The organism is Marinobacter sp. PE14 (genome assembly GCF_053566155.1).
The window spans coordinates 167,775-281,913 of the sequence record NZ_JBQXNY010000002.1 but is presented as its reverse complement, the minus strand read 5'-3'; the positions used below and the strand labels follow the sequence as shown (position 1 = coordinate 281,913).

General features: G+C 59.0%; 107 protein-coding genes and 1 riboswitch (2 of these 108 only partly in view). Of the genes, 68 read left to right on the top strand and 39 right to left on the bottom strand.

Annotation, left to right across the window (positions count from 1 at the left end; translation table 11 throughout):
• From ACWJ62_RS07225 to ACWJ62_RS07195, 7 genes are all read left to right on the top strand, one after another.
• Positions 1–113: the final stretch of an SDR family NAD(P)-dependent oxidoreductase gene (locus tag ACWJ62_RS07225; RefSeq protein ID WP_449285567.1), read on the top strand. Its footprint begins 682 nt before the window's first position; the window shows 113 of its 795 coding nt (coding positions 683–795); the start codon falls outside the window, past its left edge; it ends in the stop codon at positions 111–113.
• Positions 113–553, top strand: coding sequence for a PaaI family thioesterase (locus ACWJ62_RS07220; RefSeq protein ID WP_449285566.1), 441 nt, complete (start codon positions 113–115; stop codon positions 551–553). Before ACWJ62_RS07225 ends, ACWJ62_RS07220 begins: the two co-directional genes overlap by 1 nt.
• 47 nt (positions 554–600) lie before the next feature.
• Positions 601–1,803, top strand: a complete 1,203-nt coding sequence (locus ACWJ62_RS07215) for an acyl-CoA dehydrogenase family protein (RefSeq protein WP_008177030.1) — start codon at positions 601–603, stop codon at positions 1,801–1,803.
• Positions 1,804–1,966: 163 nt separating this feature from the next.
• Positions 1,967–2,734, top strand: a complete 768-nt coding sequence (locus ACWJ62_RS07210) for an SDR family NAD(P)-dependent oxidoreductase (protein WP_449285565.1) — start codon at positions 1,967–1,969, stop codon at positions 2,732–2,734.
• Positions 2,735–2,768: 34 nt separating this feature from the next.
• Complete coding sequence (locus tag ACWJ62_RS07205) at positions 2,769–3,833, top strand: phosphotransferase (RefSeq protein ID WP_449285564.1); 1,065 nt, start codon at positions 2,769–2,771, stop codon at positions 3,831–3,833.
• On the top strand, positions 3,830–4,609 hold the full coding sequence (surE, locus tag ACWJ62_RS07200; RefSeq protein WP_449285563.1) for a 5'/3'-nucleotidase SurE: 780 nt from the start codon (positions 3,830–3,832) through the stop codon (positions 4,607–4,609). Before ACWJ62_RS07205 ends, surE begins: the two co-directional genes overlap by 4 nt.
• Before the next feature lie 22 nt (positions 4,610–4,631).
• Complete coding sequence (locus ACWJ62_RS07195; RefSeq protein ID WP_449285562.1) at positions 4,632–6,299, top strand: long-chain fatty acid--CoA ligase; 1,668 nt, start codon at positions 4,632–4,634, stop codon at positions 6,297–6,299.
• 5 nt (positions 6,300–6,304) lie between these two features.
• Here ACWJ62_RS07195 and ACWJ62_RS07190 read toward each other — a convergent pair whose 3' ends face one another.
• The 5 genes from ACWJ62_RS07190 to ACWJ62_RS07170 are packed head-to-tail and all read right to left on the bottom strand — an operon-like array spanning position 6,305 to position 11,131.
• Positions 6,305–6,763: a MaoC family dehydratase gene (locus ACWJ62_RS07190; RefSeq protein ID WP_092031342.1), complete on the bottom strand. Its 459-nt coding sequence runs from the start codon at positions 6,761–6,763 to the stop codon at positions 6,305–6,307.
• A gap of 21 nt (positions 6,764–6,784) precedes the next feature.
• Positions 6,785–7,543 (bottom strand): class II aldolase/adducin family protein, encoded by a 759-nt coding sequence (locus ACWJ62_RS07185; RefSeq protein WP_449285561.1) that lies wholly within the window; start codon positions 7,541–7,543, stop codon positions 6,785–6,787.
• 43 nt (positions 7,544–7,586) lie between these two features.
• Entirely contained in the window at positions 7,587–8,723 is a 1,137-nt protein-coding gene (locus tag ACWJ62_RS07180; protein WP_449285560.1) for an acyl-CoA dehydrogenase family protein, read from the bottom strand.
• Positions 8,724–8,733: 10 nt separating this feature from the next.
• Entirely contained in the window at positions 8,734–9,930 is a 1,197-nt protein-coding gene (locus ACWJ62_RS07175; RefSeq protein WP_449285559.1) for an acyl-CoA dehydrogenase family protein, read from the bottom strand.
• A gap of 31 nt (positions 9,931–9,961) precedes the next feature.
• On the bottom strand, positions 9,962–11,131 hold the full coding sequence (locus ACWJ62_RS07170; RefSeq protein WP_008177046.1) for an acyl-CoA dehydrogenase: 1,170 nt from the start codon (positions 11,129–11,131) through the stop codon (positions 9,962–9,964).
• Positions 11,132–11,333: 202 nt separating this feature from the next.
• On the opposite strand from ACWJ62_RS07170, the gene ACWJ62_RS07165 reads away from it, so the two are divergent.
• Entirely contained in the window at positions 11,334–12,689 is a 1,356-nt protein-coding gene (locus ACWJ62_RS07165; RefSeq protein ID WP_449286152.1) for a hypothetical protein, read from the top strand.
• Positions 12,690–12,695: 6 nt separating this feature from the next.
• Here the strand turns inward: ACWJ62_RS07165 and ACWJ62_RS07160 are convergent, their stop codons facing one another.
• Positions 12,696–13,625: a 2-hydroxyacid dehydrogenase gene (locus ACWJ62_RS07160; RefSeq protein WP_449285558.1), complete on the bottom strand. Its 930-nt coding sequence runs from the start codon at positions 13,623–13,625 to the stop codon at positions 12,696–12,698.
• Positions 13,626–13,900: 275 nt separating this feature from the next.
• Here ACWJ62_RS07160 and ACWJ62_RS07155 point away from each other — a divergent pair, with 275 nt between their 5' ends.
• From ACWJ62_RS07155 to ACWJ62_RS07135, 5 genes are all read left to right on the top strand, one after another.
• Positions 13,901–14,725, top strand: coding sequence for an IclR family transcriptional regulator (locus ACWJ62_RS07155; RefSeq protein WP_008177052.1), 825 nt, complete (start codon positions 13,901–13,903; stop codon positions 14,723–14,725).
• A 167-nt stretch (positions 14,726–14,892) separates the two neighbouring features.
• The gene (locus ACWJ62_RS07150) at positions 14,893–16,986 is read left to right on the top strand and encodes a 3-hydroxyacyl-CoA dehydrogenase NAD-binding domain-containing protein (protein WP_449285557.1); all 2,094 of its coding nucleotides are present in this window, start codon (positions 14,893–14,895) and stop codon (positions 16,984–16,986) included.
• 186 nt (positions 16,987–17,172) lie between these two features.
• The gene (locus tag ACWJ62_RS07145) at positions 17,173–18,357 is read left to right on the top strand and encodes an acetyl-CoA C-acyltransferase (protein ID WP_449285556.1); all 1,185 of its coding nucleotides are present in this window, start codon (positions 17,173–17,175) and stop codon (positions 18,355–18,357) included.
• A gap of 67 nt (positions 18,358–18,424) precedes the next feature.
• Positions 18,425–19,531: a zinc-binding dehydrogenase gene (locus ACWJ62_RS07140; protein WP_449285555.1), complete on the top strand. Its 1,107-nt coding sequence runs from the start codon at positions 18,425–18,427 to the stop codon at positions 19,529–19,531.
• 10 nt (positions 19,532–19,541) lie between these two features.
• Positions 19,542–20,957: an aldehyde dehydrogenase family protein gene (locus tag ACWJ62_RS07135; protein WP_449285554.1), complete on the top strand. Its 1,416-nt coding sequence runs from the start codon at positions 19,542–19,544 to the stop codon at positions 20,955–20,957.
• 162 nt (positions 20,958–21,119) lie between these two features.
• Here the strand turns inward: ACWJ62_RS07135 and ACWJ62_RS07130 are convergent, their stop codons facing one another.
• On the bottom strand, positions 21,120–21,701 hold the full coding sequence (locus ACWJ62_RS07130) for a QsdR family transcriptional regulator (protein WP_449285553.1): 582 nt from the start codon (positions 21,699–21,701) through the stop codon (positions 21,120–21,122).
• Positions 21,702–21,861: 160 nt separating this feature from the next.
• On the opposite strand from ACWJ62_RS07130, the gene ACWJ62_RS07125 reads away from it, so the two are divergent.
• The 3 genes from ACWJ62_RS07125 (at position 21,862) to msrB (ending at position 25,356) form a co-directional block, all read left to right on the top strand.
• Positions 21,862–22,563 (top strand): response regulator transcription factor, encoded by a 702-nt coding sequence (locus ACWJ62_RS07125; protein WP_014579066.1) that lies wholly within the window; start codon positions 21,862–21,864, stop codon positions 22,561–22,563.
• A gap of 2 nt (positions 22,564–22,565) precedes the next feature.
• Positions 22,566–24,065: a sensor histidine kinase gene (locus ACWJ62_RS07120; RefSeq protein ID WP_449285552.1), complete on the top strand. Its 1,500-nt coding sequence runs from the start codon at positions 22,566–22,568 to the stop codon at positions 24,063–24,065.
• Positions 24,066–24,144: 79 nt separating this feature from the next.
• Positions 24,145–25,356 carry a peptide-methionine (R)-S-oxide reductase MsrB gene (gene msrB, locus ACWJ62_RS07115; RefSeq protein ID WP_449285551.1) on the top strand — a complete coding sequence of 404 codons (1,212 nt, stop codon included), beginning with the start codon at positions 24,145–24,147 and terminating at the stop codon, positions 25,354–25,356.
• A gap of 13 nt (positions 25,357–25,369) precedes the next feature.
• On the opposite strand, the gene ACWJ62_RS07110 is transcribed toward msrB, so the two are convergent.
• Together ACWJ62_RS07110 and ACWJ62_RS07105 are read right to left on the bottom strand one after the other, a co-directional pair.
• Positions 25,370–26,098, bottom strand: coding sequence for a 3'-5' exonuclease (locus tag ACWJ62_RS07110; RefSeq protein WP_449285550.1), 729 nt, complete (start codon positions 26,096–26,098; stop codon positions 25,370–25,372).
• Positions 26,091–27,965 carry a putative nucleotidyltransferase substrate binding domain-containing protein gene (locus ACWJ62_RS07105; protein ID WP_449285549.1) on the bottom strand — a complete coding sequence of 625 codons (1,875 nt, stop codon included), beginning with the start codon at positions 27,963–27,965 and terminating at the stop codon, positions 26,091–26,093. Before ACWJ62_RS07105 ends, ACWJ62_RS07110 begins: the two co-directional genes overlap by 8 nt.
• A gap of 121 nt (positions 27,966–28,086) precedes the next feature.
• A riboswitch (cobalamin riboswitch) is annotated at positions 28,087–28,309 on the top strand.
• A 135-nt stretch (positions 28,310–28,444) separates the two neighbouring features.
• Between ACWJ62_RS07105 and ACWJ62_RS07100 the strand changes: the two genes are divergently transcribed.
• The 8 genes from ACWJ62_RS07100 (at position 28,445) to ACWJ62_RS07065 (ending at position 35,382) form a co-directional block, all read left to right on the top strand.
• On the top strand, positions 28,445–30,283 hold the full coding sequence (locus tag ACWJ62_RS07100; protein ID WP_449285548.1) for a TonB-dependent receptor plug domain-containing protein: 1,839 nt from the start codon (positions 28,445–28,447) through the stop codon (positions 30,281–30,283).
• 30 nt (positions 30,284–30,313) lie between these two features.
• On the top strand, positions 30,314–31,198 hold the full coding sequence (locus tag ACWJ62_RS07095; RefSeq protein ID WP_449285547.1) for a cobalamin-binding protein: 885 nt from the start codon (positions 30,314–30,316) through the stop codon (positions 31,196–31,198).
• A complete protein-coding gene (locus ACWJ62_RS07090; RefSeq protein ID WP_148609829.1) occupies positions 31,185–32,159 on the top strand; it encodes a FecCD family ABC transporter permease in 975 nt (324 codons plus the stop codon). Before ACWJ62_RS07095 ends, ACWJ62_RS07090 begins: the two co-directional genes overlap by 14 nt.
• Positions 32,159–32,923, top strand: coding sequence for an ABC transporter ATP-binding protein (locus ACWJ62_RS07085; protein WP_449285546.1), 765 nt, complete (start codon positions 32,159–32,161; stop codon positions 32,921–32,923). The genes ACWJ62_RS07090 and ACWJ62_RS07085 overlap by 1 nt, the downstream gene beginning before the upstream one ends.
• Before the next feature lie 466 nt (positions 32,924–33,389).
• On the top strand, positions 33,390–33,632 hold the full coding sequence (locus tag ACWJ62_RS07080; protein WP_334119788.1) for a type II toxin-antitoxin system Phd/YefM family antitoxin: 243 nt from the start codon (positions 33,390–33,392) through the stop codon (positions 33,630–33,632).
• Positions 33,629–33,892 carry a Txe/YoeB family addiction module toxin gene (locus ACWJ62_RS07075; RefSeq protein ID WP_068440496.1) on the top strand — a complete coding sequence of 88 codons (264 nt, stop codon included), beginning with the start codon at positions 33,629–33,631 and terminating at the stop codon, positions 33,890–33,892. The genes ACWJ62_RS07080 and ACWJ62_RS07075 overlap by 4 nt, the downstream gene beginning before the upstream one ends.
• Before the next feature lie 214 nt (positions 33,893–34,106).
• The gene (locus tag ACWJ62_RS07070) at positions 34,107–34,457 is read left to right on the top strand and encodes a RidA family protein (RefSeq protein ID WP_008177087.1); all 351 of its coding nucleotides are present in this window, start codon (positions 34,107–34,109) and stop codon (positions 34,455–34,457) included.
• 76 nt (positions 34,458–34,533) lie between these two features.
• Positions 34,534–35,382, top strand: a complete 849-nt coding sequence (locus ACWJ62_RS07065; RefSeq protein ID WP_449285545.1) for a sulfurtransferase — start codon at positions 34,534–34,536, stop codon at positions 35,380–35,382.
• A gap of 28 nt (positions 35,383–35,410) precedes the next feature.
• Here ACWJ62_RS07065 and ACWJ62_RS07060 read toward each other — a convergent pair whose 3' ends face one another.
• Together ACWJ62_RS07060 and ACWJ62_RS07055 are read right to left on the bottom strand one after the other, a co-directional pair.
• Positions 35,411–35,935, bottom strand: coding sequence for a cytochrome b (locus ACWJ62_RS07060; RefSeq protein ID WP_449285544.1), 525 nt, complete (start codon positions 35,933–35,935; stop codon positions 35,411–35,413).
• A gap of 65 nt (positions 35,936–36,000) precedes the next feature.
• Entirely contained in the window at positions 36,001–36,357 is a 357-nt protein-coding gene (locus ACWJ62_RS07055) for a hypothetical protein (protein ID WP_449285543.1), read from the bottom strand.
• A 218-nt stretch (positions 36,358–36,575) separates the two neighbouring features.
• On the opposite strand from ACWJ62_RS07055, the gene ACWJ62_RS07050 reads away from it, so the two are divergent.
• Both ACWJ62_RS07050 and ACWJ62_RS07045 read left to right on the top strand, forming a co-directional pair.
• Positions 36,576–37,301, top strand: a complete 726-nt coding sequence (locus tag ACWJ62_RS07050) for a response regulator (protein WP_449285542.1) — start codon at positions 36,576–36,578, stop codon at positions 37,299–37,301.
• Positions 37,298–38,716 (top strand): HAMP domain-containing sensor histidine kinase, encoded by a 1,419-nt coding sequence (locus ACWJ62_RS07045; protein WP_449285541.1) that lies wholly within the window; start codon positions 37,298–37,300, stop codon positions 38,714–38,716. Before ACWJ62_RS07050 ends, ACWJ62_RS07045 begins: the two co-directional genes overlap by 4 nt.
• A gap of 6 nt (positions 38,717–38,722) precedes the next feature.
• On the opposite strand, the gene ACWJ62_RS07040 is transcribed toward ACWJ62_RS07045, so the two are convergent.
• The 6 genes from ACWJ62_RS07040 to ACWJ62_RS07015 form a co-directional block, all read right to left on the bottom strand.
• Positions 38,723–38,953 (bottom strand): hypothetical protein, encoded by a 231-nt coding sequence (locus ACWJ62_RS07040; RefSeq protein WP_148609842.1) that lies wholly within the window; start codon positions 38,951–38,953, stop codon positions 38,723–38,725.
• Positions 38,954–38,983: 30 nt separating this feature from the next.
• On the bottom strand, positions 38,984–40,732 hold the full coding sequence (locus tag ACWJ62_RS07035) for an ArnT family glycosyltransferase (protein ID WP_449285540.1): 1,749 nt from the start codon (positions 40,730–40,732) through the stop codon (positions 38,984–38,986).
• 9 nt (positions 40,733–40,741) lie between these two features.
• On the bottom strand, positions 40,742–41,410 hold the full coding sequence (locus ACWJ62_RS07030) for a TVP38/TMEM64 family protein (RefSeq protein WP_449285539.1): 669 nt from the start codon (positions 41,408–41,410) through the stop codon (positions 40,742–40,744).
• 1 nt (position 41,411) lies between these two features.
• Positions 41,412–42,179 (bottom strand): glycosyltransferase family 2 protein, encoded by a 768-nt coding sequence (locus tag ACWJ62_RS07025; protein WP_449285538.1) that lies wholly within the window; start codon positions 42,177–42,179, stop codon positions 41,412–41,414.
• Positions 42,180–42,272: 93 nt separating this feature from the next.
• Positions 42,273–43,694, bottom strand: coding sequence for an ATP-binding protein (locus ACWJ62_RS07020; protein ID WP_449285537.1), 1,422 nt, complete (start codon positions 43,692–43,694; stop codon positions 42,273–42,275).
• A complete protein-coding gene (locus ACWJ62_RS07015) occupies positions 43,685–44,371 on the bottom strand; it encodes a response regulator (protein ID WP_449285536.1) in 687 nt (228 codons plus the stop codon). The genes ACWJ62_RS07020 and ACWJ62_RS07015 overlap by 10 nt, the downstream gene beginning before the upstream one ends.
• Before the next feature lie 138 nt (positions 44,372–44,509).
• Here ACWJ62_RS07015 and ACWJ62_RS07010 point away from each other — a divergent pair, with 138 nt between their 5' ends.
• The 8 genes from ACWJ62_RS07010 (at position 44,510) to ACWJ62_RS06975 (ending at position 53,820) form a co-directional block, all read left to right on the top strand.
• Positions 44,510–45,220, top strand: coding sequence for a thermostable hemolysin (locus tag ACWJ62_RS07010; protein ID WP_449285535.1), 711 nt, complete (start codon positions 44,510–44,512; stop codon positions 45,218–45,220).
• On the top strand, positions 45,204–47,390 hold the full coding sequence (locus ACWJ62_RS07005) for an AMP-binding protein (protein WP_449285534.1): 2,187 nt from the start codon (positions 45,204–45,206) through the stop codon (positions 47,388–47,390). Before ACWJ62_RS07010 ends, ACWJ62_RS07005 begins: the two co-directional genes overlap by 17 nt.
• On the top strand, positions 47,377–48,159 hold the full coding sequence (locus ACWJ62_RS07000) for an SDR family oxidoreductase (RefSeq protein ID WP_449285533.1): 783 nt from the start codon (positions 47,377–47,379) through the stop codon (positions 48,157–48,159). The genes ACWJ62_RS07005 and ACWJ62_RS07000 overlap by 14 nt, the downstream gene beginning before the upstream one ends.
• Positions 48,156–48,776, top strand: a complete 621-nt coding sequence (locus ACWJ62_RS06995) for a tetratricopeptide repeat protein (RefSeq protein ID WP_449285532.1) — start codon at positions 48,156–48,158, stop codon at positions 48,774–48,776. The genes ACWJ62_RS07000 and ACWJ62_RS06995 overlap by 4 nt, the downstream gene beginning before the upstream one ends.
• Positions 48,777–48,867: 91 nt before the next feature.
• The gene (locus ACWJ62_RS06990) at positions 48,868–50,388 is read left to right on the top strand and encodes a sensor domain-containing diguanylate cyclase (RefSeq protein ID WP_449285531.1); all 1,521 of its coding nucleotides are present in this window, start codon (positions 48,868–48,870) and stop codon (positions 50,386–50,388) included.
• Positions 50,389–50,470: 82 nt separating this feature from the next.
• Complete coding sequence (locus tag ACWJ62_RS06985) at positions 50,471–51,337, top strand: MBL fold metallo-hydrolase (RefSeq protein WP_449285530.1); 867 nt, start codon at positions 50,471–50,473, stop codon at positions 51,335–51,337.
• An 8-nt stretch (positions 51,338–51,345) separates the two neighbouring features.
• Positions 51,346–53,079, top strand: coding sequence for a SulP family inorganic anion transporter (locus ACWJ62_RS06980; RefSeq protein WP_449285529.1), 1,734 nt, complete (start codon positions 51,346–51,348; stop codon positions 53,077–53,079).
• Positions 53,080–53,160: 81 nt separating this feature from the next.
• Complete coding sequence (locus ACWJ62_RS06975) at positions 53,161–53,820, top strand: energy-coupling factor ABC transporter permease (protein WP_449285528.1); 660 nt, start codon at positions 53,161–53,163, stop codon at positions 53,818–53,820.
• Positions 53,821–53,831: 11 nt separating this feature from the next.
• Here ACWJ62_RS06975 and ACWJ62_RS06970 read toward each other — a convergent pair whose 3' ends face one another.
• The 3 genes from ACWJ62_RS06970 to ACWJ62_RS06960 form a co-directional block, all read right to left on the bottom strand.
• Positions 53,832–55,964 (bottom strand): EAL domain-containing protein, encoded by a 2,133-nt coding sequence (locus ACWJ62_RS06970; protein ID WP_449285527.1) that lies wholly within the window; start codon positions 55,962–55,964, stop codon positions 53,832–53,834.
• Positions 55,965–56,129: 165 nt separating this feature from the next.
• On the bottom strand, positions 56,130–56,660 hold the full coding sequence (locus ACWJ62_RS06965) for a response regulator transcription factor (protein WP_449285526.1): 531 nt from the start codon (positions 56,658–56,660) through the stop codon (positions 56,130–56,132).
• Positions 56,657–57,928 (bottom strand): sensor histidine kinase, encoded by a 1,272-nt coding sequence (locus tag ACWJ62_RS06960; RefSeq protein WP_449286151.1) that lies wholly within the window; start codon positions 57,926–57,928, stop codon positions 56,657–56,659. The genes ACWJ62_RS06965 and ACWJ62_RS06960 overlap by 4 nt, the downstream gene beginning before the upstream one ends.
• Positions 57,929–58,066: 138 nt before the next feature.
• Between ACWJ62_RS06960 and ACWJ62_RS06955 the strand changes: the two genes are divergently transcribed.
• From ACWJ62_RS06955 to ACWJ62_RS06880, 16 genes are all read left to right on the top strand, one after another.
• Complete coding sequence (locus ACWJ62_RS06955) at positions 58,067–60,094, top strand: TonB-dependent receptor domain-containing protein (protein ID WP_449285525.1); 2,028 nt, start codon at positions 58,067–58,069, stop codon at positions 60,092–60,094.
• 258 nt (positions 60,095–60,352) lie between these two features.
• Positions 60,353–61,801 (top strand): YfcC family protein, encoded by a 1,449-nt coding sequence (locus tag ACWJ62_RS06950; RefSeq protein ID WP_449285524.1) that lies wholly within the window; start codon positions 60,353–60,355, stop codon positions 61,799–61,801.
• 36 nt (positions 61,802–61,837) lie between these two features.
• The gene (locus ACWJ62_RS06945) at positions 61,838–63,067 is read left to right on the top strand and encodes an arginine deiminase (RefSeq protein WP_449285523.1); all 1,230 of its coding nucleotides are present in this window, start codon (positions 61,838–61,840) and stop codon (positions 63,065–63,067) included.
• An 18-nt stretch (positions 63,068–63,085) separates the two neighbouring features.
• Positions 63,086–64,087: an ornithine carbamoyltransferase gene (locus ACWJ62_RS06940; protein ID WP_449285522.1), complete on the top strand. Its 1,002-nt coding sequence runs from the start codon at positions 63,086–63,088 to the stop codon at positions 64,085–64,087.
• 1 nt (position 64,088) lies between these two features.
• On the top strand, positions 64,089–64,997 hold the full coding sequence (arcC, locus tag ACWJ62_RS06935; RefSeq protein WP_449285521.1) for a carbamate kinase: 909 nt from the start codon (positions 64,089–64,091) through the stop codon (positions 64,995–64,997).
• Positions 64,998–65,007: 10 nt separating this feature from the next.
• The gene (gene atpD, locus ACWJ62_RS06930; RefSeq protein WP_449285520.1) at positions 65,008–66,399 is read left to right on the top strand and encodes a F0F1 ATP synthase subunit beta; all 1,392 of its coding nucleotides are present in this window, start codon (positions 65,008–65,010) and stop codon (positions 66,397–66,399) included.
• A complete protein-coding gene (locus ACWJ62_RS06925; protein ID WP_449285519.1) occupies positions 66,396–66,806 on the top strand; it encodes an ATPase in 411 nt (136 codons plus the stop codon). Before atpD ends, ACWJ62_RS06925 begins: the two co-directional genes overlap by 4 nt.
• Positions 66,803–67,114, top strand: coding sequence for an AtpZ/AtpI family protein (locus tag ACWJ62_RS06920; RefSeq protein ID WP_449285518.1), 312 nt, complete (start codon positions 66,803–66,805; stop codon positions 67,112–67,114). Before ACWJ62_RS06925 ends, ACWJ62_RS06920 begins: the two co-directional genes overlap by 4 nt.
• Positions 67,101–67,397 carry an N-ATPase subunit AtpR gene (locus ACWJ62_RS06915; RefSeq protein WP_449285517.1) on the top strand — a complete coding sequence of 99 codons (297 nt, stop codon included), beginning with the start codon at positions 67,101–67,103 and terminating at the stop codon, positions 67,395–67,397. The genes ACWJ62_RS06920 and ACWJ62_RS06915 overlap by 14 nt, the downstream gene beginning before the upstream one ends.
• Positions 67,397–68,092 (top strand): F0F1 ATP synthase subunit A, encoded by a 696-nt coding sequence (locus ACWJ62_RS06910; RefSeq protein ID WP_148609869.1) that lies wholly within the window; start codon positions 67,397–67,399, stop codon positions 68,090–68,092. The genes ACWJ62_RS06915 and ACWJ62_RS06910 overlap by 1 nt, the downstream gene beginning before the upstream one ends.
• A complete protein-coding gene (locus ACWJ62_RS06905; protein ID WP_148609870.1) occupies positions 68,089–68,376 on the top strand; it encodes a F0F1 ATP synthase subunit C in 288 nt (95 codons plus the stop codon). The genes ACWJ62_RS06910 and ACWJ62_RS06905 overlap by 4 nt, the downstream gene beginning before the upstream one ends.
• Before the next feature lie 3 nt (positions 68,377–68,379).
• On the top strand, positions 68,380–69,147 hold the full coding sequence (locus ACWJ62_RS06900; RefSeq protein WP_449285516.1) for a F0F1 ATP synthase subunit B family protein: 768 nt from the start codon (positions 68,380–68,382) through the stop codon (positions 69,145–69,147).
• A complete protein-coding gene (locus tag ACWJ62_RS06895) occupies positions 69,140–70,675 on the top strand; it encodes a F0F1 ATP synthase subunit alpha (RefSeq protein WP_449285515.1) in 1,536 nt (511 codons plus the stop codon). The genes ACWJ62_RS06900 and ACWJ62_RS06895 overlap by 8 nt, the downstream gene beginning before the upstream one ends.
• A complete protein-coding gene (locus tag ACWJ62_RS06890) occupies positions 70,659–71,561 on the top strand; it encodes a F0F1 ATP synthase subunit gamma (protein ID WP_449285514.1) in 903 nt (300 codons plus the stop codon). Before ACWJ62_RS06895 ends, ACWJ62_RS06890 begins: the two co-directional genes overlap by 17 nt.
• A 67-nt stretch (positions 71,562–71,628) precedes the next feature.
• Entirely contained in the window at positions 71,629–72,696 is a 1,068-nt protein-coding gene (locus tag ACWJ62_RS06885; protein ID WP_449285513.1) for an efflux RND transporter periplasmic adaptor subunit, read from the top strand.
• On the top strand, positions 72,693–75,923 hold the full coding sequence (locus ACWJ62_RS06880; RefSeq protein WP_449285512.1) for an efflux RND transporter permease subunit: 3,231 nt from the start codon (positions 72,693–72,695) through the stop codon (positions 75,921–75,923). The genes ACWJ62_RS06885 and ACWJ62_RS06880 overlap by 4 nt, the downstream gene beginning before the upstream one ends.
• A 10-nt stretch (positions 75,924–75,933) precedes the next feature.
• Here the strand turns inward: ACWJ62_RS06880 and ACWJ62_RS06875 are convergent, their stop codons facing one another.
• Entirely contained in the window at positions 75,934–76,989 is a 1,056-nt protein-coding gene (locus ACWJ62_RS06875) for a GGDEF domain-containing protein (protein ID WP_449285511.1), read from the bottom strand.
• A gap of 119 nt (positions 76,990–77,108) precedes the next feature.
• Positions 77,109–77,558, bottom strand: a complete 450-nt coding sequence (locus ACWJ62_RS06870; protein ID WP_449285510.1) for a potassium channel family protein — start codon at positions 77,556–77,558, stop codon at positions 77,109–77,111.
• Positions 77,559–77,711: 153 nt separating this feature from the next.
• On the opposite strand from ACWJ62_RS06870, the gene ACWJ62_RS06865 reads away from it, so the two are divergent.
• From ACWJ62_RS06865 to ACWJ62_RS06845, 5 genes are read left to right on the top strand one after another with little or no spacing between them, the layout of a single operon-like run.
• The gene (locus tag ACWJ62_RS06865) at positions 77,712–78,950 is read left to right on the top strand and encodes an efflux RND transporter periplasmic adaptor subunit (RefSeq protein ID WP_449285509.1); all 1,239 of its coding nucleotides are present in this window, start codon (positions 77,712–77,714) and stop codon (positions 78,948–78,950) included.
• On the top strand, positions 78,947–82,108 hold the full coding sequence (locus ACWJ62_RS06860) for an efflux RND transporter permease subunit (protein WP_449285508.1): 3,162 nt from the start codon (positions 78,947–78,949) through the stop codon (positions 82,106–82,108). Before ACWJ62_RS06865 ends, ACWJ62_RS06860 begins: the two co-directional genes overlap by 4 nt.
• Positions 82,109–82,118: 10 nt before the next feature.
• Entirely contained in the window at positions 82,119–82,802 is a 684-nt protein-coding gene (locus ACWJ62_RS06855) for an ABC transporter ATP-binding protein (protein ID WP_449285507.1), read from the top strand.
• 7 nt (positions 82,803–82,809) lie between these two features.
• Positions 82,810–85,080, top strand: coding sequence for an FtsX-like permease family protein (locus ACWJ62_RS06850; RefSeq protein ID WP_449285506.1), 2,271 nt, complete (start codon positions 82,810–82,812; stop codon positions 85,078–85,080).
• Positions 85,077–86,156, top strand: a complete 1,080-nt coding sequence (locus tag ACWJ62_RS06845) for a lipocalin-like domain-containing protein (RefSeq protein WP_449285505.1) — start codon at positions 85,077–85,079, stop codon at positions 86,154–86,156. The genes ACWJ62_RS06850 and ACWJ62_RS06845 overlap by 4 nt, the downstream gene beginning before the upstream one ends.
• A gap of 19 nt (positions 86,157–86,175) precedes the next feature.
• Here the strand turns inward: ACWJ62_RS06845 and ACWJ62_RS06840 are convergent, their stop codons facing one another.
• The 9 genes from ACWJ62_RS06840 to ACWJ62_RS06800 form a co-directional block, all read right to left on the bottom strand.
• Positions 86,176–87,384: an ammonium transporter gene (locus tag ACWJ62_RS06840; RefSeq protein ID WP_449285504.1), complete on the bottom strand. Its 1,209-nt coding sequence runs from the start codon at positions 87,382–87,384 to the stop codon at positions 86,176–86,178.
• Positions 87,385–87,607: 223 nt separating this feature from the next.
• Positions 87,608–88,525, bottom strand: a complete 918-nt coding sequence (locus tag ACWJ62_RS06835; protein WP_449285503.1) for a flagellar motor protein MotB — start codon at positions 88,523–88,525, stop codon at positions 87,608–87,610.
• 2 nt (positions 88,526–88,527) lie between these two features.
• Positions 88,528–89,298, bottom strand: a complete 771-nt coding sequence (pomA, locus tag ACWJ62_RS06830) for a flagellar motor protein PomA (protein WP_449285502.1) — start codon at positions 89,296–89,298, stop codon at positions 88,528–88,530.
• Positions 89,299–89,366: 68 nt separating this feature from the next.
• Positions 89,367–89,786, bottom strand: coding sequence for a YkvA family protein (locus ACWJ62_RS06825; RefSeq protein WP_053113743.1), 420 nt, complete (start codon positions 89,784–89,786; stop codon positions 89,367–89,369).
• A 78-nt stretch (positions 89,787–89,864) separates the two neighbouring features.
• A complete protein-coding gene (locus ACWJ62_RS06820) occupies positions 89,865–90,122 on the bottom strand; it encodes a TIGR03643 family protein (protein WP_449285501.1) in 258 nt (85 codons plus the stop codon).
• 70 nt (positions 90,123–90,192) lie between these two features.
• Positions 90,193–90,786 (bottom strand): tRNA-uridine aminocarboxypropyltransferase, encoded by a 594-nt coding sequence (locus ACWJ62_RS06815; protein ID WP_449285500.1) that lies wholly within the window; start codon positions 90,784–90,786, stop codon positions 90,193–90,195.
• Positions 90,787–90,792: 6 nt separating this feature from the next.
• Positions 90,793–92,454: a phytoene desaturase family protein gene (locus ACWJ62_RS06810; protein WP_449285499.1), complete on the bottom strand. Its 1,662-nt coding sequence runs from the start codon at positions 92,452–92,454 to the stop codon at positions 90,793–90,795.
• A complete protein-coding gene (locus tag ACWJ62_RS06805) occupies positions 92,445–92,951 on the bottom strand; it encodes a DUF6231 family protein (protein ID WP_449285498.1) in 507 nt (168 codons plus the stop codon). The genes ACWJ62_RS06810 and ACWJ62_RS06805 overlap by 10 nt, the downstream gene beginning before the upstream one ends.
• Before the next feature lie 16 nt (positions 92,952–92,967).
• A complete protein-coding gene (locus ACWJ62_RS06800) occupies positions 92,968–94,290 on the bottom strand; it encodes a DASH family cryptochrome (protein ID WP_449285497.1) in 1,323 nt (440 codons plus the stop codon).
• 168 nt (positions 94,291–94,458) lie between these two features.
• Here ACWJ62_RS06800 and ACWJ62_RS06795 point away from each other — a divergent pair, with 168 nt between their 5' ends.
• Positions 94,459–95,571 carry an S-(hydroxymethyl)glutathione dehydrogenase/class III alcohol dehydrogenase gene (locus ACWJ62_RS06795; protein ID WP_449285496.1) on the top strand — a complete coding sequence of 371 codons (1,113 nt, stop codon included), beginning with the start codon at positions 94,459–94,461 and terminating at the stop codon, positions 95,569–95,571.
• Positions 95,572–95,611: 40 nt separating this feature from the next.
• Here ACWJ62_RS06795 and ACWJ62_RS06790 read toward each other — a convergent pair whose 3' ends face one another.
• Positions 95,612–96,637 carry a peptidoglycan -binding protein gene (locus ACWJ62_RS06790; RefSeq protein ID WP_449285495.1) on the bottom strand — a complete coding sequence of 342 codons (1,026 nt, stop codon included), beginning with the start codon at positions 96,635–96,637 and terminating at the stop codon, positions 95,612–95,614.
• Positions 96,634–97,362: a MotA/TolQ/ExbB proton channel family protein gene (locus tag ACWJ62_RS06785; RefSeq protein ID WP_014579156.1), complete on the bottom strand. Its 729-nt coding sequence runs from the start codon at positions 97,360–97,362 to the stop codon at positions 96,634–96,636. The genes ACWJ62_RS06790 and ACWJ62_RS06785 overlap by 4 nt, the downstream gene beginning before the upstream one ends.
• A 95-nt stretch (positions 97,363–97,457) precedes the next feature.
• On the opposite strand from ACWJ62_RS06785, the gene ACWJ62_RS06780 reads away from it, so the two are divergent.
• Positions 97,458–97,904 carry an acyl-CoA thioesterase gene (locus tag ACWJ62_RS06780; protein WP_449285494.1) on the top strand — a complete coding sequence of 149 codons (447 nt, stop codon included), beginning with the start codon at positions 97,458–97,460 and terminating at the stop codon, positions 97,902–97,904.
• A 69-nt stretch (positions 97,905–97,973) separates the two neighbouring features.
• On the opposite strand, the gene ACWJ62_RS06775 is transcribed toward ACWJ62_RS06780, so the two are convergent.
• Complete coding sequence (locus tag ACWJ62_RS06775; protein ID WP_449285493.1) at positions 97,974–98,657, bottom strand: type 1 glutamine amidotransferase domain-containing protein; 684 nt, start codon at positions 98,655–98,657, stop codon at positions 97,974–97,976.
• Positions 98,658–98,797: 140 nt separating this feature from the next.
• Here ACWJ62_RS06775 and ACWJ62_RS06770 point away from each other — a divergent pair, with 140 nt between their 5' ends.
• From ACWJ62_RS06770 to ACWJ62_RS06750, 5 genes are all read left to right on the top strand, one after another.
• On the top strand, positions 98,798–99,601 hold the full coding sequence (locus tag ACWJ62_RS06770; protein WP_449285492.1) for a substrate-binding periplasmic protein: 804 nt from the start codon (positions 98,798–98,800) through the stop codon (positions 99,599–99,601).
• Positions 99,602–99,657: 56 nt separating this feature from the next.
• Positions 99,658–100,980 (top strand): ribonuclease J, encoded by a 1,323-nt coding sequence (locus ACWJ62_RS06765; RefSeq protein WP_449285491.1) that lies wholly within the window; start codon positions 99,658–99,660, stop codon positions 100,978–100,980.
• Entirely contained in the window at positions 100,973–101,785 is an 813-nt protein-coding gene (locus ACWJ62_RS06760) for a substrate-binding periplasmic protein (protein ID WP_449285490.1), read from the top strand. Before ACWJ62_RS06765 ends, ACWJ62_RS06760 begins: the two co-directional genes overlap by 8 nt.
• Positions 101,786–101,897: 112 nt before the next feature.
• Positions 101,898–104,171, top strand: coding sequence for a putative bifunctional diguanylate cyclase/phosphodiesterase (locus tag ACWJ62_RS06755; RefSeq protein WP_449285489.1), 2,274 nt, complete (start codon positions 101,898–101,900; stop codon positions 104,169–104,171).
• A gap of 71 nt (positions 104,172–104,242) precedes the next feature.
• Complete coding sequence (locus tag ACWJ62_RS06750; protein WP_449285488.1) at positions 104,243–104,671, top strand: hotdog fold thioesterase; 429 nt, start codon at positions 104,243–104,245, stop codon at positions 104,669–104,671.
• A gap of 17 nt (positions 104,672–104,688) precedes the next feature.
• Here the strand turns inward: ACWJ62_RS06750 and ACWJ62_RS06745 are convergent, their stop codons facing one another.
• Positions 104,689–106,020, bottom strand: a complete 1,332-nt coding sequence (locus ACWJ62_RS06745; RefSeq protein ID WP_449285487.1) for an HD-GYP domain-containing protein — start codon at positions 106,018–106,020, stop codon at positions 104,689–104,691.
• 166 nt (positions 106,021–106,186) lie between these two features.
• Between ACWJ62_RS06745 and ACWJ62_RS06740 the strand changes: the two genes are divergently transcribed.
• Complete coding sequence (locus tag ACWJ62_RS06740) at positions 106,187–106,867, top strand: hypothetical protein (protein ID WP_449285486.1); 681 nt, start codon at positions 106,187–106,189, stop codon at positions 106,865–106,867.
• On the opposite strand, the gene ACWJ62_RS06735 is transcribed toward ACWJ62_RS06740, so the two are convergent.
• Positions 106,864–107,586, bottom strand: a complete 723-nt coding sequence (locus ACWJ62_RS06735; protein ID WP_449286150.1) for a sulfite exporter TauE/SafE family protein — start codon at positions 107,584–107,586, stop codon at positions 106,864–106,866. The genes ACWJ62_RS06740 and ACWJ62_RS06735 overlap by 4 nt on opposite strands.
• Positions 107,587–107,694: 108 nt before the next feature.
• On the opposite strand from ACWJ62_RS06735, the gene ACWJ62_RS06730 reads away from it, so the two are divergent.
• The gene (locus tag ACWJ62_RS06730; RefSeq protein ID WP_449285485.1) at positions 107,695–108,153 is read left to right on the top strand and encodes a YchJ family protein; all 459 of its coding nucleotides are present in this window, start codon (positions 107,695–107,697) and stop codon (positions 108,151–108,153) included.
• Between the two features lie 7 nt (positions 108,154–108,160).
• Here the strand turns inward: ACWJ62_RS06730 and ACWJ62_RS06725 are convergent, their stop codons facing one another.
• Positions 108,161–108,541 (bottom strand): rhodanese-like domain-containing protein, encoded by a 381-nt coding sequence (locus ACWJ62_RS06725; RefSeq protein WP_449285484.1) that lies wholly within the window; start codon positions 108,539–108,541, stop codon positions 108,161–108,163.
• A gap of 94 nt (positions 108,542–108,635) precedes the next feature.
• Here ACWJ62_RS06725 and ACWJ62_RS06720 point away from each other — a divergent pair, with 94 nt between their 5' ends.
• Positions 108,636–108,857 carry a DUF3565 domain-containing protein gene (locus ACWJ62_RS06720; RefSeq protein ID WP_449285483.1) on the top strand — a complete coding sequence of 74 codons (222 nt, stop codon included), beginning with the start codon at positions 108,636–108,638 and terminating at the stop codon, positions 108,855–108,857.
• On the opposite strand, the gene ACWJ62_RS06715 is transcribed toward ACWJ62_RS06720, so the two are convergent.
• Together ACWJ62_RS06715 and ACWJ62_RS06710 are read right to left on the bottom strand one after the other, a co-directional pair.
• A complete protein-coding gene (locus ACWJ62_RS06715) occupies positions 108,854–109,228 on the bottom strand; it encodes a thiol-disulfide oxidoreductase DCC family protein (protein WP_449285482.1) in 375 nt (124 codons plus the stop codon). The genes ACWJ62_RS06720 and ACWJ62_RS06715 overlap by 4 nt on opposite strands.
• Positions 109,212–110,564, bottom strand: a complete 1,353-nt coding sequence (locus tag ACWJ62_RS06710) for a CHAD domain-containing protein (RefSeq protein ID WP_449285481.1) — start codon at positions 110,562–110,564, stop codon at positions 109,212–109,214. Before ACWJ62_RS06710 ends, ACWJ62_RS06715 begins: the two co-directional genes overlap by 17 nt.
• Before the next feature lie 226 nt (positions 110,565–110,790).
• Between ACWJ62_RS06710 and ACWJ62_RS06705 the strand changes: the two genes are divergently transcribed.
• The 3 genes from ACWJ62_RS06705 to potA form a co-directional block, all read left to right on the top strand.
• Positions 110,791–112,467 carry a methyl-accepting chemotaxis protein gene (locus ACWJ62_RS06705; RefSeq protein ID WP_449285480.1) on the top strand — a complete coding sequence of 559 codons (1,677 nt, stop codon included), beginning with the start codon at positions 110,791–110,793 and terminating at the stop codon, positions 112,465–112,467.
• 107 nt (positions 112,468–112,574) lie between these two features.
• Positions 112,575–113,645 (top strand): TRAP transporter substrate-binding protein, encoded by a 1,071-nt coding sequence (locus ACWJ62_RS06700; RefSeq protein WP_449285479.1) that lies wholly within the window; start codon positions 112,575–112,577, stop codon positions 113,643–113,645.
• A 141-nt stretch (positions 113,646–113,786) separates the two neighbouring features.
• A protein-coding gene (gene potA, locus ACWJ62_RS06695) for a spermidine/putrescine ABC transporter ATP-binding protein PotA (RefSeq protein WP_449285478.1) crosses the window boundary here: on the top strand, positions 113,787–114,139 show its start. The gene runs 769 nt beyond the window's last position; the window shows 353 of its 1,122 coding nt (coding positions 1–353); the start codon lies at positions 113,787–113,789; its stop codon lies beyond the right edge, outside the window.

Below are 114,139 nucleotides of genomic sequence, written 5' to 3'. Positions count from 1 at the left end.
CCGCGGCTATCCTGTTTCTTGCCAGCGACGATGCCAGCTACATCACCGGCCAGTCACTGCCCGTGGACGGTGGTAATACCGCGTCCCTTAATATGCCAGGAATGAAAGTGTAATGAGTGAGCAAGAGCCCCTGTTTGCCGATGGAAAAGACCTGCCCGGTTTTCACAGCCTGCTGGGTTATCGCCAGGTGTCCTGGGAAGAGAACGAGGCTGTGCTGGAACTGGAACTGCAGCCCCGGCACCTGAACCTGGGCGGAGTGATTCACGGCGGTGTGCTCACCTCGCTGCTGGATATTGTGCTGGCCCAGGCAGGCACCTATTGCCCCTACCCGGGGCGGATGCGTAAGGCCATCACCCTGTCCCTGACCACCACCTTCACCGGGCAGTGCTCCGGCGGAACGATCAGGGTCACCGGACGTAAGCGCGCCGGAGGCACCCGGATTTTCAACAGTACGGGTGAGGTTCATGACGACAAGGGCAACCTGCTGGCCATCTCCGAAGGTACATTCCGGATCCGGTCCGGCAGCGACAAACCAGAGGGCGTTCCGATCTGACGGAACGGTTACCGACTTAATGCCAACAACACCAAGAGGAAGCGGACATGTTTGAACTGTCTGACAAAGCGAAACAGCTGCAGAATCAGCTGAATGAGTTCATGGATGCCTATATCTACCCGAACGAGCACAAGCATCATGAGCAGATTGAGCAGGCAGAAGACCGCTGGGCGCCGGTTCCGATTATTGAGGAGCTGAAACAGAAGGCAAAATCCGCCGGCCTGTGGAACCTGTTCCTGCCGGAAAGCGAATTCGGCGCCGGGCTGACCAACTACGAGTACGCCCACCTGTGTGAAGTGATGGGTCGCTCGGCCATGGCCCCTGAGGTATTCAACTGTTCCGCCCCTGATACAGGCAACATGGAAACCATCGCCCGCTATGGCAATAAAGAGCAGCAGGAGCAATGGCTGAAGCCTCTGCTGGATGGCGAGATCCGTTCCTGTTTCTCAATGACCGAGCCGGATGTGGCGTCGTCAGATGCCACCAACATTGCCTGTGATATCCGCCGCGAGGGTGAAGAGTACGTGATCAACGGCAAAAAGTGGTGGTCCTCCGGTGCCATGACCACCACCTCGAAGATCGCCATCGTGATGGGCAAGACCGACCCTCAGGCCGAGAAGCACAAGCAACAGTCGATGATTCTGGTGCCGCTGGATGCGCCGGGCGTGAAAATGATTCGCCCCCTGACGGTGTTCGGCTATGACCACGCGCCCCATGGCCATGCGGAGATTCACTACGAAAACGTGCGGGTGCCGGTGAGCAACATCCTGCTGGGCGAGGGCCGGGGGTTCGAGATTGCCCAGGGCCGCCTCGGGCCTGGCCGTATCCATCACTGCATGCGCACCATCGGCGTCGCCGAGCGGGCTCTGGAGCTGATGTGCAAGCGTGCCAATGCCCGGGAGGCCTTCGGCAAGCCGCTGTCCAGTTTTGATTCCATCCGCAAGGACATTGCACGCAGTCGCATCGAGATCGAGCAGGCAAGGCTGATGACCCTGAAGGCGGCGCATATGATGGACACCGTCGGCAACAAGGTGGCCCGTCAGGAAATCGCGATGATCAAGGTTATTGCACCGAGCATGGCGCTGAAGGTGCTGGACCGGGCAATTCAGGTGCACGGCGGCGCCGGTGTTTCCCAGGACACCTTCCTGGCCGAAGCCTGGGCCAAGGTACGGACTCTGCGGTTGGCAGACGGGCCCGATGAGGTTCATCTGGACTCTGTGGCCAAGATTGAGCTTCGCCAATACCGCTAAAACGATAACCTCTGAATCAGGGGGAGAGCGGCCGGGCTGATGTCCTTCCGGGACACGCCGTGAATACGTCCATGTAGGCTTGAGCAAAACATCCCTGTTTTGCACAGTCCCGGAAGGACATCACCCCGCCCACTCCCGTGCTTCAGTGCATGAGGATCGAAGAATGAATAATCCACTGTTTGATATGACCGGCAAGGTCGCCCTGATTACCGGCTCCACCAAAGGCATCGGCCGCGCCATCGCCGAAGAAATGGCCCGCCTGGGTGCCAAAGTCGTGATCTCCAGCCGAAAGGCCGAGGCCTGTGAGCAGGTGGCCAGTGAACTGAAAGCCCAGGGCTACGAGGCCATCGCCATTCCCTGCCATGTTGGTAAAAAAGACCAGCTGCAGAACCTGGTGGATAAAACCAACGAGGCCTGGGGCACTATCGATGTGCTGGTATGCAACGCCGCCACCAACCCGGTGTACGGCACCACCGCTGAAATGACCGACGACGCCTGGGACAAGATCATGGACACCAACGTCAAGGGAACCTTCTGGCTGACCAACATGGTGCTGCCGCAGATGGCGGAAAAAGGCGAAGGAGCTGTGGTGCTGCTGTCCAGCATCGCCGGTATCCGGGGCAACACCACCATCGGAACCTACGGCGTTTCCAAGGCCGCAGAAGCTGCCCTGGCGCGGAACCTGGCAGTGGAGTGGGGCCCGAAAGGTATCCGGATTAACAGCATCGCCCCCGGCCTGATCAAAACCGACTTCGCCCGGGCGCTGTGGGAAGACCCGGTACGGGTCAAACGCGCCGAAGACAAAACGCCGCTGCGCAGAATCGGCGACCCGGTCGACATCGCCGGCCTGGCGGTGTTTCTGTCCACCAGGGCCAGTGCCTACATCACCGGCCAGGTCATCGTAGCCGACGGCGGCGAAACGATTTGTTAGGGGCCGACGCCCCAAAACTGAAGGCAAAACAAAAATGAGCATCACCCCAGAGCTGGTAGACGTCCTCCCGGCCCACAAATTCGACGAAGCCAGCCTCCTGAGCTGGCTGCAGCAGACCATACCGGACTTTGGTACAAGGCTGGATGTCCGGCAATTCCAGGGTGGCCAGTCCAACCCCACGTTTCTGCTGGACACCGACAGCGGCCAATACGTGCTGCGCAAAAAGCCGCCCGGCAAAACCCTGCCCTCCGCCCACATGGTAGAACGAGAGTACAAAGTCATGCGTGCCCTGTCCGAGCACACCAGTGTCCCGGTGCCAAACACCCGGGCCCTGTGCGAAGACAGCAATGTCATCGGCACACCGTTCTACGTCATGGATTACCTTGAGGGCCGTATCGTCAGCCACTCGGCGCTGCGGGCGCTGGATCGCCAGGAACGGCTGCCGGCTCATCACTCGGCCATCGACACCCTGGCGCGCCTTCACTCGGTGGATGTGAAGGCGGTCGGTCTTGGTGACTTTGGCCGGCCGGAAGGGTATGTGGCCCGGCAGGTGGCTAGATGGAGCAACCAGTACCTGGCTTCCAAAACCGACGAGCTTCCGGCAATGGACAAGCTTATGGCCTGGCTTCCGGAGAACCTGCCCTCAACCGACGAATGCGCCATCGCCCATGGCGATTACCGCTTTGGCAATCTGATGCTGGCGCCGCAGCGGCCCGAGGTTATTGCCATCCTGGACTGGGAGCTGTCCACCCTCGGCCACCCGCTGGCGGACCTGGCGTATTACTGCCTGCCGTACTACCTGCCGTCGGACCTGCAGGGCATGCGAGGACTGCAGGGAGAAGACCTGGAGGCACTGGGTATTCCGGACGAACAGGAAACCATTGCCCGATACTGCCGGCAGACCGGCCGGGACGACATCGCCGACTGGCACGTGTTCCTGGCGTTTTCCCTGTTCCGGCTGGCGTCTATTCTTCAGGGTGTCTACAAGCGGGCGCTGGATGGCAATGCCGCCAATGCCGATGCCCTGGAGGTTGGCCGGCGGGCAAGCCTTCTGGCCGATGTCGGCTGGCGGATTGCCAGTGAGGGACCATCGTCATGAACGATCCCATGGTCAAACGCATCCTGATCACCAATGATGACGGCATCAACGCGCCAGGCCTGAAAGTGCTCGAGCAGATCGCCCGCAACCTGGCCGAGGAGGTCTGGGTGGTGGCGCCGGAGCATGATCGTAGCGGCGCCGGCCAGAGCATCTCCATTCATGATCCTTTGCGGGTGTATGAGCAGGGTGACAGGCGCTATGCAGTCTCCGGTACGCCGGCGGACTGTGTGCTCTATTCGCTGGCCCGGTGGTTCGGGGAAACCCCGCCGGATCTGGTGCTTTCCGGGGTGAACTGCGGCGCCAATATCAGCGATTCCGTGCAGTATTCCGGAACCGTCGGCGCGGTGCTGAGTGCCGAACACATGGGCATACCTGCCATGGCACTGAGCCAGGCGTTTCTGAGTCGCGAAGGCGTGGACTGGTCGCCGGTTTCCATTCATGGCGAGGCCATCATCAGGCAGCTGTGGCAGCCAGGTCTGAATCGGGCCTGGAACGTCAACTTTCCCGCCTGCGAGGCGGCCGGCATCAGCCGGGCCCGCTGGTGCCGGGAGTCCAACGGCTCCATACAGCGCGCCCGCCTGCAGGCGGGCCAGGATGCCCGAAATCTGCCGTACTGGTGGCTGGGGTTTGATCGCAGTTCGCGTCACATTGTGGCGCCCGATGAAGACGCCAGCGTGTTGCGGGACAAAGCCATCGCCATTACGCCATTACGCCACCAGGACCGCCTGCCTGGCGGCGCTGACGTTTTTGATCTGGCCGCCTCAGCGGCCCACTGAACCGAAAAAGGGGATCACAACAATGCCATTTACCCGCCATTACGCCGTGTGGCCGAGGGAACTGCCCAAAAGCCTGGCCTTGCCACGAACCAGCGTGTTTACCAACCTTGAGATTTCGGCGCGGCGCTATCCGGACCGTAACGCCATCGTTTTCTACGATGCACCCATGACCTACAGCCAGCTGTTCCGGGAAGTGGAGGCCATGGCCGGCTACCTGCAGGCCCAGGGCGTTGCTAAAGGTGATCGGGTGTTGCTGTACATGCAGAACTCCCCGCAATACGTGATTGCCTATTACGCCATTCTGCGGGCGGATGCCGTGGTAATCCCTATCAACCCGATGAACCGAGCGGCGGAACTGGAGCATTTTGTTGCGGATACGGGTGCCAATGTATGCCTCGCAGGTCAGGAGCTGGCCGGCTTTATTGCTCCGTTGTTAAAGACCACCGATCTCAACCACATCGTGGTAGCTTCCTACAGCAGCTATATCGCACCGGACACCGATCTGGCCTTGCCAGCGGAAGTCGCCGCTCCGGCCTGGTCGCAGGAACTGGCCGGCATGGTCAGCTGGGAGCAGGCGCTGGCGGAAGGCCATGCGCCCTCGGCGCACACCGCCGGCCCGGCCGATCTCGCCGTGATTCCCTACAGTTCCGGCACCACCGGCGCCCCGAAGGGCTGCATGCACACTCATCGCAGCGTGATGGCTACCGCCGTGCACCGGGCCTTCTGGAACCTGAGCACCGCCAGTACGGTGCAGCTGGCCACCTTGCCATTCTTCCACGTCACCGGCATGACCGGTTCCATGAACAGCCCCATCTACAGCGGCTCCACTACAGTGATCATGACTCGCTGGGACCGGACCACCGCGGCGCGGCTGATCGAACGGTATAAAGTCACCGGCTGGACCAACATTGTCACCATGGCGGTGGACTTCCTCTCCAACCCCGACCTTGGCCGGTACGACCTGTCGAGTCTCACCACCATCGGCGGAGGCGGGGCAGCGATGCCAGAGGCCGTGGCCGCCAAGCTCAAGACCATGACCGGTCTGGATTATATTGAGGGGTATGGCCTTTCAGAAACCATGGCAGCCACCCACATCAACCCCTCGAACCGGCCGAAGCCCCAGTGCCTCGGCATCCCGGTGTTTGATGTCGACAGCCGGATCATTGATGTCGACACCCTGCAGGAAAAAGGCCCTGGCGAGACCGGTGAAATCGTCTCCAGCGGGCCGCAGGTTACCATCGGGTACTGGAACCGGCCCGCGGAAACCGAAGCTGCGTTTGTGGAGATCGATGGCAAGCAGTTTTTCCGCACCGGCGATCTGGGTTACTACGATGAGGAGGGCTATTTCTTCATGGTCGACCGGGTCAAGCGGATGATCAACGCATCCGGTTACAAGGTCTGGCCGTCCGAGGTGGAGGGCCTGATGTACCGCCATCCCGGGATTCATGAGGTCTGCATTATTTCCTCGCCGGATCCGAAGCGCGGTGAGACCGTGAAGGCCTGCATTGTGCTGACTCCGGAGGCGGAGGGAAAAACGAGCGAAGAGGACATCATCGCCTGGTGCAAGGAGCAGATGGCAGCCTACAAGATTCCTACCCTGATCGAGTTTGTCGACCAGCTGCCAAAGTCGCCAACCGGCAAGCTGATGTGGCGGGCGCTGCAGGAAGAGGAGTGGGAAGCCAAGTCCTGAGCGACTCAGCTCCGCACATACATGGCGAGATGTTCGGCGACGCAGGCGGGCTTTTCCCCGCCTCGGATTTCCAGGGTGGTGCGATAGGTGGCCAGCGTCCGCTGCTCATCTACCCTGGTCACGTCCAACAGCTCCATTTTGCTGCGGATCTGCGCGCCGGCTTTTACCGCTGCCGGGAAGCGCAGCTTGTTAAGCCCGTAATTGATACTGGCGCTCTTGCCTTGCACATTGATGACCTGTTGATTCAGCAGGGGAATCAGTGATGCCGTCAGAAATCCGTGCGCCACGGTGCTCTTCCAGGGCGACTCTCGCCTGGCTCTCTCCACATCAAGATGTATCCATTGATGATCGCCGGTGGCATCGGCGAAGGCCTGTATCATTTCCTGGCTGATGGTTTTCCAGGGACTGTGGCCAATCACCGAGTTCTTGTGATGGGCCAGATCGTCCAGTTGCACTGTCAGCATAGCCTCAGTCCCCGTTGGGCGTCAGACCGCATAACCCGGATTCTTGCTGTCCAGAAGCCGGATCAGTGCCGGCCAGGTCAGTTTCGCTGCCATGCCCAATTGTTGCGACTGCTCGGCGGTGGTGCGAATGGCCTGTTCCGAGGGAAGGTGGGTGGGGCCACAGCTCTGGGCCTTGACCTGGATCTCGCAGGCTTTCATCAGGAAATACAGGTAGGTAAAGGTTTCCGGTACATCCTTGCCTGCGGTCAGCACGCCGTGGTTGCGCAGTATCATCATGGACCGGTTGCCCAGGTCCCGGATCAGCCGATCGCGTTCGTCCAGATTGAGTGCCACGCCTTCGTACTCGTGATAGCAGAGGTGGTCGAGACACAGCATGGCGGTCTGGCTCAGGGGCAGCAGGCCGTCTCGGTGTGCCGATACCGCGACCCCGTCCGGTGCGTGTAGGTGCATCACCGCGCCGGCATCGTCCCGGCCCATATGCACCGCGCTGTGAATGGTGAAACCGGCGGGATTGACGCGTCCCAGGCCGGCTGCCTCCACCACTTGGCCTTCCTGGTCGACCTTGACCAGCGACGAGGCGGTAATCTCGTGAAACAGCAGTCCGTAAGGGTTGATCAGGAAGTGGTGATCCGGCCCGGGTACCCGGGCCGAGAGATGGGTGAACACCAGATCATCCCAGCCGAACAGGGCCACCAGCCGATAGGCGGCGGCCAGCTCGGTGCGGACCTGCCACTCGGCTTTCCTGAGATCCTGTTCCGTTGACGGTTCATTTGTTGTCATTATTGATCTCTTCGGGCCCAAGATTTCGTTTGTTTGCGGACCTTTACTTTAGCAGGGCCGCAAAGCGCTCCAGATGGAAGTCGTCGTCGCCCAGTTGATGGTTGATCATCACAAGCCGCTTGGCGTAGTGGGCAAAGTTGTACTCCCAGGTCATACCGATACCGCCGTGGGACTGGATGCCCTGCTCGGAAATGAACTGGCCACTGCGGCCAATCACATTCTTGGCGGCGGCCAGAATCCGGCGGCGCTCGTCGCTCTGGGGCTCGTCGGCAACGCTGGCTGCCAGGATGGCCATGGAGCGGGCCTGCTCAAGCTCCGACATCATATCCACCATTCGATGCTGAAGTACCTGGAATTTGCCGATGGGTACGCCGAATTGTTTGCGCTGTTTCAGGTACTCCAGAGTCAGGTCACAGGCCACTTCCATGGCGCCCACAGCCTCACCGCATAAAGCGGAAATGGCGCGTCCGGCCTGGTATTCAATGACTTCTGCGGCCTTGCCTTCTTCACCGAGCAGGGCATCGGGGCCCAGCTTGACGTTGTTCAGGAACAGGTCGCAGCCCCTGGAACCATCAATGGTGGGGTAGGTGCGATGTTCCAGCCCTTCGGCATCGGCGCTGATCAGGAACAGGCTGATGCCATCGGCATCGCGGCTGTTGCCGGAAGTACGGGCAGAGACGACCAGTACATCGGCACAGTGGCCGCCAATGACCACGGCCTTGCGACCGTTCAGCACGTAGCCGTCCCCGGACTTCTCGGCACGGGCTTCCACGTCATTCAGGTCGTAAAAGCTCTGGGGCTCCTGAAGACCGACAGCTGCGCGTGTCTCGCCGCTGGCGATGCCGCCAAGCCATTGTTCGTGCTGCTCACTGTTGCCGGCCTGGCTGATCAGCCCGCCACCGAGAACCACGGACTGGAGGTAAGGCTCGATACACAGGCCTCGACCCAGTTCGGTCATCACGCTTTGCACTTCAACGCCAGTACCGCCAAATCCACCGAGTTCCTCCGGAAAGGGGACGGCGGTCAGACCTAGTTCACCAAGCTGTTTCCAGAAGTCGGCGCTGAAGCCCAGCTCCGATTCGCTGTATTCCAGGCGTTTCTCAAAACTGTATTCACCGCGCACCAGGCGGGCCACGGTGTCCTGCAGCATCTGCTGCTCTTCGTTGAGTCGGAAATCCATGGTCGCCTCCTTAAAGCCCGAGAATCATTTTCGACACGATATTCTTCTGGATCTCGTTGGATCCGCCGAAAATCGACAGCTTGCGGTTGTTGAAGTACTGGGGAGTTACCGGTGCGGCGTTCTCGTCCGAGAGGAAATCGCCGTCGTCATCCAGGTCCATTTCCTCTTCCACAAACGGGATGGCGTAGGGACCAATGGCCCGGCGGGCCAGGTCGTTAATGGTCTGACGGATTTCGGTACCGCGTACTTTCAGCATCGAGCTTTCCGCACCCGGCATGCCGCCGCCTTCCACCGAGGCGATAATGCGCAGGTTGCTGATTGACGCCGCCATCAGGTCAATCTCAACCTTGGCAATGCGCTGGCTGAACGACGCATCCTCTATCAGCGGGCGACCGTTCTTGGTCCGGCGGGTCGCCAGCTCCTTCAGGTGCTGCAATGCGGCTTTGGAAATGCCGATGCCGGCCAGACCGGTGCGTTCGTAGGTCAGCAGGTACTTGGCGTAGGTCCACCCCTTGTCTTCCTCGCCCACCAGATTCTCCACGGGGACTTTCACATCCTCGAAGAACACTTCGTTAACTTCGTGCTCGCCATCAAGAGTGATGATAGGGCGCACGGTAATGCCTGGGGTGTCCATGTCTATCAGCAGAAAGGAAATGCCTTCCTGGGCCTTCACTTCGGTGTTGGTGCGAACCAGGCAGAAAATCATGTTGGCGTGCTGGCCCAGGGTGGTCCAGGTTTTCTGGCCATTCACAATGTAATGGTCGCCGTCGCGCACTGCCCGGGTCTTGAGAGAGGCCAGGTCCGAGCCCGCGCCCGGCTCGGAATAGCCCTGGCACCACCAGTCTTCGCCACTGAGAATGCGTGGCAGGTATCTCTGTTTCTGCTCTTCGGTGCCAAATTTGATAATCACTGGCGCCACCATGTTGACGCCGAAGGGTACAGAGCGCGGTGCGCCATAGCGGGACGACTCTTCGTCCCAGATGTGCTTCTGAACAGGACTCCAGTTCACACCGCCGTATTCTTTCGGCCAATGGGTGGCGTACCAGCCCTGTTCATTGAGGATCTTTTGCCAGCGTTGATGATCCTGTTTGGATAGGCGGCGGAACCCCTTTACCTTGGCGGCAATATCCGCGGGTAGTTTCTCATCCAGAAAGGCCCGGACTTCATCACGGAAGGCGAGTTCCTCGGCGGTGTAGTTCAAGTTCATGGGGAAAACCTCGTTCGCGTTGATCTGTCTATCAGCTGAAAGCCTGGATGCCGGTCTGTCCGCGACCCAGAATCAGGGCGTGGACGTCGTGGGTACCCTCGTAGGTGTTCACCGCCTCGAGGTTCATCACGTGGCGAATCACATGGTACTCGTCGGAAATGCCGTTACCGCCGTGCATGTCCCGGGCAACCCGGGCGATGTCCAGGGCTTTGCCACAATTGTTGCGCTTGAGCAGTGAAATGGCGTCCGGTGTTACCGTGCCGGCATCCATCATCCGGCCCAGCTGGAGAACCGCCTGCAGGCCGATGGTGATCTCGGTCTGCATGTCCACCAGCTTTTTCTGGACCAGCTGGTTGGCAGCCAGGGGCTTGCCGAACTGTATGCGCTCAAGGGTGTAATTGCGGGCGGCATGCCAGCAGAACTCGGCAGCACCGAGCGAACCCCAGCTAATGCCAAAACGGGCCTTGTTCAGACAGCTGAAGGGGCCTTTCAGGCCCTCTACGTCCAGACGATTCTCTTCCGGAACGAACACCTCATCCATGAAAATGGAGCCGGTCTCCGACGCCCGCAGGGAGAATTTGCCCTCGATCTTCGGCGCGTCCAGACCTTTGGCGCCTTCGCGCTCAATCACAAAGCCGTTCACCTTGCCATCAAACTTGGCCCAGACTACAAAGATGTCGGCAATCGGGGAGTTGGTGATCCAGGTCTTGGAGCCACTTAGCAGGTACCCGCCATCAACTTTCTTGGCACGGGTTTCCATGCCGCCGGGATCGGAGCCATGGTTGGGCTCGGTCAGGCCGAAACAGCCAACGTATTCACCGGAGGCCAGCTTGGGCAGGATGCGTTTTTTCATCGCTTCTTGGCCGTAGGAATAGATCGGGTACATGACCAGGGAGGACTGAACGCTCAGGGCTGAACGATAGGCGGAATCCACCCGTTCCACTTCCCGGGCAATCAGGCCGTAACAGACGTGGTTCAGCCCCGGGCCGCCGTATTCCTCCGGCAGGGTCGCACCCAGCATGCCGAGTTCGCCCATCTGGTTGAAGATAGTGCGGTCGAACTTCTCATGCCGGTTGGCCTCGGTGATGCCGGGCATCAGTTGCTGGTCGCAGAAGCTGCGAATACTGTCTCGGACCTGGCGTTCGGTTTCGTCCAGTTGTGAGTCGAAATCCAGCAGGTCATTCCAGGGTGCGAAAGCCATTTGTAGTCTCCTGAAAGCGAATATCGGGTGTCCGGTTGAGGTCCGGTTATAGGGACACCGGACCAATCTGTGCTATCTTTGTGTTAACACAGTTTCATTAAGCGAAACTGTGTTTTGTAATTCGATGTTGAAAGACTAATCCGGGTGTTGTGGAAATGCAAGCAGTGTTCAAATCTGACTGGGCGCTCCTGCCGTGAGCAATATGCTGAAGTGGCTCGTGTCCCTGGCTGTGGTAACAGAGCTGGTGGCCATCTGCCTTGGGCATCGCGAACTGAGCGCGTTCGCCGGCGTTATGTTTGTCGGGGCCTTCCTGCTCGGCATTGGTGCAGGGAACCTTCAGGGTTACGCGCGGGTGTTGCTGGTGATTGCACTGGCAGTGCTCGGAGCCTTTGCTGTGCAAGGTTCCCTGAATACCGCGCAATTGTTGAAAGCGGCCTCCGATGCGGCCTTTTATTCGGCTTTTCTGGGCAGCCTGGGAATGATGCAGTGCCTGGTACGCCGGTTCGAGGTGCTGCGCCGGATTCATGATGTGCTGCTGGGTGGCAAGCCAGTGTTGCTCTATCCCAAGTACGCCCTGGTCAGCTGTGGTGTTGCAACGGTGTTGAGTTTTGGAATGATGAGCCTGTTGTGCGGCACACTTGCTGAGACCCTTCGTGAGCGGGGCATTACCGGCGAATCCCGTCTGCAGTGGCTGCGTAGCGTCCTGATCAGTGCCCTGAGGGGCTTTGCGCTGGTGCCGCTGGTGGCGCCCACCAGTGTCGCTGTAGCCATTCTTACCCGGGAACTGCCCCAGTTGAGCTGGTCCCAGCTGTTGCCGTTCGGATTGGTAGCCGCATTGTTGATGGTGTTGATTGGCTGGGTGCTCGAGCAGAGCCGGTTTCGCAAGATCAGCAATGAGCGTGTCGCCGTTGAGGGCTGGCTGCCGGGTACCGGAAGTCTGCTGGCGCTGATCCTCGTGGTCTTCTCGCTGATGGCGGCACTGGTGGCGACGACCGGGTTCAAGGTATCGGTAGCGGCCATGCTTTCCGTCCCGACCGTAACCCTGATCTACATGTTGTGGCAGGAACGTGGGCTGATACCGGTTTTGCGAGAGGGCGCGGGCCAGGTGTGGAACATGCACAACGAGATGGCCATTTTCGCCGCCTCTGCAATCCTCGGTGTGGCATTGTCCGCAGTGATACCGGCCGATGCCCTGGCCGGCCTGGTGGCCACAGGCAGCGGCGTTTTCCTGGTGGCCGTTCTGGGCATGCTGATGATGCCGATGTTCTCGATGATCGGAGTTATTCCGATCACGGTTTTGAGTGTTCAGGCCGGTTTGTTGCCACAGCTGGTTGCTGAGGGTATGCATCTTCTGCCGGTGGCCGTGGCCCTGGTGATTGGCTTCTCCCTGGCCATGATGCTTTCGCCCTTCGGCCCCTCGGTGATGCTGCTATCCAGGTTCGGGCAAATCTCACGGTGGGTTGTGGCGTTTCGCTGGAACGGTCTGTTCGTGCTGATCGCCCTGCCGCTGCTGCTGGTACTGACGGCTCTGGTGGCCTGGCTGACGCCGGGCCACTAACTCAGCTCAGTATCCCCTTTCAGTATCCACGACCCCGGTAATCGGGCGGCCCTGGGCATGATCCCGGATTTTTCCGGTGATCTGTTCCAGGGTGGCGTCCCGCAGGGTTCTGGCGGAAATGTGAGGCGTGATGGTGATGTCCTCCCGCTGCCAGAAAGGATGATCCTCGGGCAGAGGCTCTTTGCGGAACACATCCAGGGAAGCCTTTCGCAGTATGCCCTCGTCCAGAGCTCTGAGCAGATCGTCCTCCACCAGATGTTCACCCCGGCCAACGTTGATCAGCACGGCACCCGGCTGGAGCTGGCTCAGCAGATCATAGTTGATGATGTCCCGGGTTTCGTCGGTCAGGGGCAGGGTGTTCACGAGAACCCGTGTCGATTTCAGAAACCCGGCGAGCTGGTCCGGACCGGCATGGGTGCTGACAACCTCCAGGCTGTGCTCTCCTCGCGCCCAGCCGCTCACCCGGTAATCCAGAGCTGCCAATGTTCGTGCCACGCGCTTGCCGATATGGCCAAGCCCCATAACGCCCACGGGCCACTCGCTGCGCTTCATGGGGCGGTGAATTTTCCAGACGCCTTGGCGTTGCTGCTCCCGATAGGTTTCCATTTCGCGGTTTGCTTCCAGAAGCTGATGCAGCACGTACTCAGCCATCTGCGCCGACATGCCCGCGTCTTCCAGGCGCACTACGGTCAGATCTTTCGGAAGGTTCGGCACCTTCAATAGCCCGTCAATGCCGGCTCCCAGGTTGAATACCGCCTTCAGGTGCTTCTCCCGTTCGAACAGGGCTGAAGGTGGTTGCCAGACGATGGCGTAGTCCGCGTTGACCGCCGGCCCGTCCGGATCCCAGGCGTAAATCTCTGCCTCTGGCAGGAGTTCGCGGATGGGGACTGTCCAGCGTTCGGGTTTGGGATCGCCTGCCACAAAAAGAATCTTCATTTCGCCTCCGGGGTCGCCACGGGGTTTGATGGCTGCTAACGTGTTTTGCAATGCAGAATAAAGTATCGAATTGGATGGGTAAAGGCGGTACGAAATACTGCAATGCGAGTTTTATTTTGAAACATAACTACCAATCGTTTCATATTTGGTACGGGTTTTGACAATACTTTCTGGTACTTGATTTCTGCAGCGATTAAAATGATGAATCCTTAATTATTCACCATATTAATACACCGGTTACCGGAGCGGGCGACGCGGTTGGAGGACGTCCCATTATGGCAGGAAAAAAGCAGATCTCACCCGAACTGAAAGTGGCATCCACTGACGGTAAGCCCGTGAAGCCGGAAAAAGACCGCAAGTTTGTCGAGGCCCTGTCCCGCGGCCTGGACGTGCTCCGCGCCTTCAGCCAGGGTCCTGTCATCCTGGGGAACCAGGACATCGCCCGCATCACCGGGCTGCCCAAGCCGACCGTGTCGCGGATGACCTACACCCTCACCAAACTGGGTTACCTGAGCTACAACACCCAGCTGGAGAAATACCAGCTGAGCTCCGGGGTGCTGGCACTTGGCTATGCCTACGTGTCCAATCTCAAGGTGCGTCAGCTGGCCAAGCCCTACATGGACGAGTTCGCCCGCCAAACCAACATGTCCGTTGGCCTCACCTGCCGGGACCGGTTGCATATGATCTACGTGGAAAACCGTCTGCCACCGGAAGCCTCCCTGTTGCGGATGGATATCGGCCTGAAACTGCCGATGGCCAGTACCTCCGCCGGCCGCGCCTACTACTGTGCCGTCAGCGACAAGGCTCGCCTGGTGATTGACGACGCCATGGCCGAAAAATATGGTGATGCCTGGCCAGAGAAGAAGCAGGGCCTCGACCAAGCCATGAAGGACTACAAGGAACACGGCTTCTGCCTGTCCATTGGCGAATGGGACCGGAACATCAACTCTGCTGGCGTGCCCATTCACTTGCAGGATGGCACCATCATGGCCCTGACCTGTGCCGCGCCGTCTTACCTGGTGCCGGCCGAAAAGCTTCGCGGTTCCATTGCCCACCAGCTGGCGATGCTGGCAGGCGATATCGAATCGCTGGGTGTTTAAAAGCCACCTCCCGACAAACTCCAAACCAAGAAACCGCAGAAGAACCCCTGCGGTTTTTTTATACCTGTAGTTTAATGGGTGGTTGAAACCACAAACGAACTTGTATTAAATCGTACGCATGTTTCGCTAGTTAAAACCATATTTCAGAACCAATGCGAGGAGAAATCATGTCTGAGGTCGTTAGCTATAGCCGGGAAGGCAACATCGGCGTTATTACCGTGAACTACCCGCCGGTAAACGCCCTCGGCCAGGCTGTTCGTTCTGGCCTGCTCGCAGCCCTGGAGCAGGGCCAGAAGGATGCAGAGGCCAAGGCGCTTCTGCTGGTTTGCGAAGGGCGCACGTTCATTGCCGGCGCCGACATTCGTGAATTCGGCAAGCCCATGCAGGAGCCCACCCTGCCGACACTGGTCAACACCTTTGAAAACAGCGATAAGCCGCTGGTTGCGGCGATCCATGGCACCGCCCTGGGCGGTGGTCTGGAAACCGCATTGAGCTGCCACTACCGGGTTGCCGTCACCAGCGCCAAGGTGGGCCTGCCGGAAGTGAAGCTCGGGCTTCTGCCCGGTGCTGGCGGCACCCAGCGGCTGCCTCGCCTGACCGGCGCCCAAAAAGCGCTGGAAATGATCACCACCGGTGAGTTTGTCGGTGCCAACGATGCCCTGGCCCTCGGCATCCTTGATGCCGTGGAAGAAGGCGACGATATCCGCGCTGTCGGTATGGCCTATGCGCAGAAAGTAATCGATGAAGGCAAACCAGTGCGTCGTGTTCGAGATATCACCGACAAAATCGAAGCGGACAAGGGCAGCGATGTCTTTGACCAGTTCCGTGACGAGCTGAAGAAGCGGGCCCGGGGCCTGTTCTCCCCGTTCAAGTGTGTCGATGCCGTGGAAGCGGCCTTCAACCTGCCTTTCGATGAGGGCATGAAACGTGAGCGCGAACTGTTCATGGAATGCATGGAATCGCCCCAGCGCGCCGGACTGATCCATTCTTTCTTCGGCGAGCGTGAGGTCTCCAAGGTCAAAGGGCTGCCGAAAGATACGCCGGTTCGTGATGTGAGGAGTGTCGGCATCATTGGCGCGGGCACCATGGGCGGTGGTATCGCCATGAACTTCGTCAACGTGGGGATTCCGGTCACCATGGTCGAGGTCAAGCAGGAAGCCCTGGACAAGGGCCTGGCGATCATCCGCCGCAACTACGAGAACTCCGCGAAGAAAGGCAAGCTCACCCAGGAGCAGGTGGAACAGCGGATGTCGCTGATCACTCCGAGCCTGACCTATGACGATTTCCGGGATGCTGATCTGGTGATCGAGGCAGTATTCGAGAATATGGCGATCAAAAAAGAAATCTTCGCCAAGCTTGATGAGGTCTGCAAGCCGGGTGCGATTCTGGCGTCAAATACTTCCACCCTTGATATCGACGAAATTGCGTCTGCCACCAAGCGTCCGGAAGACGTGGTGGGTATGCACTTCTTCAGCCCGGCTAACGTGATGAAGCTGCTGGAGAACGTGCGGGGCAGCAAGACCTCCGACGAAGTGAAAGCCACCGTGATGGCGGTCGCCAAGAAGATCAAGAAAGTCGGTGTCATGGTGGGCAACTGCTATGGCTTTGTCGGTAACCGGATGCTCCACAAGCGCGGCACCGAAGCCATGTCGCTTGTAGACGAGGGCGCCACCCCGCAGCAGGTCGACAAGGTGCTGACCGATCTCGGCTTCCCCATGGGCCAGTTTGCGATGTCCGATCTGGCCGGGATTGATGTGGGTTACCGCATCCGGGAAGAGCGCCGCAAGGCGGGCGAGGATATCCCGGCCAGCTGGATGGACAAGCTCGCGGAGCAGGGCCGCCTTGGTCAGAAGACCCAGTCGGGTGTATACAAGTATGAGGAAGGCAGCCGCAAGCCGATTCCCGACCCGGAAGTGGAGCATTTGATCGAGCAATTCCGCAAGGAGCAGGGGATCACGCCACGGGAGATCACAGACCAGGAGATCCTTGAGCGCTGCGTGTATGTGATGATCAACGAGGGTGCCAAGATCCTGGAAGAAGGCATTGCCGATCGTCCGCTGGATATCGACATTGTCTGGATCTACGGTTATGGCTTCCCGGCCTATCGTGGTGGCCCGATGTTCTGGGCCGATCAGGAAGGTTTGGATACGATTCTTTCAGCGGTGAAGAAGTATCAGAGCACCGTTGGTGGTGAGCAGTGGGAGCCGTCGGCTTTGCTTGAGAAGCTGGTTGCGGATGGCCGTAAATTCGCTGACCTGTAACCTTTTGGGCGGGTCGTGGGGCGGGGTGTCTTTTCCGCCCCACGACCGGTTCAGTTAGTACTTTGGACCTGTAGGTCGGATTAGGCGAAGCCGTAATCCGACAACCAGAGGTAAACGGTCAATTCGATGTCGGGTTACGGCTTTGCCTAACCCGACCTACATGTTTCGAAAAATGAGGACATTGTTATGTCTGATGCAGTCATCGTCTCAACTGCTCGCACCGGCCTTGCCAAATCTTACCGGGGCTCTTTGAACAATACCCACAGTGTGGATATGGCAGGTCACGTCATCAAGCATGCTGTTGAGCGTGCGGGCATTGATCCGTCTATTGTTGAGGACGTGATCATGGGTGCGGCCTACCAGGAGGGCGCCCAGGGTCGGAATATTGCCCGTCTGGCGGCTATCCGCGCGGGGCTTCCGGTAACCACCGCCGGGTTTTCCATCAACCGGTTCTGCAGCTCGGGTCTGCAGTCCATCGCCTTGGCTGCCCAGCGGGTTGTTTCCGAGAAGGTGCCGGCGATGGTGGCCGGTGGTGTTGAGTCTATTTCTCTGGTGCAGAACGAGAAGATCAACAGCTTTCACGCCACCAACGAGTGGCTGATGAAGCACAAACCGGAGCTGTATCTTTCGATGATCGAGACGGCGGATGTCGTGGCCAAGCGCTACAACGTCAGCCGTGAGGCCCAGGATGAGTATTCCCTGATTTCCCAGCAGCGTACTGCAGCGGCTCAGCAGGCGGGCAAGTTTGACGATGAGATTGTGCCGTTCGACGCCACCATGCTTGTGAAGGACAAGGAAACCGGTGAGGTCAGTGAAAAGCAGGTGACCCTGACCGGTGACGAATGTAACCGCCCGAACACCACCCTTGAGGGCCTGGCGGGTCTGGAGCCGGTGCGTGGGCCGGGCCAGTTCATTACCGCAGGCAATGCCAGCCAGCTGTCGGACGGTGCCTCCGTGTGCACGGTGATGAACAGCACCTATGCCGAGAAGCACAACATCGAACCCATGGGGATTTTCCGTGGCTTCGCCGTGGCGGGTTGTGAGCCAGATGAGATGGGCATCGGCCCGGTGTTTGCGATTCCTCGCCTGCTTGAGCGCAACGGTCTGACCATGGACGACATTGATTTGTGGGAGCTGAACGAAGCCTTCGCGTCCCAGGTGATTTACTGCCGTGACCGCCTCGGCATTCCCATGGAGAAGCTGAACGTAAACGGTGGCTCCATTTCCATCGGTCACCCCTTTGGTGTGACCGGCGCCCGCCAAACAGGCCATGCCCTGATTGAAGGCAAGCGTCGCGGTGCGAAATACGTGGTGATTACCATGTGTATCGGTGGCGGCCAGGGCGCTGCGGGCCTGTTTGAAGTGTTGTGAAGTCGGCATGAACCCGGGGGCAGACGAATGGGTTTTTCTGCCCCCTACTTAATCGACAGGGGGAAACATGGACAGACAAGCCAAAGCAGTCGTCTGCCGGGAATGGGGTCAGCCCGTTCAGGTGGAAACCATCACGGTGGAAGGCCCCAAGCGGGGTGAAATTACCATCAAGATCGCTGCCTGCGGCGTTTGCCACAGCGATCTCTCCGCCACCACGGGCAAGATTCCCTATCCGCCTCCCCTGGTCCTGGGACACGAAGCCGCCGGGGTTGTGGTGGAAGTCGGTGAAGGTGTAACGGCCTTCAAGGAAGGCGACCATGTGGTGAGCACGTTCATATCCATGTGCGGCAAATGCAGCCAGTGTGTCCGTGGCCGACCGGTTCTCTGCGAGAACGCCCGCAAGGCCATGTTTAACCTGCCGGATGGCACGGTCAGAACCAAAGGCGCCGACGGCGAGCCGTTGAACGTCTTTGGCGCCTGCGGCGTGATGGCCGAGTTTGCCACCATGCACGTGGACAACTGCGTCAAGGTGGATGAAACGGTGCCGATGCAGAACGCCGCCCTGGTCAGCTGTGCGGTGATGACCGGTGTCGGCGCTGTCTTCAATACTGCAAAACTGGAGCCCGGCTCCCGCGCCGCCGTGTTTGGTATTGGCGGCGTTGGCCTCAACGCCATCCAGGGCTGTGTGACCGCCGGCGCCGAGATGATCGTGGCGGTGGACAGCAACCCCGCTAAGCTGGCGATGGCGAAAGAGTTTGGTGCCACCCACACCGTGAATATCAACGAGGTGGATGACGCCGCCAAGGCTGTCAAGAAAATGACCGGCGGCGTTGACTACGCCTTCGAATGCGTGGGCGCCGGGCCGGTGGTCGAACAGGCCTACAAGAGTCTGGGCCGTGGAGGCACCGCCGTGGTCGTGGGCGTGGCAGATCCGAAGGATAAAACTTCGCTGACCACCCTCACCCTGCCAGCGGATGAGCGAACCCTTAAAGGCAGCTGGCTGGGCTCGGCCCGACCGCAGCACGATTTCCCGAGAATCCTGGGTCTTTACAAGGCTGGTAAACTCAAGCTGGATGAACTGGTTACCCGGACCTACCCCATAGAAGAAGCCGCACAGGCTTTCGATGATATGGTGGCAGGCAAGAACGCCCGTGGCGTTATCGTATTTGAATGAAGGGGGAAGCATGAACGAGCTGAACAGGAACTACATCAACGGCCAATGGGTTAGCTGGGCCGGTGACATGATCGACGTTCACGAAGCTGGCACTGGTGACGTTATTGCCCGGGTGCCCGCCTCCGGCGCGGATGAGATGGAACAGGCAATTGCCGCCGCTGACGCCGCTTTTGAAAGCTGGTCAGAAAGCACTCTGGAAGAGCGAATCAAGGTGCTGGAACAGCTGCACGCGGGCCTGAAAGAGCGCGCTCCGGAAATTGCCGAGACCGTCTGCCGGGAAGTGGGCATGCCCATCAAACTGGCCACGCCGATCCAGGCCGGTATGCCGGCTGCGGTAACCAAGAGCTACCTGAAACTGCTGCCCGACTTCCCGTTTACCGAGCAGTCCGGAAACTCCGAGGTGCAATATGCGCCGGTCGGTGTGGTTGGCTGTATTACCCCCTGGAACTACCCGCTGCACCAGGTAATCTTGAAAATCGTCCCGGCAATTGCGGCCGGTTGCACCGTGGTGCTCAAACCTTCCGAGATCGCTCCCCAGACGGCGTTTATTCTTGCCGAGATCCTCGATGGCACCGACCTGCCCAAGGGCGTGTTCAACGTGGTTTGCGGCTATGGCCATACTGTCGGCGACACCCTGATAAAGCATCCGGATGTGCGCATGGTGTCCTTCACCGGCTCCACCCGCACCGGCAACCTGATCGCCCACGCCGCGGCTGATGACTTCAAACGCTTCGCCCTGGAGATGGGCGGCAAATCTGCCTCGGTGATCCTCCCGGACGCCGACCTGGCGGCTGCCGTTAAAGGCACAATTAACAACTGCCTTCTGAACTCAGGCCAGACCTGTACTGCACTCACCCGAATGCTGGTTCCGGCCGACAAGCACGATGAAGCCTGTGAACTGGCCGCCGCTGCCGTGGCTAAAATGACCCCGGGTAACCCGCTGGAAGAAACCACACGGTTGGGCCCGCTGTCGTCTGCCCAGCAGCGTGACAAGGTGATCGACTACATCAAACTGGGGATTGATGAAGGTGCCAAACTCATCACTGGTGGCCCTGAGGCGCCCGAGGGATGCGATAAAGGTTACTTCGTTAAGGCGACGGTCTTCGGCAACGTCAAGCCGGATAGCCGTATTGCCCAGGAAGAAATCTTCGGGCCAGTTCTGTGCGTGATCCCTTACAACGACGAAGCCGAAGCGGTGAAAATCGCCAACGGCACCCAGTACGGCCTATCCGGTGCAGTCTGGTCCGGCGACGATGCCAAGGCCAAGAAAATTGCCAGCAAGCTGCGCACTGGTCAGGTATTCGTGAACGGTGGTGCGTTTAACCCGATGGCACCGTTTGGCGGCTTCGGCCATTCCGGTATCGGCCGCGAATTTGGCAAGTGGGGACTGGAGGAGTTTCTGGAAATCCGGTCTTTGCAGCTGTAAATGCCGATAGGCTGGGCTGCCGATCGGTGGCCCTGAGAGTTAGATCGGCCACGGGGTGGGGGTGTCTTTTCTGCCGGGAAAAAATGTCTGAGCGAAGCGAGTTGTTTTTCCCAGAAGAAAAGACACCCCCGCCTCGGGGCCAGCCCCCAAAGCCTGTAAGCCCTAGGCCTTCCCCCCAAGCAAAATCCGCACGGCGGTACAGGCATCCTCCAGCTCCGCCTCCCTGGGTTCGCGTCCGGCGATGATGTCGCTGTACAGGCAGGACTCTGCCAGTCGGATCATGAAGTAAGACAGGCTGAAGATGTTCATTGGTGGCTTGATATGCCCGGCCGCAACCTGGTCTTTCAGCATCCGCGTGTTGGTCTCGACCGTGCGGGTGTGCAGGATTGACTGCGAAGAGGTGAGAATTTTCAGGGCATATTCCGGATCCTGGTTGATGAATCGCCGCAGCGGCTCGAAGTGCAGGATGGCGGAGTTGGTGCGGCGGTACACGCCGACGATGTAGTCCACGCCAGTGCCGGGCGTTTCCGTCATGGCCTGTCGCCAGAGGGGTTCATACAGGGACCAGAGAATCTCGCCGATCAGCAGATCCTTGTTGCCGACCCAGCGAAACAGGGTGGCGCGGCCAATTCCGAGCTCATCAGCCAGCGGCGCCAGGTGAATGCGCTCACCCTTAAGCCACATGCGACGTGCCCGCTTGAACGCCTCGGCCGGTGTTGCCCTGGTTACGGTTTTGTCTGCCACTGAAACCTCATGCCCGAATTTGGGTTCATTTTAACGGCTAAACCCGGAGCCGGCTATGCGCGCGGTTCTGACGGCTTGTGATGGTTTTGTGAACTTTTCCGCCTACACTCTGCCATGAAAGCATCGAAAGCCACCGGCAAATTCAGCGAAGCCCATCACCATGACGCGAACGGTACTGATTATTGAAGACAACCCCGGCATCGGTGAGCTGGTCCGTATGCAGGTTTCAGATCTGGGAATGAAGCCCGTGCTCGTGGACCGGGGGGACACCGGCCTGGAACGGTTCCGGGAGGGCGGCGTCGATCTGGTTATTCTGGATCTGATGTTGCCTGGCCTGGATGGTTTGGCGGTGTGCCGCGAGATTCGTGCCTGCCCAGGCTATGTACCGGTTCTGATGTTGACGGCAAAGAGCACAGAGCTGGATCGGGTCCTGGGCCTGGAGATGGGCGCGGACGATTACCTGACGAAGCCGTTCAGCGTGGCGGAGCTCGCAGCGCGCATCAAAGCGCTTTTCCGACGGGTAGACGCACTCTCTCAGGCAGCGCCTGCAGGCGATCAGGCTGATGAGATTGAGGTGGACGGGCTTCGGATTGATCCGGTTCGCCGGCGAGTGTTTGTGGATGATCGGGAAGTGGACCTGACCGCCCGAGAGTTCGACCTGCTCTGGCACTTTGCCTCCCATCGGGGCCGGGTGTTCAGCCGGGCGCAATTGCTCGATTCTGTGTGGGGTTACAACCATGAGGGCTACGAGCATACCGTGAACACCCACATCAACCGCCTGCGCAACAAGATTGAAGCCGATCCCGCCGACCCACGATACGTCCAGACGGTCTGGGGTGTTGGCTATCGGTTCATGGATTAGCGATGGCCCTGTCTGTCTTCCGTACTCTCTATGCCCGGCTGGCGATCGGTCTGTTCCTGCTGCTGCTCGTGGTGGGTGGGCTCTTTACCTTTCTGAGTCTGGCTTCGGTGAGGGAATACTCGGCTGCGGTCAACCAGCAACTGAACCGCGACCTCGCCCGCAATCTGGTCTCCGACCGCAATCTGGTTACGGATGGCGAACTCAACCGCGATGCCCTGAAGCAGCTCTTCGAGCTGTACATGACGATCAATCCCAGTATTGAAATCTACCTTCTGGATACCGAAGGCAACATCCTTTCCTACTCCGCCGATCCGAACAAGATCAAGCGCAACCGGGTGTCCCTCGAACCAGTCCAGACCCTGCTCGCAAACCCGGGTGCTTATCCACTTCCCGGCGATGATCCGCGCAGTCATGATCGGCGGAAGGTCTTCTCGGTAACGCCGGTGCCAACGGCTGCGGATCCAACGGGTTACCTCTACGTGGTTCTGCGCGGCGAGGAGTACGACCTGGCCGAGGGCATGGTGCACAGTAACCGGCTCCTCCAGTTGGGCGCGGGCGCGCTGGCAGTGAGTCTGTTTGTCGGGCTGCTGGCGGGGCTGGTGTTCTTCCGGCTGCTGACGCGTCGGCTGTCGCGGCTTACCGAGCGGGTGGAATCCTTCGAGCGCGGCATGTTGACTGAGCGCGCCGCGGCGGTGGCGGGTAAAGGCGATGACATTGATTACCTGGCCGCCCGGTTTGATCAGATGGCCCAGCGGATTGTTGCCCAGCTGGACCTTCTGAAACACAAGGATGCCCAGCGCCGGCAGCTGGTTGCCCAGGTCTCCCATGACCTGAGAACGCCACTGGCATCCATCCAGGGTTATATCGAAGCCTTGCGCCTGAAACAGGACACGCTCGGTGCCGATGAGCGGGCACGTTTCCTGGATGTGGCCCTTACCGAAAGCCACCGGCTTGGTCGCCTGGTGGAGGAACTGTTTGAACTTGCCGCACTGGATGCCCGGGAGAAGCAGCCGAAGACAGAACCGTTTGTGGTTGCCGAACTCCTTCATGATGTGGTGCAAAAGCATCAGCCCGAGGCGGAGCGCGCCGGCGTTACCCTGTCGATTGTTTCCGTGGCTCCGATCCAGGTGCTGGCGGATATCGCCATGACCGAGCGGGTATTGGATAACCTGATCAGCAACGCCATCAGCCATTCGCCGAAAGATACGGAGATCACACTGGGTGTTGTTGAACAGGCCGGGGGTGCGGAAATTACCGTCGCGGACGCTGGTCCCGGCATCGATGATGAGGATCTGGAGCACGTCTTTGAACCCTTTTACCAGGCCGCAGGTGCTTCCAGGACGGGGCATGCCGGTCTTGGGCTCGCGATTGCCCAGAGAATGGTGACGCTGCAGCAGGGGAAACTCTCTGTGCGCAATGCCGATGGCGCCGTTTTCAGCATCTGGCTGCCCCTGGCCGGTGACAGTGCCGCGCCGCGCGGCGAAAAATCCACAGCGTTATGAATTCGTAATACCTGGTGAACGTTTTCGTGAATCCGAGACCCTACGCTGTAGGTATGGAATCACGTGAAGGAGAAGTCTGATGAAACGCAAGATTTTGGGATTGTTTTCCGCAGTGGCGCTTGTCTCTGCAGCTGGTCTGTTCACCACCTACGCGGTTGCCGAAAAGTCGGAGTCGCAGATGAGCAAATACGCACCGGATCAACCCGGTCTGGCCGTGGCAACCTTTGCTGGCGGTTGTTTCTGGTGTGTCGAGGCCGGGTACGAGAAGCGGGTGCCGGGCGTGGTGGAAGTCGTCTCGGGCTATTCTGGTGGGAAAGAAACGAGCCCTTCCTATAATCAGGTTGCCTCGGGGCGGACTGGCCATACCGAAGCGGTACAGGTCTATTACGACCCGAACGAAATGACATACGAGGGCTTGTTGCAGGCGCTCTGGCGGATGATGGATCCGACCGATAATCAAGGTCAGTTTGTGGACCGTGGCCAGCAGTATCGACCGGCTATTTTCTACCATAACGCTGAGCAGAAGCGCCTGGCCGAAGCGGCCGTTGCAGAATTGGAGGCTTCCGGAGTTTACGAGAAACCTGTGGTAATCGAAATCGTGCCATTTGAGAAATTCTACCCGGCCGAGGAATATCATCAGGATTACTACGACAAGAACCCGGTGCGCTACAACTTCTACACCTTCAACTCTGGCCGCTATCAGTTTATCGAGAAGGTGTTTGGTGAAGATTACGAGCTCGATTACACCCGGTTTCAGGAGAATGCCTCGGTGGATGCCAGTGACGACCTGGTGGGCAATGAGAGCGCCAGCGCAGAGCCAGGTCAGATGGGCAGTGGCTTTAATCCCGGAAGCTTTGAAAAGCCGGATCAGGATGTCCTCAAACAGCGCCTGACCAACATGCAGTACGAGGTGACCCAGGAAGATGGTACTGAGCCGGCATACAACAACAAGTACTGGGATAACAAGAAGCCCGGCCTTTACGTCGATATCGTCTCGGGCGAGCCGCTGTTTTCCTCACGAGACAAGTACAAATCCGGCACCGGCTGGCCCAGCTTCACCCGGCCCATCACGTCAGACGCCGTAGTGGAGCATGAGGACAACTCCTTCTTCATGAACCGGACGGAAATCCGCAGTGTCCGCGCGGACTCCCATCTTGGCCATGTATTCAACGATGGTCCCGCGCCGACCGGCCTGCGCTACTGCATGAACTCCGCGGCGATGGACTTTATCCCCCTTGAAGACATGGAGGCGGCAGGTTATGGCAAGTGGATCGAGGAGGTGAAACCGTAGTCCGACATCAGAATCACAGCCAGAGATCCGCTACTCGGGTTTCTCGGCTGAAATGATGTAACACCTGCGCCTGAAGAAGTTCGGCAGTGGCAACGGCATCAATCAGAGCGTTATGGGCCGCGTAGTGGGGAAGTCCATAGCGCAGCCGACTGTCGGCCAGGCGAATGGAAACGGGCTTTTTTCCCATCAGTTTTTGCCATCGCGATGGGTTTCGATCCGGATGAAGGTGGGCTTCAATAGCCATCGTGTCGATGACGGGAAATCGGATGCCCTCCCCCAGGCGCCATTGCAGGGCGACGTCGAAGAACGTCCTTTCAATATTGCGGTAGTGGACGACAGGAATCCGGCCGTTCAGGCAGGCAAACAAATCCTTCAGGATATCTTTCATATCCGGTGCTTTGTCGATGTCGCTGTGGGTAATGCCGTGGATAGTAATGGAGGTTTGGTGCAGAGGGAGTTTCGGGCGCACGATCCAGTGTCGGGCTTTGCCCAGCGCGATGCCGTCCAGGGTGAAGGGCACCAGACCAATACTGACAATGGAATGCCGGGTTGCATCAAGCCCGGTGGTCTCGAAATCCAGCGCGACTAGGGGAACCTCAGACAAAGGCGTGTCCGGAGACACGCACCCGCTCTCGTAAAAGGCTCTCAGAATCGGGGACTTGCTTTGCTCAGCCAGAGCTCCAAACTGCTCGGGCCACGGCAGGCTGGTTACAGGGTTCTCGGCCGTCTCTTCATTAGACATTACGGGCCACCCCGGCGTTGTACCGGAATTTCAAAAACTTCTGGGCACCGCTGACCACCTGAAATGCGTCCTTGAGGTGGCTGCGCTCAAACGGCGAGAGATCCTCGGGCCGAACATTGTTGTCCGGCTGCCGATCAGCCTCAATGGCCAGCGCCTGGTGCCGAATACGGACGATGGAGATGAACTCCAGAGCATCCCTGAGATTGCCCAGATCGTCGTCCAGCAGGAGCTTGGTGTTGCCAATGGCTTTCAGCCGTTCAAACGAGTTCTGTGCACGGGAGCCGCAGGCCAGGGCGTGAACCCGAATCAGATCCGACAGGGGCGCCGTTCCCCGACGTTTCAGGTTGAAGGTCTTCTGGTGCTTGCCATCTTCTTCCAACACGAAGGTTCGGAAGAAGCCAATCGGGGGAGTGCGGTTCAGGGCATTGCGGGCCAGCATTGCCAGGAACCGCTGGCTGTTGCTGGCCTTGTCGGCCACCAGTGTCTTCAGCTGTTCGGCAAATTCGGTCTCCCCGTAGATGCCGTCCAAGTCAAAGAAAATATTGCTGTTTAACAGGGCTTCAGCTTTCGGATTATCAATCCAGTCGGTGAAGTAATCCTTCCAGACCCGCAATGGCTGCCGCCATTTTTTGTTGGTGGCCATGATGTCGCCGGTGCAATAGGTGTAACCGCAATCAGCGAGCCCATCGCTGACAAATTTTGCCAGCGCCATAAAATACTCATCGTGCTCTTCCGGCACAAAACTGTCGTCCAGGATCATGGCGTTGTCCTGGTCGGTAACCACCAGCTGCTCGTCGCGCGCCATGGAACCAAGCGCCATAAAGCAGTAGGGAACGGGGGGCGGGCCCAGTTTCTCTTCGCCCAATTCCAGCAGGCGCTGGGTAAAGCTGCGCCCGATGCCGGCCATGGCACTGCCGATCATATGGGAGTTGGCATCCTCGTTAACCATACGAACGAAGCTGTCGCGCACATCCTCGCTGATTTTCTTCAGGCCTTTGACATCATGCTGATGGTAAATGTTGCTGACCAGGTACAGGCTGCTCTGGCTCTCGTATTTCACGATGTCGGACAGTGCGATTACGCCCCGAACTTCATCCCGATCCATCACCGGAAGATGATGAACGTTGTTGTGCAGCATTGTGAGCATGGCCTCGAATATGAACATACTCGAGCGGATGGAAATCGGGTTTTTCGACATGATGTCGCTGATGGGGGTTTCCGATGCCAAGGCCTCGCTGAGAGCACGGGTGCGCAGATCCCGATCAGTAATGATGCCCTTGAGCAAGGGCTTATCGCCTTCCTTGTCCATCAACAACAGGGCAGAGACGCCCTGTTCGGTCATTATCCGGGCGGCTTCCTGGAGACGAACGGTACAGGGCGCCGAAACAGGCTCGCGGGAAATCAGCCGGGTGACCTTGGACGTCATCAGCTGGTTGGATTTTTCCCGTCTGGATAACGCGGATCTCAGGCGGCTTCGGTCTTCCACCTCGACGAAATCTGCAAAGCCATCGTCGTTTTCCCAGAGGTACTGAAAAGTTTCGTAAGGGATCTTGTAGAGTAAAGAGTCTTCCAGGGCCTTGGCTGGGAAGCGCACCTTCCTGTTCATCAGCAGGCCGAACTGGCCAAAAACTTCACCTTCGCTGATCCGGTTATACAGTTCTCCCGATCGTCGATAGATCTCGACGGCGCCGCTGCGAACATAAAAAAGCCAGCTACTGGGGTCGCCGAACTCCAGGATCTGGCTTCCGGCCTTGAAATACACAACCTCGATGTCGCCAACCACTCGGTCGAGCATCTCCTCGGCCATCTCGTCAAACGGCGGGTATTGTGCCAGGTGATTGCGGATGTCGATGAGCTCGGCCTGCATAAAACTCCCTGTTCTGGCGAATAAAAATGATTGTTAGCCATGGAATATAGCAGTGGCAGAGGCCTGCGGCCATGTCGACCTTTGATGGATTTCATTGACCACTTACCCCGGTGTTGCTAGCCTTGCCACACTTTTTTCAGGTGTCCGTCGCAAAGCGCGACGGGTGAAACGGGAAATCGGTGAGCCTGGTTACGCCAGCGCAAGTCCGATGCTGCCCCCGCAACGGTAAGCAGGACAACGGCAATCTGTGCGCCACTGTGTCGCCACGACATGGGAAGGTGATTGCCCGGGAACCTCAGGTTCCGCCTGCCAGCCCGGAGACCGGCCTGGAAAAACACCCGATGTTGCGGTGGGCGACCTGGGTGGGTGATATGCCGGTTCCGCTTTCCTGACACCAGTCTACCGCCTGCCCCCATTCCCTGTTCCGCAACAAAACCCAGATTCCCGTGCGGGTGCGCGCGGAGTGCGGAGCAAGCTTCATGTTCAGAATTCAAAGCCCTGTTGTACTGGCCGGCGTTGCCATGGCCGCCCTGCCTCTGGCCGTTTCGGCCCAGTCTGCCTCAGAGAACGACGCCCTGGATCCGATCGTGGTTACCGCGACACTGGGGCCGAAGACGGTTGGTGAGAGTCTGTCTTCGGTTACGGTAATCGAGAAGGAGGATATCGATCGGCAACAGCCCGCGGAATTCCGCGACCTGCTGCGCGCGCAGCCGGGAATCAACGTGGTGTCGGACGGCAGTTACGGCAAAACCACCAGCGTATTCCTGCGTGGCGCGGGAAGCTCAGGTACAGTGCTGCTTCTCGATGGTATCCGACTGCGCTCTGCCTCTGCCGGCATCCCGCCCTGGCAGTTTTTGCCTCCGGAATTGATGGAGCGGGTTGAACTGGTTCGGGGCGCGAAGAGCTCCCTCTACGGTGCCGATGCGGTGGGTGGTGTCATCCAGGCGTTCACGCTGGAGCCTGAGGCCGGGCGCCAGGGTTGGGGCGAACTAAAGGGTGGCTCCCATGAAACCCATGAGGTGACTGCCGGATTAGCTGGCCGGGAGGGCCGTTCCTCGTTCCTGGCCAGTGGCGTCTATTCGGACACCGATGGCACCAATCTGAGAGATGGCGGTGAAGACAAGGGTTTTCAAAACACCGGTGGCCTGGCGAAGCTGAGCCACAGTTTTGACCAGGGCGGCGGCGCAGGGCTGACGGTGTTCCAGTCTGAAGGCAACACCGAGTTTGAAGGCGGTGATACTGATTTCCTGATCCGTGCCATGGGTCTGCATCTGGAGGCTGTTGCCAGTGACTACTGGCGCACACGGATCCAGTTCTCGGAAGCCCGCGACGAACAGGATACCTTTGGAGCCAATCCCAGTACTTTCGACACATTGTCTCGTTCCGCTCGCTGGGAAAACACCCTGACCGCCGGTGTTCATGAGCTGGTTCTGGGTACGGAGGTCATGATTGATGAAGTGGACGGCACCAGCGATTTCAAGGAAGACAGCAGGACCAACAGTGCGGTCTTTGGCCAGGGTCGTCTGAACTTTGATGCTACCGATCTGATGTTCAGTCTGCGTCTTGATGACAACGAGGCATATGGCAAAGAGGAGACTGGCGGCGTGGCCTTCGGTCACCAGCTGGATCGCGCCCATCGTTTCCGTCTCAGCTATGCCACGTCATTCCGGGCGCCAACCTTTAATGATCTCTATCTGACAGTACCCTTCTACACTGGCAATCCCGACCTCAATGCGGAAGAGGGGCAGATGGTCGAGGCGGGCTTCTCGGGACGATATGACGTCTGGTTCTGGGACATTGCGCTCTATCAGAACGATGTGAAAGACCTGATTACCTACGTCTCTGACCCGGTGACGTTTGAAGGCACCATGGAAAACGTTGAGACGGCCAGAATTCGTGGCGTTGAGGTTTCTTCCGGTATTGAGACTGCTGACTGGAACCTGTCGGCAGCGGTAACCTACGCGGATACCGAGAACCGCGATACCGGCGCACGTTTACCGCGCCGCGCAGAAAAGAATGTGCGTTTGGATGTTGATCGCCTGTTTTCTCAGTGGTCTGTGGGAGCCAGCTTTATCGCCGAGAGTGACCGCTATAACGACGCTGCGAATACCAGCCTGCTGCCAGGCTATGGCAGCGTGGACTTGAGGGCTGCCTGGAACTTTCAGCCTGGCTGGTCGGCCTCGTTCAAGGTGGATAACGTATTGGACCGTCGCTATGCCACCAGCATCGGCTATGACAGTGCCACCTTCGCGCCTTTCGACTATCTGGCCGCAGGCCGAACCTTCATGGCCTCGGTGCGCTATGATTTCCAGCAGTAAATTCACCGATCTGAGAGGCTTCCGCCCTCTATGAGGCACCCCGGGCTCGCTGCATTGTCTGTGCTGTTTCTGCTTGCGCCCTTGTTGGCGCAGGCACAGGGGCCCTGTGCACACGATGCGTTGAACCAGAAGGTATGCCTGGCTGATCCCGCTCAACGTGTTGTTTCCCTGTCACCTGGCGCTACGGAGCTGCTGTTCTCCGCAGGCGCCGGTGCCAAGGTAGTGGCGGTGAGCGCTTGGAGCGACTATCCGGCAGAGGCTGCGGATTTGCCGCAAGTGGGCGACAGCAATCGCCTGGATCTGGAAGCCATTGTTTCGCTGGCACCGGACCTGGTGGTGGCCTGGGTGGATGGCAATTCCCGTAGCCAACTGGAACGGTTGTCTGACCTTGGCATTCCCGTTTTCTGGCTTGCTCCGCGGACGTTTGACGACATTTCCATGGCGGTGTCGGATCTGGCGTCGCTGACGGGGTCACCGGATCTCGGCAAGGAACGGGCCGAAGCGTTTCGCGCAGAAATAGCCACGCTGAAAGCTCAGTATGCCGATGCCAGACCGGTTAAGGTGTTCTACCAGATATGGGACCAGCCGTTGATGACCGTGAACCGGGAAGAGCTGATTAGCAAGGCCATAACCCTGTGCGGCGGCGTGAATGTGTTCGGCGAGCTGCCACGGCTGGTGCCCCGGATCAGTCGGGAGGCGGTTCTCGAGGCCAACCCCGAAGCCATTATTACCGCCGGATCGTCTGACGACAGACAGTGGCTGGAAGCCTGGAAGGCGTTTCCGGGCCTCGCCGCGATAGCCGCCGGCAACCTCTTCCTCGAACCGCCTGACCTGCTGGCGCGCCCTACGCTTCGCATGGCAGACGGCGCCAGACACCTGTGCCAGACCCTGGAGCAGGCCCGTGCCAATCTCTAGCCCTTACAAACCACTCCTGATGCTCCTGATCGCAGGGTTTCTGGCGGCTCTGCTCTCCGTCAGTATTGGCAGCACGGCCATCGGTTTTGAAGACACTCTGCGGGTGATAACCGGCAGTGGCACTGATCTGCAGCAAACGCTGATTCTGGAGCTCCGGCTGCCCCGCACCCTGAGCGCGTTCGCGACCGGTGGTTTGCTGGCCGTGGCCGGGGCTTTGATGCAGGTTCTGTTGCGAAACCCTCTGGCTGATCCTTATGTGTTGGGGCTCTCTGGTGGCGCGGCAGTGGGCGCGTTACTGGCCATGCTGGCCGGCGCTGCCGGTTTTCTGGTATCCGGCTCCGCCTTTGCCGGCGCCATGCTGGCCACCCTGATGGTGTTTGGTCTGGCCCACGGCAGCGGCAGTTGGACCCCATCGCGGCTGTTACTCACCGGTGTGGTAGTCGCCGCCGGCTGGGGCGCCATCATTACCCTGATCCTTTCGATGACCCCGGCCAGCCGGTTGCCGGGTATGTTGTACTGGCTGATGGGCGATCTTTCCCACGCGGCCACTCCGTGGCCGGGAATGATCATTCTTGTGCTGGTATGCCTGATGGTGTTTCCGCTGGGCCGGGCCCTGAACGTGCTGGCACGGGGCTCCCTGCAGGCGGCGGCCCTGGGCGTGTCGGTGCGGCCGTTGGAATGGTCGATCTACCTGATGGCCAGCCTGCTGACCGCAACCGCCGTCACCATGGCCGGTTCGGTTGGCTTTGTTGGCCTGGTGGTGCCGCACATGTTGCGGTTGGTGCTGGGTAACGACCAGCGGCTGATTCTGCCGGCCTGCGCATTGGCTGGCGGCACGCTTCTGGTGCTTGCAGACACGCTGGCGCGGGTGGTGATTGCGCCGGAGCAGTTGCCGGTTGGGGTTATCACCGCGCTGATCGGCGTCCCGACCTTCCTGTACCTGCTGTATAGGAGCCGATGATGACACGCCTGACAACCGAAGCGCTGATCATCGACATTCCGGGCCGCAGCTCAGGCGTTCCCCTGAATCTGGCCATCGAACCGGGGCAGGTCTGGGGTGTGCTGGGCCCCAACGGCGTAGGCAAAACAACCTTGTTGCATACCCTGGCGGGATTGCGGGAGCCCAGAAGCGGACAAATGCTGCTCAACGGAACTCCACTGGTGGATATTCGCCGCAAAACCGTCTCGCAACGGATGGGGCTGGTATTTCAGGACCGGCAGGATGGTTTCCCGGCGACCGTGCTGGAAACCGCCCTGATCGGCCGCCATCCCTGGTTGTCACCCTGGCAGATGGAGAGTGGCGAGGATCTCGCCATTGCGGAACGGGCTCTCGAAACCCTGGACGTCATCCACCTGAAAGATCGCCTGGTGAACACACTATCCGGCGGCGAACGCCAGCGGGTAGCCATTGCCACCCTGATGACCCAAAGCCCGGAAATCTGGCTCCTGGACGAGCCGACCAATCACCTGGATTTACAGCACCAGACCGCCGTTATGAAGCTGCTACGCCAGCAGGCAGCCTGCGAACGGGGCGTGTTCATGTGCCTCCACGATCTCAACCTGGCTGCGCGATGGTGCGACCAGATCCTTCTACTGTACCCTGACGGCCAGGCCTGCTGGGGACCGGCCCGCGACATGTTGGTGACCTCTGCCCTTGAGAGCCTGTTTGGCCAGCGTTTGCTATCTGCCGAACTGGATGGTTTTCCGGTGTTTGTGCCGGGCTAACCACGCAGCAGACTCGGCGGCACCCATGGCAACGCCTTTTAGTTTTGTATGCCTCTGTTGCCTCGGTGGATTTCAGGACTTTGACAACTGGAAAAATCGGCCACGGAGACTCATATACAAATGTTAGGTTTGAAATCTGTGATTCGAGATATGTTGAGTAATTTATTTGCGGTTGGAATATGCCTAATTTTACTGGCATTTTTCAGACAGCTGTTATTTGGTAATAAAGGTATTGGTGCAAGATTCGATAGTGACCTGGCGTCAATGTTTAAAGGGGCTGGGAGCCGTAAGGGTGAGCGCGCGTATCGGAAAATGGCCGAGGAGAATAAGGCGTCGGCTACTCAATTGCGGCTTCGCCTCCATTTCGCAGCCGCGCGTGGTGTTGGCGTTATGCAATGCGTTCGTCTTGACGTACGTACTGAAAGGCGTACAGTTGACTGAAAGTTAAACACGCAAGAGGTGCGTCATGACCGGAATCACAGCAACTGAGGCGCGCAGCAACCTTTATCGGTTGATTGACGAGACTGCCGAGTCCCACCAACCAATCGTCATTATGGGTAAGCGGAATAAAGCTGTCCTGGTTTCCGAGGAAGACTGGTCAGCAATTCAGGAAACACTTTACCTGCTCTCCGTACCTGGTATGCGGGAGTCTATTCGTGAGGGGATGGATGCCCCCGTGGATGAATGCGATGAGGAGCTGGACTGGTGACATGGAAGTTGGTTTACACCAAGCAAGCCCAGAAAGATGCAAAAAAGTTGGCCTCCAGCGGCCTCAAACCAAAAGCCCAGGAACTTTTAGCGCTGATAGCGGAAGATCCGTACCGTAAGCCGCCTCCGTTTGAGAAGCTCATTGGTGATCTTGCGGGAGCCTATTCACGCCGCATCAATATCCAGCATCGTCTGGTCTACCAAGTGCTTGAGGACGAGCAAGTGGTGAAAGTTCTCAGGCTCTGGAGCCACTACGAATAATGCATAACCAGCCGCTGTTGCCGGACAATTTTTCCACCGCCTCGCGGCTCCAAAATTGCCGTAAAGCTCCGCGTTAAAGCTGCAAAGCCGAATCGCATGTTTTAATCGTGAGGATGAGCAGCCGGTTCTCGTTCTCTATGTTATGCCAGAGAAGCGGCAGCTTCGTGCGTACATGCTTGGGAACACCTAACTTTCACCCAATAAGGCCATCAAAATGACCATTGAACGTATTTCCACCAACAGCCGAATGAGCAAGATCGTAAAACACAACGGCACCGCTTACCTTTGCGGTCAGGTTGCCAAGGACCGTAACGCCGATATTCATACCCAGGTGACCGGGATGCTGGAGAAAGTGGACGAGCTGCTTGAGACTGCCGGCTCCAGCCGCGACAGGATCCTCTCGGCGACCATTTACCTGGCAGACATGGCCGATTTCAAGGCCCTGAACGAGGTGTGGGACAACTGGGTGCCCGAAGGTACGGCGCCAGCCAGGGCCTGCGTTCAGGCTCAGATGGCGTCCCCGGAGTTACTGGTGGAAATCTCGGTGATCGCCGCTACCTCCTGAGGGCCGTCGGGAAGATCTGGCGATTCGGCGGGCTGCGCAGTCGGCCGTTTATTTCTGGTATGGACAGGAGTACACCATGGCGTCACCACTCGTAACCACCGACTGGCTGCAGGAAAACCTCGATAACGAACGGTTGGTTCTGATCGACTCGAGTATGGCCACGGTTATTGGTAAGGAGCCGATCGTTTACGACCAGCCGGTGTGGATACCGGGGAGTTACCAGATCGATCTGGAGGGAACGCTCTGCGATACCGAATCCTCCCAGCTCCATGCGTTTCCCACCGAGGAACAGTTCACGCAGGAAATTCGCAGGCTGGGCATAACGCCTGACAGCCTGGTGGTGCTTTACGACAACCAGGGAATCTACTCAGCCCCCCGGGCCTGGTGGATTCTGCGGTCGATGGGTCTTGAACGGGTTTTCGTGCTGGATGGTGGCCTGCCGCAGTGGTTAGCGGAGGGGCGTGAAACGGTTTCGGCTCCGGTTCAGGGCGCGACTGCCGTCGGCAGCATGGCGGGCCGTCTGGAGGGCGAACGGGTCCGGGATTCCGCCTTCGTTTTACAGCATCTGGACGACGAGCAAGTTTGGGTGATTGATGCGAGGTCCCAGGCGCGGTTCCTGGCTCAGGCCCCGGAGCCTCGTCCGGGTGTGCGTGGTGGCCATATCCCGAGCTCTCTCAACCTTCCGTTTACCGAGGTACTGGATGGTTACCGGTTCAAGCCGGCCAGTGAGCTGGAGGCAACGTTCAAACGGCTCGCTCCGAACCTTCAACCCGGAAACGGGCAGCAACTGGTGTTTTCCTGCGGTTCCGGCATCACCGCCTGCATCATTCTGCTGGCTGCCGAGCTGGCCGGGTATGACCAGCTGTCTCTCTACGATGGTTCCTGGGCGGACTGGGGCAGCGACGAATCGCTGCCGGTGGCTTGAGCCCGAGGGTTGTGTGTATTCCGGGCTGTCAGGCCATGCGCTTCATGATCCGGTCTCCAAGCAGGTACTGATGCGCCAGCGCAGCCGCCACGTGTACGCCAATCATTACCCACAACACGTTGGCCAGTATTTCGTGGACGTCTTCGCCGCTCTCTTCCAGCCACTCCACTTCAGGGCCGTAGCCAAAGACTGTCCAGCCGAAAAAGGTAACGGGATCGCCCTCGCCAAGAGATGTCGCCAGCCCTGAAAGCGGCATCAGAATCATCAGGGCGTAAAGTGCGATGTGCCCCAGTTTTGCCATGGTTGCCCAGTGCGCGAGCGGTGACAGACGCGAGCGGTTCAGACCTCGCCAGAAGCCACGAAAGATCACCAGGCCAAAAATGCTCAGGCCCAGGCTCTGGTGCCATGCCATAAGGGAGGCATCCGAGAAGGTGTGTTCCAGACCTTCAAACCAGACCTCGCTGGCGAGCATTACCAGCAGCAGAATTGCCATTATCCAGTGCACAGCCCGGGAAACGGCACCATAGCGGTTGTCAGCGTCCATCAATGTCATCGCGATTCTCCTTGATCAAATGGTGGCGGGGGACCTGAACAGACCCCCGCGCTGGCTGCTGGCAATCAGTCCCGGCGGCCGCCGCGAACCGGGGCACCGTACTGGTTGAATTCCTGCTCCCGGATCAGGTTCTGCTCGGCATCCCGCAGCTGTACCCGGTAGGTGCCATCCGGGGTTTCGTCAACGGACACCTTCACGCCCGGGCCAAAGCGCCTGAGTGCCTGGCCATAGGCCATGATGCGCATCTCATCGGTGCTGTACTGCTTGAGGCTGGCGTCCATGTGCTTGCCGTCACGGCGATTCTCATAGCGATCCTCGTAGCGATCGTCGTCCCAGTAATCGTCATCGGCTGATACCAGCAGGGGCGTGGCGCTGAGCAAAGCGGCGACGGAGAGGGCTGCAATGGTGGTGGTTTTTTTCATGGTTGAACTCCTTGGTTGGTAAAACCCATGACGGAATGTCATTGTCGGTCGGGAGTTATTCCACCAAGGAAACGTCGCAGAATTGTCTCGGTGACACGCCAAGTTTGTCGCAACTTGTCGCAAGGCCCGGAATTGCGACGGTTTTTGACAAGATCGTGCCCAAGCGGGAAGTCGACTCCCCTATAATCAGGGCAGATGGTAATTCAACGGAGTAACGAGTGAGCGACTCTCCCACAATCCTGGTGGTCGATGACCACCGAGACATCCGCGATCTGGTCGGGCGCTATTTGCAGGAGCATGGCCTGCGGGTGCTGCTGGCGGATGGCGGCGATGCCTTGAAGCGCCAGTTGCGACAGCACTCTGCCGACCTGGTTGTTCTGGACATCATGATGCCTGGCGATGATGGCCTCACGCTCTGCCGTTACCTTCGTGAACACACCGAGTTGCCCGTTATTCTGCTGACAGCCATGAGCGAGGAAACCGATCGCATTGTCGGCCTCGAAATGGGCGCCGACGACTACCTCACCAAACCCTTTAACCCCCGGGAGTTGTTAGCCCGCATAAAAGCAGTTCTGCGCCGGACCACAGCGCTGCCTCCGCAACGCAGCCCCATGGCCGGTCAGTCCCTGACGTTCGAGGGCTGGACGCTGGACGTCGACCGCCATCAACTCATCGATCCGGAAGGTGTCGAGGTGTCGTTGAGTACCGCCGAGTACAAGCTGCTGCTCGCCTTCCTGGAGCACGCCGGCCGGGTGTTGTCCCGTGATCAGCTGATGGACCTGACCCTCGGCAGAGAGGCGGATGCCTTCGATCGAAGCATTGATAATCATGTCAGCCGCCTGCGCCGCAAGATCGATCCTGATGCCCGCAGCCCCAGGCTGATAAAGACGATCTGGGGCGGTGGCTACCAGTGGATTGCTGCGGTCGAAGGGGCTGAACAATGAGACTGTGGCCACGGCGCGCCGGTGGGCAGCTGGCGCTGTTGCTGATTCTGGTGCTGCTGGTGGCCCAGATTATCACCATCGTTATTCTGGCTGACGAGCGTCAGGGTGCGTTGCGCAGTGCCAGTCTGGAACACGTTCTCCAGCGGGTGGCTGATGGCTACACCCTGGCCGATACCACGGACCCGGAACGGCAGGAGCGTATCCTGCGGGCACTTTCCAGCCCGACCCTGCGGCTTTCCATCGATTCTGCGCCCTATCTGACCGAAGATCGGGCCTCCGGCATGACGCTCCGGCTGGCCGAGGAACTGGGTCTGTCCGTAGAGCAGGTTCGAACGGCCATGGAGGCTGACGAAGACGACTGCCTGCCAGATAGCGATGATCATCGGGACCGTGAGCGACACGACGATGAGGATGATGAGCATCACGAGGATGAAGAGCACCGTGACGATGATGACCATCACGATGACCGGCACGAATGCCCTCCGGTTCTGGGTGTCTCCCTGGCTTTGTCTTCCGGTCAATGGTTCAACGCCCGGGCCCGGCCACCAGCGCCATCCTGGCTGTGGTTGAAGGCGACGCTCACCAGCGTTGGGATTACCGCTGTGCTGCTCACACTGACCTTGTTGCTGGCGGTCCGTCGAATTCTGCAGCCAATGAACGAGTTGAGTCTGGCAGCTCATGCTTTCGGGCGGGGAGAGAAAGTCCGGGTTCCTGAAAAGGGGCCGGAGGATGTTCGTGAGGTTACCCGCGCCTTCAACCAGATGCAGGACCAGGTTGGTCGGGCACAGGAAGATCGGGCAAGGCTGCTGGCGGCCCTGGCTCATGACCTCAGGACACCCATCACCTCCATGCGGCTGCGGGTGGAAATGCTGCCGGAAGGCGAGGACAGGGATCGTCTTCTCGATTCCCTCAGGGAGATGCAGCACCTGGCCGAAGCCACCCTCGATTTCATACGGGGCACCACCACCGAGCAGCACCGTCGTTATGATCTGGCGACCCTGCTGGACAGCCTTTGTGGTGATCTCCAGGAAATGGGGCTGGCGGTACGTTGTGATGACAGTCCGAGATGTGTGCTCCAGGGGCAGCCCGAAGCCGTCAAACGTGCCCTGCGTAATCTGATTGAGAACGCGGTTAATTATGGCGAGCAGGCGGAAGTAACACTGGCAACCACAGACACAGAAGCGGTTGTCACGATTGTTGACCAGGGTCCGGGTATTCCCGAGGCGGAACGCGAACGGGTTTTCGAGCCCTTCTACCGGCTCGAACAGTCCCGTAGTCGTGAAACGGGTGGCGCAGGCCTGGGCCTGGCTATCGCCCGCACGCTGATTCGGGGTATGGGTGGCGACGTCCGGCTGGGTGCAGGCCCGGGAGGTCAGGGCCTGCAGGTTTCGGTGACCCTGCCCAAAACCAGGTAGGGCCTGTCAGAACAGCACTTCGGCACGGGCAAATCCCAGGGCGTCGAGTGCCTCGACGGTCGCATCCAGGTTTGCGTAGCTGCAGACATGATCGTCGTCGGAAATCAGGAAAAAGGTTTTTCCTTCAATATCTTTAAAAAGTATGACCCATTCGTGCGCATTAGAGGGGGATCGTACGATTTTCACGGAATCAACGCGGTTTTCTTCCCGACGGGCTCTAATTTCACGCTCTTTCATCGTTTATTCTTCTCTTAATGCCTTGCCAGCTTAATCTTGCCAACTGCCGGGCTCAGGCGTGGTAAACCACCTGCCCTTGTCTGGTGGTGTGCAGCTGGGGTTCATTTGTTCATCAGTCAACAAAAGGTAGTTGTCCCGGTGGGCTGTACCCAAGTGAACAGCACCTTCTTGGGTGAAACAGGATAACTCAATCTGATCGGCGACGAGGAGATAGCTGTTGGCGGTTTCGTTCATCCACAGCCAGGCATTCCGGTTTTCCTGTTCCCGACCCGTGAAGAAGCTGAAATGGGTAAAATCGCGCTTTGAAAACAGCAGGAACTGTTCCCGGAAATCAATCATGCCAAGCTGACCCCCGGGCGGAATATGCTGCTCTGCGGCGGACAGAACGTTGCGAGGGGTTCGAAGCGGCTCAAGAATTCGATAGCCCCAGGTGCCCAGCAGCAGCCAGGTGATCATCATGGCCAGGAACAGACGCCCCAGCGCACGGGAGCGCCAGAACCCGAACAGACTGATCAGCCAGGCCAGCCCTATGACGAAGACAAATGTCCCCGCCTCATGCAGTTTGGCCGGATCGGTGCTGTAGTCGGCCACTTTTTCAACCAGCCTGGGGTGGTCGTTCCAGGCCAGGATGCCAACCACCATCAACGCGATACCGAGCAGGAGCTGCAAACCTGTCAGGAGCGGCGGAAACCAGCCGGCCGGCTTCTGGCTGCTCAGCAGCGGGGCGAGAATCAGCGCCAGCATGGGCAATGCTGGCAAAAGGTAAACACCGCGCTTGCCGGGACTGAGGCTGAAAAACACGATGACCAGGGCAATCCAGCCCAGAAGCACCGGAATAATCGGGCGGTACCGGGCGGTTTCAGACAGGGGCCGGATCAAGGCCAGTAGCAACAGTGGAAGCGGAAACCAGAGCGAGGGGATCACGCTGGTGAGGTAATAGTACCAGGGCTGGATATGGCCCCATGAGTCGGCATAGCGCTCGCCGGTCTGCTTGAACAGGATATTGTTCCGATAGGCGAGTGCCTCTTCGGTGCCGAGATTGTTAACGTAAAGCACCATGGGAATCAGCCAGGCGGCAACCACTGCCAGCATGGCCAGCGGACCCAGTGTGCAGCGCCAGGTGAGCGTGCCACGGAACAGTGCGCGATCGCGAAGCTTCATGACCACGATCGGAATGAGCATCAGCGCTGGCAGGAAACCAACCCCTTTGGTGATGATTCCGAGCCCCATAAACGCCCAGCCGACAAAGTACCAGCCCCAGGCGGGCCCGGTGAAAAAGTGTCGTATCAGACCGTAGCAGGCAACCGCAATCCAGCAGGCGACCATGGCATCGATCTGGGCTTTCTGGGCCTGGATCACGAACTGGGGCGCAAGCATCAGCAACATGACGGCGATGGCACCGGTCCGCTGGTTCCACAGACGGGTACCCAGATCAAAAACCAGTCCCAGTGTCAGCAAGCTGCACAGCGCATTGGGCAGCAGGAATGCAATCTTCAGGTTGCCGGTCAGCCAGTAAAAAAAGGCAATACTCCACATGAACACCGGTGGCTTGTCCGGGTAGAACTCACCACCCCGCATGGGGATAAGCCACTGCCCGGAGGCGACCATTTCGCGGGCCACTTCCGCGAACCGCGGTTCGTCGGCAGGCCAGGGGGAACGTAAGCCGATCCCGGTAAAAATCACGACTGCGGCAAAGGCCAGCAGTAACAGCAGGAGTTGATTGCGGGACAGGTTGAACACGGTGTCCGGAAGGTGACGGACGAAGGGTGATGCAGGCATGGTTCGGTCTCAGAGAGAGTCGGAAACGGAATCGGCCAGCGTCCTGGCCCTCTGGTTGTGATAGAGAAAGGCACCAATCAGCGAGGCAAGAATGAAAAAGCCGATGCTCACGGCAAGCTGATAGGCATTGGCATTGCTGATACCTTCACCGGCCAGGGCAAACACCAGCATCTGGGGCAGGTAGCCCAGGGTGCTGCCGAACAGGAACGGTGAGAAACGGATCCCGGAGCAGCCTGCGACAAGGTTGGTCACCAGGTTGCTGCCCACCGGCAGCAAACGCACCATGAGAACCTTCAGCAGCGTCTGCTCCCGGAACAGGCGATCGAACTGCTGCATGCGATGGCTGAACCGCCGGCTCAACGGCGTTCGCAGCAGCCAGCGGGCGGTCAGGAAGCAGCCGGTGGCCCCAATGGCGGCGGCCAGAGTCGACAGCAGCGTCCCGTTGAGCCCGCCCAGGGCAAAGCCCAGGACGAAGGCGAGCAACTGGCGTGGAGCGCCTAGGCCGGTAAACAATGCGCCGGCGAGGGTAATCACCACCAATCCGCCGACACCATGGCCGTGGAGGTAGCTTGCTACTTCATTCTGGTCGGCAATAAAGTCGAGCCAGCCGTTATCGATGATCAGATAGCCAACCAGCACCAGGGCGGCGAAGACCAACCAGCGGGAACCATTGATCATATCAGGAGCGCTCTGCTACTGACGCCTGTGGATCGGCCTGATCAGCACTGCTGATGACAGGAATCCGGGTGCGGTGCAGCAACCAGAGCACACCCAGCAGGTCCAGGATGCCGGCCCAGGTGCGGTTCCAGGCGTTGTATTTGGAAATCCCGGCGGTGCGTGGGCGGTGGTTTACCTCCACGATGGCAATGTCACCGCCGATTCCTCTTACCAGCGCCGGGATGAATCGGTGCCCGTGGTCGAACCAGGGCAGTTTGAGAAAGGTTTCCCGGGGAAACAGCTTCAGGCCGCAACCGGTATCGGGCACGCCATCATGAAGCAGCGCATCCCGCAAGCGATTAGCCAGGCGTGACTGGAAGCGTTTCCAGGCGGTGTCCTTGCGATTCTTGCGATAGCCGGCAATACAGAAATCCGGGTTCCGTAGGGTGTTGGCTTTCTGCAGCATGGCGGGAATGTCGGACGGATCGTTCTGGCCATCGCCATCCATAGTGACGATCAGCCTGCTCCTGGCCTGGCGGATACCCGATGCCAGGGCACCGCTCTGGCCGATGCTGCGCTCGTGGCGAATGGTCAACAAACGGCCACCGAGGGCCCGGGCTGTCCGCACGGCTGTGTCCAGCGTGCTGTCGGTGCTGCCGTCATCCACCAGCACCACCTCAAAGCCATGATAGTCACGCATTACCCCGTAGGCCTCGGTCAGCAGGGTAGCGATGTTGGCCTCTTCATCCTTGGCCGGAATAACCAGCGAAAGAGTTCTTTCCTGACCCATGTAAAGACATCCTCGAAAACGGAATATCAACCAGGCCGTCTGTCGGCCCTGTTCAATTGGGCCGGAGTATCCTCCTCAAACCTTAAAACAACCTTAAACCTTCTTGAGACGAGAGGTGGCTCGAGCCGGGAGCCAGATGCTGACGCAAAGGCCTGAGTTGCCATCCGGCCGGTCGCCCAGGGTGAGCTGGCCACCATGAAGTTCCGCGATGCGCCTGGCGATGGCCAGCCCGAGACCCGCGCCACCACCGAGTCGCTGGTCCAGCCGGACAAAACGGCTCAAAGCCCGCTCACGCGCCTCTGCGGGTATGCCGGGGCCTTGGTCGCACACGGTTATGTGGTATCCCTCGCGGGAAGGCGTGAGGTGCGTTTCGATGGTTGTGTGTTCGGGGCTGTACTGGATGGCGTTTGCCAGCAGGGAGCGCATGAGGGTGTTGATTAATGCACTGTGGCAGGAGACCAGGGCCTGACCGGCATCGTCCTGCAGCATGGGGTCGATGTCCTTTTTCAGGGCCAGCGGTGCCACATCGGCAATGCTCTGCTCCACGATGGCAGACAGGTTGTGGTATTCCGGGGTGAAATCGGCACCAGAGTCGACGCGGTTGAGCAGCAGCATCTGCTCAACCAGGTGCACCATGCGGTCCACGGACCGTATTAGATCGCCGTATTGCTCCGGGTCGTTCTCGTAGACTTTTTCCAGGTTTAGTCGCAGGGCCGTCAACGGTGTCCGCAGCTCATGGGCGGCATCGGCAGAGAAACGGCGTTCCCGTTCCAGAGCCTGGTTAAGACGCCTGAGCAGGCCATTCACCGCCTGAACCAGACCGGCGACTTCCTTGGGCGCTTGCCGGTCATCCAGGGGGTGGATGTTTTCCGGGGCCATGTTGCGGATTGGGCGCTCAAGCTTTAAAAGCGGCCTGAACCCTAGCTGGATGGCGGCACTGGCGGCAAGCAGCAGCAGGGGAAGGGCAATCAACAGGGGCAGAATGTTCCCCAGGGCCAACTCCTCGCTGAGCTCTTCACGAATATCCTCACGCTGTGCCGTCCGTATCCAGAAACCCGTAATCGGGTCCTGAAGCGTGAATATGCGCCAGCGAAAGCCGCTGGACTCTGCCCAGGAGTAGCCGGGTGTCAGGCCCTCGGTGTCGTCGGCTTTGAGCGTATCCAGCAGCGGTTCGCGCTCCGGGGTCCAGACCTCGAACGCCAGTTTCTTTTCATATTTATGCCCGGTGCCGCCCGGCAGGATTTCGTTATTGTCGGCTTCGAAATCCACCCCTGGCGTGTCGGGGCGGGGCAATTCCAGGGTTTCGCTCAGGGTCTTTGGCAGTTGCTCCACAGACTGGGTGTCGGCCAGGTGCTGTACCAGTCCCTGGACGATTCGCGTGCTCTGTGCCAGTTCGGCGTCAAACAGTTCCTCAAGCTCGTGGTTGCTTTCGATGTAGCTCCAGGCCGCGGCAACAAGCGCAATCAGCAGAACGGTGGAGGTAACCAGCAGGGTCAGTGTGCGGGTCAGGGACATTCCGTCACCCTGGCGGCAGCCTGGCTGTCGAGCAGATAACCAACACCACGTATCGTCCGAATGGTTTCCTTGCCAACCCTGCGACGCAGGTGGTGGATATGCACCTCCAGGGCGTTGCTTTCCGCGCCGTGATCCCAGCCGTAAAGTTGTTCTTCCAGCCGTCGTCGTGTGGCTACCTGGTCGGGGTGCCGCATCAGGTAGTGAAGTATCTGGAATTCACTGCGGGGCAATGTGGTGGTCTCGTCGCCGGTGGTCAGTTGTCCAGAGTCCGGGTTGAGCACCAGTTGGCCCACCGTCAGACCGTTTTGCGGCATTGATGACCCCCGACGTGTGACTGCCCGTATTCTGGCCTTGAGCTCCGCCATGGCGAAGGGTTTGGTGAGGTAGTCATCGGCGCCGGCATCCAGGCCGGTCAGCTTTTCATCCAGACCGGAACGGGCAGTCAGGATGATCACCGGCGTTTGCACGCCGTGCTTCCTGGCTGCCTTCAGAATGTCCAGGCCATCAACGCGCGGCAGAGTCAGGTCCAGTATCGCCAGATCAAAGTGCTCGCTGGTGAGTGCACCCAGGGCCTGCTGGCCGTCGTCAAGCCAGTCCACCGTGTTCTGTCCGTCACGCAACATTCCCAGCATGGTGTTGGCCAGGTGATGGTCGTCTTCTACAAGCAATATCCGCATGGCAGGTCCTGTTACCGATCTGGTGATCATTCTGGCACAGAAATCTTAAGGCCAGCTTAAGAAAACTTCCGGCTGTTCTTAAGCCTTGGTTAAGGCTGGCGCTCTAGTCTGGGAGGCGTACCTTAAGGGAGGCCTTTTATGACAGACCCGCTGATGATGTCCACATGTTGTCCCCCGGATTCCGGGGAGGTGGTTCCGGTCATCCGTTGTGCCGGTCGCTGGTTTAACGAGATCCGTCCCGAGACAGCAATGGCCGAAACGGTTGCGGATTTTATTCGTCGCCGTTTCCTGCATGCCTATGGCGCCGAGCCTTCTCTGCGCATACCGGCGCTCCTGGCCCTGACCACGGCTCAAGGCAGCCTTCTGGCGGCGGTTGGTGTTCGTAACGCTGCGCTGGAAAAGCTGTTTCTGGAGGACTACTTGTCGGTCCCGGTGGAATCGGTGATGCCAGTTGCGGACGTTGAGCGTCACCGGATTGCGGAGATCGCACACCTGGCCGGCGTCGAGGCCGGCGTCAGCCGCTTTTTGTTTGCCTCGCTGTCGGTTTGGCTGGATGGGGCCGGCTACGACTGGGTTGTCTGCACCGGTACGGATCAGCTGCGCAACAGTTTTCACCGCCTGGGCATTGCCACTCAGGTCCTGGCGACTGCCGATCCCGCCCTGTTGCCCGATGGCGGTGCCGGTTGGGGGCGTTATTACGACCATCATCCGGTGGTGATGGCCATCCGTGTCGCCGATGGCATGTCGGCACTGCGGAGCGCCGGTTTGCTCAGGTTGATTCAGCCCGTGGAGTCCGAAGCACCCGATGAAAAAGCGATGGCAGGAGGTTCCTATGGCCACATTGCCTGAACTTCTGCAACGCCAGGCGGCCAACCAACCCTCACAAACGGCGCTTCAGGGGCCGGAGTCGGCCTTCACTTATGCTCAGATGATGCAGGCGGCCGAGGCTCTCGCCGACCAGTTGACCCGCCTTGGTGTGCGCCGGGCCGGCTTGTGTGGCGACAACTCCGTGGCATGGATTCTTGCGGATCTGGCCTGTTTGCTTGCCGGTGTGGTGTGTGTACCCGTGCCGGTGTTTTTTTCACGGACTCAGACGGAACATCTGACTGAACGCGCTGGCCTTGATTGCCTGTTGTCAGAGGGCGCAAGCGATGGCGGTGAGCACATCGGCCATGGTGTCTGGCTAAGGCATTTGCCGGTGACGGCTGCAGGCGCCTGGATGCCGGAGCAGACCGCGAAGATAACCTTTACGTCCGGCAGTACAGGCAACCCAAAGGGCGTCTGCCTGTCGGTGGCCCAGATGACGGCCACCACGCTGGCCTTGCAGGAGCGTCTTGAGGGCGTCGACCTTGAGCGGCACCTGTGCATCCTGCCACTGGCCACATTGCTGGAGAACATTGCCGGGGTTTATCTGCCATTGCTTATGGGCAGTATGGTAATGGTCGCCCCCTTGCAGGATCTGGGCATGACCGGAAGCAGTGGGCTGGACATCAGCCGGCTGGTGCAGGGCATCAACAAACACCAGCCGCAGTCCCTGATTCTGGTGCCGGAACTGGCTATGGCCCTGGTGTCTGCGGCCGAACAGCAACATCTGGATAGTGATTCTTTCCGGTTTCTGGCGGTTGGTGGCGGTCGGGTTTCGTCCGACCTGCTAGCCAGAGGCCGCGCGACCGGCCTGCCGCTCTATGAAGGCTATGGGCTTTCTGAGTGCAGTTCCGTGGTCGCATTGAATGTGCCCGGAACGGAACGCGAAGGCGCGGTGGGTAAACCGCTCTCCCATGTTCGGGTACGGGTGGACGACCGCGGACACATTCTGGTGGGCGGTAACACTCACCTGGGTTACCTGGGTGATGAGCCGGCAGGGGATGAGTGGCTGGATACCGGTGACCTGGGTTCTCGGGATGCCGAGGGTTTCCTGTCGGTGAGTGGTCGCGCCAAAAATCTTCTGATTACCAGCTTCGGTCGCAACATCAGCCCGGAATGGCTTGAAAGCGAACTGATCCAGGCGATCGGTGCGCGCCAGGCGGTGGTGTTTGGTGATGGCGATCCCCGCCCTTCCGCCCTCGTAGTGGTGCAGGATGGCCGTTCACCCGAAGCGTTGCGCTCGCAATTGGACACTCTGAACAACGATTTGCCGGACTACGCCCGGTTGTCCGGGGCCTATATCCGCCGTCAGCCATTGAGCCAGGCGGAGGGCTACCTGACTGCAAACGGACGGCCTGTGCGCCAACAGATTCAGGCGGATCTGCCAACGCTGCTGGCCGGCGCGTTTCCGATTTTCATGAATCTTTCGGTTTCCAACTCTGAACTTTCAAACCCGCCAGGAGGATCTTTCATGGCATTTTTCGATCGACTGCAGTCCGAAACTGCACAAGCCCGCGCACACGTAACCGGTGCGCCCGTTATTGAGGCTATCCGCGAGGGCCGGTTCGACCTGACTGGTTATACCTGGTTTCTTACCCAGGCTTACCACCATGTAAAACACACCGTACCCCTGATGATGGCCTGTGGCGGCCGGCTGCCGGAGCGCCTGGAGTTCGTGCGGAAGGCGCTGGTGGAGTACATCGAGGAAGAGTACGGCCACCACGAGTGGATCCTGAACGATCTCGCGGCTTGCGGAGAGGACAAGGAAGCCATTCGTCACGGGGCGCCCGACACCTCGATCGAACTGATGGTCGCCTACCTTTACGACCGGATTAACCGGGGCAACCCGGCGGCGTTTTTCGGCATGGTTCAAGTCCTCGAAGGCACATCCATTGAGCTGGCCACCCCGCTGGGTGAGGCGATCCAGAAACAGCTCGGGCTCCCGGACAAGGCTTTCAGTTATCTGTATTCCCACGGCGCCCTCGATCAGGAGCATTTCGAATTCTTCCGCAACCTGATGAACGAGATCACCGACCCCGACGATCAGCAGGCCATCATCGAGGCCGCGCGCATGGTCTATCGGCTCTATGGCGACATGTTGCACAGCATTCCCCTGCCGGAAAGCAGCAAGGAGCGGCGCCATGAGGCTGCATGACCGGGTGTTCCTGCTTCTGGGCGGTACCGGCGGTATCGGTAAGGCGTTGGTGGAACCCCTCATAAGGGCGGGTGCCCGTGTGATTGTCGCCTCAAGGCACCCGGAAAAGCTGGAGCATCGGGAGGGCGTGTCGCCCGTGCATCTGGACCTGGCAGCGCCGGATCTTGATCAGCAACTGGTTCGTCTCAACGATGCTTATCCGGACATCGACGGGGTCATTCACTGTGCCGGCCAGAACCGGTTTGCCAGCCTCGGCAATATGGCTGTGAGTGAACTGGATGCCCAAATCGCCGTCAACCTCCGTTCTGCCATGCTGGTGGCCCGGCATTTTGCACCACGGTTTGAGAAAGCCGGCCAGGGTGCCCTGGTTTTTGTGGGCTCCACCTTTGGCAGCATCGGTTTCCCCGGGTACACCGCCTATTGCGCCAGCAAGTTTGGCCTGCGCGGCTTCACCGAGGCGCTGCGTCGGGAACTGGCGGATACCGCCGTCCAGGTAGTCTACGTGGCCCCTCGTGCTACCGCCACGGCCATGAATCCGGAATCGGTAAACGAGCTGAACCGGGCACTCGGCAATACCATGGACGCACCGGAAGCCGTGGCGTCGCAGATCCTAGCGGCCATGGAGAACGACGATCGTCGGCGCTTCCTTGGCTGGCCAGAGAAGCTGTTTGTGGTGATCAACGGCATCCTGCCAAGAATTGTCGATAAGGCGATGCTGAAACAATTGCCGGTCATCCGGCGGTTTCTGAAATCGGGAGTATTGTCATGAAACGAGTGCTATTGATGATTCTGTGCCTCGTCGCTCAGCCGCTCTGGGCGGCGGCCCTGGAGACCGAACTGGTAGATATCCAGCATCGCTGGGCTGAAATCCAATATCAGGTGCCGGAGGATGAGAAAGAGAAAGCCTTTGAGGGTCTGGCCAGCGAGGCAGAACAGTTCGTCAGCCATTATCCGGGCCGGGCAGAGCCGTTGATCTGGCAGGGTATTGTGCTGAGCACCTACGCCGGTGCCAAGGGCGGTCTGGGAGCATTGGGGTTGGTCAAGGATGCCCGGAAATCACTGGAGGCGGCATTGGAGATCGATGCCAATGCTCTGGATGGCTCGGCCTACACGTCGCTGGGCAGCCTCTATTACCAGGTCCCCGGCTGGCCATTGGGCTTCGGCGATGACGACAAAGCCCGGCAATATCTGCAGAAGGCACTGGCCATCAATCCCGATGGCATGGACGCCAACTTTTTCTTCGGCGACTTTTTGCTGGATCAGGGCGAACCGGAAAGGGCACGCACCTACCTCCAGAAAGCGCTGGAAGCGCCCGGCAGGCCAGGACGGACCATCGCAGACACCGGTCGACGGGAAGAGGCCAGGAGTCGCCTGGACTCACTCTGATCCACCGTTTCCAGAAGGGGGGGGTTGTTTCCTGTCGGCGTGAACTACACTCTGTTATTCACAGGTGTGAATCGTCCGTCGGGAGGACTTTGTGTCCAAGGGGTCAAGGTCCGGTAATGGGCAGCAAACTGCTCTGTCTGCCCACTTTTTTCAGAAGCTGGCCTCAGGTGTTTCAGGAGTCCTGTTCATCTATTGGCTGAGCGCGGACGGAGAGTCCCATCGCTGCCCCTTCATAAGCGAGCAAGTGCTGGCGCTCTTTGGCATCAATCCCCCGGATCTGAATGAGAACGCGGATCCGATTTTTTCCATGATCCACCCTGCCGACGCCGAGGCCGTCATGGCGAGTATCCGTGCTTCTGCGGATACTCTGGGTCCGTGGCGCTACAGGGCGCGGCTCAGGCTACAGAATGGTGATTATGAGTGGTTCGAAGTTAACTCGGAGCCGGAACGCCAGTCTGATGGCAGCACCTTCTGGTACGGCCAGTTCCACAACATCCAGCATTACAAGAACCTGGAGCAGAGCCTGCGGGAGAGCGAGGCGGAGTTCTCCTTCCAGGCCGGTTTCCAGCGTTTAATTGCCCGCCTTTCCACCGAATTCATCAACCTTGGCTTTGGCACCATTGATCAATGCATCGATGAACTGCTGAGATCTATCGGACTGTTTTTCCAGGTAGACCGTGCCTATCTGTATGGCTTCTCCGATGACTACGCCGTGATGACCAATACCCATGAGTGGTGCAGGGAGGGTGTGCCGGCTCTGATCGACAGCCAGCAGCAGGTGTCGATTGAGGATTTTCACTGGTGGCAGGAACAGATCGAGGGAATGGTCAGTGGCAGTCGGGTGGTGTTTATTGAAGATGTCGACCGGCTGCCCCGGGAAGCTGCACCGGAGAGGGCTCTGCTTCAGGAGCAGGGGGTTTCATCCATGTTTTGCGTGCCTATCCGGGTGCGTGGGCGGGTGACGGGATTTTTTGGCGTCGACTCTTTGCGCCAAAGAACCTGGCGCCTGGATCAGGCCGATCTATTGATTATCGTCTCCGGACTTCTTTCGGGTGCCCTCGAGCGCAACCGCCTGGAGGAAGAACTGCTGAACCAGTCGATTCGCGATCCACTGACCGGTCTGCACAATCGCCGTTATCTGATGCCAAGGCTGGATGAGATGCTGGGCCGGAGTAATCGTCGTGGGGAACGTTTCGCGCTCGCTATGTTCGACATTGATCACTTCAAGAAGATTAACGATTCCATCGGGCACCTCGGGGGCGATTATGTTCTGCAGCGCTTTGCTGACATCCTCGTTCGCCAGACCCGCTCCATGGACGTTGTTGTACGTTTCGGAGGCGAAGAGTTTATTGTTGTGTTCAGTGCCGTGGAGCACGGCGATGTGCGTCAGCTTGTGCAGCGAATTCTGGAGTCGGTACATGACGAGGCGTTTGTTTTTGATGACGGGCAGATATCGGTCACGGTCAGCGCCGGTGTCGCCGGCATCGAGGAGTTTGTTGACCGCCCCGCATCCCCGGATGCCCTCATTGCCGGGGCCGATCACCGACTTTATCTGGCCAAGCAGGCAGGGCGGGACTGCCTTGTTGATGTATCAGGAACATTGCGCATATAAAAAAAGATCATTTCACCTCATATTACCAAATAGTATATCCTTAGACTAAAATTGATATTTGGATCCTTCAGAGGTGACTGCCATGAGCAACCCGATCGTTCAGCATTTTTTTGATGAACCCACCAATACCTTCAGTTATGTGGTGCGTGACCCGGACAGCCAGGCCTGCGCCATTCTCGATTCGGTCCTGGATTTTGATTACGCCGCGGGTACCACCGATGTGCGCTCTGCAGACGAGATTATCGAGTACATCCGCAGCAACGATCTGAAGGTCGAGTGGATTCTGGAAACCCACGTGCACGCGGATCACCTGTCGGCCGCGCCTTACCTGCATGAGAAGCTGGGCGGCAAGACCGGCATTGGTGCCCATATTCGAGACGTACAGGAAATCTTTGGCAAGGCGTTTAACGCCGGCACCGAATTCCAGCGCGACGGCAGCCAGTTTGATCAGCTGTTCAGGGAAGGCGACACCTTCGCCATCGGTGGTCTTGAAGGGCGGGTATTGCACACCCCGGGTCATACCCCGGCCTGCCTGACCTATGTGGTCGGCGATGCCGCCTTCGTGGGTGACACTCTGTTTATGCCGGATTTCGGCACCGCCCGCTGTGATTTCCCGGGTGGCGATGCCCGCATCCTGTACCAGTCCATCCAAAAGGTGCTTTCGCTACCTGCGGAAACCCGGATCTTCCTGTGCCACGATTACAAGGCGCCTGGCCGTGATGAATATCAGCATATGACCACGGTGGCAGAGCAGCGGGAAGCGAACATTCATGTCCATGAAGGCGTTTCCGAGGAAGAGTTCGTGAAGATGCGGACCGAACGGGACGCGACTCTGGATATGCCTCGGCTGATTCTGCCGTCGGTCCAGGTCAATATGCGGGCAGGTCATATGCCGCCGGCCGAAGACAACGGTCAGGTGTACCTGAAAGTGCCGGTTAATCTGTTCTGAGATTCCCGATGAATCTTAAACGCTATCTGCCCATCCTTCAGTGGGCGCCACAATACGGCCGGGGTCAGGCCACCAGCGATCTGGTGGCGGCGGTCATCGTTACCGTCATGCTCATTCCCCAGTCACTGGCCTATGCCCTGTTGGCCGGGTTGCCTGCCCAGGTCGGTCTGTACGCCAGTATTTTGCCCCTGGTGATCTACGCGGTGTTCGGTACCAGCCGGACTCTGTCTGTGGGGCCGGTCGCTGTAGCCTCGCTGATGACAGCCGCGGCCCTGGCACCACTGGCGGAGGCTGGCACCCCTGAGTATGTGGCCGGTGCTGTTCTGTTGGCGGTTATGTCAGGCCTCATGCTCACACTGATGGGTGTGCTCAGGCTGGGTTTCCTGGCCAACTTTCTCAGCCATCCGGTTATTTCGGGCTTCATCACAGCTTCCGGCATTGTCATTGCCGCGAGCCAGCTCAAACATATTTTCGGGATCGAGGCCTCCGGCCATAACCTGCTGGAAATTGGCCAGTCACTGTTGGCGTCGATCGGCGATACCAACCTGGCGACACTGGGCGTTGGTGCCGGGGCCCTGATTTTCCTTCTGCTCGCCCGAAAACGTCTGAAGCCGCTTCTTATGGGTATGGGCCTGGCCCCGAGAATGGCGGATATTCTGACCAAAACCGCGCCGATTCTGGCGGTTCTGGTGACCACCCTGGTGGCCTGGCAGTTCCAGCTTGATGGCCAGGGTGTGCGTCTGGTCGGGGATGTGCCCCGGGGACTGCCTGATTTCACTATGCCGAGCCTGGACATGGGCTTGTGGCAGCAGTTGGCGGTCAGCGCGTTGCTGATCAGTGTTGTGGGTTTCGTGGAGTCGGTATCCGTTGGCCAAACCCTGGCGGCCAAACGTCGCCAGCGTATCGATCCGGACCAGGAGCTGATTGGCCTGGGTACTGCCAACCTGGGCGCCGGCTTTTCCGGCGGTATGCCGGTTACCGGTGGCTTTTCCCGTTCTGTCGTCAACTTCGACGCCGGTGCCGAGACCCCGGCCGCCGGCGCCTATGCGGCGGTTGGTATCGCCATGGCAACGCTGTTTCTGACGCCTGCAATAGCGTATCTGCCCCAGGCGACACTCGCAGCAACCATTATTGTGGCAGTAGCCACTCTGATCGATCTCCCGGCCCTGGGCCGCACCTGGCGCTATTCACGTACCGACTTCGGGGCCATGCTTGCGACCATCGTGCTGACCCTGGTACACAGTGTCGAGGCGGGCATTATCGCCGGGGTGGCGCTTTCCATAGGCCTGTTCCTGTATCGCACCAGCCGCCCCCACAGTGCGGTGGTCGGCCGGGTGCCAGGTACCGAGCACTTTCGCAACGTGCTTCGCCACGATGTGGAACTTTGCCCGAAGGTGACCTTCCTGCGTGTGGACGAGAGCCTTTACTTCGCTAATGCCCGGTTCCTTGAGGAAACGGTCATGGATCTGATCATTCGGGAGCCGGAGTTAAAAGACCTTGTGCTGGTGTGTCCGGCGGTGAACCTTGTGGATGCCTCGGCTCTTGAAAGTCTGGAGGCGATCAACGAGCGTATGAAGGATGCAGGGGTCAGGTTGCATCTGGCGGAAGTGAAAGGCCCGGTCATGGATAAGTTGAAGGGGACAGAGCTGCTTTCCCATCTGGGTGGCGAGGTTTTCCTGAGTACGTTTGAGGCCTGGCAGCGCCTGACCGACCTTGGCAAACTCGAGAAACAGGTCGCCTGATTAATCTGGGCTTGCTTGCACCGGGGGTGGGGCGGGCCATTAAGATGTCATTCCCGACCCCGTTGCTGCGGTACGTTCACTATGGGCATGACTGAAAACCTGCTATCCACCAGCCAGTGGATCATCACGCTGCTGCTTTTTCTGGTGATTCTTGTCCGGGCGGTGCGCTCGATTGACTGGCCGGCATTACGTAAGGATCAGGCGCTCCAGCATTCGTTCTTCGGCGCGGCCGTGGTGCTCGGATTCGTCTGGCAGCTGAGGGCGGGCATTTCTCCCGGCCTGGCCATCCACATTTTCGGTATCACGGTGATAACGCTGATGCTGGGGTGGGCGCTGGCGGTGCTGGCGGGCCTGATGGCGCTGGTGATCACGGTCATCACCGGTCGCGAGCCCCTGATTATGTTTGCCGCCAACGGGCTGATTACGGTAATGGTGCCTGCCATTGTCAGCCACGGCATCATGCTCTGGGAGCGCCGTCGGGATTTCAGGAATTTCTTCGCCTATATCTTCTTTTGCGGGTTCTTCGGCGCCGGCATTTCCGTGGCCGCGGCCGGTGGTGTCATGTGCCTCATGCTATGGACCAGTGGGGTCTATACGTTCGACCAACTGGTGCATGAGTACATCCGTTACCTGCCGTTGTTCATGATTCCCGAGGGGTTCGTAAACGGCACCTTTGTGACCGGCCTCATGGTCTTCCATCCGGACCGGTTGACCACGCTGGATCAGAGACGCTACCGCTAGAGCTCTCCGGCTCAGAGGCCCTTGCCAATGGCGACGGCGGTGCTGAGCAGGTCGCCAGCCTTGCCGGAACGGGCTTTATGCTGCCACTTCCGTGCCCAGCCCAGCACCTCGGTTGCCGGCATGGGACGGGCGATCCCGAAGCCCTGCACGAAATTGCATCCCATCTGCCTCAGTGTACGGGCGTGTTCCATGGTTTCAACGCCTTCGGCCAGAACCGGGTGGGCGAACCGCTGGGCCAGAAAGATCACGCTCTCCACGATGGCGCGGTCGCCGGCATCCTCAAGCATGTTGCGAACAAAACTCTGGTCGATCTTGATGATGTCCACCGGAAGCGTGCGCAGGTAGGTCAGCGACGAGAAACCGGTGCCAAAATCGTCCAGCGCCACCTGAAGGCCCAGACTCTGGCAACGCGCCAGAACATTGCTGGCCCGCTGGGTGTCCTCCAGGGCAGTCGATTCCAGGACCTCCAGCGTGATCTGTCCGGGTGCTACCTCTGGATGGCTGTGCAGGTAACTCTCCAGGTAGTCAGCAAATGAGCGGTCCATAAGGTGCGGAGCGCTGATGTTAATGCTGACCGCCAGGTCCTCTCCCGCTTCCTTCCAGGCATTCATCTGGTGAATCGCTTCTTTCAAAACCCACTGCCCCAGCGGTACTTCCAGATGACTGTTCTCGACAATCGGCAAAAACTCGCCAGGCGGAACCAGCCCCTTCTGGGGGTGGTTCCAGCGGATCAGCGCCTCAAAACCGAAAAGCTCGCAATCCGTGACACGGATCTGGGGCTGGAAAAACAGCTCGAACTCCTCGTTTTCCAGGGCCCGGGAGATTTCCATCAACTGATTGCGCCGGTTCCGGCGATGTTCGTCCAGGTCGGGATCGAAAAAGTGATACTGGTTGCGGCCTTTTTCCTTGGCGGAGTACATGGCCTGATCGGCATGCCGAATCAGACCTTCGGCGTCTGATCCGTCTTCCGGGTAGCGGGTAATACCGAGGCTTGCCGTGAGTGAAACATTCTGATCGCCCACCGTTACCGGCTCGCCGACGGTAGCCAGAATACGCTGATAAACCGCTTCGTGGTTGTCATCACCCTGCAGCAGGAGGACAAATTCGTCGCCACCGATCCGGGCAACGGTATCGCCGCTGCGCAGCGCGCGGGTCAGTCGCTCGGCCAGGGTCCGCAGGGTTTGGTCACCGGCCGACTGCCCCCATTTGTCATTGATACCCTTGAAGCCGTCGAGGTCCAGATAGCACACCGACACGCTGCGATGTTGTCTGTTGGCGTGACTGCGGGCCGTGCGCAGTCGCTCTTCCAGCAACTGGCGGTTGGGCAGGCCAGTCAGGTCGTCGTAGTTGGCAGCCCGGTCCAGTTCGCGCGCATGGTTCTTGAGTGCGGTTATGTCCGAGAAGGCAGCCACGTGGTAATACTGCCCGGGTTCCTCCAGGTGCACGCGGCTGATGGAGAGCAGCTCCACATACTCTTCACCGTTTTTCCGGCGGTTCCAGATTTCGCCCCGCCAGTGGTCGGTTTTCTCGATGGTGCGCCACATGGATCGGTAGTATTCCCCGGAATGTCGGCCGGAGCTGAGAATCGCCGGGTTCAGGCCCAAAACCTCCTGCCGGCTATAGCCGGTAATCCGCGAAAACGCGGGGTTCACATCCAGGATCCGGTTCGACTGGTCAGTGATCAGGATGGCTTCGTGGCTGCGGTCGAACACGCTGGCCGCGATGCGCAGGCCCCGCTCGCTGTTCTTCCTGTCCGAGATGTTGTTCTGGATGGCGATATAACCGGGAGCAACGCCCTGCTCTGTACCGATCGGAACGCAATAGGTATGCACCCAGTAGGGCTCTCCTGCTCTGGTGTAATGAAGAATGTCTTCTTCAATGACCTCTGCCCGGTGCAGCTTCTGGTTAATGCGCTTGATGGTTTCGGGGTCGGTGTCCGGCCCGTAAAGCACTTCCTTTGGGAGGTATCCGCGCACCTCCTCAAGCTGATACCCCGTGTGCTCCTCAAAGCTGGGGTTTACCCATTCAATGCGGCCGGCATCGTCCAGCATCACCAGAAAATTGGGCGTAACCGCCGCAACCATGGCCAGGCGATGGGGATCAATGTCTGAGGGGGGTGTAATCGTCTTGGGGGATCTGGGCATGAGAGTCAGTAATTCGAGTTTCCGGTCTGTAAATTAACGAACTCTCCTCCCTGTGAGACCTGTTCGAACGGTTGCACATGCTACCGGAATACCCCTGAAAAACCATGGGTAGATGGTCAAACCGGATTGATGGATGTCAGTTTTTTGCCAGTTGGTCGGCGTTGATTAGCGCCAGCGCGAGTGCTTCTGGAGTTTTCGTTGCAGGGTACGGCGATGCATGTTCAGGGCCCGGGCGGTGGCAGAGACATTGCCTTCATTCTCGTTGAGAACCCGCTGGATGTGCTCCCACTCCATCTCCTCGACGGACGGCGGCTCAGCCCGGAGATCCGGCGGGGCATCAATCGGCTCGAACCCGGCCAGTAGCTGACTGACGGTCACTGGTTTGCAGAGGTAGTTCACCGCCCCCCTGCGCATGGCTTCGACCGCCGTGGCGATACTGCCGTAACCGGTGAGCACCAGTATTTCCAGATGCGGATGCATGTCCAGAAGCTCTGGCAGAAGCTGCAGGCCGCTTTCGCCTGCCAGGTTCAGATCCAGTACGCACCGGTGAAATGTTCCGTTCACCAGGGCATTTTTTGCCTCCTGGTGTCCGTGGGCGAGCTGCGCTTCGATGCCCTGGCGTCCGAGTGAGCGTTGAAGCACCTGCAGAAAGGCGTCATCGTCATCAATAAGCAGCCACGCCTGTTGTTTGTTCACGCCTGTTCTCCCGATAGGCTGTTGGTCGCTGCGGCGATCGGCAGCTCAATGATGATGGTGGTACCGTCCGCACTGCCCCGGGCTTTCAGTGTGCCTCCAAGACGCTGGATGGTGGCGTTAGACAGGAAAAGGCCAACTCCGAGACCATTCTCCGAGCTGACCACCTTGTCGCCGAGCGTACCTTCCGGGGTGAATTCCAGACCATCACCATGGTCCTCGACAACCAGTTCCATCCGGCCGTCGGCACCCTTACTGGCGGCAACGGCGACCCACGACGGGCTGGCTGTCACTGCGTTGGCCAACACATTGAGAACGGCCTGATCGAGAGTGGCGTCCACGGCAACCGGGCATTCCGGCATCGGTTGTCGCCATTCAATGGCGGCACCTGGCCATAGCAGGGTGGCTGATTCCCGAAGACGTGCGACCCAGTCCCGGGCAGGCAGGGTTTCCAGTTGCTCGGTTTTGGCCTGTACGGCCGCTGTCGATAGCTGTTGCAGGTGGGCACTGCAAAGACCCAGTTGACTCTCCATCAGCGCAAGATCGTCTGCCATGGGCTCACCCCCCGGGACTGCGGCTTTCATTTCATCCACCAGCAGCGTCATGGTGTTAAGCGGCGTCCCCAGGCGATGTGCCACTGCAGCAGCCGACAGTCCCAGGGCGATGATCTGCTCATCCCGCAGCCGGGTTTCCCGTATTTGTGCAAGCTGGGCCTGCTGCTGGCGCAGACGACGTGCCAGGGCGCCGACAACCAGCAGCAGGATGGCAGCGGTTGTGGCGAAGGTCACCCACATGCCGACCAGGTGCAACTGGGCCAGGTTGGCGTTGTGATGTCCATGGGTGACCGGCGTATGCCAGATTACCAGGGAGGTATAAACCGCAACGCCGGCAACGGTGACGGCAATACTCTGGCCCAGGGGCACCAGCACAATGGCAACGGCGATGGGCAACAGCAACAGGGAAACCAGGGGGTTAGTGTAGCCGCCCGTCAGGTAAAGCCAGACTCCGATCAGCAGCAGATCGACGATCAGCACCAGGCTGACGGCCTGTGTCGAGCGCGGCGGGCGACGGGTAAACCAGAGCCACGCCAGTGTTGCCAGCAGGCCATAGGCCAGGGGCAGAATCACCGCTTCGGCACGGTGCGTCAGGGTCACCATGGTTTCGGCAACGGCGATCGCAATCAGTTGCAAAGCGACAACAGTCAGCCGCATGCCCAGCAGATAGCGGGCAGTCTGTTGAAATCCGGTCTGTGAGTGGGTCAGCCATTCCATAACGGGCATTCTAGCGGTTTTTTCCGTCCGGATACGCGGTAATACCTCCGAGGGGATGCGGCATTTGGTCTCAGGCGCCGGCGCCGGCTGATGTTTATGATTGGCGCCAACTATCAGAGCTGGTCAGGATGAGGTTGTATGGCGACGGTAATTGGAACGCGTTTCATCGGATTATGTGCTGCGGGATTGGTTTCTCTGCCTGCCGGAGTGTTGGCCCAGGAGAGTTCTTCCGACTTGCCGGTCATTCGTGTTACTGAGGGTCAGAACATTGAAGAGGCCTCGAGTACTTTGGCCTCAGAGCCTGTAGAACGTTTGTCCTCTGATCCGTCGGTGTCGCTCTCCCGAATGGGTGGTCGGGGGCTGGAACCGGTGATTCGTGGTCAAAGCCAGGAGCGGGTGGATGTGCTTCTGGACGGTATCCGCGTTGAAGGGGCCTGCCCGAATCGCATGGATCCCCCAACCAGTCGCCTGAGTTCGGCACTGGCGCCTTTGCTCGAGGTGCGGACCAGTAACCAGACCCTCCGCTGGGGCCCGATCACCGGTGGCCAGATCATTGCCACCACGGCGGCGCCCGCCTTTGATGATTCCGTCACCACGGGGCACCTGACTGTGGGTGGCGCTGACAACGGCAATGGCAAGCTGGTCAACGGCAGTGCTGCAGTGGGTAGCGACAGTGCCTGGCTTCGGCTCGCAGGTGGTTACGACGAGGCGGACGACTACGAGGACGGCGATGGCAACGAAGTGCGCAGCGCCTACAAGAACTCCGAGGCCCGCCTGGATGCAGCGTGGAAGGCGGATAACGGATTCTATATCAAGGGGCTGGTGAGCCGGCAGGAAGAGCGGGATGTGAAATACGCCGGCTCCGGCATGGATGCGCCGAAAACCGATACCGACATCATGCGACTGGAGCTGGGCTCGCCCATCGCCAACGGCAACTGGAACCTGCTGGCCTGGCAGGCCGATGTTGATCACATCATGGATAACTTCAGTCTCCGTGAGCCCCCTATCATGATGGGGATGCCCATGAAAATGCAGACCCTTTCGGAAACCCAGACCCGGGGCCTTCGCCTGACATTGGACCAGAGTCCGGATGGCAGAACCGACTGGGCCATTGGTGCGGATGTCGAGACCAACAACTGGGACGCCGAACGGTTTGGCGGGGCGAATCTGGATGTGCTCACTTCCGTGCTCTGGCCCGACGTGGATCGAGATCGTTTTGGCCTCTTCGCTGAGCGCTTCTACCGGGTAACGCCCGAGTTAAAGCTCGGCGGTGGTGTGCGCTACGATCGCGTGGAAATGTCCGCTGGGGCCGCCGACAAGGTGTTTGGTAGTGGCATGATGGCCATGTCTGCCGCCGATGCCTACGAGGCGATCTACGGCACCACCAATACCGATGCGACCGATGACAACTTCAGTGGCTTTGTGAGCAGCGATTGGCGGTTTTCTCCCATCCAGTCGCTGGTGGTTACGGCAAGCCATAGTGTCCGAAGCCCGGGCGTCACTGAACGTTACATTGCCAGCTGGAACAACATGGATCCGGCAAGACGCTGGGTAGGCAACCCTTCTCTCGACCCTGAGACGCACCGCAAGCTGGAACTGGCGATGCCCGGCCAGAGCAATGGCTGGAACTGGCGTCCGGCTATATGGGTGGATCAGGTGGATGATTTCGTGCTGCGCACCCGGAACGCGGATCAGGTCAGCGTCTACCGCAATATCGATGCGCGGCTGATGGGCGTTGAAGGGCAGCTTGGATGGAGCAACGGCACCTGGAGCACTAATAGCAGCCTGGCCTCGGTGCGGGGTGAGAACCGGGACGAGAATAAACCCTTGCCGCAAATTCCCCCGGTGCAGTTTATTCAGACCCTTGGCTGGCAGCATATGGGGCATGCCCTGGAACTGGAGTGGGTGCTGGCCCGCCGCCAGGACCGCGTGGATCTGGAATCCGGCCAGGATCCTGGCACTTCACCGGGCTATGGTGTCCTGAACCTGTCCGGGAGCCACCCGCTCGCAGACTATCTGAGCGTCAGCTGGGCAGTGGATAACCTGTTCGATAATACCTGGGCGCCCCACGTTAGCCGGGCCAATACTGATCCATTCAACCCCGAAGCCGTAAGAGTTAATGAGCCTGGCCGGACCCTGCGTGCCGCACTGACAGCCAGGTGGTAAGACCTTGCATGGCGGTTACCCGCTTCTCATAGCCGGCGGGTGACATTCTTGCCCCGAGTGGAACCAACTCCTCCACCCGGGGTTTTTTTATGGCTGATTAAAAATTGCTCTATCTCAACTTGCGATCCCACTTCATGAACTATGCTCTAGCCATGCAGATCTGAGCCAGTGGTGCGTAACCACTGAGGAAGTGTTCAGCCCCTGAGGTTCCCGGAAAGAACCTGTCTGCACCATGCGATTCAGGAAAGGAGACGCATCGTGACTGAAGACGAAAAACTGCCAGAAAATCCCGAAACCGACCTTGCTTCCCGATTCCCTACTGCCTACACCATTCTCTTTGGCCTGATTATTCTGGTGGCCGCGCTGACCTGGATTATTCCGGCCGGGCAGTATGAGCGCGCCATGAATGAAGAGGTTGGTCGGGAAGTGGCGGTTCCGGGCACCTACCAGACCGTCGATCCGAACCCGCAGGGCTTCGTTGATGTGATGTTGGCACCGACAGCCGGGTTCTATGATCCGGACAGTTATGTCGCCAATGCCATTGATGTTGCGCTATTCGTATTGTTTCTGGGCGGTTTTCTGGGCGTAATGAATGCCACGGGCGCCATAGATACCGGTATCCGCAGCGCGATGCGGCATCTGAAAGGCCACGAGATCTGGATGATACCGATACTGATGGTGCTCTTCGCGATCGGCGGCACGACCTACGGTATGGCTGAGGAGACCCTGGCCTTTTACGCCATTCTGATCCCCGTGATACTTGCGGCCGGATACGACGCTGTGACGGGCGTTGCCATCATTCTGATCGGCGCCGGCATTGGCGTGCTGGGTTCCACGATTAACCCCTTTGCCACGGTGATTGCAGCCAATGCGGCGGGTATCCCTTTCACTGACGGTATCGTGCTGCGTTTTGTTCTGCTGATCGGCGGCCTTTTGATCTGTATCGGCTACGTGATGCGATATGCCCGCCGGGTAAAAACCGATCCGTCGAGATCGGTGGTTGCCAAGCAATGGGCTGCGCACAAGAAACTGTTTCTGCAGGGCGATGATCAGGAGATTCACAGCGCCACTCTGACGACAACCCAGATTATTGCCCTGGTGATCTTTGCCCTGACCTTTGCCGTGATGATCTGGGGGGTGTCATCCCAGGGCTGGTGGATGGCCCGGATGGGCTCCCTATTCTTTGGTGCAGCCATTGTGATCGGCATCATTGCACGACTGGGCGAAAAGAAACTTACCGGCAGTTTTGTCGATGGTGCCCGGGATCTCCTCGGGGTTGCGCTGGTGGTCGGCCTGGCCCGCGGCATTGTGGTGATCATGGAACAGGGCATGATTGCCGATACCATCCTGCACAGCGCCGAAACCTCGCTGGGTGGCCTGCCGGAACTGGCCTTTATCAACCTGATGTTCTGGATCGAGGTGGGCATGAGTTTCTTCGTGCCGTCGTCCTCCGGCCTGGCCGTCCTGTCCATGCCAATCCTCGCGCCGCTGGCGGATTTTGCCAACGTCGGGCGGGATCTGGTGGTAACTGCCTACCAGTCTGCCAACGGCCTGGTGAACCTGATCAATCCGACCTTTGCGGTGGTGGTTGGCGGGCTTGCCATCGGGCGCGTGTCCTACGATCGCTGGCTCGCCTTTATCTGGCCCTTGCTGCTTATTCTGACTGTGTTTATCACTGTGGTTATCAGCGTCGGCACACTTTTGTGACCCCCGCTGTAGCCCTGCGACAAAAGGAGTTTTGTCATGTCTGAACAAACACTTGGAGTGCACTCTGAGACCGGGACCCTGCGCCAGGTCATCATCTGCCGGCCGGGGCTGGCTCACCGGCGGTTGACGCCGTCCAACTGCGATGCCCTGTTGTTCGATGATGTGTTCTGGGTCAAGCAGGCCCAGAAAGATCATGACGTGTTTGCCAGTGTGATGCGTGGTCGGGGCGTTGAGGTTCTGGACGTCAATGAGTTGCTGGCGGACACACTGGCGATTCCCGAGGGCCGGGCCTGGATTCTCGACCATCGGATTAACTGGAACCACATCGGCGTGGGCATGGTGTCGGACCTGCGCGCCTGGATGGATGAACTGCCAGAAAAGGCACTTGCCGAATTCCTGATCGGCGGCCTGGAGGTGGGGGATCTGCCCTTTGAGCCGGACGGTCTGTTTGGCAACCACCTCGGGCGTTTCGGGTTTGTGCTGCCGCCACTGCCCAACTTCCTGTTCACCCGGGACAACAGCGCCTGGGTGTATGGCGGGGTCACCCTCAATCCCATGTACTGGGCTGCCCGCAAGCCGGAAACCCTGCTGATGGCTGCTATCTACCGATTCCACCCGAAATTCGCCGGCAAGGTGAACGTGCACTGGGGCGATCCTCTGGAAGACCATGGCCTGGCCACCCTTGAGGGTGGGGATATCATGCCGCTGGGGAACAGAACGGTTCTGGTGGGCATGGGCGAGCGATCCTCTCCCCAGGCGATCGGGCAACTATCAAAAGCTCTCTTTGATGGCGGCATGGTGGATCGGGTGATTGCCTGCCAGCTGCCCAAAACCCGGTCGGCGATGCACCTGGATACCGTGTTTACCTTCTGTGGTGGCAACGTGGTCACTGCCTTCAAGGAAGTGGCCGATGCCGTGATCTGCTACGACCTGCGTCCCGGTAAGGGGGCGAAAACACTGGCCTTCAGTCAGGATTCCCGACACCTGTTCGAGGTGGTTGCGGAAATCCTCGGCTACCCGGCCCTGGAAGTTGTGGCAACGGGTGGCGATACCCCGGAAGAACGTGAGCGGGAACAGTGGAACGACGGCAACAATGTGCTGGCCCTGAGCCCGGGGGTGGTTGTCGGTTATGACCGTAACGACGACACCAACGCGGCGCTTTCGGCCGCGGGCATCGAAGTTCTGGCCATACCCGGTGCCGAGCTGGGCCGTGGCCGCGGCGGCGGTCGGTGCATGAGTTGCCCGACCATCCGGGACGCTATCTGACAGCCAGGGAGAAACGCTATGGCATTCAATCTCAAGAACCGACACTTCCTTACCCTGCGGGATTTCAGCCCCAGGGAAATCGCCTTTTTGCTGAAGCTGTCTGCGGATCTGAAGACGGCCAAGTACGCTGGCACCGAAGTGCCCAAGCTCGAAGGCAAGGACATCGCTCTGATCTTCGAGAAGAATTCCACGCGAACCCGGGTCGGGTTTGAAGTTGCTGCCTTCGACCAGGGGGCGCGGGTAACCTACCTGGGGCCGACCGGAACCCACATCGGGCACAAGGAATCGGTGAAAGACACCGCCCGGGTTCTTGGCCGGGTCTACGATGCCATAGAGTATCGGGGGTTCGGACAATCCGTTGTGGAAGAACTGGCCCAGTACGCCGGTGTGCCGGTCTACAACGGGCTCACCAACGAATTTCACCCCACCCAGATACTGGCGGACTTCCTGACCATGCAGGAGCACGTGGAAAAGCCGTTGCGGGATGTGGCCTACGTGTTCATCGGCGATGCCGCCAACAACATGGGCGACAGCCTGCTGATCGGCGGCGCCAAGATGGGTATGGACGTGCGCTTGTGCGCACCAAAAGCCTGCTGGCCTGGCCAGGCCGTTCAGGAGGAGGCCCAGGCGCTGGCGGCTGAAACCGGAGCCCGCATCACCATCACGGAGGATGTTGACGCCGCCGTTGCGGGAGTCGATTTCGTGTACACCGATGTCTGGGTCTCAATGGGCGAGCCAAAGGAAAAATGGGCCGAACGGATCAAACTGCTGATGCCTTACCAGGTGAATGCGGCCCTGATGTCCAAAACCGGCAATCCGCGGGCGCGTTTCATGCATTGTCTGCCGGCCTTTCACAACACCGAAACCGTTGTGGGCAAGGAGATTCAGGAGACCTATGGCATTGACGCCATGGAGGTGACTGAAGAGGTTTTCGAAAGCCCCGCCTCGATTGTTTTCGATCAGGCGGAGAACCGCATGCACACCATCAAGGCCGTCCTCGTGGCGACCCTGGGAGGCTGACATGCTGGTTGTGGCAGCGTTGGGGGGAAATGCCCTCCTGAAACGCGGGGAGCCGCTTACTGCAGAGGTCCAGCGCAACAATGTGCAAATTGCGGCCCGATCGCTGGCCGCGGTTGTCCGGGCCGGCCACGATCTGGTGGTCACCCACGGGAATGGGCCACAGGTCGGGCTGCTGGCTTTACAGGGCGCCTCCTACAAACCGGATGAGGCCTACCCGCTGGATGTCCTGGGAGCGGAAACCGAGGGCATGATCGGCTACATGATCGAACAGGAGCTGGAGAACGCCCTGGAACATGACCGGCCGGTCGCAACCCTGCTGACTCAGGTCGTGGTGGATCCCAAGGACCCGGCTTTTGAAAAGCCGACCAAGTTTGTAGGGCCGGTCTATGACCGTGAAGAGGCCGAGCGCCGGGCAGCCGGTGCGGGCTGGAGCATTGCGCCGGACGGCGACAAATGGCGCCGGGTGGTGCCTTCTCCGAAGCCCCTGGAAATACCGGACATGCGCGTACTGAAGTTGCTGCTCGACCAGGGCGTGGTCGTGGTGTGTGCCGGGGGTGGCGGAATACCGGTGCTGCGCAGGGACGACGGCAGCATGGTCGGCATTGAGGCGGTCATCGACAAGGACGCCGCCAGTGCCTTGCTGGCCAGGCAACTGGGTGCGGACGCGTTGCTGCTGTTAACGGATGTTGAGGCGGTCTACCGGGATTTCGGAACTGATCGGTCGACGGCGCTTTCGGAGCTCACAGTGTCCGAGGCACGGGCCCTGGAGATGCCTGCCGGCTCCATGGGCCCGAAACTGCAGGCCGCCTGCGATTTTGCCCAGGCTGGCGGGATCAGCGGCATTGGCCGGCTGCAGGACGCCGTGGCCATACTGGAAGGATCGGCGGGCACTCGCGTGTCTGCCGGGTAACGGCCCCGCTATGAGCCAGAACGAGCCCCGGGACGCTCCCAAGGATGATGGCACAGGGACTGTCGTAGCCATTCGTGGCGGCGTGGTGAGTGTGCGGTTTCCGGAGCCGGTGCCCCACATTCGCGAGCTGCTGTTCGCCGGCAAGATTGCTCTTGAGGTGGCCGCCCTGGAGGACAGAGGCGTGGTCCGATGTATAGCACTGGCTCCTGTGAAAGGGCTGGGGTTGGGCACGCTGGTCCGGGCAACCGGATCATCAATTACTGTACCGGTGGGTGATACCACTCTGGGCCGAATGCTGAACGTATTTGGGGCGCCGGTGGATAACCAGCCTGCGCCGGCTACCAGTGAGCGCCGCGCTATCCATCAGCTCCCGCCCCTGCTGGAAGATCGTGTGGTTCGTAGCCAGATCCTGGAAACCGGCATCAAGGCCATTGATCTGTTATCGCCCATCGAGCGGGGTGGAAAAACCGGTCTGTTTGGCGGTGCCGGTGTCGGCAAGACGGTGCTGATTACCGAACTGATCAACAACACCGTGCAGCAGCACAAGGGCGTCAGCCTGTTTTGCGGTATTGGCGAGCGCTCCCGGGAAGCGGAAGAGCTCTATCGGGAAATGGGTGAGGCTGGCGTGCTCGAGAACACCGTCATGCTGTTCGGGCAGATGAATGAAGTTCCCGGGGTTCGGTTCCTGATCGGCAAGACGGCGCTGACCATGGCGGAGTATTTCCGCGACGAACAGCGTCGGGATGTGTTGTTGCTGATCGACAATATTTTCCGCTTTGTTCAGGCCGGTTCGGAAGTCTCCGGGCTGCTGGGGCGTATGCCTTCACGGGTGGGCTATCAGCCCACCCTGGCGACCGAGTTGGCCGAGCTGGAGGAACGAATCACCTCCACCCGCAGTGCCGCCATTACCTCGGTTCAGGCGGTTTATGTGCCTGCCGACGACTTCACCGATCCCGCCGCTGCCCATATTTTTTCCCACCTTTCCGGTTCGGTGGTGCTGTCACGGAAGCGGGCGAGCGAAGGTCTGTATCCGGCCATTGATCCCCTGGCGTCCTCATCGGTCATGCTCACGCCATCGGTGGTCGGGCAGAGGCATTACGACATCGCCCGGGCGGTTCGCAGAACCCTGGCCGAATACGAGGAGCTGCGCGACATCATCGCCATGCTCGGCATTGAGGAGCTCTCGGCGGGTGATCGAACCACCGTGGCCCGTGCCCGAAGGCTGGAACGCTTCCTGACCCAGCCGTTTTTTACCACCGCAGCCTTTACCGGTGCCGAGGGCAAGCGCGTGACCATCGCCGAAACGTTGAGTGGCTGTGAAACCATTCTGGAGCAGACGGAGTTCGAACAGAACGAAAGTGAGTACTACATGATTGGCGCACTGCCTGAGGTGGTGGTATGAGCCTGGCTGAAGCAATGGAGGTCTGCCTTCGGCTGCCGACCCGGATGCTCTATCAGGGCAAGGCCCGCAAGCTGTTCGCCGTTGCCGAAAACGGCGCCTTTGGGATGCTGCCCAACCACATTGATTTTGTCACCTCGCTGGTGCCGTCGGTCCTGATTCTGACTCTGGAGGATGGCCGTGAGCAGATCTTCGGTATTGATGAGGGCATTCTCGTGAAGCAGGGCCACAAAGTTGACATTGCGATCCGGCGAGGTGCCAAGGGTGAGGATCTGGACACCCTTCAGGAGAGTGTCAGAAAGAACTTTATTGAGGTGGATGAAGACGAACGCATGGCCCGGTCCGCCCTATCCAGGCTGGAGGCTGGCATGGTGCGCCGGTTCGCCGACCTACAACGGCCCAAGCCATGAATCCGCAGCGTGGTGCACCGGAGGACGATATAGGGCGTCGGGCCCGGCGCCTGAAAAAGGCCCGGGACAATCCGGGTGTCAGCCCGCTGCGTGGTCTGGGTGCCTTCGGGATGATTGGCTGGTCCATTGCAGTGCCGACCGTTGGTGGTGCCTTTCTCGGGCTCTGGCTGGAGCGCACCGTGCCGCAGGATTTCCCCTGGGTGCTCGCCCTGATTCTGGGGGGCGTGACTCTGGGTGGCTTCATTGCCTGGGCGTGGATTGGCAGGGAAAGCAAGGAAGAGGAGGAGCAGGACCATGATGATCATTGACTGGCCGGATGTGCTTTGGGGCTTTGGTGTCGGCGTGGCTGTGAGCATTCTCTATTTCGCGGGTCTGGCAGCGAGTGTACGTTTTGCTCTGGGCTCTTCCAGACCATCCGCGGTACTTCTGCCCAGTGCCGTGGTGCGCATCGGATTGCTGCTGGCGGTGGGTTGGCTGGTGACAGGGGGCGCGACCCTGATTTGGGCTTTCGCGGGCTACGGGGCGGCGTTTTTTCTGGTGCGCTACCTGGCGATGTTACTGGCACGAATACCGCACCCGGAGGAAGTCTGATGGAGCTGACGCCCGATGAAACAACGCTATTCACGGTCTGGGGCCTGGATATCAGTGAGACAGTGGGCTTCACCTGGGGCGTCATGATCCTGCTGACCCTCACTTCCATCCTTGTTACCCGAAATTTACGTCCGGATGTGCCACCGAACCGCTGGCGCACCACCCTGGAAGTGATTGTGACGGCGATCCAGAGCCAGATCGAGGAAATCTCGCCGCGAGCCTCTCGCCATGTGCTCTATTTTTCCGGAACGCTGTTCCTGTTTATTGCATTTTCGAACCTCTTGCTGGTTGTGCCAGGATTCACGCCGCCGACGGCCTCGCTTTCCACCACGGCGGCTCTGGCTCTATCGGTCCTGATCGCCGTGCCCCTGTTCGGTATTACCCGACAGGGCATCGGCGGTTATCTGAAAACCTACGTGCAGCCCTCTGTGGTGATGCTGCCGTTCAATATCATCAGCGAATTCTCGCGCGGTATATCCCTGGCCATCCGACTGTATGGCAACGTCATGAGTGGTGCGGTGATCGCAGGCATCCTGTTGGGCGTTGCGCCGTTCTTTTTTCCTGTGGTCATGGATGTCCTCGGATTGCTCACAGGTCTGATTCAGGCCTACATATTCGCCATCCTGGCGACGGTTTACATCTCATCGGCGACAGCCACCGCTGGAAAGCCTTTGCCCAAGGAGAAAGACAAATGAGTGACTTTGCTCTGATTGCTGCGGTCTCTATTCTGACCGCTGGCCTGTCCGTGGCTTTTGGTGCAATCGGCCCGGCGCTCGGGGAGGGCCGGGCTGCCGCCGCGGCGCTTGCTGCCATTGCCCAGCAGCCGGATTCCGCCTCTACCTTGTCGCGGACCCTGTTCGTCAGCCTGGCCATGATCGAGTCCACGGCCATCTACTGTTTTGTCGTGGCGATGATTGTCCTGTTTGCCAATCCGTTCTGGGATCAGGCGCTGCAGGCCGCTCAGTCGGCGGCAGGTTGAATCATGTCCATTGACTGGATCACGGTGCTTGCCCAGATCGGTAATTTTCTGGTGCTGGTCTGGCTGCTCAAGCGTTTTCTGTACAGGCCCATCCTGAATGGAATCGATGCCCGTGAGTCCGAGATCGCAGCACGAATGGGGGAAGCTGAGATAGCGCAGAAGCAGGCCTCAGTAGCTGAAGCTGCGTTTCTGGAGCAGAAGCGGGCATTGCTGGTCGACAACTCCGAACAGGTGGAGCGTTTTCGTCAGCAGGCGGAAAAAGAGAAAGACACTTTGCTCGCCGTCACGCGGGAGAGCCTGGAACGGGAAAAACAGGAATGGCAGGCACATCTGAATTCAGAGCGGGACCGATTTATCAGTGAGTTGCACCTGGCCAGCGCCGAAACACTTTACCAACTGGTGCGGCGGGCCCTGCGTGATCTGGCGGATGAGGATCTCGAGGAGCGTATTGGGCTGCATGTGATCGGAAAGCTGAAGTCCATGAAGCCGGAGCTGGTCTCCGCCGCTGGCAACGCGGAACAGGCTGTTGCGACCACTCATAAGCCGCTCCCGGACAGAACACAGGAAAAGATTCGAACGGCGTTGGCAGGCCTGGCCCCGGACCTCGAGTTGGGTTTCACGACGGATCCCGGTCAGGCTCCGGGGCTGATCCTGCGTGTTGGCAGCGTTCAGGTGGCCTGGACGGTCGACAGTTATACCGATGAGCTGACCGGAATGTTATCCGAACGCTTGGCGTCGGGTGGGACCGGATGGATGCAAAATCATGGCTGAGAAACCGTCCTTTACTCCGGCCAGGAACTTTTTGGGTGCCTTACTGGACGGCCCGACGCCTGCACCTGCGCTGACCGAAGTGGGCACGGTTGCCGAGGTTGGTGACGGTATTGCTGTTGTCTCTGGCCTTGCCCGGGCCCTTGCTGACGAGTTGCTGGTGTTCGCTTCGGGCGTCCGGGGTGTGGTGCTGGATCTGGAGCCGGATCGACTGGGCGTGATTTTGCTCGGGCCTTCTGATCGGGTCACCTCGGGAGAGGATGTCTGGCGAACCCATAAAGTATTCAGTGTACCGGTGGGCACGGGCCTTATCGGCCGCATACTTGATGCCACCGGAAGCCCGCGTGACGGCAAGGGGGCTGTAGTGTCGACCGCTGAGCGACCGGTGGAGGCGAGCGCGCCCGGCATACTGAGCCGGGCTCCGGTGAACCGACCGCTGGCCACCGGTATCAAGGTCATTGATGGTGCGGTCCCGATCGGTCTGGGCCAGAGGGAGCTCATCATTGGGGACCGACAGACCGGAAAAACGTCCATTGCTATCGATACGATTCTCAACCAGGCCCGCTCAGACGTACTGAGCATTTACTGTGCAATCGGCCAGCGCGGAGACGCGGTTGCCCGAGTTATTGAAACCCTGCGGAAAGCCGGCCGGCTGGCGAGCGCCATTGTTGTTGCGGCCGGGGATGAGGACGCGCCCGGGCTGGCCTATGTCGCACCCTATGCAGCGATGACGATGGCGGAATACTTTTCCGACCAGGGGCGGGATGTACTGGTGATTTTCGACGATCTTACCCACCATGCCCGCTCCTATCGGGAACTGTCTCTGCTACTGCGCCGCCCGCCCGGCCGGGAAGCTTTCCCCGGGGATATCTTCTATGTGCATGCCAGATTGCTGGAGCGAGCCGGTCAATTCACCGCAGACGCCGGGGGTGGTTCCATTACCGCACTGCCCGTTGTCGAAACGCAGGCTGAGAATCTGTCCGCCTACATTCCGACAAATCTAATCTCCATAACCGATGGGCAGATCTACCTCTCGCCGAGGCTGGTGAGGAAAAACCAGTTTCCTGCGGTGGATATCGGGCTATCGGTATCGCGGGTCGGGGGAAAGGCCCAGCACCGCGCCTTTCGGGAAGTGGCTGGCAATCTGCGTGTCACCCTGTCCCAGTTCGAGGAGCTGGAGGATTTTGCCCGATTCGGAACCCGGCTGGACGACAACACCAGGGCCCGCTTGAACCGCGGGGCTGCAGTGCGCACTGCGCTGCGACAGCCCGAGCGGGATCCAATGCCAGCCGTCGAGCAGCTTCTGGTATTGATGGCGGCCCTGGAAGGGCTGCTTGATGGCCTGCCGGAGAAAGACGTTGCCGAGGTCATGGTCAGGATGCGGAACAGTATTGGCGACTCTCTGAAAGATGTCGCCGAGAGCATCCGGCAGAATCGTTCGCTGGAGGAAGAGGAAAAGAGAAGCCTTTTGATGGTGGCCCAGGTTGCACTGGGAATGCCGGGAGACGATCGTCATGGCCCAGACACTTGAAACCCTGTCCAGACGGACCGAAACCCTGAGCAGTATTCGCAGCATTGTTCACACCATGAAAACCATGTCTGCGATTAACGCCGTGCCCTACGAGCACGCTGCCCGGTCCATTGAGTCCTATCATCAGACAGTGCTGAGAGGCATTCGGGCGTTCGTTGCCAAAACCGGGCCTATTTCGGTACCGGCAGTTACCCAGGCCGAGCGGCTGTTAGTGGTGTTCGGTTCTGATCATGGTCTGTGTGGCAACTACAACGAGGTGCTTGCTGAAAGCGCACGGTCAGAAGCATTGACGATGGGCGGCCATGCCCGGGTACTGTGTGTGGGTGCCCGCATGAGTGGTGCCCTGACCGATCAGGGGGTCAGGCCGGAGTCTACCTTTCTGCCGCCGGCGTCGGCTGATGGTATCGGGCGTCTGGCGAGCGACATCGTGACGCGACTGGACGAAATCGGAGGCGGCGATGTGCATAACAGGATCGCCGTTACCCTTGTGTTCACCCGACGGGCCGAAAAGGGGCAGCGTGAATCGGAAGTGAGCCAAATGCTGCCGCTGGCCTCCACGTTGCTTTCTGATCCCGCGAAGTCTGGATGGCAATCCCGCTCCCTACCTGACTATACGATGCAGCCAACACCCCTGCTCGCAGCGCTGCTGCGCAACCATATTTTCGCCAGTGTTTTTCGCGCTTCGGCGGAAGCGATGGTTACTGAGAACGCGGCAAGGCTGGCATTGATGCAGCAGGCAGAGCAGGCGGTTGATGATCGGCTGGAGGAGGTTGGCGGCCAGTTCCGTCTGGTGCGTCAGGATGAAATAACCAACGAGCTTATGGACATTATTATCGGATTTGAGGCTCTGAAAAAGAAACCTTCCTCCCATTTTGCCAGCGCCTGAACTGTTCCCGGAGCTTATTTTTGATAACCTTGTGTTATTACCTCATAACCATAATCGGAGATGCCCGATGGAACGGATAGCCGCTGCGTGCATTGTCGTGGTCTTGATGATGCAGGCCTCCATTGCGCTGGGCCAGAGCAGTGGCCCGGAGTTGGTGGCAGCCATTGCCGAGCGCAGCGAGTTGCACGAGACCGTGCACCTCGATGGCGTCATCGAAGCCGTGCAGCAGAGCACCGTCTCTGCGCAGACCAGTGGCACCGTCCAGAACCTGCCCTACGATGTTGACGATTCCGTTGCCGCCGGCGACCTGATTGTCCAGCTGGAGGATAGTGAACAGCGGTCCCGTCTGCGCCAGGCCGAGGCCGGGCTTGAGGAGGCCGAGGCGGCATTGGCGGATGCGGGGCAGCGCTTTGAGCGTATTGAAGCGGTACACGAGCGTGGCCTTGTGTCCCGGCAGGAATTCGACCAGGCCCGCAACAACCTTGCCGCTGCCAGGGCCCGGGTCGAACGCGCCCGGGCTTCGGTTTCCGAGGCGCAGGAGCAACTCTCCTATACCCGTGTGCTGGCACCCTACGGTGGCATTCTTACCGAACGACATGTCGAAGTCGGAGAAGCGGTCAACCCCGGCCAGCCGCTGCTCAGCGGCTTGTCCCTGGAGCAGCTCCGGGTTGTGGTGGATCTTCCCCAGAAGTATGCCGAACTGGCCCGTATGGAGCGTCAGGCCCAGGTCACCCTGGCTGATGGCCGGGTGCTGGAAACCGGTGAGATGACCTTCTACCCCTATGCCGATCCGCAAACTCACACCTTCCGTCTGCGGATGCGACTGAGTGAGCCCAATGGCTCGCTGTTTCCCGGCATGCTGGTGAAGGTCAGTGTGCCGGTTGCCAGCCGTGAGACCCTGTGGATTCCGTTCAGCAGCCTGATTCAACGCAGCGAGCTCCGTGCGGTATTTGTGCTCAATGATCAGGATCAGCCCAGGCTGAGGCAGGTTCGCACCGGAGTGCGGGACAATGGCCGGCTGGAGATTCTTGCGGGCCTGAGCGAGGGCGAGCGGGTAGTCACAAACCCGTCTGTGCTGGTGGGCAGCGAGCGCCTGAATCCGCTTGAAAGAACGGGCAAGGAGTCGAGCCCGTGAGTCGTGATTTGCCGCCAGTTGGCCCCTCCGGCGCCATTGCCCGAGTCTTCCAGGACAACCACCTGACACCGTTGCTGGCCATTCTGGCGATCATTCTTGGCGTGCTGGCTGTGGTGGTCACACCCAAAGAGGAAGAACCCCAGATTGACGTCACCATGGCCGATATCATGGTGGCGTTTCCGGGCGCCAGCACCCGGGAGGTGGAAAGCGCGATCGCCACGCCGGCAGAACAGGTGATGAGCGAGATCAAGGGCGTCGAGCATGTCTATTCCGTGTCCCGCCAGGGCCAGGCGGTGATCACGGTGCAGTTCGAGGTGGGCATCCCGCGGCAGGAAGCCCTGGTCAGGCTCTACAATCAGGTGTATTCCAACCAGGACTGGTTGCCGCCCAACCTGGGCGCTGCCCAGCCGGTGGTCAAGCCCAAGGGCATTGATGATGTCCCGGTGATGACACTCACTCTCTACGATCCGGTCAACGGGCATACGGGGGAGGAACTGACTCGCCTGGCGCACATGCTGGAAGTCGCCCTGAAACGGGTCCCCGGCACCCGGGATGTCTATACCACCGGCGGGATCCCGGATCGGGTCGATATCCGGTTCGATCCGGCGTTGCTGGCGGGGTTCAACCTCACCATCGATGACATCCGGAACGCCCTGATGGCGGCCAACACCAGCAGCCAGGAGGCACGGATTGCCCGGGACAACCTGTCGATACCGGTCCAGGCCGGAACGCTGCTGGAAACCGTGGAGGATGTCCGGCGCCTTGTTGTGGGCATGCACAATGGCTCCGCGGTGTACCTGGAGGACGTGGCGCAGGTCCGCCGGGGAGGCACCGTGGCGGACCAGAGTGTAATGACCGGATTCGGGCCGGCCCGGGAAACCGGCGTGGCTGGCCAGCCCGGCGAGGTTTATCCGGCAGTTACCCTGGCCATCGCCAAGAAGCCGGGCGAGAACGCCATCAATATCACCACGGCCATTGAAGAGCGTCTGGACCAGCTGCGCAACCGGGCCCTGCCGGAATCGGTGGAAGTGCTGGTCACCCGGGACTATGGCGTAACCGCCTCCCAGAAAGCCCGCAAACTGATTACCGATCTGATCTCCGCCACTTTGTGCGTTGTGCTGCTGGTGCTGGCGGCCATGGGCTGGCGCCAAGCCCTGATTGTCGGCATCGCGGTTCTGATTACCCTGCTGCTGACCCTGGTGTTCTCCTGGGCATGGGGATTTACCCTGAACCGGGTGTCCCTGTTCGCGCTGATATTCTCCATCGGCATCCTGGTGGACGACGGCATCGTCATCACCGAGAACATCAATCGCCGGATCCAGAACTCCCGTCGTGCGGTCAAGGACATCATCCCTGTGGCCGTGGATGAAGTGGGCACGCCTACCATCATGGCCAGTCTCACCATCATGGCGGCGCTGATTCCGATGGCGTTTGTCAGTGGCCTGATGGGCCCCTACATGAGCCCGATTCCGATCAATGCCTCCGCGGGTATGGTGCTGTCCCAGATTGTCGCCTTCGTGGTGGCCCCCTGGCTGGCCTTCAGGCTTCTCAAACACAAGAAAGGGGAGCAAGCCGCTGAAGCCGAGGAGGCGTCCAGCTCTGCGGATGGCGTCAGCCCGTTATCCCTGCGAATTTTCCGGACCGTGCTCGGTCCGTTCCTGGGCGATCACCCCTGGCGCCGCCGTTTGCTGGCACTGGGGGTGGTGGGTCTTACCCTCGTGGCTTCGTCATTGCCGGTGTTCCAGGCGGTGATCCTGAAGATGCTTCCCTTCGACAACAAGTCGGAACTGCAAGTTGTGGTCGACATGCCCGAGCGCACGCCCATGGAACAGACCCAGCGGGTGTTGCTGGATATGGGCAGCTACCTGGAAACGGTGGACGAAGTAACCAACTGGCAAACCTACGCCGGCACCGCCTCACCCATCAATTTCAATGGCCTGGTGCGGCAGTATTACCTGCGTGGCGATCCCTACCACGGGGATATACAGATCAATCTCATGGATGAAGAGAGTCGGGACCGGTCGTCCCATACGATTGCACAATCCCTCCGGGACCCACTGACCGAAATCGGTGACCGGTACGGAGCCAGTGTGAAGATTGTCGAAGTGCCGCCCGGGCCGCCGGTACTGTCACCCGTGGTGGCCGAGATCTATGCGGTGGATGAAACCCGCCGGGCAGAGCTGGCCCGGCAAGTGGCCGAAGGCATGACCAGCGTCGATGGCCTGGTGGATATCGACACCACCCTGGAGGCACCCACACGGCAGTGGGAAGTGGTGGTGGATCGGGACCGTGCGGCACGGCTCGGTGTTTCCCAGGCCCAGGTGGTCGGTGCCCTGCAGACCGCCCTGGGGGGAACCGGGGTCAGCTTCCTGCATGATGATCATGCCAAATACCCTGTTCCGATACGGGTGATTCTGGGTGAAGGCGACAAGGCCCAGCCATCGGTGCTGTTATCGCTGAAGGTGCGGAGCCGCAGCGGCGCGCTGGTTCCTCTGGCAAGCATTGCGGACGTACGCGAAGCCGACTGGATGGGGGCGATCTACCACAAGGATCTGCTACCGGTAACCTACGTGACGGCAGACATGGCGGGGGAGATCGATTCGCCGCTGTACGGCATGTTTGCCATGGTCGAGCGCCTGAACCAGCAAGCGGGGGCCCCGGAGCAGTATTTCATCGACCAGCCCCCATTGCCGGAAAAGGGCACGCTCAAATGGGACGGCGAATGGCAGATCACCTACGAAACCTTCCGGGACATGGGCGCGGCTTACAGCGTGGGTGTGTTCATGATCTTCGTTCTGCTGGTGGCGCAGTTCCGTTCCTATATTCTGCCGCTGGTGATCATGGCGCCCATCCCGCTGACCCTGATCGGCATCATGCCCGGCCATGCGCTGCTGGGGCGCGAGTTCACGGCCACCAGCATGATTGGCATGATTGCCCTGGCCGGGATCATCGTGCGCAACTCGATCCTGCTGGTGGTGTTTATCCGTCAGCTGATTGAGGAGGGCGTCGAGCTTGATGAAGCGGTGGTCCTGGCGGGCGCGGTGCGCATCAAACCCATCGCGTTGACGGCGATCTCGGCGATGGTGGGTGCTTACTTTATTCTGAACGATCCGATTTTTAACGGCCTGGCGATATCGCTGGTATTTGGCCTGGCCATGTCCACCTTGTTGACCGTTCTGGTGGTGCCATTGCTTTATTACACACTGGCGCGTTGCAAGTGGGTGTGAGCTAAATTGATTACGCCTGGCAGGGAACCAGGGCGCTGTCGGAGCTGATGATCCGGTTACGTCCGGAATCCTTGGCGTGATAGAGGTACTGGTCGGCCCGGCCGATCAGGCTGCGCAGATCGCCACCGTCCGGACCAAACTGGGCAATGCCGCCGCTGATAGTCAGGCCAATGGATTGGTCCTGATAGGGCACGGGGTGAGATTCAATCGCACCCCGGATCTTGTCTGCCACCCGATGAGCCTGGTCTGCGGTGGTGTTGGTGAGCAGAATGGCGAACTCCTCGCCACCCAGCCGGGTGGCCAGATCGGTTGCTCTGAGCGAAGCGCGCAGGGTGCTGGCGACATGCCTGAGCGCCAGGTCTCCGGCCTCGTGACCATGCTGATCATTGACCTGTTTGAAATGGTCCAGATCCAGTACCAGCACGGATAGTGGGGTTCCGTTACGGAGGCTGCGTTTGCGCTCCTGTTCAAACACATCGCTGAGGCGCGCCCGGTTGGCGAGGCCGGTGAGTGCGTCAGTTTGAGCCATTTTAAGCAGGCGTGATTCGGATTGCTCCCGAGTGATCTCGTAAATGTGAGAGAACGCGAGGATGGTCAGTGACATCAGCCCCATATTGGCAATAGGAAGGGGCTGTATCATGTCCGGAGCATCCTGGTATTTGAAAAAGAAGATCACGGCTGCCGTGCCCATGAACACGGCAGATACCAGCAGGCCCAGGCGCCGGCCCATCAGAAGGTGGGAAAGGATGGGAATCAACAGGACCCAGGCGAAGACCGTGGTGGTTGCCCGGGGTGATGTGAGTGCGAACATCATGGTGATGCAGAACGGCAGGATAAAGGCGAGAATCCAGCGTTCCAGGTGTCGTGTGTTGCCAATTGCCCAGAGAATGAAAACCGAGTAGCACGCCATGCCAAGCTCGGCAAACGCCAGGGGGTAGTTCTGTCTCTGGACATTGAGGGTAAAAAACAGCAGGCCGCTGATGGCGGTAAAGATCAGCAACGTCTTAAGTACCGCTTTGCGGTAAGGACGGGCAAGGTGCTTCTGTGATTCCCTATAACTTTCCATGGGTCTGGTCTGGGTATCCGGAGCGCTGGAGCGATATGTACAAAGACAGTGCACATGCCGCAAGATCCGGGTATTAGATCAGAATTCGTGCAAAGTAGCCGTCGATTTTCGACTAAAGTCTAGCGGGTGGGCCAGTAGCGCTGCATTTCCACGAACAGGAAGGAGGCACTCCAGGTGATCAGAACCAGCCCGGACAGTGCTTCTATGCCGGTGAGGAAACGCAGGACTCCAAAGGGTTCGACATCCCCGTAGCCGACGGTGGTAAATGTGGTGAAGGAAAAGTAAACACAATCGAGCATGCTTCCGCTGAAATTGCCGCCAAGTTCGCCCCAGCCCTCGGCATGGTGCATGAGATAAAAAGCACCGGCAAAGATCCAGACTTGCAGGGTGTGGGCCGCGAGAACGCCGAACACCGCGGCAATCAGCCGGAAGCGATGACTCTGCCGCATTTTCGACAGGAGTCCGCTCAAATTAATCAGCACTTCGTGGTGGATCAGGACCACGACGGCAACGATCAACCCGTTAATCAGCGTTGCGTTGAGGAGATTGACATGATGCTCTACTGCCAAGATAGATACTCTCCGTTGCCATGAATGGAGGATGCACCGCGTAAAATTGACGCAGGACCTAGGCTTGTCCGATCCGAAAACGAGCCTTGATTGTATAGTAGTCTGAACCTAACAGCCCGACGGGCTTTTTTTACCTTAGCTGGCCAGCAAGTAATGTCCAAACGACTCGTTCCCGTATTGATTCTCGCCGTCGGTATCGCCGGTTTCATGATTCTCAAGATGACCCGCCCGGAGCCTGCAGAAGTCAGTGCCACCGAGCGGAGTTGGCGTGTTCAGGTTCAGCAGATTGAGCCGGACACCCACACGCCGGTGCTGCCCCTTTACGGAGAGGTTCTTGCGCCTGAGCAGCTGACCGTAACCGCCACCCTGGCAGGCCGTATCGGTGCCAGGCCGGTGATGGAGGGGCAGCGTGTCAGTGAGGGAGAGCTTCTGGTGGCTCTGGATGAGGCCGATATCCAACCCGCCCTGGCTCAGGCCGAGGCTCAGGTAAACGATCTGGAAGCCCAGATTCGATCGGAGCAGGTGCGTTACCGGAACGACCAGACAGCGCTTGCCAGCGAGCAGGCGATTCTCGAGAACGCCCGCCGACAGCTGGAGCGCACCCGATCGCTGGTTAGCCGGAACCTGGCCTCCCGCGAAGCGCTAGAGGCGGCTACCGATGCTGCCGCACGAGCCGAACTGACAGTGAATACCCGGCAGCGCGCGATTGAAGAGCACCCGGCTCGGCTGCAGAGCCTCGAGGCAAAATTGGCCCAGGCCGAGGCAAACCTGCTCAGCACGCGGCGGGATGCCGAACGCGCCCGTATGGTTGCGCCTTTCGACGGCATGGTGACCGATATCCGGGTTGCCGAGGGAGATCAGGTAAGCCGAAACGAACCGCTGCTGTCGCTCTATCCCGTGGATGGTCTTGAACTCAGGGCCCGGGTCCCGGAGATGTTCCGTGGCGAGCTTCTGGATGCGCTGGCCCGCGGGGAAACCCTGACGGCCACCAGCGAGGGGGATCAGCACCGGTTCCGGCTCACCCGCTTCGCCGGCACCAGCGATGCGTCCGGTACCGAGGCCATTCTTGAACTCGAAGGCGAGGCCGGTGGAATACGGCCAGGGGGCCTGTTGCCCGTGACTCTGGAGCGGGCCGCCCGCAACAATACCGTGTCGATTCCGTTCAGCGCCCTCTATGGTGCTGACAGCGTTTATTTGATGTCCTCAGACGGCCGGATGGAGCGCGCCCGTATCGAGCGCATCGGCGAAGCCCGGGGTAGCAATGGCGAGCGTCGCCTTCTGGTGTCTGGCGAGGCCCTGGTGTCTGGTGCGCAACTGATCACCACACACCTGCCCAATGCGGTGACCGGCCTCAAGGTGGATGTCGCGGATTCCGGGGCTTCGGCGCAATGAGGCGGAAAAAGGGCGTCATCGGTTTTTTTGTTCACCATCGGGTCGCTGCCAACCTGGTGATGCTGGTCATGCTGCTGGGTGGCGTACTGGCACTCACCCGCATGAATATCCAGTTTTTCCCGACTTTTGCCCTGGACGTGGTCAGTGTCCGCGTGGTCTGGAGTGGGGCCTCCGCCGAGGATGTCGAGCAGGGCATCACCAACCCCCTTGAGCAGCGACTGCGAAGCGTCGATGGTCTAAAGAAAATGACCTCCACCTCGGCCCAGAGTGTCTCGTCCATCACGCTTGAGTTCGAGGAGGGCACCAACCCGATCCAGGCCCTGGATGACGTGCGCCAGCAGGTGGACGAGTTCACCAACTTCCCGGCCGAGGCGGAGGAGCCCCAGGTAACCCGCATTGAACGTTATGAACCGGTGGCCCGGTTGCTGGTTTACGGGGATGTCGATCGCAGTGAGTTGCGGCAGATGGCGTACCGTTTTGAAGATGAACTGCTCCAGCGCGGCATTGACCGGGTGTCGATCCGCGGCCTGCCGGAACAGCAGATCAGCATTGATGTACCGGTGGAGCGCCTCGAGACACTGGGGCTTTCACTGGAACAGATTGCCGAACGGGTGGCCGCCATTTCCCGCGACCTGCCCGCCGGCATGATGGCGCAGCAGGACGCCACCCGGGAACTGAGGGCCGTGGAGCAGCGACGCAGCCCGCAGGAGTTTGAAAACATTCCGGTGCTCAGTGGTGAGCGGGTTCAGCTCCATCTTGGCGATGTCGCCATCATTCGTCAGGAGGCCCGTGAGAGCCAGGTAACGCTGGAAAAGGACGGCAAGCCGGCGGTTGAACTGCAACTGCAGCGATCGGAAAACGGCAATTCACTGGAAGCGGCCAAAGTCCTGGAAAACTGGCTGACGGACACTCGGCCGGTGCTGCCGCCAACGGTGGAACTGGAGGTGTACGACGAGACCTGGCAGCTGCTGGATGATCGTATTTCCCTGCTGGTGAAAAACGGTCTGGGCGGCCTGGTGCTGGTGATCTGTCTGTTGTACCTGTTTCTGCCGGGTCGGGTGGCCCTGTGGGTGGCCGTCGGTATCCCCACTGCTTTTCTGGCGGCCATGGCAGTGCTCTGGCTGATCGGTGGTTCCATCAACATGATTTCCCTGTTTGCACTGATCATGGCACTGGGGGTGATCGTCGACGATGCCATTGTGGTTGGCGAGGATGCCGATGCCCATGCCCGGATGGGGGAGGAGTCCATTTATGCCTCGGAAGGTGCGGCCAAGCGCATGGTTTGGCCGGTACTGGCCTCGTCGTTAACCACCGTTGCGGCCTTCATGCCCCTGTTGGTGGTGGGCGGAGTCATCGGCAATATCCTGGGCGATATACCATTGGTGATGATCTGTGTTCTGGTCGCCTCACTGCTTGAGTGTTTTATCGTGCTGCCCGCGCACCTGCGCCATGCCTTTGTACCCCGTCGCAAGAAAAAATCTCAGGTGTCGGAGCCGAAAAAGCCGGGCCCAATTGAACGTTTCCGGCAGGGCTTCGAACAGCGGTTCGACCGGTTCCGGGAAGGCCGGTTCCGGCGCTTCTCCCGCTACAGTCTTCAGCATCGAGGCGCCACGGTCGCCAGTGCCCTGGCCCTGGCCATCGTGACCATCGGCCTGCTGGCCGGTGGCCGCCTGGGTTTCAACTTTTTCCCGACCCCGGAGCCGTCGGTGTTCTATGCCAACGCCAGCTTTGTGGCCGGGACCGATCGCGGCACCGTGGATGATTTCCTGACCCAGATGCAGAGGACGCTCAATGAGACGGAAGAAGCCCTGGGTGGCGATTTCATCCTTCACGCCGTAACGACACGGGGTGCAACCCAGGGCGCCGAGGGCAGCTCCCGAAGTGGTGACGAACTGGGCTCAATGATGATCGAACTGGTGCCTTCCGACCGCCGTTCGGTTCGCAACCCGGAATTCATCACCGAGTGGCGCAGCCGGCTGGAGACCCCCGCCGGGCTGGACAACCTGACGATTTCCGAGCGCCAGGCCGGGCCTCCTGGCCGCGACGTCAACGTGCGGCTGACCGGTGAGAACGCCGAACGCCTCAAGCAGGCCGCCGACGAACTGGGGCAGGCGCTGTCGACGCTGCCTGGCGTGCTTGATGTGGAAGATGACATGCCCTGGGGGCGGGAGCAGCTGATTTACCAGGTCAGTGCCTATGGTGAGGCGCTGGGGCTGACCACGTCGGATCTGGGTCGCCAGCTCCGGGCGGCCTTTGATGGTCGTATTGCCCAGATCTACCAGGATGGCCGGGATGAAGTGGAAGTTCGTGTACAGCTGCCACAGGATCAGCGCGAGCGGCTTTCAACCCTGTCACGCATCACAATCCGGGTTCCGGACGGTCGTTTTGTGCCCCTCACTCAGGTCATGAACCTGGATCACCGTCAGGGTTTCCAGGCTCTGCGACATGCCGAAGGGCGACTGGCCGTTGAGGTGACGTCCGGGCTGAACACCCGCGTCAGCACCACGGACCAGATCCTTACCAGTCTCGAGGCGGAGGCCCTCCCCGACATCGCCAGTCGCTATAACGTGCGTTACAGCTTCGAGGGCCGGGCGGCCGACCAGCGGGAAACCCTGGGTGATATGCAAACCGGTCTGGTTATCGGTCTGGCGCTTATGTACGTGGTGCTGGCCTGGGTGTTTGCGTCCTGGAGCCTGCCGCTGATTGTTATGGCCATTATTCCCTTTGCTCTGGTGGGCGCACTGCTGGGCCACTGGCTGATGGGGCTGCAGTTGACCATTCTCTCCCTGTTTGGCCTGTTCGGTCTGTCCGGGATTGTGGTCAATAACGCGATCATCCTCGTAGCCTTCTATAACCAGCAGCGGAAAAAAGGGCTGGACATCACTGATGCGCTCAACGAAGCCGCGGTACAGCGGGTTCGGGCAGTGATGCTCACGTCATTGACAACCATCGGTGGCTTGTTGCCACTTTTGTTCGAGACGTCCCTGCAGGCCCAGTTCCTGATTCCCATGGCCACTTCCATCGCGTTTGGTCTGGGGCTTTCGACCCTGCTGGTGTTGCTGGTGGTTCCGGCCTTGCTCTCTTGGCTGGAGCAATTCCGGGAATGGCGCGCACGGCGGCATGGCGACATAGCAGAGCCGATCGGGGCGCCCGAGTGAAAGGACAAGCATGGTGGATTCTTTGCTATCGGCCCGAGGCCTGAACAAGCAGTTTCGCAGCGGCGATGAGCCGGTGCCGGTGCTTACCGATTTTTCGTTGCAACTCGGTTCGGGTGAATCGCTGGCGCTGACAGGCCGCTCGGGGTCCGGCAAAAGCACCCTGTTGAACATCCTGTGCGGCTTGGAAAAGCCCGACTCAGGCACTGTTCAGGTGCTCGGAGAGACATTTGATACCCGGTCAACGGAGGCCGGAAGCAAGGCTGACACGCGCTGGGGCGACCTTCGCCGACAGCAGATCGGTGTGGTTTTCCAGGAAGCCAATCTGATGCCTGCTCTGTCGCTGCTGGACAATGTGCGTTTTCGGGCAAAGCTTGCCGGTCAACCCGAGGATGATTGCCGGGACTGGCTGGAGCGCCTGGGCATTGGCGAGCTTGCCGACCGCTTTCCCGATCAGGTGTCCGGCGGGCAGCGCCAGCGTGCCTCTCTCGCCATGGTCTTTGCCATGAAGCCGGCCCTGATTCTTGCCGATGAACCGACCGGAAGTCTGGACCGGCATACCGCCGAGGCAGTGATCGGGCAGTTATTCGAGTTGCAGGCGCGGCACGGTTGCGGCCTCATCCTCGCCACCCACGATCCCGAACTGGCCACCCGCTGCAGCCAGCACCTGGATCTTGGCCATCTGCCGGAAACCTGAGCCCGCGATGACTCTTCCGGCCGCCCTGTTCAGCCATTACCGTCGACACCCGCTTCAGTTGCTGGCCCTGGCTGCCATGATTGTGCTGGCCACCATGCTCTGGACGGGCGTCCACCACCTCACCAGTCAGGCCCGGGCCAGTCTCGACCAGAGCGAATCGGCGGTGGCCGAGCGCCAGCAGGTAGCTCGCACAGATGGTAGCCCTGTAACTGTGGATGACTTCGTGGCGCTGCGTCGAGCCGGGCTTTGTGTCATGCCATGGCTGGAGGTCTCCGAGCCGGAAGGCGGTCGAGTCGTGGGTGTCGACCCTCTGGCAGCGGGCTGCTTCCAGGCCCCCGGAGGGCAAGAGGCGCCCTGGGGTGGGGAACTGGATGGCCGGCCTTTTGTGGATATCAGTGAAGCGGCGGAACTGGCCGGTGAGCAGGGCAGCGAGTTGTCGCTGCTGGTATCCGATGACCACAACAAGGGCGATCTACCACCCGGCTATCAGCTGGTGCCGTTCAGCGTTGGCCCGGCTACCGGTGAGCTGGGTGACAGTTTCCTTTTGAATCTGGATGCCCTGGGGGTCCTGGTTCTCCTGATTACCGCTTTGCTGGTGCGAAGTGTTTACCTGCTCGGCCTGGCCCAACGTCGCGACAGCTTTGCCCTGCTGCACCGGTTTGGCGTTCCTCAGGGCAGGGTGAACCGCTTGCTGGTGGTCGAGATCCTCTTGCTGGCTGCGGTTTGTGTAGTGCCCGGAATCTGGCTTGGTCGCTGGCTGGCCGCTGGTCTGGGCAGCGGCTTTGGGCAGGCCCTCGAGGGACTGTTCGACCAGCCATTATACGCAGGCCAGGGCGGAAGTTGGCTGGTGCCGCTTGTCACCATGATGGCCGTGATTCTGGTGGCTTGTCTGGCGGATTTCCTCCGACCATTGGCCCGGGGGCTTGTGGGAGGCAACCGCCGATACGGCGGCTTGGTATTGTTGGTGCTGATCGCAGGCCTCGCCTTGACGGTTTGGGTCACGGATCTGCTCTGGCTTTTCATTGCCGTGGCCATGGTATTCGTTGCTGCCGGTATTCTCGCGCCCAGGTTGATTGCCTGGCTTGCAGACTGGCGGTCCGGCCACGACAGGGATCTGCAGGCACGTTGGCGTCATCGGGAGCTTGCAGTGCTGGCTCGTCGCCTGGCCCTGCCATTGGTAGCCCTGCAGTTCGCCATGGCGATGGTTCTGGCGGTGCAGGCACTGGTGACCACCTTTGAGAGCACCTTTGACCGATGGCTGGCGCAGAGACTGGAAGCGGATTATTACATCGAAGTTCCTGAAGCAGCAGATGCGGCCCTGGCACTCGACTGGCTCGCTGAACAGCCGGAGCTCTCTGCTTCCGGGCTGTGGCACCGGGTCATTCGCGGCCGGGCTACTCTGCCGGGCGGCGCGGATAAGGGAGATACCAGGGTAGACGTCTTTGCCATCGGACCCGTTGGCCCGCTGGTGACCGGTTGGCAGTTGTTTGAATCAGCGCCGCAGCCCTGGCAGAGCCTGCAACAGGGCCAGGGTGTGTTGGTGAATGAACAGCTGGCGCGCCGGCAGGATATAAAGGTCGGCCAGACATTGACGGTACTTTTCGGAAGCCAGTCCTTCGAACTTCCGGTACTGGCCATTTACCCGGACTATGGCCGTCCAGCCGGCGAGATCCTGATTCATCCGTCGGTTCTTCCAGCGGAGTTCGAAACCGGCTTCCAGAGCCTGTCAGTTTCGCCGGGCAATCTCTCCATTGAGGCAGTGACCGATGGATTAAAACGGGTATGGCAGGTCGAGGCGTTGACGGTTCGGGATAACCGGGCGATTGAAGAGCTCGCCTCTGCCATTTTCGACCAGACCTTTCTGCTGACTCGGGCCATGACCACCCTGACCCTGATACTGGCGGCTATCGCCCTGCTGATGATGGGCTGGGTGTTTTTCTCGACCCGTGCCTGGTATTTCCGGCTGCTTGTGGTATGGGGGCTGTCACGAAGGCAGGCTTCGGCTCAACTGGTCCGGTTGTCAGTGTCTTTGACCGGTGCCATTGCCCTGCTGGCCTTGCCGCTTGGGGTCTGGCTGACCTGGGTACTGGTGCATCGGATTAATCCCATCGCGTTTGGCTGGTCCCTGCCCATGGCCATCTATCCGAGGTTCTGGCTGGAGCTTGGTGTGCTCAGCATGCTGATCGGTCTGAGTATCGCCTTACTGATGAGCCGCCAGTTGAAATCGCCGACGGTCGCACCCGTAAACGCCAATGCCCTGGCAGGAGGTGAGCGATGAGACGCTGGGTCTTCATCTGGTTCGCCGTGGTTCTGGCCGGCTGTTCGGAGCCACAGCAAGAGTCAGGCTTTGCCGGACTTGCCGGCATCGCGGATAACGAATCCGGTGTGCCCTTTTTGCAGCCCGGGCAGGGAGACCGGCTGACGTTTCCCGAGGACTATGGCCCCCACCCGCAGCACCGGATCGAATGGTGGTACCTGACCGCCAATCTGAAGACGGACGATGGCAAGCCCCTTGGACTGCAATGGACCCAGTTCCGCCAGGCAATCAAGCCGAGGCTGGCAGACGCTGAGCCTCCGGACGCAAATAAGTGGCCCCTGGAAGCGGCCTGGATGGCCCATGCCGCAGTAAGCTTTGATACCCGGCACTACTTCGCAGAGAAGCTGGCCCGGGGCGACGTCGGCCACGCCGGAGCCCGGGCAGAGCCGATCGCGGTCTGGCTGGACAACTGGCAACTTGAGGCTGGACCCGGGAAGAATTCCTGGCGGTTGCAGGTCTCGGCGGATGGCTGGTCCTACGATTTGACCTTGAGCATCACCGGAAAGCCCTTAGCCCACGGCGATCAGGGTTTCAGTGCCAAGTCCGCCGATGGCGAGGGCTCCATGTATTTCAGTCTGGTGGACCTTCAGATAGAAGGCACGGTCACACTCGGTAGTAAGACACTCGAGGTGTCAGGGAAGGGTTGGTTCGACCGGGAGTGGAGCAGCCAGTTTCTGAAATCCGGCCAGCAGGGCTGGGACTGGTTTGCGCTGCACCTGGACTCGGGCGACAAACTTATGGCTTTCCAGCTCAGGGAAGAAGACGGCGGCTTTCGTGCCGGAACCTGGATTCCCGCTAACGGCAAGCCTGTTGCGCTTGACGCCGATCAGGTCAGAATGACGCCATTAACCCAGAGCGACGGTTATCCCCGTGCATGGCAACTGTCGGTGCCGAACTTCGGGGTGAATCTCGAGGTAGTCGCGCCGGCGGGGGATTATCGGAACACCGGGCTTTACCCATATTGGGAAAGCCCGGTGTCGGTATCCGGCAGCCATGACGGGGTCGGCTACATGGAACTGACAGGATACGGTGAGTGAACTGCACCGTGAGCCGGTGTCACTCGACAGCAGTTGCCCCAATCCGGTGGATGCTCAGATCCGCTCCGTTGAATTCTTCCTCTTCCGTCAGACGCAGGCCGGAGATGGCGTTGATTACTCCATAGACAATCAGGCCGCCGACAAAGGCCACTAACACGCCAGCCACCGAGCCAATAATCTGTGACATCAGGCTGACACCGCCCAATCCGCCAAGCGCTTCCTGGCCAAAGATGCCGCAGGCAATCGCGCCCCAGACACCACAGACACCGTGCAGGGGCCAGACACCCAGAACATCGTCCAGCCGTTCGATCTTGGCCTGCGCCCATTCAAACAGGTAAACGAAGATGGCGCCTGCTACGCCGCCAGTCACCAGAGCGCCCACCGGATGCATCAGGTCAGAGCCGGCACATACCGCCACCAGTCCCGCTAGCGGACCGTTGTGGATAAAGCCCGGGTCCTTGCGGCCCAGCAGCATGGAGACCAGGATGCCGCCGACCATGGCCATCAGGCTGTTCACGGCCACCAGGCCGCTGATGCCGTCCAGGGTCTGGGCCGACATGACGTTGAAGCCGAACCAGCCGACGGTAAGAATCCAGGCGCCCAGGGCGAGGAAGGGGATGTTGGAGGGGGCAAACGCCACCACCTTGCCGTTGCGGTAGCGCCCATTGCGTGCACCCAGAACGAGTACCGCCGCCAAAGCGATCCAGCCGCCCACCGCGTGCACTACAACGGAGCCGGCGAAGTCGTGGAAGGATGCACCAAACTGGTTCTCCAGCCAGGCCTGGAAACCATAGTTGCCGTTCCAGATAAGCCCCTCAAAGAAGGGGTAGATAAAGGCGACAATCAGGCCAGAGGCAATCAGCATCGGATAGAACTTTGCCCGTTCGGCGATACCGCCGGACACGATGGCGGGAATGGCCGCGGCGAACGTCATCAGGAAGAAAAACTTCACCAGATCATAGCCGTTGGCAGCGGTGAGCTCGGCGGCACCGCTCATGAAATGACTGCCGTAGGCAATGTAATAGCCGATAAAGAAGTAGGCCACGGCGGAGATGCCGAAGTCGGTCATGATCTTCACCAGAGCATTGACCTGGTTCTTGTGGCGGACAGTGCCCACTTCCAGGAAGGCAAAGCCGGCATGCATGGCCAGCACCATAATGGCGCCGATAAGGATGAACAGCGTGTTGGCGCTTTCAGTCAGGGTGTGTACTGCACTCGTGATGTCCACGGGTTTTCGCTCCTGATGTTGTGTGTCCGGCCTCTATCGGGCCGTTTTACGTTGGCTTGTGCATTGTTGAGGTGCATCTGAAGCAAGAGCCGTTCCAAAACAAGGCATATCAAGAGCGGTGAGGCAGTTGGGGGATCGCGGAGGGGTGTCAGAGAGAGATTTAGGGCCTTGAGCGCACTATAGTTGTGCGATTCAGGATGGCGTGCACCAAAATAGCGTGCAGTTACCAGCTAATTTCGTTCGATGTCGAACTGTCGGATTCGATGCCCAGTATTGATTCTTCATCGTCAGATTCGGATTGGATCAGTTCGCGGAGCTGAACCTCCTGTTCCTGCATCGGGCCGGAGAGATCAATGATGATCTCCACGCGCCGGTTCTTGGCGCGGTTCTCTGCAGATGAATTGGGTACACGGGGCTCGGTGTCCGCCAGGCCGGTGACCGACAGGCGGGCCGGTTCAACCTGGTCCCTGGCTACCAGAACGTTGGCAACGGCGGCTGAACGGGCGGCCGAGAGGTCCCAGTTACTGTAAAAACGGTCGGTCCGGATAGGAACGTTGTCGGTGTGTCCCTCGATAGTCAGGTCACCGGGAATGCCTTCAATCACCTCCGCCATATCCAGCAGCAGACCCTCGAATTCCCAGGTCAGCTGAGCCGAGCCCGAAGGGAAAGAACCTTTTTCCTCAACCCGAATCACGATTCTCCGCTGATCCTCGCTCACATTGATGCGCCCATCGGCGATCGCCGGCTCCAGAACTTTGAGGATATCGTCCATGGTTTCCTGCATCTGCTCCTCCATGGCGGCTTCAACGGCCATGTCGGTGGGGCTTTTCAGGGTCTGGAGCTCCGGGGCTTCGTCCGTAGTGGTCTGTTTGACTTCGTTGACCACGGTGGGCTCTGGAGGCGCCGGGGAAAACTTGTCGAAAATGGGGCTGGTGCCCTTCGGGATCTCCAGGGCCGGCACATCCCGCTGCACGCCAAAGGCTTTGGACAGTTCACCGGCAATCTGCTTGAACTTCTGGGCGTCGATCTCGGAAAAAGAGAGCAGCAGAACAAAGAAGCACATCAGCAGGGACATGAGATCGGCGAAGGTGACAACCCAGGCGGGAATTCCCGGTTTTTCCTCTTCTGGCAACTCGTCCATGATTACGCGCCTTCCGGTTCAGCCACTTTTTCACGTTCCTTGGGCGGCAGGTAGCTGGAGAGCATCTGCTCGATGATGCGCGGGTTGGTACCCTCCTGAATGGCAACCAGGGCATCAATGTAAAGCGACTGCATACGAGCTTCCTCGGTCATGCGCAAAGAAAGCTTGTCGGCAATCGGGGTGGCAATCATGGTGGCAATCATGGCGCCATAAAGTGTGGTGAGCAGGGCGACGGCCATGGCCGGGCCGATGGATTTCGGGTCTTCCATGTTCGACAGCATCTGAACCAGACCTATCAGCGTGCCGATCATGCCCATTGCCGGCGCCACGTCCGCCATGGCCGTGAAGACCTTGGCACCGGAGCGGTTGTGGTCGAGAGTCATCAGGCGCTCCTTGCTCAGGAGCTCTTTGATGGTCTTGCCGTCCTGTCCGTCCACCAGCATCTGGATACCCTGGGCCAGGAAAGGGCTGCTGATCTCCCTGTCCTCAAGACCCAGAACCCCTTCTTTTCGGGCAACATTGGCAATGTCCACCAGCTCCTCAATGCTCGCCTGAGTTTCCGGCAACTTGAACTTGAAGGCGCGGGCAGCAGCTTTGAAGGCACCCAGGAACTGGGCAAAACTGAACTTGGCGAGAACAACCAGCAGGGTGCCGCCGACAACGATCAGCAGGGATGCAGGATTGATAAATACCGACGGAGAGGTGCCAAGAATAACTGCCGAAGCGATGAGTAAGCTAGCGCCAACAAGACCGATAAGAGTGGCGAAATCCACGGTATCTCCAGATTTGGTTTGAGCAAGGCTGAGAAGGGGTGTGAGATTACCTTCAGATCAGAATTTAATCAATTCGTCTGATGGGTTCTTTCCAGTTCTTCCTGCTGTTCTTTCCAGGCAGCATAGCGGTGAATATCAGACTCCACCAGTTTCAGGCACAGGGCGACAACGCCGGCGTCGTCCACCAGGCCGAATCCGAAAATCAGGTCGGGAATGACATCGAGGGGGTTCATTACATAAATCAGCGCGCCGGCCACCGCTGCGATCGTTTTCCACGGAACGCTCCGGTAATTGCCGTACCAGTAATCACGGATCATCGAAAACATCAGTTTGATGTCGGCGCTGAAACGAGACAGTTTGCCGCTTTCTTTCACTTTCTCTTCAATACTGCGCTGGCGGTCGAGCAGCGTTTCCAGATCCGCCCGATGCACCTTGCCCGCTTCGGCGTCCAGCTGTTTCCGGGCGTTTTTCTGGTTGAACAATGCCATCGAGAGGGTTCCTCACTTGCTTGCTGCCTGAGTGCTCATGATCGCGCAGCTTCGCCGTCAATGCCAATGCCAAGGCGTTTATCGGTGCTTGTACTGGGTCGGACAATAGCCGCGGTCTACACCCTCAGGTCGTAGCTGGCGATGTTTGGTGTTGCGCCCGGTTACCCGCTTGCGCCAGAGCCGGAAGCTACCGGGCTTGAGCTCACGACGCATCAGGCGAATAACATCATTTTCGCGAAGGCCATAGAGGGCTTCTATGGCCTCGAAGGGTGTGCGGTCCTCCCACGCCATCTCGATGATGCGAGAGAGGTCCGCCGGTTCAAACTGCTCTGACATGGGGTTTCTCTGTTTGACTTACGTGTTCCCAGAGTACGTTTGAGCTGGCCAGTCGTCTCACCCGGCTGGTTTATTGGTAGTGCCTGTGCAGCCGGGCCGGGATTTGGGCCAGCTGTTTGTCTACCAGTGTGCGCATTGCGTGGGCGATTGGCCGGGTATCCAGCTCTGGCTCAAGCACATTGAGCAGATAGGCAACGGCCTCTGCCGTGGCCAGGCGGTGTTCTCCGGGCGCCTTTCGGATGGCGTAGGCCGAGGCCGGCGGACTGGCGAAATGGAAACGCGGCAACGCAGATAGTGTCGGGTTCTGGTGAAGGATTTTGGCGGCCTTGCGCCAGGTGCCGTCCAGGATGATCCAGTGATCGAACTGGCGTACGTCCGAGGTTTCGAGCGCCTCACTGCCGGGCCCCGGAAACAGCAGGGCCGGGTGATGACTGCCGGCGACGGAATCAAACCCGGCCTGATGGAAATCGCCCGGCATTTCGCCTGTTAAGAGCCTGAGATTTGCGAGGCACCGGGTGAGGATGCGAACGGTACCCTTGGCATGGCCGACCTCGGTCGGGTGCTGCAGTATCGTCACCCCCGTGCGGTTTCGCACGGGGGCACACGCTTCGCAGACACAGATATTCGGGTGCATGCCGCAATCGGCACAAATCGGTCTGGGCAACCCCTGTTACCCCACGAAAATACGCTTCGCCAGACCGGCCCCGCGCCAGCCCTGGATGGCCAGGGTGCTGACCAGTCCACCGATCATTGCGCCCACTACGCCGCAGGTGAGGATATCCTGGCCGGTAAGGTAGAGCCCGGGGATGTCGGTTTTTGGTTTCAGCCAATCCTGTTCGAAGCGCTCGGGGTTGTGGTCCAGGCCGTAGAGCTCGCCCCGGCCGTAACGGCAGAACCAGGCGGTGGAGAGCGGCGTTGAGGTTTCCACGTAATCCACTTTCCCGCGCAGCTGAGGCAGTTTCTCGTACATCACTTCCAGCAACTGGTCGGTGATTTTCTGCTTCAGGGCCTCATAGTCTTCGCCCCGCTTGCCCCAGATGGTGTCCTGCCAGGGCTCGAACATCTCCCAGGTGGTAGGGGCAACAATTTCGATGGTGGAGGTGCCCGGCCAGCGGTTCTGGTAATCCGGATCCTTGGCGGCCGGAAAAGAAATATACACTACCGGAAACTCCGTGTGCTCAGGGTCATCCAGGAACTGTTGTACGTTGCCGTCGTGATCGGCGCTGGGATAGATCCAGAAATTGGTCCGCGGCAGCCCGAGTTCTTCCGGTGTTCCCTTCAGGCCGATGTAAAGACCGATGTGGGGCATGGAGGGAACAATGTGCCGGCGTTTGCTCTTATAGCCGACCTTTTCAACGGCCTCGGCTGGCAGCAGCTTTTCAAAGGTGTTGATGACGCCGGCGTTGCTGATCACCAGCGGTGCCCGGATTTCCTCGCCATCGGCCATGCGTACCCCGGTTGCCTTGCCTTTCTCCACCAGGATGTTGGTCACGTCAGCGTAGGTGAATACCTCTCCGCCGGATTTCTGAATGACCGGGATAATGGTTTTCGCGATCTCCGAAGCGCCGCCAACAGGATAGAAGCCGCCGTAGAGGTAGTGCTTGGCGATCAGCGCATGGACCATAAAACTGGATTGTTTCGGGGTAACCCCGCAATCGCCCCATTGGCCGGTGATGGCACCGATCAGTTCCTGATTGTCGGTCAGCTCGTTGAGTACTTCCCAGGTGGTCTTGTTGAAGCAGTCGGGCAAGGCGACATCAAGCCCCTTGTTGATGACCGGGCTCAGGAGGCCGGGCGTGAGCTTCGAGAGCGTGTACCACTGCATACCATCGGCCACTTTGCCGAGCAGTTTTACATACTGGTCGATGGCGTCCTGCTCATCGGGAAAGGCCTGGAGCAGGGAGTGGCGTAGACCTTCCTTGCCGGCACGCAGGTTCACCACCTTGTCGCCCAGGAAGAACCGGTCGTAGTTCTCATCCATAGGGGCCCATTCCAGCTTGCCGTCGGTGATGTAATCGAACAACCTGCGGCCCAGCGTGTGGGATGAGCCCATATCGCCGATGTAGTGGACACCCACGTCCCACTCGTAACCGTTGCGGGCGTAGCTGTGGGTATAGCCTCCGGCGGTGTAATGCTGTTCAAGCACCAGCACTTTTTTGCCGGCCTTGGCCAGACAGGCCGCGGTGGTCAGGCCGCCAATGCCGGAACCGATTACGATGGCATCGTAGGGGCCTTTCAGACGGTTAGCCCGATATCGGGTACCGATCCGGATTGTGCTCGGTTTGAGCTTTTTAGACGAAGGAGTGTTCACAGCCTCGCTTGTCACCACCATGCTTTGCCCCACATTTCCGGATTGGCCCAGTTCTCTGGATTGTTCCAGGCCCGCTTGTGATTGTAAGTATCCAGATTGTAGGTATACAGCGTGAGTGCGCCGTTATCATTTTCCAATTCGGCATGGCGGCGGAAGCCGAGACCGATAAAATCAGTAAAGGCCCAGTCCGGGGTTTCGCCAACCAGAACGGCAATCTGGTGGGTGCCGTAGTTTCTTAACTGGCCCAGCAGAAGGGCGCCTTCGTCATGGGGAAGATGCTCCAGGGTTCCGGTAACCAGCGCCAGATCTGCGACACGATCCAGGTGCAGCCTGGCGTTGGGATCGGTTGTGTCCAGAGTACGTAACTCCACACCATTCTGGTGTTTCTGCCAGATCTGCGACACCTCCGTGGCCAGATTGCCGCAGCTCAGCAGGGTGGCAGGCGAACTGGTGTCGATAATTCGGGCCAGGATTTCCCGGGCTGTGCTGCTGTTTCTGTTGTCCGTTCTATCCGTCATGGCTATTTGCCTTTTACTACAGGGGCCAGTCTGCCGCATCCACTGTGTGTAAACCTACGGGCTGTTCCGCGTCTCCGCCCCAGCGGTCGATAAAGGTGCCGGTCGGATCGTACTGATGCGTCTGCTTCTCGAGGTTGAATTGCCGCAGGCCTCTGGGGTCTGCCCCTACGCCAGCCAGGTATTGCCAGTTGCCGTAGTTGCTTCCTACATCATAGTCGATCAACTGCTCCTCAAACCATGCCGCTCCATAACGCCAGTCCAGCCCCAGTTCATTGATGAAGCAGCTGGCCACCAATTGCCGGGCCCGGTTGCTCATGTAACCGGTTTCCCGCAGCTGATTCATGGCCGCGTTCACGATCGGATATTCGGTGTTGCCTTGGCACCAGGCCTTGAAACGATGGCCGTAGAAGGTGCCATGCTGGCGTTTGCGCTGGACGCCGTCCCGGCGGAACAGGTTAGCGCCGTGTTTCAGGGCGTACCAGTAGAAATACTCGCGCCAGAGGAGCTCAAACCAGAGCCAGTAGGTGGATTCGTTTTTGGTCTCGCTGGCTTCGTATTCGGTGATGGTTTCTGCCACTTCCCGAACCGAGAGACAGCCGTTGGCCAGCCAGGGCGAAAACTTGGAGGAGGCATCCCAGGTGTCCAGGGCGTTCCGGGTTTCCTTATAGCGGTCGATGCTGTGGTTGCTGTAGAGGAATTCCTGAAGCCGCGCCAGGCCAGAGGCTTCTCCACCCATGAACTGTAACGGATGCACCGGCTCCGGTATCGGCGGGCAGTCGCCGCGATTGTCCTCCGGGAAGCCCGGCGGTGGCGGCAGGGCCGTCAGGGTGCGGATTCGCAAGCGCTCTGAACAGCGATCTCCGGTTTTCTCCACTTGCTTGCGGAACTGGGAGAAGGTATCCGGCAGCGCCTCGAGCGCCATCGGCAGGGAACCCTCGGTGAACAGGCTCAGAGTCTCGAATTGCTGGAAAACGGCCTTGGGCAGTTTGTCCTTGATGGCTTGCCACTGACCGGCCTCCTGGGTGCCCGGAAGCCGGGAACGGACCACCCGTTCAATGTTGTGAGCGTGCGCAAGTTTCGGAATAACCGTTTCGGGCTCACCAAAGGCAATGTGGAGTCGTTGGCCCAGTGGTCGAAGACTCCGCTCCAGCGCCATCAGGCTCTGCCAAAGGAAGCGCCACCGATGATCCCCCATGGCCTTGCTCTGCAGGGGGCCGGGCGCAAACCAGCGCGGATCGACCACATAGAGGCAGAGCAGCATGTCGGACTTCGAGGCCGCCAGCAACGAAGCGTTGTCGTGCAGGCGAAGATCCCGCGTAAACCAGTAAAGCGTGCGCAACGTAAGAGCTCCTCTCTCGGTATCTGTCAGCTGTGAAAAGATACGAGCCAGTTCCGAAAAAGATTTCGCCGCCCATCTGGTTGCGCACTTCGTTTAGAATGAACGAACAGCCGGCACATCGTGGCGTGAAATCCAAAACACAGATCCTAATTCAACAGGAGTCCGACAGTGATTAAATCCCGTGCAGCGGTCGCTTTTGAGGCCAACAAGCCGCTAGAAATTGTCGAAGTCGATGTGGCGCCGCCCCAGGAGGGCGAGGTTTTGGTGCGCATCGTTGCCACCGGTGTTTGTCATACCGACGCCTACACCCTCTCTGGTGCTGATCCTGAAGGGTTGTTCCCGACCATTCTGGGCCACGAAGGTGGCGGAATTGTCGAGGCGGTCGGACCCGGCGTCAAAAACCTGGAAGTGGGTGACCACGTTATTCCGCTTTACACGGCCGAATGCGGCGAGTGCAAGTTCTGCACCTCTGGCAAGACCAATCTGTGTGGTGCTGTGCGTGCAACCCAGGGCAAGGGCGTGATGCCCGACGGTACCTCCCGTTTCTCCTACAACGGTCAGCCACTTTATCATTACATGGGCTGCTCAACGTTTTCCGAATACACGGTACTGCCGGAAATCTCCCTGGCCAAGATCCCCAAGGAAGCACCCCTTGAGAAGGTTTGTCTGCTCGGTTGCGGTGTCACCACCGGGATTGGCGCCGTGATGAATACCGCCAAGGTGGAAGAAGGCGCAACGGTTGCCATCTTTGGCCTCGGCGGCATCGGGTTGGCCGCGATTATTGGGGCAACCATGGCCAAGGCCAGCCGTATCATCGCCGTCGATATCAACCCGGGCAAGTTCGACATTGCCAGGCAGCTGGGTGCGACGGACGTTGTCAACCCTAACGATCATGACAAGCCGATCCAGGAAGTCATCGTTGAGATGACCGACGGTGGTGTCGACTACTCCTTCGAGTGTATCGGCAACGTCAAAGTCATGCGCGCGGCTCTCGAGTGCTGTCACAAAGGTTGGGGCGAATCCATCATCATCGGTGTGGCCGGTGCCGGCGAAGAAATCAGCACCCGCCCGTTCCAGCTGGTGACCGGTCGGGTCTGGAAAGGCTCAGCGTTTGGCGGCGTGAAGGGCCGCACCGAGCTGCCGGGTTATGTGGAAAAGGCCGAGAAAGGCGAGATTCCACTGGACGTGTTCATTACCCATGAAATGCCTCTCGAAGACATCAACAAGGCGTTCGACCTGATGCATGAGGGTAAGAGCATCCGGACGGTTATTCACTTCTGATTGGCGACTGATCGGGTGCGCAGCAATATGCTGCGCCCGATCAACGGTCCGTCAGCTTCAGCTCAATCCGCCGGTTCCTCTGCAACGCTTCCGTCGAGGTGCCCTCTGCCACCGGGAAAAACTCGCCAAAGCCTGCGGCCGCCATGCGCCGTTCCGGTACACCCTGTGCAGCCAGGTAGCGAACCACGGCCACGGCGCGGGCGGTGGACAGCTCCCAGTTGGAGGGGAACCTCTGGGTATTGATGGGCAGGACGTCGGTGTGGCCATCAATCCTCAGAATCCAGTCCACGTCGTCCGGAATCCTGGCTGACACATCCAGCAGCAAATCAGCAAGTTTGTCCAGCTCCTGCCGGCCTTCCTCTCCCAGTTCCGCCGAGGCGGAGGCAAACAGCAGTTCCGAAGGCAGCAGGAAGCGGTCGCCGACAATCCGGACGTTCTCGTTACCGGCCAGGATGTCCCGCAGCCGGGCAAAGAACTCGGACTGGTACTTCTGCAGCTGGTTGACCCTCTCGGCCAGGAGCGTGTTCAGCCGTCGGCTGACCTGTTCCAGCTCCTGTTCCTTATCGGCGGTCATCTCCTCCTGGAGTTCCAGCGCGGAGGCAATCTGGCGTAGTTGCTCCCGCAGTGACGCCACCTGGTTGGAAAGCCGCAGGATCATTGCCTGCTGGCTGGCGGACATCTCGTCTTTCTCATCAATCGACTCTTCCATGCTGGCCAGCCGCTCCGATTGCGCATCGGCCATGGCGGTTTGCCGCATCAGTTGTTCACGGGTGGATTCCAACTGACCGACCAGACTGCTGTTCCGGTCCTGAAGGCTGGTTAACTGATCTTCCAGTGCCTCGCTTCTGTTTTCTTCCAGGCCGAGCAGTTCCGAGAGTTCGTTCAACTGGGCATTGAGTCGGGCGAGCTGGGTATCCCGGTCAGAGAGTGTCTGTGACAGGTAGAGCTGGCTGACCACGTAGACCAGCAGCATGAATATGACCAGCATCAGCAGAGCCGAAAGGGCATCCACATACCCCGGCCAGACGTTGGTGGTGCTTCGGCTTCGGCGCCTGGAACCGATCATGACAGGTCTTTCTCGTCGTCTATCCGGTCTACCAGGTTGGTCACACCGGTTAGCCACTCCTCGAGGCCGTCGTAAAAGCGGTTCTGGGCATGGCCGGCCTGGATATCCAGGAAGCCCAGTATCAGGGAGCCGCCCAAACCCAGCAAGGAGGAGCTGAACGCGGTGCCCATGCCCTCAAGCGGCGTGAGCAGGCCTTCCTGAAGCTCCGCAAATACTTTGCCGAAATCTTCCTGGCTCATATCCAGGCCGGTGATGACCTGGCCAACCGAGTTGATGGTGCCCAGCAGGCCCCAGAAAGTACCCAGCAGGCCGAGGAAGACAAGCAGGCTGATGAAATAGCGCGTGATTTCCCGCTGTTCATCCATGCGGGAGTGGATACCATCGAGCACGGTTCGAAGGGACAGGGTAGACAGTGTGAACCGGTCCTTGGTTGCATCTTCGCCGAGCTGTCTTGCCAGTGGCTTCAGCAACTTGGGCTCCTGAACCACGGAAAGGCCGGCATGTCCGGTTCTGAACTGGGCAATCCACTTCAATTCCGGAAACAGCACGAACACCTGCCGGTAGGTGAGAGCGATGCCGATGATCAGAACCCCGAGAATCAGCAGATTGAAAACCCAATTGGCCATAAAGGCCGAAATCAGGGGCTTGTGGATCAGGGCGCCGACGATGACGACCACGCCGAGGAATAGCGTCATCCAGAAAAGGGTGTGCTTGGGGTTGCTCATAGCGATGGCCAGCTTTTTTGAGATATTCCTCAAAACGTTAGCACAGATATGAGAAGCTGTTGGCGACAGTAACTGAACTTTAATCGGAGCGCGTCATGGCTGGTGAATTGCCTTTCCGTTTTCGCTTCCGGGTTCGCTATGGTGAATGCGATGCCCAGGGCGTGGTGTTCAACGCCCGTTATGCGGATTTCGTTGATATTGCTGTCAACGAATACATTCGCACGTTGTTTGGCGATTACCAGCATTTGCTCGACCAGGACCTGGATATCCAGGTGGTGAGCCTGACGGTGAACTGGAAGGCCCCGGCGAAGTTTGACGATGTTCTGGAAGCCCGCATTCGCGCTGGGCGAATCGGAAACACCTCATTCACCCTGCATCTGGAGTTTTTCCGGTACGGGGATGGCGCGTTTATCGCCGATGCGGACATCACCTATGTGGTGATTCAGCCTTCGGTGATGGGCAAGGTGGCGATACCGGATCACATTCGTCAATTGCTGGAGCTGGGCGCTCCGGGCAAGTTGATCAGTCACGCAGGGGAGTAAGCTGGGAGCAAAAAAGAAGGCCAGATGAGATTCATCTGGCCCTGGATTTATCCTGCAGTTACTGCCGGATCAGGCCTCTTGAAGAGCCTGCACAACGGCCTTCGCTGCCCCCTCGGAAGAGGCCGGGTTTTGCCCGGTAATCAGCTTGCCGTCCACCACGATGTGCGGTGCCCAGTCGTCACCGCGGGTGTAGGTGGCGGTGTTTTCCTTCAGCATGTCCTCCAGCAGGAAAGGCACTACGCCGCTAAGGCCAACCGCCTCTTCCTCGCTGTTGGTGAAGCCCGTTACTTCCCGGCCGCCAACGATGTTCTGGCCCGGTTTCACTTCCACGTTTTTGAACACGGCGGGTGCGTGGCAAACTGCACCGATCACCTTGTCCTGCTCGTAGGCCGTCTTGATCAGGGCAATGGACTTGTCGTCGTTAACCAGATCCCAGAGCGGGCCGTGGCCACCGGGATAGAAAATCGCGTCGTATTCGTTCATGTCCACATCGCCGAGCTTTTTGGTGCTGGCGAGGGATTCCTTGGCGTGGGCGTCCTCCTGGAACCGGCGGGTGGTCTCGGTCAGCGCTTCCTCGGCCTCACTGTTGGGATCGACTGGCGGCTGGCCACCCTTCGGTGACGCAATGGTGATGTCTGCGCCTGCATCCCGGAACACGTAGTAAGGGGCGGTGAACTCTTCGAGCCAGAAGCCGGTCTTATGGCCGGTGTCGCCCATCTGGTCATGGGATGTAAGAACCATCAGGATCTTCATGGTGTCCGTCCTTTTCATTGACGAATGAATGGCGCTTCGTGATTGCTGTGATACTGAAGTTGTGCCATCGGTGACTGAATTCAACCGTGAGTACGTAATTCCGACAATCCCGGATCTTGAACCGTCTATACTGGAGGCAGATGGCCAGACTTCATAAGAATCTGAAAACCTCTCAGGCAAGGATGACTGGAATGCGAGTGTTCGTCACCGCTGTGCTGATGGCGTTGGTGTTTCCGGTTTCGGCACAGCAGGGCACGGAAACCGTGGAAGCGCTGACCGTAACCGTGGGGGCCAATCATGCGCCCCCCTACCGGATTATCCAGGGTGGGGAGCCAACGGGCCTTTATGTGGATATCTTCCAGGAAATTGCTGATCGGCTGGGCTGGAAAGTGCATTATCGGGAGGCGCCTTTCCGGCGGGTCTTGAGAATGGTTCAGCAGGGTGAGGTGGATGTCATGCTGGGCCCCCTGGAGACCCCCGAACGGTCCGAACTCATGGAGTTCGTGGCGCCGGCATTTCCTCCGGAGCGGCGCCTGTTTTTTTATCTCAACGCAGAGAATCGCATTGAGCGCTACGCCGATCTGTATGGAAGAGCGATTGGCGTTCTGGAGGGGGCGTCGTATTTCTCCCGGTTTGATAGTGATGGCAAACTTCTCAAGGAGCCTGCGCCCCGTTACGAAAACCTGATGCTGATGATGCAGAAAGGCCGGGTAGATGTCGTTATTGCCCCAGAGCTCGTGGGTTTATACACGGTCGAGAAATTGGGCCTGGATGTTGAGGTTTCACCGTTCTTTGTGCCTGGAGAGCGGTCCTACATCGCTGTAGCGAAGAGCTCGCCCGTGCTGAAGTATGCCGATGACATTCGGGCGGCGCTGAAACTGATTGAAATGGAAGGCATACACGAGGACCTGGTGTTGAAGTATATGGATCGAGTCGCCGAATGATTCCCGAGCAGTCTGATCTCTGGTTTCTACCTCTGGGTGGGACCGGAGAAATTGGTATGAACCTCAACCTCTATGGTCACAATGGTGCCTGGTTGATGGTGGATTGTGGCGTTACCTTTCCAAAGCCCGGCCGCATTGCTGCTGATGGCACAGTGCATCATCGTGGCGAACCTCCGGTACAGATGGCGGATCCTGCGTTCATTGCTGACCGCCGTGACCGGCTGGCGGGCCTGGTTATTACCCACGCTCACGAAGATCATGTCGGAGCTGTACCCTACCTCTGGCCGCTGCTGCAGTGTCCGATATACACCAGCCGGTTCACCGCCGAAATTCTGCGTCGAAAGCTGGCGGAGTTCGATCTGCTGCACCGCGTTCCGATCGTTGAGGTGGAAACCGGTCAGAGCAAGCAGATCGGGCCTTTCAGCGTTCAATGGCTGGCGCTGACTCACTCCATTCCGGACCCTAACGCCCTGATGATTCGCACTGCCGCCGGTAATATCTTCCACAGCGGTGACTGGAAGCTGGATGAGCAGCCGCTGGTAGGGCACGGCTATTCGCCAAAAACCTTCACCAACCTGGCAAACGAGGGCGTGAACGCCATGGTGTGTGACTCTACCAACGCCACAGTCTCGGGTCACTCGGTGTCCGAGGCGGCCTTGCATGAAGGATTGCTCAGGGCTACCCGTTCCGCCGAGGGCCGCGTTGTAGTGACCTGTTTTGGCAGTAATATCGCCCGATTACATACTCTGGCCTCAATCGCCAGGGAAACCGGCCGTTATATGGGGTTATTGGGTCGCTCTCTGATCAATATGAGTGGCGCCGCCAGGGCTGCAGGGCTGTGGGATTCGGCTGACCAGTTGATCAATCCTGCACATTTGGGTTATCTCCCGCGGGACGAAGTACTGGCCGTGGCCACGGGCAGTCAGGGCGAGCCAAGAACGGCTCTGCGCAGACTGGCCTCTGGTACCCATCCGGATTTTGAGCTGGAGGCGGGCGACACCGTAATCTTCAGTGCTCGCGCCATCCCCGGCAACGAGGAATCCATCGAGGCACTGGTGACCAGATTGAAAGAGTTGGGGGTCAAGGTAATCACCGCCGAGGATGCTGATTTGCCAATTCATGCTTCAGGTCATCCCGCTCAGGAAGAACTGGAGTTAATGTACAAGTGGGTAAAGCCTGCCATTGCCATTCCGGTCCATGGTGAGGCTGAACACATGGAAACGCACGCTGACATAGCCAAAGCAACTGGTGTACCCCGTGCCATGGTGGGCCGAAACGGCGATCTTTTCATGATCCGGCCGGTGCCGGGAATACGTCGCCAGGTTGTCGAAACCGGCCGTCTGGGCTGGCACAAAGAGGGTCTTGTCAGAGTTGAATAAGTCATTTTCTTCTGTTGTCGGTAAGTCACTTGTATTTGCAGTGGCCACCTTGTTTCTGGCGCCGGTTCACGCCTTGCCAGACCCTTCCTGCAATACGCTCATCGTGAGCGGGAATCCGGAATATCCGCCCCTGCTCTGGCGCGACGAACAACACCCGGGCTATCTGATTGGCGCAGTGCCTGCTTTGCTCAAAGAAATCACCGAGCCATTGGGCGTGAACGTCGAGGTGAGGGACATAGGCTCGTGGGCCAGGGTCCAGCGCATGGCGCGCCAGGGCGATATCGACATGGTGGCAGGCGCGTTCATTACCTCGGAACGCATTGGCTACATGGATTATTTGCTGCCACCAATAACGCACCTGCCGACCGCAGTCTGGGTCCCCAAAGGCCGGGAGTTTGTCTACCGCCACTGGCCGGATCTGATGGGTAGGCGGGGCAGCACACTGATCAACAACAGCTTCGGCCAGAATTTCGACCGGTATGCGGAAGAAAACCTCCTCATTGAGGGAGTCAGGTCGATTGAACAGTCCTTCCAGATGGCGCTCGTTGACCGGGTGGATTATGTCCTCTATGAAGTTTTGCAGGGTGAGGTGAAACTGGAGTACCTGGGTATTGCCGATCAATTTGTTCCCCTGCCGACTCCGGTGAGCCGCGAAGGGCTGTTTTTCACCTTCTCCAAAGCCTCACCTTGTAACTCCTTTGAGCTAAGGGAGCGTATTGCCGAGGGCCTCTATGAGCTTGTGAGTTCGGGCCGTGTCGATGAGTTAATCCGGCGGTATAAAGTCCTTTACACGGGAGGAGTTTAAGCGGAGGTCTTTGTCAGTTGGGCGTGAACTTTAATGACGCGCCTGTCGTATATGGGCCTAGACACTCCGAGCAAGTGAAAAATAAACAGGAAGTATTGCTGGGAAGGAGTCCATGGCGATGGTGAAGGCAGTTACCCAAGACCAACGTGAGTTCGTTTACAAGCTATCTCTTGGCTTGGCGAGATCCACAGTCGACGAGCTGGATGAGAGCATCCATAGTTTCATTTCTGAGCTTGGAGACTGGCTGTCCTCGGATCGCGCCTATCTGATTATGTTCGAGGAAGCGACCCAGACCATTGCTATCACGCATGAAGCCTGCAGAAAAGGCGTGACACCTCAAAGAGACGCAATCCAGAACGTACCGATGGCCCGCTTCCCGTGGCTGATGGATCAGTTGCAAATCCTTCCGGTGCTTGTCATTCCCGAAGTTGAAGAGCTTCCCTCTGATGCGGAAGAGGAAAAACTGGAATTCCAACGGGAGGGTATCCGGAGCCTGGTTCTCGTTGGTTTGAGGCTGGAAGGTCAGGTCCGTGGCATCCTGGGTTTCGATTTTCTTGACCAGTCCCGAGTGCTCGATTCAAAAACAGAAGAATTTGTACTTCAGGTTGGAGAGATTTTAGGAGCATCTGCCCACAGACAGATACTGGCCAATCGCAACGTCAGGTTCGAGAACAGCCTTTATCGGTATTCCGACCAGTTCCCGGGTGTAATCTTCCAGTTCAGGATGTACCCCGACGGGCATGTAACCTTTCCTTTCATCAGCGAAAAAGTTGAAGATCTATTCGGGCTTGCCGCTGATCTGCTCAGTACAGATGCCCAGCCTTTACTCAACCTGATCGCGGGTGAAGACAAGGCATCCTTTTTTGAGAAGGTCGATGAGTCTCGCCGGCGCATGACGCCCTTTGAAACCGACTTTCGAGCTCACAAATGCGATGGCGCGATCGCCTGGGTGGAAGCCAGATCGGTGCCCGCCCGATTGGCCGACGAGAGCATGACCTGGCACGGCTATTTTTTCGATGTCACGGACCGCAAGCAATCGGAGTCGGAGATTGAGAAGCTCGCCTTTTACGACCCACTGACCGGCTTGCCAAATCGGCGCCTATTGCGGGATCGCCTGGCGCAGGCGTTAACCGGGAGCACCCGGGACCATAATCATGGTGCTCTGGTATTCATTGATCTTGATAACTTCAAGAACATCAATGACTCCGCAGGTCATCTGACCGGCGATGAGCTGCTGATCCAGGTAGGGGACAGGTTGAAACAGACGGTCCGCGAGTGGGATACCGTCGCCAGACTCGGCGGGGACGAGTTTGTTCTTATTCTGAAGGGGTTTCCTGCTGAGCCGGCCAACGCAGCAGCGAAGGTCGAGAAAGTTTGCGAAAAGGTCCGGGATGCCCTGAACGAGCCCTATGATCTTAATGGCATCGAATATACAGGCACTCCGAGCATCGGCATCACACTGTTTTACGATCACGAAACCTCCCTCGAAGAGCTTCTGAGTCAGGCCGATATGGCCATGTTTCGGGCCAAGGAGGACGGCCGCAACTGCATCCGCTTCTACGACTCCATGATGCAGAAGAAAGTATCTGAGCGGCTGGCTCTTGAGTCGGACCTCAGGATGGCGATACGAAAGAAGCAGCTGGCAGTCCACTATCAGGTCTTGGTTAACGAGAAAGGTGATCCTGTTGGTGCTGAGGCATTGCTTCGCTGGCACTGTCCGGGGCGCGGCATGGTGTCTCCCGCCGAGTTTATTCCTCTGGCTGAGGAAACCGGGCTTATTGAATCGGTCGGCTACTGGGTTCTGGAAGACGTTCTCTCCCGGATCGCCAGTTGGAAAGAGCGAGGCGGACCGTTATCAAAGCTCCAAGTGTCGGTCAATGTAAGTGCCAGACAGTTCCACCTCCCTTCTTTTTGTTCGACTGTGATGGCACTGCTGAGAAAAACCGGTGCATCCCCGAGAAACCTGAAGGTGGAAATCACTGAAAGCGCCCTTGCCTACGATCTCGAGTTGGTGGAAGCAACGCTTCGGACCCTGAGAAGCATGGGAATACGGATCTCCCTCGACGATTTCGGCACGGGTTATTCGTCCCTGGGCTACTTGAAGCGCCTATCTCTGGATGAACTGAAAATTGATCAGGGATTCGTGAGGGATATTCTGGATGATCCCAATGATGCTGCTATCGCAGAAACCATCCTGGCTCTGGCCTCTGCGCTCAAACTTTCAGCCGTGGCCGAAGGTGTGGAAACCAGAGGGCAACTGGAACGCCTTGTTGGCATGGGGTGCACCCGTTTCCAGGGTTACCATTTCAGCCGCCCGCTCCCAGCGCCGGAGTTCGAGAAGTTGATTGAACAAGCAGGCGGTGACCGAAAGAGAAGGGCTTGGTAGTTCGTATCCTATCTGTATAAACTGGTGCCTTGCTTCTAATCCATTTCGAACAACATCGAGAGCAGTCCCCTATGGCAATCTGGACCAGCACCCCGAACCTTGAACACCTTGCCAAAGCCAGCGAAAACACCGCGGTCAGCTACATGGGTATCGAGTACCTTGAAATTGGCGACGACTATGTCAAAGGCCGCATGCCTGTTGATGAGCGTACCGTACAGCCTTTTGGCATTCTGCATGGAGGCGCATCGGTGCTGTTGGCGGAAACCCTTGGCAGTATGGCGGCCAATTGCTGCCTGAAAAACCCGGAAACCGTGGCTGTTGGACTGGATATCAACGCCAATCACATCCGCCCGGTCACCAAGGGCTGGGTTTACGGCACGGCGAGGCCAGTTCACATCGGTAGTGCCACTCAGGTATGGGAAATTCTGCTTGAAAACGAAGACGGGAAAACCACCTGTATTTCCCGGCTGACCATGGCGGTGACCAAACGTCCGGGCTGAGTGAGGCCGATCGTGATTCAGGGCTGTTCCGAGGACGTTCCTGGTCTGGTTACGATCAGACCCTGATCCACAAATTCCTGAAGAACGATGTCGTAGGTTCCGTCAGGGACTTCCCGAGCGATGCGATAGATTTCACCCACAGCATCGTCAGGGCTGACTTTCAGGTCGACCGTCCGATAGGGTGTCAGCACGCTCTTGTCGGACTCCCTGACCAGCAGAACGCAAGGCTTGAGTTTATGGTCCGGTCGGCTCTCCACAACGATGCCCACCTCTCCGTTGATCATTTCCACGATGGAGCCCGGCGGGTAGATGCCGATGAGTTGGATAAACTCATCCGCAAGTTCGGCGTCAAACTGGGTACCCCGGTGTTTGTGGATGATATCCAGCGCCTGCATGGACGCCCTGCCTTTATCATAGACACGGTCACTGGTAATGGCGTCGTAGGTGTCGACAAGGCCCACGATCTTTGCAAAGTAGGGAATTTGATGTGCTTCGAGGCCTCTGGGGTAGCCTGAGCCATCCATCCTTTCATGATGACTGAACGCAACATCGACCGCGGTGTTGAGCGAATGGCTGGTACCCATGAGAATCGTTCTGCCGTGAGTCGTGTGGTGCCTCATCAACTCAAACTCTTTCGGAGTCAGAGCGCCCGGTTTGTTCAGGATTTCGTCCGGGATTTTTGTTTTGCCAACATCGTGCAACAGACCGCAGAGCGCAAGGGTCTCGATTTCGCCCTGTAACAAACCGAGATGTTTTCCAAACGCTGCGCAAAGAATCGAGACGTTGATGCAGTGCTCGGCCGTATACGCGTCCTGATGCTTGATCTTGGTAAGTAGCATCAGTGCGTTCTCGTTTCTAAGCACGCTTTCAACGCATCCTTTGACGACTTTGCGCGCATTGTTGATGTCCAGGGTGCGACCGACCCGCAATCCTGACATGATCGCTTTGGCGGTCTCTTGCGCGTCCTCGAATCGGATCCTGGCCGTTGCCATCTCAGTGCCAGTGTCGACCTTATTGATGTAGGTGACTCGTTTACGAGGTACGGAAGGTTTTTGGGGTACCGGTTCTGATGCTGATTTGCGCTTGAAAAGCCGGCGCAATCCTGATGGTTTCTGATTGCGGTTGGTTCCCTCATGAACGGTATTCGTTTTCTGAACCCGTCCCTCAATGAAAACAAACCCGCACTGGGCGCGCAGCGCATCAATCTGCGACTGGTCTTTGATCACAAAGCCCTGAATCAGAAAATCGGTCTCCTCCCACGGGCGGTCCAGCCGGATGACATGCATGCCTATGCCAAGCTCGGTGACGTCCACCTGTGTTTCGACAATTTCCTGATGGTGTGTGCTCATGGCTCTATCCTAATACCCACTGCGGCCATTTTGACGGAATAAGACGTCAAAAGCGGGGGTTAAATTGCAAAATCTGGTCAAATAGTGTTCGCTTGTTATGTTCGGGTCAAGCGACTGAAGCACAGTCGGTCTTCGCTTTTCGATACTTGAACGGGAATCGTCCGTCATGTCGGATCACCGCTCTTTCCATCTCTGGTGGCTTGCACTGGCTGCGGCTCTTATCCCGCTGTTAACCATCCATGTGACATTCACAGTTTCGGTTCTGGAAGGGCATGTCGAGCTATGCAATCCCTATTGGGACAGTTGTTCCAGCATCAGTCGGACCGGTCGTCACGGCACCTCCTACTTTATTTTCAAAGGTACCATGCTGCCAGCGGCTCTGCTGGGCATTCTGTTCTGGTGGCTTAACGGTCGGTGGCTGCGTCAGCTCGGCGTTCATTCCAGCCGTGTTGCCTGGGTCCCCTGGCTGGGCCTGGTGGCCAGCGTTTCACTCGGTGCCTATACCCTGGCTCTGGGGCATGCCGGGGACGGCTTCAACCTGATCCGCCGTATTGGCGTGGTTCTGTATTTCTCGCTCACATTCATCTGTGAGCTGCTGGTCAGTTCCGGATTGCGCAGTCATCCGTTGTGGAAGAATACGGGCATGAGGCTGCTGAATCTCTGCCAGCTGATTCTGGCGGTGGGCATTCTTTCAGTCATCCTGAATGGCGTGGCGCCCGAGTTCTACAGCCGCAAGGACGATGCATTTGAGTGGATGCTGGCGTTCCTGATCAATGCTCACGCGCTCTGGCTGGCTTTGCTGTGGAAGAAAAACCGGTTCCGCGTGCGGCTCTGGGCCGATTCCTAGAGTGAGAGCAGCCCGCGAATCAGGGCTGCGGTTCCGGCGATGGCCGCGATACCGAGAATCACCGGGCGAAGCCCCTCGAAGGGCATCCGATGGACCAGCTTGCCTGACAGCCAGAAACCCAGGAATACGCCCGGGAAAGTAACTGCGAACAGGAAAAGCTCTCGGGTTCCCAGGTAGCCAGAGGCGAGCAGGCCTGACAGGCTCAGCACGCTGGCAGCCAGGAAGAAGGCCGACATGTTGGCCCTGACCAACGGTCCCTTTTCATTCTGGTAAATCAGCGCAATTGGCGGTCCACCCACGGCGGTAATCGTGCCCATATAGGTGGAAGCGGCTCCGGCCAGCACGCTGTTCCGTGCGTTGAGCGCCGGCTTGAGACCGCCAACGCTGAGCGCTACGCCGGCAAGGATAAGAATGCCGAAGGTCAGTTCGAAGCCTTTGGTCGAAATCACCAGCAACGTCAGTGCTGCCAGGACTGCCCCGGCAACGCCGCCACCGATGGCAAAGCGCACTTCCCTGACCTGCAGTGCGCCGCGATTGCGGATCAGCATAAAGACAGTGAGGAGGGTGGCATTCAGAATCAGGGGGCCGGGCACTAACACCGGGCTTATCAGGAATAGCAACGGCGCGGCCAGTGTGCCAATGCCATAGCCGGCCACGCCTTGCAGGCAGGCTCCGGCTAGAATGGCAAGGTTGGCCAGAAGAATCTGTAACAGCGACACATCTGTCAAAGCTAATCACCAAAAGGTCAGGAGAGTAGGCCGGAGCAACGCCGGTTTGATATTGATACACTGCAGGACAACGAGCATAGCCGAAACGATCGAAGCCCGATGATTCTACAGACTGAAAATCGAAACTGCCCCTGCGGCAGCGGTAAATCCTACAGCGAATGCTGCGAGCCTCTCCATCAGGGCGAACAAGCGCCTAATCCGGAAGCGCTGATGCGATCCCGTTACGCGGCCTTCGTGCTCAAGCTGCCGGCTTATCTGCGGGCCACCTGGCACGAGAGCTCGCGGCCAGAGACGCTCAGCCTTGAAGACTCGCCGGACTGGACCTCCTTGCAGATCCTGGACACCAATGAGTCCGGTGATCGCGGCACGGTGCTTTTCCGTGCGGTCTACCGCCAGGGCAAGGGCTGGGGGGTTCTCGAAGAAAACTCCGATTTTGTCCTGGAGCAGGGCCGCTGGTATTACCTTAGTGGTGACACCAGAGAAGGCCAGTTGAAGCCCGGTCGCAACGAGCCCTGCCCCTGCGGGAGTGGCCGAAAGCACAAGGCCTGCTGCCTGTAACCGCCTGTTACTCGAAGGACGGCATTTCGGGTTTGGCAACGGGTTTGTCTGCGTCCTGCCAGGCATCAAATCCGCCGGCGATGGACTGCACATGCATGTAGCCCATTTCCTTCAGGGCTTTTGCACTCAGTGCTGCTCGTCCGGACGTCTTGCAGTAACACACGATGTTCATGTCGCGGCTCTCGAACGCCGGATCATTGGTGAACTTGAACTCCAGCAGACCACGGGAAATGTTTACCGCCCCGGGTATGTGGCCGGCCCGGTACTCATCCGCATCACGCACATCGAGCAGTAAGTCAGCGTTCTTGATGGCCTCTTCCGCCTGACCAAGGGGTACTTCCTGGATCTCTTTCTTGGCGGCTTCTACCAGATCATGGGCAGTTTTCATGGCTGAGCTCCTCATACTGATGGAATAAGGTTATATCTCAGGATAAGGGTTTGGGGCGCCCGGCGTCACCCCGCACATGTACGAAGGAGGTCCAATGAAGCAACCTGTTACCGGTTATCACAAGGACGAAGAAAACCACTGGGTCGCCCAGTTGGCGTGTGGGCATAATCAGCATGTGCGTCATACGCCGCCCTGGGTGAACCGGCCATGGGTGACGACGGAAGAGGGGCGTGCATCCATGCTCGGGTTTGAACTCAATTGCCGAAAATGTGAGGAGGGCGCGCCGTCCGACTCGAGGCCGCCCCTGGATGATTAAGCCGCCTTGTTGTTGCCAATGGCGCAGGCGTATTTGCGCTCATAGCGTTTGTCTGCCCATTTGGCATAAACGCGCGAAGCAACCTGGAAGATACCGGGCCACAGCAGTGGTTTGAAAAGAAACCCAAAGGGCGTGTGGGACCAGGCGCGAACATTTGCGGGCAGACCGATGACCCACTCGCCGGTCCAGGTCATTAGGTGAAGGCGTCTGAGCAGAGCTTCATGACTTGGCAGGTTGGAGCTGCCGTCACGCTGTTCATGGATGTCTGCAAAGATCAGATTGCCACGCTGGAGTTTGCGCAGGGTGCGGATCTCTTTGGCGCACAGTGGGCATTGTCCGTCGTAGAACAGGGTGTCATAGCGGGGCTCCATCGAGTCCTCCAAGGGTCAGAATCTGTTTCCGGGCGTTCGCTTTGTGGTCTTCCAGCGTTTCCACGATCCCATTGAGCGCGGCCGGAAGTACCTCTGGCGCCGCCTGACGGAACTGGTCGAGAAGCAAAACCTGAACGTGCAGATCCTGGAACCGGCCATAGAGCTCTTGCCGCTCCTTTAGGGTTTTCAGGTTGCGCTTCCAGGTTTTGGCATCCAGTTCCATCAGGTAACGGATTCGTTTGAGTTGCTTGCGCAGCCGATGGATATCCTCATCCGGTGAGGTATGCATCAGCTCGGCAGTGCGTTGATTGAACTCCTTGATACGATGTTCCACGGCTCTTCGGATGTCTTTCGGCCGGAGTGTTGCTGCTAATTTCTGAAACTTTCGTGAATCGATCAGATTGAGCCAATGTTCCATGCTGTCCTGGTAGCGCTTGCTTTTCAGTCGCTTTGCCAGCTTTTTATGATGGCTCGCGGCTTCGCGCTCGAACCAGATCTGCAAGGCTGCCCGGATTTCCGCGCCATCTGCGCAAAGTTCCGGCAGGTCCTGAAGAAACACGTGAAGGTCGCGCAGTGGGCCCGTTGCCCTTGCGTGGCGCTTCAGGGTTTTAACCGCGTTGGCCAGCGACTTGTCACCGGTCAATTCCTGAACCGATTCGGCGATGGCCCGGCTGCGTCGAATCGCAATCCGGTACTGGTGAAGGAATTCGTGATCAAGGCCAAGAATAACACCACGCTCCAGCTGTCTCAGGCGGTTCAGCTGGTGGTGGAGCGCCTCGGGAATGTCTTTTTCCGGGTCTTCGCCCCCGGTTCTGGCTTTCTTCTTCAGCTTCCGTTTGAAATGGGCGTAGCTGAAGTCGGATGGCGTCAGCAACGCCGTCAGCTTCGCCTTACTGCTACCAAGCTGATGCCAGTGTTTGATGCCCAGCCGGATGTGGATGAAGCTGGCAGTGGGTAGCTGTTCCGGGGGCTGCTTCAGGAGGAGCTGGGCCAGTTCCAGTAATGCCGGGTTGTGGCCGACCAGGGTAATCTGTGAAGCGTCTGCCTGTTCTTCCAGCCATGCGAGTAGTCGCCGGTAGTCAAAGGTGTATAGCTCACTCAGGGTGTGGCAGCGCTCGGCTGCAACTGTGTCGGGCAGTATGCCTTCCAATGTCGCGACGGCCCGCGTGGCGTTGCTGCTGTAGACCTCGCCTTCGAACGCACCGACAGATTTCAGGGCATTTCCCAAAGGGGCCAGTTGGCTGACGCCCCGCGCATTGAGGGGGCGTTCCCGGTCAGAAAGTGATTCATCGGCCCAGCTGGACTTGGCGTGGCGTACCAGAAACAGGTGCTTCATTGGCCTACCTTCGTAGTGGTCCTCAAGTCGGATTCCCGCTCAAGACAATCGGGTTACTGCCGTTACTGTACCTAGCGGAAAATAATGGTGGAAGGTTTGTTCTGTGTCAGGTGGGTTGGCTTACTGGTGCGCCCACTGAAACCTGTCTTAACAAACTGGAACAGATCACTTCGAGTGGTCCGTGGATAATCCTCACCAATGGAAATTCCCGGGGGAGTTCGGAAAGATGAGTGTCTTGAGTAAATTGAAAGTGCGAACGCGTCTTTTGGTGGCCGTACTGGTGCCGGTTCTGATTACGGCTGCAACGTTGGCGTGGATCACCGCCAGTCAGATTCAGGCCAATGGGGAGGATGAGCTCAAGCGTCTGGAGAATAGCCTCCTGGAAGCGCGGAAAGCGGGTTTGCAGAACCTCATTGATGCCGCCGAGGCCGTGGTTCTGGAGGCCAAGAATGACCCGTCGATGACGGAGGAGGAAGCAAAGGCGGCGGCAGCGGCGCGCCTGCGCTCCATTCGCTTCGACGAGACGAACTATGTGTTCGCCTATACCAGGGATGTATACAACCTGGCCTATGCTCCGGACCCCTCAAAAGAAGGACCAACCAAGAACCCGGTTGTGAGGGGGTTGGTGGCTGATCTGTTTGCCGCTGCCCGCGGCGATGGCTTCTATGGCTACGACTGGATGAACCCCGCCTCGGGCAACGAAGAACCCAAGATGTCCTATTCCACGATCATTCCGGACTGGAACTGGATGATCGGAGCCGGTGTCTACATTACCGATATCGATCGGCAGGTAGCCGCTGCCCGCGAGGAGATTGAGGCGGGCATGGCGGAGGCCCTGGGCTTTATCCTTCTGGTGACGGTTGTGGTTGTCGCGATTGCCCTGGTGATCGGCGTATTCGTTGGTCGTAGCGTGACCCGGCCGCTGAAGAACGTCAGCAACATGATGCAGGAAATTGCCGATGGCGAGGGCGATCTGCGTCAGCGGCTGCCGGATGAGGGTACCGACGAGCTGGCCGAACTCGGTCGGCGTTTCAATGCCTTTGTGATCAAGATCCAGGACACCATGCGCGAAGTCGGCGCAACCACGGATCAGGTGGCCTCTGCGGCGGAAGAGCTCAGCCGGGTCGCCAATGAAACCCGGGCCTCGGTTCAGGAGCAGGGCTCCGAGACTGACCAGATTGCCTCTGCGATCAATGAAATGGCCGCGACCATCCAGCAGATTTCCGGCAATGCCAATGAGGTTGAGAGCTCAGCCTCAGACGCCGACCGCATGGCCCGCGAGGGTGGCGAAACCATCAGTAGTGCCCAGGGCGCGGTGAACAAGCTGTCCGAGGAGATCGAGGATACCGCCCAGAGCATCAACGCCCTTGCGGAAAAATCCGACGAGATTCAGCAAGTACTGGATGTCATCCACGCTGTGACTGAACAGACTAATCTGCTTGCCCTCAATGCCGCCATTGAGGCTGCCCGGGCCGGCGAGCATGGCCGTGGGTTCTCGGTGGTTGCTGATGAAGTACGCCAGCTCGCCAAGCGCAGCGCCGAGTCCGCTGATCAGATTCGTACCATGATTGACGGCTTCGTGACTGAATCCAAGGCATCGGTGGAGCGGATGAACAAATCGCGCAACCGCTCAACGGAAACGGTCGAAAGAATCAACCACGCAACCAGCGCGCTGCGAACCATCGAGACCTCGGTTGGCAAGATTCATGATCAGGTGACCCAGATCGCAACAGCCTCAGAGCAACAAAGCCAGGTGGCCGAAGAGATCAACCAGAACGTCGTGCGGATCGTTGATGCTGCCCAGCGCAGTGATACTGGCGTAACCCAGACCAACGAGGCCAGCCACGAACTGGCGCGTCTGGGTGAGAGTCTCCGGGAGCTGGTAGGGCAGTTTAAGGTCTGAGTCCCGCTCATGGTGTTCCGCACATTGGCGGAACACCATGAGCAAGCTATGATGGTGGCGCGAAAGAAATACCTGTTTTCATACCAACAATAATGGAAGCCAACACAATGAGAATCCGGAAAACACTGCTTGCGGCCGTGGCCGCTGCAGCCACTGTGTTCAGCGTGTCCTCGGTTGCCGAGGAAAACTTCACCTTGCGCCTTGCGCAAACCTGGGGGCCCAACTCTCCGGTACTGGGAGAGACGGTTCAGCATATGGCGGACATGGCGGAAACCATGTCGGATGGCCGTTTGCAGATCCGCATTGATCCGTCCAACAAGCACAAGGCGCCTTTCGGGATCTTCGATCTGGTGCGTAACGGCCAGTACGACATGGGGCACACCGCGTCCTACTACTACAAGGGCACCATCCCCAATGCCATGTACTTCACTACCATTCCGTTCGGGCTGATCGCGCCTGAAATGTACGCCTGGTTCTACCATGGCGAGGGCATGGAGCTGATGCAGAAGGTGTATGAGCCCTACGGCCTGTTGTCCTTTCCGGGTGGTAATACCGGTAACCAGATGGGTGGCTGGTTCCGCAAGGAAATCAACTCGCTGGAAGACCTAAAGGGCCTGAAGATGCGCACACCGGGTTTTGCCGGTGAAGTTATGTCCGAGCTGGGCGTTGCGGTTACCAACCTGCCGCCGGGTGAGCTGTATACCGCGCTTGAGCGTGGCACCGTGGATGCCGTTGAATGGGTCGGACCGGCCCTGGATTTCCAGATGGGCTTCCACCAGATCGCCAAGTACTACTACTCGGGCTGGCAGGAGCCGGGCGCGGAAGTCCAGTTCCTGATCAACAAGAAAACCTGGGAAAGTCTGCCTAAAGATCTCCAGGAAATTCTTCGGGTCTCCATGCGCACGGCCGCCTATGACATGTATATCCAGAGCACCCACCAGAGTGGTGTGGCCTGGGATCGGATGAAGGAAGACTATCCGGATGTCACCCATAAGGTATTCCCGCCGGAAGTGATCGATGCCCTGCGCAGCACCACCAACCGGTTGCTGGCCGAGGCCGCAGAGAAGGATCCGCTCGCCAGGGAAATCATCGAGTCCCAGCGTGATTACCTCAAGCAGGTGCGTCAGTGGACCAACATTTCGGACAAGGCCTACCTGAACAGTGTGTCTGAAGACTGAAGCCTGACAATACCTTCCAGTCTCCTGAAGGCTTGAAGGCGACGTCAGACGGAGGGGCGCCGGGGGCCGTATTCCCCGGCGCCCCTTTTTGTTTGCGTCGGTTTCTGGAAAAATAGGCCGCTCATTCTTTGGGCAGCGCCGATGAAACAGACACTGCTATCCCTGAGCAATCTTTCCAAGCAATTCGGTGGCAAAACGGTGCTCGACGGTCTGGATCTTGAGATCTACGACGGCGAGTTCATTACCCTGCTGGGGCCTTCCGGTTGCGGTAAAACCACCTTGCTGCGTCTGATGGCGGGTTTCGAGCATCCAGACGATGGCACTATCACCCTGGCGGGAGAAGATCTCACCCACACCCCTCCGGAAAACCGCCCGCTCAATACCGTATTTCAGCATTACGCACTCTTCCCCCACATGTCAGTGTTCGACAACGTGGCCTATGGTTTGAAGATGGAAAAGCGTCCGAAGGATGAGATTCGCCAGCGCGTTGATGA

Bases quoted from the DNA above. Each gene is read 5' to 3' on its own strand.
- ACWJ62_RS06915 (WP_449285517.1), top strand. From the start codon at position 67,101: ATGATGATCATTGACTGGCCGGATGTGCTTTGGGGCTTTGGTGTCGGC.
- ACWJ62_RS06890 (WP_449285514.1), top strand. From the start codon at position 70,659: ATGGCCCAGACACTTGAAACCCTGTCCAGACGGACCGAAACCCTGAGC.
- ACWJ62_RS07195 (WP_449285562.1), top strand. From the start codon at position 4,632: ATGCCATTTACCCGCCATTACGCCGTGTGGCCGAGGGAACTGCCCAAA.
- ACWJ62_RS06850 (WP_449285506.1), top strand. From the start codon at position 82,810: ATGACTCTTCCGGCCGCCCTGTTCAGCCATTACCGTCGACACCCGCTT.
- ACWJ62_RS06805 (WP_449285498.1), bottom strand. From the start codon at position 92,951: ATGACGGATAGAACGGACAACAGAAACAGCAGCACAGCCCGGGAAATC.
- ACWJ62_RS06755 (WP_449285489.1), top strand. From the start codon at position 101,898: ATGGCGATGGTGAAGGCAGTTACCCAAGACCAACGTGAGTTCGTTTAC.
- ACWJ62_RS07125 (WP_014579066.1), top strand. From the start codon at position 21,862: ATGACGCGAACGGTACTGATTATTGAAGACAACCCCGGCATCGGTGAG.
- arcC (WP_449285521.1), top strand. From the start codon at position 64,089: ATGCTGGTTGTGGCAGCGTTGGGGGGAAATGCCCTCCTGAAACGCGGG.
- ACWJ62_RS06955 (WP_449285525.1), top strand. From the start codon at position 58,067: ATGGCGACGGTAATTGGAACGCGTTTCATCGGATTATGTGCTGCGGGA.
- ACWJ62_RS06995 (WP_449285532.1), top strand. From the start codon at position 48,156: ATGAAACGAGTGCTATTGATGATTCTGTGCCTCGTCGCTCAGCCGCTC.
- ACWJ62_RS06730 (WP_449285485.1), top strand. From the start codon at position 107,695: ATGATTCTACAGACTGAAAATCGAAACTGCCCCTGCGGCAGCGGTAAA.
- ACWJ62_RS07140 (WP_449285555.1), top strand. From the start codon at position 18,425: ATGGACAGACAAGCCAAAGCAGTCGTCTGCCGGGAATGGGGTCAGCCC.
- ACWJ62_RS06985 (WP_449285530.1), top strand. From the start codon at position 50,471: ATGAGCAACCCGATCGTTCAGCATTTTTTTGATGAACCCACCAATACC.
- ACWJ62_RS06740 (WP_449285486.1), top strand. From the start codon at position 106,187: ATGTCGGATCACCGCTCTTTCCATCTCTGGTGGCTTGCACTGGCTGCG.
- ACWJ62_RS06855 (WP_449285507.1), top strand. From the start codon at position 82,119: ATGGTGGATTCTTTGCTATCGGCCCGAGGCCTGAACAAGCAGTTTCGC.
- ACWJ62_RS07135 (WP_449285554.1), top strand. From the start codon at position 19,542: ATGAACGAGCTGAACAGGAACTACATCAACGGCCAATGGGTTAGCTGG.
- ACWJ62_RS07105 (WP_449285549.1), bottom strand. From the start codon at position 27,965: ATGCAGGCCGAGCTCATCGACATCCGCAATCACCTGGCACAATACCCG.
- ACWJ62_RS07085 (WP_449285546.1), top strand. From the start codon at position 32,159: ATGACACGCCTGACAACCGAAGCGCTGATCATCGACATTCCGGGCCGC.
- msrB (WP_449285551.1), top strand. From the start codon at position 24,145: ATGAAACGCAAGATTTTGGGATTGTTTTCCGCAGTGGCGCTTGTCTCT.
- ACWJ62_RS06895 (WP_449285515.1), top strand. From the start codon at position 69,140: ATGGCTGAGAAACCGTCCTTTACTCCGGCCAGGAACTTTTTGGGTGCC.
- ACWJ62_RS06860 (WP_449285508.1), top strand. From the start codon at position 78,947: ATGAGGCGGAAAAAGGGCGTCATCGGTTTTTTTGTTCACCATCGGGTC.
- ACWJ62_RS06790 (WP_449285495.1), bottom strand. From the start codon at position 96,637: ATGATCGGTTCCAGGCGCCGAAGCCGAAGCACCACCAACGTCTGGCCG.
- ACWJ62_RS06900 (WP_449285516.1), top strand. From the start codon at position 68,380: ATGTCCATTGACTGGATCACGGTGCTTGCCCAGATCGGTAATTTTCTG.
- ACWJ62_RS06945 (WP_449285523.1), top strand. From the start codon at position 61,838: ATGTCTGAACAAACACTTGGAGTGCACTCTGAGACCGGGACCCTGCGC.
- ACWJ62_RS06720 (WP_449285483.1), top strand. From the start codon at position 108,636: ATGAAGCAACCTGTTACCGGTTATCACAAGGACGAAGAAAACCACTGG.
- ACWJ62_RS07010 (WP_449285535.1), top strand. From the start codon at position 44,510: ATGACAGACCCGCTGATGATGTCCACATGTTGTCCCCCGGATTCCGGG.
- ACWJ62_RS06785 (WP_014579156.1), bottom strand. From the start codon at position 97,362: ATGAGCAACCCCAAGCACACCCTTTTCTGGATGACGCTATTCCTCGGC.
- ACWJ62_RS07180 (WP_449285560.1), bottom strand. From the start codon at position 8,723: ATGGATTTCCGACTCAACGAAGAGCAGCAGATGCTGCAGGACACCGTG.
- ACWJ62_RS06920 (WP_449285518.1), top strand. From the start codon at position 66,803: ATGAATCCGCAGCGTGGTGCACCGGAGGACGATATAGGGCGTCGGGCC.
- ACWJ62_RS07040 (WP_148609842.1), bottom strand. From the start codon at position 38,953: ATGAAAGAGCGTGAAATTAGAGCCCGTCGGGAAGAAAACCGCGTTGAT.
- ACWJ62_RS06715 (WP_449285482.1), bottom strand. From the start codon at position 109,228: ATGGAGCCCCGCTATGACACCCTGTTCTACGACGGACAATGCCCACTG.
- ACWJ62_RS06745 (WP_449285487.1), bottom strand. From the start codon at position 106,020: ATGAGCACACACCATCAGGAAATTGTCGAAACACAGGTGGACGTCACC.
- ACWJ62_RS07205 (WP_449285564.1), top strand. From the start codon at position 2,769: ATGAGCATCACCCCAGAGCTGGTAGACGTCCTCCCGGCCCACAAATTC.
- ACWJ62_RS07035 (WP_449285540.1), bottom strand. From the start codon at position 40,732: ATGCCTGCATCACCCTTCGTCCGTCACCTTCCGGACACCGTGTTCAAC.
- ACWJ62_RS06940 (WP_449285522.1), top strand. From the start codon at position 63,086: ATGGCATTCAATCTCAAGAACCGACACTTCCTTACCCTGCGGGATTTC.
- ACWJ62_RS06980 (WP_449285529.1), top strand. From the start codon at position 51,346: ATGAATCTTAAACGCTATCTGCCCATCCTTCAGTGGGCGCCACAATAC.
- ACWJ62_RS07000 (WP_449285533.1), top strand. From the start codon at position 47,377: ATGAGGCTGCATGACCGGGTGTTCCTGCTTCTGGGCGGTACCGGCGGT.
- ACWJ62_RS07070 (WP_008177087.1), top strand. From the start codon at position 34,107: ATGACCATTGAACGTATTTCCACCAACAGCCGAATGAGCAAGATCGTA.
- ACWJ62_RS07165 (WP_449286152.1), top strand. From the start codon at position 11,334: ATGCTGAAGTGGCTCGTGTCCCTGGCTGTGGTAACAGAGCTGGTGGCC.
- ACWJ62_RS07055 (WP_449285543.1), bottom strand. From the start codon at position 36,357: ATGAAAAAAACCACCACCATTGCAGCCCTCTCCGTCGCCGCTTTGCTC.
- ACWJ62_RS06775 (WP_449285493.1), bottom strand. From the start codon at position 98,657: ATGAAGATCCTGATGGTTCTTACATCCCATGACCAGATGGGCGACACC.
- ACWJ62_RS07150 (WP_449285557.1), top strand. From the start codon at position 14,893: ATGTCTGAGGTCGTTAGCTATAGCCGGGAAGGCAACATCGGCGTTATT.
- atpD (WP_449285520.1), top strand. From the start codon at position 65,008: ATGAGCCAGAACGAGCCCCGGGACGCTCCCAAGGATGATGGCACAGGG.
- ACWJ62_RS07215 (WP_008177030.1), top strand. From the start codon at position 601: ATGTTTGAACTGTCTGACAAAGCGAAACAGCTGCAGAATCAGCTGAAT.
- ACWJ62_RS06910 (WP_148609869.1), top strand. From the start codon at position 67,397: ATGGAGCTGACGCCCGATGAAACAACGCTATTCACGGTCTGGGGCCTG.
- ACWJ62_RS07030 (WP_449285539.1), bottom strand. From the start codon at position 41,410: ATGATCAATGGTTCCCGCTGGTTGGTCTTCGCCGCCCTGGTGCTGGTT.
- ACWJ62_RS07170 (WP_008177046.1), bottom strand. From the start codon at position 11,131: ATGGCTTTCGCACCCTGGAATGACCTGCTGGATTTCGACTCACAACTG.
- ACWJ62_RS07095 (WP_449285547.1), top strand. From the start codon at position 30,314: ATGAGGCACCCCGGGCTCGCTGCATTGTCTGTGCTGTTTCTGCTTGCG.
- ACWJ62_RS06865 (WP_449285509.1), top strand. From the start codon at position 77,712: ATGTCCAAACGACTCGTTCCCGTATTGATTCTCGCCGTCGGTATCGCC.
- ACWJ62_RS06780 (WP_449285494.1), top strand. From the start codon at position 97,458: ATGGCTGGTGAATTGCCTTTCCGTTTTCGCTTCCGGGTTCGCTATGGT.
- ACWJ62_RS07145 (WP_449285556.1), top strand. From the start codon at position 17,173: ATGTCTGATGCAGTCATCGTCTCAACTGCTCGCACCGGCCTTGCCAAA.
- ACWJ62_RS07185 (WP_449285561.1), bottom strand. From the start codon at position 7,543: ATGACAACAAATGAACCGTCAACGGAACAGGATCTCAGGAAAGCCGAG.
- ACWJ62_RS07005 (WP_449285534.1), top strand. From the start codon at position 45,204: ATGGCCACATTGCCTGAACTTCTGCAACGCCAGGCGGCCAACCAACCC.
- ACWJ62_RS06925 (WP_449285519.1), top strand. From the start codon at position 66,396: ATGAGCCTGGCTGAAGCAATGGAGGTCTGCCTTCGGCTGCCGACCCGG.
- ACWJ62_RS07100 (WP_449285548.1), top strand. From the start codon at position 28,445: ATGTTCAGAATTCAAAGCCCTGTTGTACTGGCCGGCGTTGCCATGGCC.
- ACWJ62_RS07020 (WP_449285537.1), bottom strand. From the start codon at position 43,694: ATGTCCCTGACCCGCACACTGACCCTGCTGGTTACCTCCACCGTTCTG.
- ACWJ62_RS06970 (WP_449285527.1), bottom strand. From the start codon at position 55,964: ATGCCCAGATCCCCCAAGACGATTACACCCCCCTCAGACATTGATCCC.
- ACWJ62_RS07155 (WP_008177052.1), top strand. From the start codon at position 13,901: ATGGCAGGAAAAAAGCAGATCTCACCCGAACTGAAAGTGGCATCCACT.
- ACWJ62_RS07120 (WP_449285552.1), top strand. From the start codon at position 22,566: ATGGCCCTGTCTGTCTTCCGTACTCTCTATGCCCGGCTGGCGATCGGT.
- ACWJ62_RS07175 (WP_449285559.1), bottom strand. From the start codon at position 9,930: ATGAACTTGAACTACACCGCCGAGGAACTCGCCTTCCGTGATGAAGTC.
- ACWJ62_RS06705 (WP_449285480.1), top strand. From the start codon at position 110,791: ATGAGTGTCTTGAGTAAATTGAAAGTGCGAACGCGTCTTTTGGTGGCC.
- ACWJ62_RS06750 (WP_449285488.1), top strand. From the start codon at position 104,243: ATGGCAATCTGGACCAGCACCCCGAACCTTGAACACCTTGCCAAAGCC.
- ACWJ62_RS06845 (WP_449285505.1), top strand. From the start codon at position 85,077: ATGAGACGCTGGGTCTTCATCTGGTTCGCCGTGGTTCTGGCCGGCTGT.
- ACWJ62_RS07025 (WP_449285538.1), bottom strand. From the start codon at position 42,179: ATGGGTCAGGAAAGAACTCTTTCGCTGGTTATTCCGGCCAAGGATGAA.
- ACWJ62_RS06770 (WP_449285492.1), top strand. From the start codon at position 98,798: ATGGCCAGACTTCATAAGAATCTGAAAACCTCTCAGGCAAGGATGACT.
- ACWJ62_RS06765 (WP_449285491.1), top strand. From the start codon at position 99,658: ATGAACCTCAACCTCTATGGTCACAATGGTGCCTGGTTGATGGTGGAT.
- ACWJ62_RS06875 (WP_449285511.1), bottom strand. From the start codon at position 76,989: ATGGAAAGTTATAGGGAATCACAGAAGCACCTTGCCCGTCCTTACCGC.
- surE (WP_449285563.1), top strand. From the start codon at position 3,830: ATGAACGATCCCATGGTCAAACGCATCCTGATCACCAATGATGACGGC.
- ACWJ62_RS06885 (WP_449285513.1), top strand. From the start codon at position 71,629: ATGGAACGGATAGCCGCTGCGTGCATTGTCGTGGTCTTGATGATGCAG.
- ACWJ62_RS07080 (WP_334119788.1), top strand. From the start codon at position 33,390: ATGACCGGAATCACAGCAACTGAGGCGCGCAGCAACCTTTATCGGTTG.
- ACWJ62_RS06710 (WP_449285481.1), bottom strand. From the start codon at position 110,564: ATGAAGCACCTGTTTCTGGTACGCCACGCCAAGTCCAGCTGGGCCGAT.
- ACWJ62_RS07110 (WP_449285550.1), bottom strand. From the start codon at position 26,098: ATGTCTAATGAAGAGACGGCCGAGAACCCTGTAACCAGCCTGCCGTGG.
- ACWJ62_RS06905 (WP_148609870.1), top strand. From the start codon at position 68,089: ATGAGTGACTTTGCTCTGATTGCTGCGGTCTCTATTCTGACCGCTGGC.
- ACWJ62_RS06835 (WP_449285503.1), bottom strand. From the start codon at position 88,525: ATGGACGAGTTGCCAGAAGAGGAAAAACCGGGAATTCCCGCCTGGGTT.
- ACWJ62_RS07015 (WP_449285536.1), bottom strand. From the start codon at position 44,371: ATGCGGATATTGCTTGTAGAAGACGACCATCACCTGGCCAACACCATG.
- ACWJ62_RS07220 (WP_449285566.1), top strand. From the start codon at position 113: ATGAGTGAGCAAGAGCCCCTGTTTGCCGATGGAAAAGACCTGCCCGGT.
- ACWJ62_RS06810 (WP_449285499.1), bottom strand. From the start codon at position 92,454: ATGGTGGTGACAAGCGAGGCTGTGAACACTCCTTCGTCTAAAAAGCTC.
- ACWJ62_RS07160 (WP_449285558.1), bottom strand. From the start codon at position 13,625: ATGAAGATTCTTTTTGTGGCAGGCGATCCCAAACCCGAACGCTGGACA.
- ACWJ62_RS06825 (WP_053113743.1), bottom strand. From the start codon at position 89,786: ATGGCATTGTTCAACCAGAAAAACGCCCGGAAACAGCTGGACGCCGAA.
- ACWJ62_RS07210 (WP_449285565.1), top strand. From the start codon at position 1,967: ATGAATAATCCACTGTTTGATATGACCGGCAAGGTCGCCCTGATTACC.
- ACWJ62_RS06725 (WP_449285484.1), bottom strand. From the start codon at position 108,541: ATGAAAACTGCCCATGATCTGGTAGAAGCCGCCAAGAAAGAGATCCAG.
- ACWJ62_RS07190 (WP_092031342.1), bottom strand. From the start codon at position 6,763: ATGCTGACAGTGCAACTGGACGATCTGGCCCATCACAAGAACTCGGTG.
- ACWJ62_RS06820 (WP_449285501.1), bottom strand. From the start codon at position 90,122: ATGTCAGAGCAGTTTGAACCGGCGGACCTCTCTCGCATCATCGAGATG.
- ACWJ62_RS06700 (WP_449285479.1), top strand. From the start codon at position 112,575: ATGAGAATCCGGAAAACACTGCTTGCGGCCGTGGCCGCTGCAGCCACT.
- ACWJ62_RS06975 (WP_449285528.1), top strand. From the start codon at position 53,161: ATGGGCATGACTGAAAACCTGCTATCCACCAGCCAGTGGATCATCACG.
- ACWJ62_RS07065 (WP_449285545.1), top strand. From the start codon at position 34,534: ATGGCGTCACCACTCGTAACCACCGACTGGCTGCAGGAAAACCTCGAT.
- ACWJ62_RS07045 (WP_449285541.1), top strand. From the start codon at position 37,298: ATGAGACTGTGGCCACGGCGCGCCGGTGGGCAGCTGGCGCTGTTGCTG.
- ACWJ62_RS07060 (WP_449285544.1), bottom strand. From the start codon at position 35,935: ATGACATTGATGGACGCTGACAACCGCTATGGTGCCGTTTCCCGGGCT.
- ACWJ62_RS06960 (WP_449286151.1), bottom strand. From the start codon at position 57,928: ATGGAATGGCTGACCCACTCACAGACCGGATTTCAACAGACTGCCCGC.